Raw genomic sequence first — 115,343 nt, 5'->3', positions numbered from 1 at the left:
CGCAGCAGGCATGGGCCTGCGTTTGCTCCAGCCGGAAGACAGGCAGTCGCCCAAGTGCCTGCTCGAGTTCGACGGCATGTCGTTGCTGGAGCGCCACTTGCGCATGCTGGCCGCCGCCGGCATCACCGACGTCGTGTTGGCGCTCGGCTTCCATCACGAGCAAGTGAGCGAGGCCATCGAGCGGCTGAACTGGACGCCGCGTCCGCAGATCCGTCTCAATTCCGAGTTTCATCTGGGCAGCGTGCTGACGCTGCACACCGCCGCCGACGCCATGACAGCGGGGGGCGACGTACTCGTCATGGATGCCGACGTGCTCTACGACCAGCGTATCTTCAACGCCCTCGTCGCGGGCAAGACGGCAAACCGCCTGCTCATCGACCGCGACTTCGAGGTCGGCGACGAGCCGGTCAAGCTGTGCCTGCGCAACGGCGTGCCGGTCGAGTTGCGCAAGCAGGTCATGGTCGGCCTCGACTACGACACCGTCGGCGAATCGGTCGGCTTCTTCCGGTTCAACGAAGCGACGGCCACGCGCCTTGCGGAAATCACGCGCGATTACGTCGAATCGGGTCGCGCCAAGCTGCCGCACGAGGAAGCCGTGCGCGATTTGCTGCTCGAGCGCGGCGCGCAATTCGAAACGGCCGACGTCACGGGCTTCCCCTGGATCGAAATCGACTACCCTGAAGATGTGAAGCGCGCCGCCGACCAGGTGCTGCCACAACTCGAACCGCTCACGATGGTGTCCGAATGAACGCGCCCGACACATTCGCTCCTCCGCCGGTCGCGACCCGTGCGTCGCAACTGCGCGACATGCTGCGCAGCCCGCAGCTCGAATTCCTGATGGAAGCCCACAATGGCCTGTCCGCGCGCATCGTGCGCGAAGCCGGTTTCAAGGGCATCTGGGCGTCCGGACTCGCGATTTCGGCGCAGTTCGGCGTGCGCGACAACAACGAGGCGAGTTGGACGCAGGTGGTCGACAACCTCGAATTCATGGCCGACGCCAGCCAGTTGCCCATCCTGCTCGACGGCGACACCGGCTACGGCAACTTCAACAACATGCGCCGCCTCGTGCGCAAGCTCGAGCAACGCGGCGTGGCCGGCGTGTGCATCGAAGACAAGGTCTTTCCGAAGACCAACAGCTTCATCGGCGGCGAACGCCAGCCACTCGCCGATATCGACGAGTTCTGCGGCAAGATCAAGGCAGGCAAGGACTCTCAGGCCGACGACGACTTCTCCATCGTGGCGCGCGTCGAAGCGCTGATCGCCGGCTGGGGCATGGAAGAAGCTCTGCGCCGTGCCGAGGCCTATCGCCAGGCCGGCGCGGATGCCATCCTGATTCACAGCAAGCTGAGCCGTGCCGACGAGATCGTGCAGTTCGCGCGGGAGTGGGACCGCCGCTGCCCGCTGGTGATCGTGCCGACCAAGTACTACAGCACGCCGACCGACGTGTTCCGCGAAGCGGGCATCAGCGTCGCCATCTGGGCGAATCACCTGATTCGCTCGGCCACGTCGGCCATGCAGGCGGTGGCGGCCGAGATTCACCGCAGCGAGACGCTCGTCAACGTCGAAGACCGCATCGCGACCGTCGACGAGATCTTCCGCCTGCAGGACACCGCCGAATACAGCGAAGCCGAGGACCGCTACCTGTCGGCCGCGAACGCGCCGCGCTCGGCCATCGTGCTGGCCGCGAGCCGCGGCAAGAACCTCGAGAGCGTGACGACCGACCGCCCGAAGGTGATGCTTCCCGTGGCAGGCAAGCCGTTGCTGCGCTGGCTGGTCGACGGCTTCAAGAAGCAGAACGTGAACGACATCACCGTCGTGGGCGGCTATCGCGCCGACGCGATCGACACGGCGGGCATCACGCTCGCGATCAACGAGCGTCACGCCGAGACCGGCGAGCTTGCCTCGCTCGCGCGCGTGGCGAACGCGTTCGCGCACGACACGGTCGTCTCGTACGGCGACCTGCTGTTCCGCAGCTACATCGTGCGCGATCTGGTCGAGAGCGACGCCGACTTCACCGTGGCGGTCGACTCGACGGCAGCGACAACCGCGCATGCGGCCAACGCCAGCGTGCGCGACTTCGCCTATTGCTCCGCCGGCGACGATCGCGGCCTGTTCGGCCAGCGCGTACTGCTGGAGATGATCAGCGCCAACGCTGCGCACGCCGGGCGTGCGCCCAATGGCCGCTGGATCGGCTTGCTGGGGGTGCGAGGCGATGACGCCCGCGCGCGGTTGCTGCGCGTCTTCGCGGCCTTGCAGGCCCGCGCGGACTTCGACGGGCTCGGCATGCCCGACCTGATCAACGCCCTCGTCGCCGACGGCGCCAGGATCGAAGTGCAGTACGTGCACGGCCACTGGGCCGGGGTGAACGACATGGACGAATTCCGCCACGCGGCCGACTTCGCGCATGGCCAGACGCCGTTGGGCGGCACCGCGACGGAGACCCCGCATGATTGAGGCCGGACAGTTCGTCGAAGCCGCACGCCAGCACGGCTTCACGTGGTACACCGGTGTGCCGTGCTCGTTCCTCACGCCGTTCATCAACTATGTGCTGCAGGACCCGACGCTGCACTACCTGTCGGCCGTCAACGAAGGCGATGCGGTCGCCATCGCCGCCGGGGCAACGCTCGGTGAAGGCCATGGCGCTCGCGCGGTCACGATGATGCAGAACTCGGGCCTCGGCAACGCCGTGAGCCCGCTGACCTCGCTCACGTGGACCTTCCGTCTGCCGCAGTTGCTGATCGTGACGTGGCGCGGCCAGCCGGGCATTACCGATGAGCCGCAACACGCGCTCATGGGCCCGATCACGCCCGCGATGCTCGACCTGATGGAAGTCCCCTGGGAGTTGTTCCCGACCGAACCCGAGGCGATTGCACCGGCGCTGGCGCGTGCCGTTCGTCACATGGACGAGACCGGCCGCCCCTATGCGCTCGTGATGCAAAAGGGCAGCGTCGCTCCCTTCCCGCTGCAACCGGCCGAGCGCCCCGCGCGTCCGGCGCAACCCGCCCCGGTATCGCTCATGCGAGACGTCGCGCCGGCCGAATTGCCCACGCGTCGCGACGCCCTGGCGCGCATCATCGCCCAGACGCCGCTCGAAGGCACCGTCGTGCTCGCGTCGACCGGCTTTTGCGGACGCGAACTTTACGCGCTCGACGACCGCGCCAACCAGCTCTACATGGTCGGGTCGATGGGATGCGTGACGACATTGGCCCTGGGCCTCGCGTTGTCGCGCCCCGACCTGCGCGTGGTTGCGCTCGACGGCGACGGCGCCGCGCTGATGCGCATGGGCGCGTTCGCGACGTTGGGCGCTTACGGGCCGTCGAATCTCGTGCATCTGCTGCTCGACAACGCGTCGCACGACTCGACCGGCGCACAGGCTACGGTCTCGCCAACGGTCTCGTTCGCGGGCGTCGCAGCGGCCAGCGGTTACGCGCTCGCGCTCGAAGGCGACACGCTGGACGTCATCGAAGCCTTGTTCGACGCCCCCGCCGCCCGCCTGAACGACGGCCCGCGCTTCGCTTGTCTGAGCACGCGTCCGGGAACGCCTGACGGGCTGCCACGCCCGAAAGTCACGCCCGAAGCGGTCAAGTCGCGCTTGATGGACCACATTGCACAACGCGCGCAGGCTTCGGCCTGAGCGTCCCCCTTTCAAAAAACTGCCGAGGAACCTTCGCCATGCTGTTACTGAATCCGGGCCCCGTTACGCTGACCGAGCGTGTCCGCAAGAGCTTGCTGCAACCCGATCTGTGCCACCGCGAGCCCGAATTCTTCGACCTGCAGGACGAAGCGCGCGCGCGTCTGACCGCCGTGTATGGCCTCGATCCGGCCGTGTGGACGCCGGTGCTGATGACCGGCTCGGGCACCGCCGCCGTCGAGAGCATGACGGCAGGCCTTGTGCCGGAAGGCGGCCGCCTGCTGATCGTCGAGAACGGCGTGTACGGCGAGCGCATCTCTCAGATCGCGAAGCAATACCGCATCGATCACGACGTCATCCATTTCGAATGGATGCAAGCGCCCGACCTGGCACAGATCGTCGACAAGCTCGACACCGCGGGCGATCGTCCGTACACCCACGTGGCGATCATCCACCATGAGACGACGACGGGCCGCCTGAACGATCTGACCGGTCTCGCCGGTGCATGCCGTGAGCGCGGCATCGGCCTGCTGGTGGACGGCGTGAGCAGCTTTGCCGCCGAGGCCCTCGACTTCAACGATTCCGGTATCGTGGCCGTGGCCGCCACCGCGAACAAGTGCGTGCATGGCGTGCCGGGCGTGTCGTTCGTGATGGTGCGCAAGGACGCCCTCGCCAAGGCCGCGAGCCGCACGTATTACCTCGACATCGCGCGCCTGGCCAAGCTTCAGGCCGAGCGCAACACGCCGTTTACGCCGTCGGTGCATGCCTACTACGCGCTCGTGGAGGCGCTGCGCGAACTCGACGACGCCGGGGGGTGGCAAGCACGTCACGCCCATTACGGCGCGCTCGCCGAGCAGGTGCGCGCCGGTCTGGCCGCGCTGGGCATCGACAGCGCACTGCCGCCGGGCGAGTCGTCCGTGGTGCTGCGGGCCTACAAGCTGCCCGCCGGGGTCGACTATCCGCGTCTGCACGACTGGCTCAAGGCCGATGGCTTTGTGATCTACGCGGGCCAAGGCGGCCTGTCGAAGGAATTGTTCCGCATCTCGACGATGGGCAACCTCACGGCCGCCGACATCGACCGCCTGCTGGCGTCCTTCGCCCGGCTGGCGAAGTGAGCGCGGGAACGAACCTTTGACCATGACCGAATTGCTCGCCAGCGTCTCCTCCCCTGCCGACCTGCGTGCGCTCTCACGCGCCGACTTGCGCCGTGTGGCCGACGAATTGCGCGCCTGCGTGCTTGATAACGTCTCGCGCACCGGCGGCCACCTGTCGTCGAACCTGGGCACGGTCGAACTGACGATCGCGCTGCACTATGTCTTCGACACGCCCAACGACCGCATCGTGTGGGACGTGGGACACCAGACCTATCCGCACAAAATCCTCACCGGTCGCCGTGGGGCGATGCCAACGCTTCGGCAATGGCACGGACTGTCGGGCTTTCCGAAGCGCGACGAATCGCCTTACGACACGTTCGGCACGGCACATTCGAGCACGTCGATTTCGGCGGCACTCGGCATGGCGCTGGCCAGCCGCGTCAAGGGCGAGAAGCGTCACGCCATTGCCGTGATCGGCGACGGCGCGATGACGGCGGGCGAAGCGTTCGAGGCCCTGAACAATGCGGGCGTCCACGACGACCTGCCCTTCCTCGTCGTGCTCAACGACAACGACATGTCGATCTCGCCCCCGGTCGGCGCGCTCAATCAGTACCTCACGCGGCTGATGTCCGGGCAGTTCTACTCGGCGGGCAAGGAAAGCGTGCGGCAGTTGCTGCGCAACGCGCCCGCGCCGATGCGCGAGCTGGCCCACAAGCTCGAAGAGCACGCCAAGGCCCTCGTGTCCCCCACGGGCACGATGTTCGAGGAGTTCGGCTTCAATTACCTGGGCCCCATCGACGGCCACGATCTCGACGCGCTGATTCCCGCGCTCGAGAACATCAAGGCACTCAGGGGGCCGCAGTTCCTGCACGTCGTCACGCGCAAGGGACGCGGCTACAAGCTCGCCGAGGCCGATCCCGTTCTCTATCACGGCCCCGGCAAGTTCAATCCGAGCGAAGGCATTCGCCCGGCCGCACCGGGTGCCGCGTCGGCGAAGACCTATACGCAGGTCTTTGGCGAATGGCTGTGCGATGCGGCGGCCGCCGACCCGCGTGTCATCGGGATCACACCGGCCATGCGCGAAGGCTCCGGCCTCGTCGCGTTCGAGCAGCGCTTCCCCGAGCGCTACTACGACGTCGGCATCGCCGAGCAACATGCGGTGACCTTCGCCGGGGGATTGGCGACCGAAGGGCTCAAGCCCGTCGTGGCCATCTATTCGACGTTCCTGCAACGCGCCTACGACCAGTTGATCCACGATGTGGCCTTGCAGAACCTGCCGGTCGTCTTCGCGATCGATCGCGGCGGCCTGGTCGGCGCGGATGGCGCCACCCATGCGGGCGCCTACGACATCGCCTATCTGCGCTGCATCCCCAACATGGTGGTGATGGCCCCGGCGGACGAGAACGAATGCCGTCAGATGTTGCAGACGGCACTCGGGATCGACGGCCCCAGCGCCGTGCGTTATCCGCGTGGCACCGGTCCCGGCGTAACGATCGAATCGGGGTTGTCGACGCTGCCCGTGGGCCGGGCCCAGATACGGCGCCGAAGCGCCGCCCCGGCAGGCCGTCGCGTGGCAATGCTGGCGTTCGGCTCGATGGTCGCACCGGCGGAACAGGTGGCCATCGAGTTCGACGCGAGTGTCGTCAACATGCGCTTCGTCAAGCCGCTCGACGACGCGACGCTGCTCGACATGGCGCGCACGCACGACCTCGTCGTCACCCTCGAAGAGGGCGCGGTGATGGGCGGTGCGGGCACGGCCTGTGTCGAGGCGCTCAATGCCAATGGCGTGCAAGTCCCGCTGCTGCAACTGGGCTTGCCGGACACCTACATCGATCAGGGCACGCCCGCGCAACAACTCGCGTCGGTCGGGCTCGACGCCCCGGGCATCGCCGCATCGATTCGCCGGGCGCTGGCCGAGCGTCTCGGCGGCAAGGTTGAGGCGGTGCCCTCGACGACGTGAGTACGGCGGTTTATCCCGCTCGATTCAGCGCATCCAAAGCGACAAACGGCACCTTTCGGTGCCGTTTTGCCTTGCGTCGCTGCCGTCAGGTTGTTGGCGGCGGCGCCGGCTTCTTGCGCGGCTTGCCCATGAGCACCGGCTGGAAGAACACGGCGCCGATCAGCGTGCAGACGAGCGAGAGCGCCAGCAGCTTGCCCATGCTCGACGTGCCCGGGTGATGCGACAGCCACAGGCTGCCGAAGGCGATGCCCGTGGTCGCGGCCGACAGCACGATCGCCTGCGTCAGACCCGATGCGAGCAGCCGAGTCTGCCCGTGACGCCACGCGATCACGTAGTAGATCTTGAACGCCACGCCCACGCCCAGCAGCAATGGCAGCGCGATGATGTTCGCAAAGTTCAGCGGCAGGCCGATCAACACGCTGAGTTCGAGCGTGACGCCCGCCGAGACCAGCAGCGGCACCAGTGTGCGCAGCACGTCGCCAAAGTTGCGCAGCGCCAGCCATAGCAGCAAGGTGATCGAAAGCAACGCCAGCGCCCCCGCCTCGATGAACGCGCGAATGATCGTGTCGGCCGAGCGCAGGATCGAGATCGGTCCCCCTACGGCGTCCGGGGTGGTCGCCAGCACGGCGGCACTGAACTTGCGCAGCATGGCGTCGTCACTCGGATCCGCGCCCTTCTCCACGCGCGGCGAGATGTTCACGAGCGCGCGCCCATCGGCCGCCACCCATTGCGAGGCGATGTCCTCGGGCAGCGACTCGCGCGTCACGGCATGCGGCTGCAGGGCATCGCGCAACTGACCGAGCGCGAGCTTCAACGGCTCGGCGATCGCCCGCTCCGCGCGATCGCGTGTCGCGGCGTCGGCCGCGGCGAGCTTGCGCAACGCGGCGGCCAGACGCTGCGCCGGCTTTGCGCCGTCGCCCGGATGATCGAGCGCGGCGTCCTCCAACTGACCGGCGGCGGTCTTGAGCGCCGACACGCGCGCCGCATCGGCCACCGGTGCCAGCGGCGTTTGTGAAAGCACCGGCAGCAACGATTCGGCCGCCGTGCCGATCAACGCAAGCTTGGCGGGTTGCTCTGCCGGCAGGAACGTCGTGAGCGTGACCACGCGACCGACTTCCGGCACGGCGCGCAGCTTCGCGGCGTCGGCGTCGGCGGCGGCGAGCGTCGGGGCGAGCAATTGCACGTCGTTGACCCCGGCCTCCGGCGAATTGGCCAGATCCCTCAGCGTCGCCATCGACTCCGTGTTCGGATCCTTCAGATGCAACGGGTTGAAGTCGAAGTGCAAATGGGCGAGCAGCGGCAGGCCCGCGACCACGAGGGCGAGCGTGCCGTACAGCAACGGCTTGCGGTGCTTCTCGGTGAATTCGTCGACCGGACCGAGACTGCGAAAGCCCGGCGGACTCGGTTCGCCCTTCGGCTTGAACACACTGATGAGCGCCGGCAACAAGGTGATGGCCGACGGGAATGCCACACACAGGATGCCCACGCCGGCGATCAATCCGAGTTCGGACACGCCGCGATAATCGGTCGGCAGAAACGAGAAGAAACTCGCGGCCGTGGCGGCGGCGGCCAGCGACAGCGGCATCGCAATGGCCCGGCCCGCCCCCGTGAGCGCGCCGTGGAGCGCTTCGTCGCCCGACACTCCGGGCCGATGGTCCAGGCGATAGCGCTCCTCGCGATAGCGCACGCCGAACTGAATGCCGAAGTCCACCCCAATGCCGACGAACAGAACCGCGAACGCGACCGAAATCATGTTGAGCGCGCCGACCATCATCAGACCGAGCGCGAATGTGACCGCCAGCCCCGCGAGCAGCGTGATGAACACTGCGAGAATCATCTTGCCCGAGCGCACCGCCAGCCACAGCACGACCAGCACGGCGAGCAGCGTGACGACCGCGTTCGGACCGGCGTCCTGACGCACGGAGGCGAACTCCTCGTCGGACAGCGGGCGCGGGCCCGTCAAACGCACCGTCGCGCCATAGCGCTCACCCAGCTTCAGGTCGGCCACCGCCTCGCGAATGCGCGTCGCGGCATTCGCCCCGGCTTCGAGGGCGGCGTAGTCCACCTTCGGCTGCACCTGGACGTAGCTGCGGGCCACGGTGTCGGGCGCGACGAGCGCTCGCCACGACATGGCCGCCGGACGCCCGGCAAGCACCGCCTCGGTCGTCTCGGCCGCATCCCCGAGCAGGTTCGCCATCTCCGGCAGCTTGACTTGCCCGGTGAGAAGCGGCGTTTGCAGCGTCACCGACAGCAGGTTCGACAAACCGGTCAGGCTCGGGTCCTGCGCCAGACGGTTGAGCAGGGGCTTGGCGTCATCCAGCTTGCCCGTGAGCGACTTCACGTCGTCGAGCGGCGCGAAGAGCAGCGCGTTGTGCGCAAAGAACTCCCCCGAGCCGGGACGGCTCACCGCCCGGAACACGTCGGTCTCGGTCACCAGCTTCGCGGCCAGCTCGGCGGCGGCCCGGTCGGCGAACTCGGCGGCCGGGGCCTGCACTACGGCCAAGGTGAGGTCTGTCTTCTGCGGGAAAGCGCGATCGATGGCACGACCGCGCTCGGCGGCGGGCGTATTCAGATCGATCAGACCCGAGATATCCGTGTTGATCGCGAAGTGCTTGGCGACGTACACGCAACTCGCCATCACGAGCAGGAGCGAAGCGAAAATGACCAGGTACGCGTGCTTCGCCGAAAAACGGACGATGCGCACGACGAGCGACGTCAGCATGTAACGGTTCCGGAAGAGAGTAGAGGTCTCCCTGCCCCGGCCGCCGCTCTCTAAAAAGTCACGAAACGCGATGTATCAAGCGATACCGGGGAACCAATCGCGGACGAAGTCCGTCGATCAGCTCATGGAAGACAAGGAAACGGTGAATTTACGAAATCGCAGCAGTATACAAGGCCGCGTGAACTACACTACGGCCAACCCGATTGAAACCCACGAAGACGGTATGAATAAATTTCTGGTGACGGCGCTCTCGGCCGTCGCATTCAGCGGTATCGGCGTCGCTTCCGGCGCCTGGGCCCAGGCGAGCAGCAACAATCCGAACGACATTGTGAAGACGGCGGTCGAGACCGTCGTCAAGGCGGCCAAGGCCGACGCGGCGGCCCGCGACGGCGATGTCGCCGCCACCGCGCGTGTTGTGGCCCGCGACTTCCTGCCCTATACCGATTTCCATCGGACCACGCGTTACGCCGTCGGCTCGAAGGCGTTCGATGCGGCCACGCCGGCGCAGCAGCAGCAGGTCTTCGAGCAGTTCCAGCAGTTGCTCGTGAACACCTTCGCGCTGCAACTCTCGCAGGTGCGCGGCAGCCAGATCTCGTTCAAGTTCACGCCGGCCAAACTCACGGCGAACAGCAGCGACGTGGTGGTGGGCGCCTCGGTCAGCGGCAATGGCGACAATCTGTCGGTGGCCTATCGTCTGGCCAAGACGGACAAGGGGTGGAAGATCTACGACATCAACATGATGGGCGAGAACGTGGCCAACGCATGGCTCATCCAGTTGTATCAACCGCAATTCAAGGCGCGCATCGCCCAGGGCGGCATCGACGGCCTGATCACCTACTTGCGCGACAAGAACGCGCGTTTCGGCAAGTAAAATCAAAGGCTTGACTGCACCTGCCGCATCCCGTGCCGGCGGGCCCAGGGTGTCCGTGGCGACTTGGCGGCACCTTCGGCGCAAATCCGATCCAGATAAGCGCCGATTCGTCAACATTTACGAAATATGCACTGACGTCTCTCGACTCGGGAGTGGTCAGCAGCATTTGGCGGCGGCGGTTACAATCGTCGCTTGTCAAACGACCGGACGGCGGTCCCCCCAAGGGTGCGCGCGAATTGCCACTGGCACTGGTGCCGCGGGCGCCATGAGGCCATGGCGATCAGGACATGCAACCTCGATGGGAACCGTCATCCCGGCCGACCTGAGCCGGAGAGCTGAATGCAAGTCTTCCTTGCCCAACCCCGCGGTTTTTGTGCGGGTGTCATACGTGCCATCGAGATCGTGGAACGCGCCCTGGAAAAATACGGCGCCCCGGTCTACGTGCGCCATGAGATCGTCCACAACAAGCATGTGGTCGATTCGCTCAAGGCCAAGGGCGCGCGCTTCATCGACGAGCTGTCCGAAGCCCCCGCGGGTGCGGTCACTATTTTCAGTGCCCATGGCGTGGCGCGCGTCGTTGAACAGGAAGCACAGACGCGCGGCCTGCGAGTGCTCAATGCCACCTGCCCGCTCGTGACCAAGGTGCACCTGCAAGGCAAGAATTACGTGTCCGCCGGGCGTGACGTCATTCTGATCGGCCACGCCGGGCACCCGGAAGTCGAGGGCACGATGGGCCAGATCGACGGCCCCGTGCATCTCGTGCAGACCGAGCGCGATGTCGACGCGCTGCCGCTGGCCGTCGACACCCCGGTCTCGTATGTGACGCAGACCACGCTGTCGGTCGACGAGACTCGCGGTATCATTGCGGCGCTGCAAGGTCGCTTTACCGATATTGTCGGTCCGGACACCAAGGACATCTGTTACGCCACGCAAAACCGCCAGACGGCCGTGCGCGAGCTGTGCGAGCGTGTGGACGTGCTGCTCGTGGTGGGTGCGACGAACAGCTCGAACTCGAACCGCCTGCGCGAAATCGGCGCCGAAATGGGGCTGCCGAGCTATCTCGTGGCCGACGGCACCGAGGTCGATCCGGCATGGGTGCGCGGCCAGGCCCGCATCGGCATCACCGCTGGGGCGTCGGCGCCCGAACGCATGGTCGAAGACGTGATCGACGCGCTGCGTCGCATCGACACCGTCGAAGTGACTCTCATGGACGGCATCGAGGAAACCATCCAGTTTCGCCTGCCGTCGGAACTGACCAAAGACGAGCCGGTCGCCGCGCATCACGCGCTGGCCGGCTAACGCAATACGAACAGGAGCCGAACGTGGCCATCCCCTTCCTGCAACAGGCGTATGTTGGCGCCTATCTGATGAAACAACGCTTCAAGGGCAACAAGCGCTACCCGCTGGTGCTGATGCTCGAACCGTTGTTCCGCTGCAATCTCGCCTGCTCGGGCTGTGGCAAGATCGACTATCCGGACCCCATTCTGAACCAGCGCGTCTCGCTCAAGGATTCGCTCGATGCCGTGGATGAATGCGGCGCGCCGGTGGTCTCGATTGCCGGTGGCGAACCGCTGCTGCACAAGGAAATGCCGGAGATCGTCAAGGGCATCATCGCGCGCAAGAAGTTTGTCTATCTGTGCACGAACGCGCTGCTGCTCGAGAAGAAGATCGACGACTACCAGCCGAGCCCGTTCTTCGTTTGGTCGATTCACCTCGACGGCGACCGTGAAATGCACGACGCCGCCGTGTCGCAGGATGGCGTGTACGAACGCGCCGTGGCCGCCATCAAGCTGGCCAAGTCACGTGGCTTCCGCGTGAACATCAACTGCACGCTGTTCAACAACGCCGACCCGGAAAAGGTGGCCAAGTTCTTCGATTCCACGAAGGAAATGGGCCTCGACGGCATTACCGTGTCGCCGGGCTATGCCTACGAGCGCGCCCCGGACCAGCAGCACTTCCTGAACCGCTCGAAGACCAAGCAACTGTTCCGCGACATTCTCAAGCGCGGCAACGGCGGCAAGAACTGGACGTTCAGCCAGTCGAGCCTGTTCCTCGATTTCCTCGCTGGCAACCGTTCGTACCATTGCACGCCGTGGGGCAACCCGACGCGCACCGTGTTCGGCTGGCAGCGTCCGTGCTACCTGCTTGGCGAAGGCTATGCCAAGACGTACACGGAACTGATGGATACCACCGACTGGGACAAGTACGGCGTGGGCAACTACGAGAAGTGCGCCGACTGCATGGTGCACAGCGGTTTCGAAGCCACCGCCGTGAACGAGACGCTCTCGCACCCGTTGCGCGCGCTGGGCGTGGCGCTCAAGGGGGTACGCACGGACGGCGCGATGGCCGATGATGTTTCGTTCGCCAAGCAGCGTCCGGCCGAGTTCGTCTTCTCGAAGCACGTCGAGATCAAGCTCGACGAGTTGCGCCGGGTCAAGGCCTAAATGCCGTCGCGTGTCCTGGTCACCGGCGCCTCCGGGTTCGTCGGGTCTGCGGTAGCACGCGCGGCGCTGGCGCGCGGTCACGAGGTTCGCCTGCTGGTGCGCGGCACCAGTCCACGCGCGAACCTCGCCGATCTTCCTGTCGAGGTCGTGGAGGGCGATATGCGCGACGCGGCGTCGATGCAGCGCGCGCTTGCCGGCGTGGATGCCCTGCTCCACGTGGCCGCCGACTATCGTCTCTGGGCGAAAGACCCCAGCGACATCATGCGGGCCAATATCGACGGCACGCGCACGGTGATGGAAGCCGCGCTGCGCGCGGGCGTCGGGCGCGTGGTCTACACCAGCAGCGTTGCCACGCTGCGCGTGCACGACGCCGTCGGCCCCGTCGACGAAACCTCCCCGAACGACGAAGCCACGACCATCGGCGTATACAAGCGCAGCAAGGTCGCCGCCGAGCGTCTGGTCGAACGAATGATCGCCCACGACGGCCTGCCCGCCGTGATCGTCAATCCGTCTACGCCCATCGGACCACGCGATATCAAGCCCACGCCGACGGGACGCATCATCGTCGAGGCCGCGCAGGGCAAGATCCCCGCGTTCGTCGATACCGGGCTTAACCTCGTGCACGTCGACGACTGCGCCGAAGGCCATCTGCTCGCCCTGGAGCACGGCCGCATCGGTGAGCGCTACATTCTTGGCGGCGACGACGTGCCACTGCGCGAAATGCTCGCGGGCATCGCCGACATGGTGGGGCGCCGCGCTCCGAAGATCGCGCTGCCGCGCTGGCCGCTCTATCCGCTCGCGATGGCGGCGCAAGGCGTTGCGCGCTTTACCGGCAAGGAACCGTTCGTCACGGTCGATGGCTTGAAGATGTCGCGGTATCAGATGTATTTCTCGTCAGAGAAGGCGAAACGCGACCTCGGCTACAGCGCCCGTCCCTACGCCGCGGGCCTGCAGGACGCGCTCGCCTGGTTTGGCTCCGCCGGATATCTGACATGACCGTTCTGGCCTGGATCGCCGCGCTGTCGCTGGGCATCTGGATCTACCTGCTCAGCTCACAAGGCGGCTTCTGGCGTGCGCGCGAGCGCGACGATCTGGATGAAGACCGTCTGCCTGTGCCCGACGTCTGGCCTGCGGTGGCGGTGATCATTCCCGCGCGCAATGAGGCGGAATCGATCGGACAGGTCGTAGCATCGCTGTGCCGCCAGGACTATGCCGGGCGGCTGCGCATCGTGGTCGTCGACGACCAGAGCAGCGACGGCACAGCCGATCTCGCGCGCGAAGCCGCCGCGCGGGCAGCGGCGGACGGCTTCACGCGCCGCGTGGATGTGCTCAGCGGCCAGCCCCTGCCCGGCGGCTGGACCGGCAAGCTGTGGGCCGTGAGCCAAGGGGTCGCGTTCGCGAGCGATCCGGGCACGAACGGCGATGGCGTCGCCCCCGACTACCTCCTGCACACCGACGCCGACATTGCCCATCTCCCCGAGAACGTACGCCGTCTGGTCACGCGGGCGGTGAGCGATGACCGCGTGCTCGTCTCGCTGATGGCGAAGCTGCGCTGCACTGCCTGGTTCGAGCGCACACTGATTCCAGCGTTCGTACTGTTCTTCCAGATGCTTTACCCGTTCGCGTGGGTCAACGATCCGAAGAAACGCATGGCTGCGGCCGCGGGCGGATGCATGTTGATCCATCGCGCCTCGCTCGAAGCCGGTGGCGGCATCGAAGCCATTCGCGACGAGATCATCGACGACTGCGCGATGGGACGCCTGCTCAAGCGGCAAGGCGCGATCTGGCTGGGGTTGACCGAGCGCGCCCTGAGCGTCCGGCCGTACGACAACCTCGGCGAGATTCGCAAGATGGTGTCGCGCACGGCCTACGCGCAGTTGCAGTATTCGCCGGTGTTGCTTGCGGGCACCCTCGTCTCGCTGCTGCTTACGTTCATCGTGCCGCCGGTCATGACGATCTTTGCCACGGGCATCGCCCAATGGCTCGGCCTCTTTGCGTGGATAGCGATGACGCTGGCCTACGTGCCGATGTTGCGCTTCTACCGGCAGCCGTCGAGCTTCGGCCCGTTGCTGCCGCTCGTCGCTGCGCTCTATACCGTCTTCACGTTCGACTCGGCGCTACAGCACTGGCGCGGTCGCGGTGGCATGTGGAAGGGACGCGCTCAAGCACGCGGCCAGCAATCGTCGGACGCTTGAACCGGCACACGTAATGGCGTGTGCCAGAAGGCAAAAATGCCAGCCCGTCTGCAACGACGCGCTGGCATTTTTATTGATTGCCGTCTTGATGAGGCGCGCAAGAAACGACGCGGCGATCAGATCCCCGCGGCCACCGCGCCGAAGCCATCGCCCAGTGTGAGGGCGATGACCTCGCGTCCATGGCGCATGGCCTGTTTGGCACGGCTCGCGTCTTTCCCGACACTCAGCAGCGAGGGCAATTGAAGCGGATTGACGGCGAGCGAGCGCAGCACGCCGAGGATATCGGTGGAGCCGTCGCTGCGAAGTCCGGCGAGCGCCGCCGGGGGGAGCGAGCGCTCCGCCGGGTCGATCACCACGCGGGCGGCGACGAACGGTAGTCCGTGCGCCTGTGCCACGCGTGCGACGATGTGCGACTCCATGTCGGCCGCCGCCGCCCCGCTCTCGCGCCACACTGCGGCCTTGTCGTCGGCCCTGACGACGGGGGCCGTCACCCCGGCCAGATCGGCGTGCAAGGCGTCGGGCATCGCACGACGCAGCGCATCGGCCCAGCGCACGCACGACACATACGCGTGCGCCTGCTGCGGCATATCCAATACCCTATGCGCAATCACCCATCGACCGGGCGCCACGCCGGGCCTCAAACCGCCCGCCGTGCCGAAGCTCACCAGCCCGCGCGCGCCGTCGCGTGCCATTGCGGCCTGCAGGTCTGACGCGAGCGTATTGTTTTGCGCGCAGACCACGACCACTCCGTCGCCGCGCGCGATGCGCGCTTCGAAAGGCATGCCGGTCACCACGATGATGGGCGGGGTCATGGCGGGCGCGATCACATCCCGCACGGCACCGGGCAGTCGTTGCGCACCGTCAGGTTGCGGTATCGCGCGAGTGCCCACAGCGGGAAGAACTTGCGATAGCCGTGATAGCGTAGATAGAACACGCGCGGGAAGCCCGTCGCCGTGTACAGGGCTTCGTCCCACAGCCCTTCATCGTTCTGCGTACTCAGCAGATAATCGACACCGCGCTTGACCGCCGGGTCGTCGGCCTTGCCCGCCGCCATCAGGCCGAGCAGCGCCCACGCCGTTTGCGACGCCGTGCTCGGTGCCGCTTCGTAGCCTTGGTAGTCGAGCTTGTAGCTCTCGCCATCCTCGCCCCATCCGCCGTCGGCGTTCTGGATCGAGAGGAGCCACTGCGCCGCGCGCGCCATGGCCGGATGCGCCGGCGACACCCCCGCCGCCTGCAGGCCGCACATGGCCGACCACGTGCCGTACACGAAATTCATACCCCAGCGGCCGTACCAACTGCCATCGGCTTCCTGATCGTCGAGAATGTATTTCAACGCCAGATCGGCCGAGGCCTTGCGCTCCGGCGATGGCGGCAATTGCGCGAGCATCGACAGGCATCGCGCGGAGACGTCCACCGTCGGCGGATCGAGCAAGGCGCCATGGTCCGAGAACGGGATGCTGTTCAGATACAGATGCGTGTTCTCGGGCTCGAATGCGCCCCAGCCGCCGTTGCCGCTCTGCATGCCGATGACCCACTCCGTGCCGCGATCGATCGCGTGACGCATCGGCCGCGGGCTCGCGTCGACCGTGTCGTTCCCGAAGGCGCCCACGAGTTTCTCGTAGCGATCCATCGCCATGGCGACCACGGCGGTGTCGTCGACATCCGGGTAGTGCGGATTCGCGAACTGGAAGGCCCAACCGCCCGGACGCACGTTCGGGCGGCGCGAAATCCAGTCGCCGCGCACGTCCAGGATCTGCAGCGGAATGAGCCACTTGAGCCCCTTGCCCGCCTGCTCGATGGCGCGCTTGTCGCCAGTTTCGAGCAGCGCGTGCGCGGCCAGCGCGGTGTCCCACACCGGCGACAGGCACGGCTGCACATAAGTCTCGTGATCGGCGGGTGTCACGAGCTTCTCGACCGACCGGCGGGCCATTGCGCGGCTCGGATGCGCTTCGGGATAGCCAAGCGCGTCGTACATCATGACCGCGTTGGCCATGGCCGGATAAATCGCACCGAGGCCGTCTTCGCCGTTCAGGCGTTCCTCGACGAACGCGACGGCACGCTGGATCGACTTCTCTCGCAGTTTTTTCGGAAAGAACGGATCGAGGGCTCGCAGCACATGATCGACGCCCGAAAAGCACGTGAACCAGAAGCGGCTCTGGTGCGGTGCGCGCCTGGGCGGACCCACGTCTTTGGGACTGCCGATAAACAGTTCGTCGATACCGACACCCTTGGGATTACGGGCGCGCGGGCGCTTGGCTTGCAGCACAAGCAACGGCACGATCACCGTGCGCGCCCAGTACGACACCTTCGACAGATGGAAGGGGAACCACTGCGGCAACAGCATGATCTCGACGGGCATCATCGGCACGGCCTTCCACTCCAGCACACCGTACAACGCCAGCAAGATGCGCGTGAAGACGTTCGAGTTCTGCGCGCCGCCGCGCGAGAGGATGGCCTCGCGGGCACGCACCATGTGCGGGGCGTCAATGGGATCGCCGATCATCTTGAGCGCGAAATACGCCTTCACGCTCGCGCTCATGTCGAACTTGCCCTGGTGGAACAGCGGCCAGCCGCCGTGCTCGCCCTGGATGCGGCGCAAATAGGCGGCGATCTTCGCTTCGAGTTCGGCGTCGACCGGCTCGGCCAGATGGTGACGCAGCAGCACGTATTCCGCCGGAATCGTGGCGTCGGCTTCCAGTTCGAAGAGCCAATGACCGTCGTCTTGTTGCAGGTCGAGCAATGCTGCGATCGAGCGGTCGATACCCGTCTCGAGCGTCTGCGTTGCCATTGCCGTGCTCACCTTCTGGGCAAGCTCGGTATGCAGTTTGAGGTCCACGGCCGTGGCAGTGGCCGTGCGTCGCGCTTCCTTTTCGGAAGCATCGCGTATCGTGTCCATGGCATTCTTGCCTACTCAAAGGCGTGTGATCGGCGCGGCGTACGCGCCGGTTAAACAGTGTCATTGACGATAGGTGCCGGGTTCTGTCGCCCGGCTCATGCGCGAGACGGTTCGACAAGCCTCAGGCGGGGTGCAGCACGTCGGCCGCCCGGTTGCCGCTGCGCAGCGCGCCTTCGATGGTCGCGGGCAGGCCGGTGGCCGTCCAGTCTCCGGCGAGCGCGAGATTGCGCCAGCGCGTGCGCGCGCCGGGGCGACGCTTGTCCTGCGCCGGCGTTGCCGCAAACGTGGCGCGCTTCTCGCGCACCAATTGCCACACCGGCATCGGCGTGGCGGGTACCTGACAGGCGCGCGCGACCTCGTTCCAGATGCGCAGCGCGAGCGCTTCCCGCGATTCGTCGAGCAAATGATCCGCCCCGCTGATCGTCACCGACAACCGGCCGTCGAACGCGAAGATCCAGTCGCTCACGCCGTTCACCACGCCGATCATCGGCGGGCAGCCCGGCGGCGGCGGCACCTGGAAATGGGCGTTGACGATGGCCCGGTATTCGTCGGGCGTCGTCAGATCCGGCACCAGCCCAGCCGCCACGTTTGGCGGCACCGCCAGCACGACGGCATCGTCCGCCGCCAACGCCTGCGGTCCGTCGCCAAAATCGATCGATTCCACACGACTGTCATCCGGCGAAAATCCCAATGCCCGCACGCGATGCTGCATCATCACGCGTGCGCCGTGCGCTTCCAGGAATGCCAGCGCGGGCGTGACGAACGACACGTCCAGGCCCTCGCTCGCGATCAGCGGATGACAGGCCTTGCCGCCCGCCGCGAGCGTTTCGCGAATAACGGCGGCCGCCATCTGCGCAGAGCCTTCGGCCGGATCGGCGTTGAGCACGGCGAGAAACAACGGGTGAATCAGGCGCTGATAAAGCGCGGGCGGACAGCGCATCGCGTCGGTCATGGTCGCGTCGGGTCCGGCGCGCAGCAGCGGCGCGAGCGACAGGTAGTCCAACCACTTCGTGCCCGGCACGCGGGCGTTACTGTCGAATATCCACCATGGCAGGCGCCCTTCCGACAGACGCACCGTCCAGCGCTCGTCGCTCGTCAGATCGACGAACGCGAATTCCGCACGATCGGGGCCGGTCAATGTGTGTTCGGAGCCGATGGTGCGCGTAAATTCGCGCATCGTTGTATTGCCCGAGAGCACCAGGTGATTGCCGTTGTCGATCACCGCGTTCAACTGCCGGTCGAAGTAGGACCGGCAGCGTCCGCCCGCCTGCGGTGCCGCCTCATGCAGCACGACCGGCACGCCACGCTTCACGAGCCTTACCGCGGCGGCCAGGCCTGCCAGACCGGCACCGATAACGTGAGCCGTGCCCGACATCAGAACGCCATCTGCCGCAGCAGCATCAGCATGAGGCGCCAGCGCGGCACACGCACGCGCTCGCGAGGCACGGCGAAGCCGCGCGCAATGAGCTTGTCGAGGATCGCGCCGTAGGCTTTGGCCATCACAGCGGGCGCAATCACCACGCGGCGCGGGTAAGGCGCCATGATCGCGCGCGCCTTTGCATAATGTTCTCGGGCCTGCGCCACCAGGGGCGCACAGGCGCGGTCGAGCTGGGCGGCAACGACGTTCTGCGGCGTGGCGCCCACGATGCCGGCCTCGGCCAGCGTTTCGCGCGGCAGATAGACGCGGCCGATGCCGGCGTCTTCGTCGATGTCGCGCAGGATATTCGTCAATTGCAGGGCACGGCCGAGGTGATAGGACAGATCGATACCGTCCTGTTCGGGCATGCCGAACACCTTGACCGACAGACGACCGACGGCGCTCGCCACGCGATCGCAATACAGATCGAGCGTGGGCAGGTCGGGCGCGACGATGGGGCCGCAGGCATCCATTTCCATGCCGTCGATCACGGCGAGAAAGTCGTCGTGCTTCAGGCCGAACTGCTTGACCACGCGGGCAAGGTTCGCGAGCGACGGCGCCGGGCGTCCGTCGTACAGATCGGCCAGATCGCGTCGCCACGCGGCCAGACGCGCCATGCGGCTCGCCGACGTGTCATCGCCGTCGTCGGCAATGTCGTCTACGGCGCGGCAAAAGGCATAAATCTCGAACATGCCTTCGCGCTGCGCGGGCGGCAGAATGCGCATGGCAGCGTAAAAACTGCTGCCCGACGCCACGCGTGCACTGCTTGGCTCAGGCGACATTTCGATTGGTTCGGCGACGCTCACGAGGCTCCTCGTCGTGCAGGGGAACGGGGTGACACCACGGAAAAAACTCAGGGGATTCTTGCAAGGAGGGAAGTATACCGGGGATTGGCGCGACTTTCCCGCCAGGATTCGGAACGATAGCATAGAATCTCGGGGCCCTCAGCGCTGCCGCGTTGCCCCATTTGCCCACCCGCCTGATGACTTCCGACGCCAAGATCGAGCATTACGAGAACTTCCCGGTCGCCAGTATCCTGCTGCCGCGCGAGATGCGCGCGCCGGTCGGCGTGATCTACAACTTCGCGCGCACGGCCGACGACATTGCCGACGAGGGCGATGCGTCCGACGCCGAGCGTCACGCCGGCCTCGCGGCGTACCAGGCGGAACTCGACAAGATCGCCGCCGGACAGCCCACGTCGCCCGACAAGCCGCTCTTTGCGGCCCTCGCGCGTGTCATTGCCGAGCATCGGCTCCCGGTCCAGCCGTTCTCCGACCTGCTGAGCGCGTTCGATCAGGACATCGACGTCAAGCGATACGCGACATTCGCCGATCTGCGCGACTACACGCGCCGCTCGGCCGACCCGGTCGGGCGCATCATGCTCGCCCTTTTCAAGCTCGACACGCCCGAGAACATCGCCTGCTCGGACGACATCTGCTCGGCCCTGCAACTCATCAACTTCTGGCAGGACGTGGAAGTCGACTGGCGCAAGGCGCGCGTGTACCTGCCGCAGGACGACATGGCCCGGTTCGGGGTGACCGATGCCGACATCGGCGCGCAGGCGTTCGACGAGCGCTGGCGCGCGCTCATGCGCTACGAAGTCGACTTCGCCCGGCGGATGATGCTGCGCGGCGCGCCGCTCGCCAACCGTGTACCGGGCCGCTTCGGCCTGGAACTATGTTGCGTGGTGCATGGTGGATTGCGCATCCTCGACCGGATTGAAGCCGTCAACTACGACGTCTTCCGTCATCGTCCGCAACTGGGAAAGGCCGACGGGCTGCGCGTGTTCCTGCGTGGCCTCGGCATGAAACTGAGCGGCACGCCGCCCAAAGCCCGCGCGGACTAGCGTCTGCTCACAAGCGGCCACACGCGGGGCCAGCGGCTGCGACGTCATGCCGCAGGCTCCACACCGTCTGAGTGCGCCCGCGCTTGACCCATCGCAAGACCCGTTCGCGGGGCAGGTGCCAGACTGCCCTTTTCGCGTGGGCGCGCCGTCACACGGCGCCATCGCCCGCGCGAGCCCACCTCGATGGACGGAACTGACATGAACGAGCAATGGTTGACGCTGGCCGGCCGCCGGCTGGTGCCGGTAGTGCAAGGCGGCATGGGCATCGGCATCTCCGCGCACCGGCTCGCCGGCACGGTGGCACGGCACAACGGCATGGGGACGATCGCGAGTATCGATCTGCGCCACCATCATCCTGACCTGCTCGCCGAAGTCGACGGCCTTCACACCCCCGAGGGCAAGAAGGCGGCCATCGAGGCGGTCAACCTGATTGCACTGGACCGCGAGATCCACGCCGCCAAGGCGATTGCCGACGGTCACGGACTGGTGGCGGTCAACGTCATGAAGGCGGTGAGCGCACACGCATCGCTGGTACGACAGGCGTGCGAGAGCGGCGCCGATGCCATCGTCATGGGTGCCGGATTGCCGCTCGACCTGCCGGAACTCACGGCGTCTCATCCAGGCGTCGCGCTCATCCCGATTCTGTCGGACTCGCGCGGCGTCAGCCTCGTGTTGCGCAAGTGGATGAAGAAGGGCCGCCTGCCGGACGCCATCGTCATCGAGCATCCAGCACATGCGGGCGGGCATCTCGGGGCGTCACGCATCGAAGAGCTGGGCGACGCACGCTTCTCGTTCGATCGCGTGCTCGCGGAGTGCCGGGAAATCTATGCGACGCTCGGCATCGAATGGTCCCGTGTACCGCTGATCGTGGCCGGCGGGATCCACCGTCACGAGCAGGTTCGGCACTGGCTGGCGCAAGGCGCGGCGGGCGTGCAGTTGGGCACGGCGTTTGCCGTGACCGAGGAATCTGACGCGCATCCGGCGTTCAAGGCGGTGTTGGCGAGCGCGCGGCCGGAAGACCTTGCCGAGTTCACCAGCGTGGCCGGGCTGCCTGCGCGTGCAGTGCTGACACCGTGGCTGAAGAAGTACCTCTCGCGTGAGACCGCCCTGCAAGCGAAGGCAAAGGTGCGGCAGTGTCTGGAAGGATTCGATTGCCTGCAGGCCTGTGGGCTGCGCGATGGCGTGACGCGCATCGGGCAGTTCTGCATCGATCTGAAACTCGCCCAGGCGGTGCGTGGCGATGTGGCGCGCGGACTCTTCTTCCGTGGCCGCGACCCGTTGCCCTTCGGCGAGCGCATTCGCCCCGTGGCCGATCTCATGCGTTACCTGCTGACGGGCGAGCGGCCGGAGGACGGCGACACGGCTGCGGCCGCATAGCCGTGCTCACTTGGCCGGCGCCGCCGGTGCGGGCGGCGCGCTGGCTGCGGCATCCTCCCCCCCGCTCGGATGGCTGGCGCCCCCGGCATCGTCCGCACTGACGGGCGCGGCACGTGCCGCAATTCGCCGGTCGAAGAACGCGGCGAGCGCCGGGTCGTTCACCTTGAGATCGAACTGACGGTCATCCACCGCCGAGAAATAGCCATCGCACAGATCCGCTTTCGCGCTCTCGGTCGGCTGATCGTCGATGCTGCGGGAATAGACGACAAACTGGCGCTCGACAAGCATCGGCAATTGGTTGCGCAGCAAGTCGTCGAAGCGCGCGCGCGCTTCGGGATCGGTATAGGTGGATTGCAATTCGGCACGCACGCGCCGGCCCTCCGCGAGATAGTCGCGGTGCCGCGTCTGCCACGCGCGCAATGCCGCATTCCCGTGCGTTCGGGTGGCCGCGCCATAGAGCCCGCACTTCTGCACGAGCCGCGCGAGCACCTCGCCGACACCTTCGGGGGACGCGATCGCCGCCCCCATCAACTCGGCATCGTTCTTGTACTGCGGCGGCTGCGCCAGCGCCGCGGCCGCGCACACGCTTGCCGCACCCACGATCGCGCAGGCGACCAGGCGTCGCCCACCGTTACCAAATGGCTTCATTGCCGGATTGTCGGAATGGCGGGCTCGAACGGCCTCGCTCTCGGAGCTATCGCATCGGCCACGACGTCGATGCTGGCATCTTAGCCGAAGTGACGTCTGGAGGTGCGCGGCGGTAACGTCTTTCGCCGAACGCTGCACTCGACAGACCGCTGCGGGAGCAGCAATCCGTTGTGGCACATCATCACCATGGCACCGTACGACCGAGATAGTCGACGTAGTGCAGTCCGGCGCGCCCCTCGTGCGCCGTGATGGTGTCGATCAGGTGGGGGATGCTCTCGTCGATGCTCAGACGCGCGTCCGCCCCGCCCATGTCCGTGCGCACCCAGCCGGGGGCCGTCAGCAGCAACGTGCGCGTGTCGTCGCCATGCCGCGCCGCGAAGCTGCGCATCAACATGTTGAGCGCCGCCTTGCTGGCCCGGTAGACCTCGTAGTGGCCGTTCGTGTTGTTCGTGACGCTGCCCTGTCCCGAGGACATCACCCCCAGCGTGCCGCCGGGAGGCACAAGCGACTCGAACGTCTCGATCACCCGCATTGGGCTCAGCGCGTTCGTCACCATAACGCGCACGAACTCCTCGGTCGACACGTCGGCAATCGTCTCACGGTCGTCGTTCTTCACCCCGGCGTTCACGAAGAGCAAATCGACACGGCGCCCCGCCAATCGCTCGCGCAATGCGGTGACTTGCGCCGGTATCGCGATATCGACCGTTTCGACCTCCAGCGCACCGCCGACGGCTGCGCCCAAGCTATCAACCAACGCATCGAGCGCGCCAGACGACCCTTGCCGAGCCGTGGCGATGACATGCCAGCCGCGCCTGAGATACGCCTGCGCCATTGCGAAGCCCAGACCGCGCGATGCGCCGAACAGCAAGACAGTTTTTTGCGGGGAAACTTGGGAGATTGTTTCGTTCTGCATGCGTCGTTCCTCGTATCCAACGTCGCCCGCACGTCCGCGACGGAATGCCGGGAGGCGGTACGACGTGTGCTGTGAGGGACTATAGGTCGATGCAAGACATGGCGGAAGACGCAGCCGTTGCACTGATAACATGCGCGTAACGCCACATCTCGTTCCGTCGCCCCCATGACCGACCCCGATCTGAACCTGCTAATAGCGCTGGATGCCCTGCTCGCCGAAGTCAGCGTGGCAAGTGCCGCACGCCGGTTGGGGCTGAGCGCATCGGCGATGAGCCGTACGCTGAGCCGCTTGCGCGACACCACGGGCGATCCGCTGCTGGTTCGCGCCGGTCGCCGCATGGTGCTCACGCCGCACGCCGAGCAATTGCGCACGCGCAGCCGAGGCGCCGTCGACGAAGCACGCCTGCTGCTCGCGCCCGCCACATCATCGCCTGACTTCGCCACACTGCGCCGCACCTTTACGCTTCGCGCCAACGATGGCTTCGTCGACGCCTTCGGCGCGTCGTTGATTGCCGCGCTCACACAGGCGGCCCCGTTCGTGAGCCTGCGCTTTCTGTCCAAGGCGGAAAAGACCGCGATGCCGTTGCGAGGCGGGGAGGCCGATCTGGAAATCGGCGTGCTGGGGGACATCGGCGGGGCGAGCAACATGGGCCCGGAAATTCGCCTGCAGACGCTGTTCCGCGATCACTTCGTGGGCGTGGTGCGTTCGGGCCATCCGCTCGTCGCGCACGGCGCGCCGGACGCCGAGCGATACGTTGCGTTCGGGCATGTCGTGGCATCGCGGCACGGCGCCGGGCGGGGGCCTGTCGATGTCGCGCTTGACGCGCTGGGTCTGCACCGCGATATTGTCGCGGTGGTGCCAAGCTTTCCGGCGGCGTTGTCCGTAGCGCAGGCGTCCGACTTGATCGCGCTGGTGCCTGCGTCACTCATGAGGCAACGCGCCGCACAGCGGGTCGCAACCTCATCCGCGCCGGTCCACGTGTTCGACCTGCCGGTGACGACAGGACAGATTGCCGTGTCGTTGATGTGGCATCCCCGAATGGACGCGGACCCCGTTCATCGCTGGCTTCGACAACAGGTGCTGTCGGTGTGCCGCCCGGACGATGTCGCATCGCGATAATCGAAAGCGGTAAGACGGCGCTTATCGTGAGGTGGTCGCCCCACATTGCACCTGCCCCGACACCGGATCTCGCTTGCAAGCGGTGGGCCCCTGCTCGTTGAAGTAGACCGCACCCTGCGCGTTCGTCGACGCGCCCGGGAAACGACCTTGCGGCGCGCGTTGCGGATCCGTCAGTTGCCTCATCTGCATATCGTTTGTCGCGGACGACTCACGCTGGCGTTGTGCCTGCCGCTCACCCTCCGCCATGCCCTGCTTGAACCGTGCGCCAACGCCGCCTTCCCTGTCATGTGTCGACGCAGGCGGCGTAAGCCCCACGCCGGGCTGACCACCCGGCGCGGCCTGATTCGACTGGCGGATGCTGTTCAGATCGCCACTCTGCAAGTAGGACTGAGCGGCCGCGCCACCGGCCACCGATATTCCTGCGGTGGCCAGGCAGGCGATCAGCAAGGTTCTGGCTGACATGTTTCGAATTCCCCCGTGAAGTGCGACATGGATCACCTTTTTCGGGGCACAGTGTAGCGCCAATCGCAATCCGCTTCGACCTCCGAAGTTCGCGCGACAACCTACACCTCACGGCATGACCGGCGGGTGATACGTCAATGTCTGCGCGAGCAGCCACAGCATGACAATGACCACGGGGAAGTGCACCAACAACTGCGTGAACGTATATCCGACAATGTCGCGCGCGCGCAGACCTAGCACCCCCAGCAGCGGGAGCATCCAAAACGGATTGATCAGATTCGGCAGCGCTTCGGCTGCGTTGTACACGGTCACCGCCCACCCCAGGTGCACATGCAGGTCGTTGGCTGCCTGCATCACATACGGAGCCTCGATGATCCACTTGCCGCCGCCCGACGGCACGAAGAAGCCCAGTACCGCCGAATACACGCCCATCACGCCCGGGAAAGACGTCTGCGACGAGATCGCCACGAAGAAGCTCGACAGGTGGTGCGAAAGCGTCGCCCCGTCGATGCCCGGCGCTTTGGTCAGCAGATAGGCAATGCCGCCGTAGAGCGGGAACTGGATCAGCACGCCCGCCACGGACGGCACCGACTTCGCGATCGCATCGAGAAACCGGCGGGGACGCCAGTTCAGCAACATGCCCAACATCAGGAACACGAAGTTGTAAGTGTTCAGATTGGAGATCGCCAGCAGCGGATCCTTTGTCGTGAACTCATGTCCGATCCAGAGCACGCCCAGCGCCACGATCAGCACCGTGACTACCGGGCTGTATTCAAGCCAATCCCCTGGGCGTTGCGCACGCACGTAAGGCTTTGCCATATCGTCGAGCGACACACCGAGGTCGGCCGCGATGGTTGCGCGGTCGTCGCGCGGTGCCGAGTAGTAAGCCAGCGCCACCGACACCACCGTCAGCACGGCGGCAATCGCCATCGATTGCGGCAGGAAGATGGTGTCGGCGAACGGAATGACGCCGGTGATCTCGACCAGCGCCTTCGGCAAGCTTGCCGGGTTGGCCTGCAACTGCGCCGCCGACGAACTCAGGCCGAGCGCCCACGTCGCCCCCATGCCCAGATACGCCGCGGCGCCCCCCGCACGGTAGTCCATGCGAATGTCGTCGCGGCGCGCAATCGCGCGCACCAGCAGGCCGGCGAAGACCAGGCTGATGGCCCAGTTGAACAGCGAGAGCACGATACTCACAAATGCCACATACGCCACCGCGCTACGACCGCTGCGCGGCAGCGTGGCCATCTTGCGGATGAGCAACGCCGCGGGCGGCGAGACGGCCACCACATAGCCCGAGATCGCCACGATGGCCATCTGCATCGTGAACGGGATCAGGCTCCAGAAACCGTCGCCAAAGGCCACGCCCACTTTGACCGCCGGGACACCGATGGCGAGCGCGCCGCCCGCGCATACGATGACGGCAAGCGCCGCGAAAAGATAGGCGTCCGGAAACCAGCGCTCGGACCAACGCGTGACCGCCGCCGCCAGACGTTCCAGAAGTCCGCCGTCCTGCGGCGTCTCCGACATGCTCGAAAGTGAATTTCCCGGTTTCATTGCCTGTGTTCCCTTAGGTTTGTCATGATCGGCACCGCCGCACCTCGCGATGCGCGCCCCGTGCCCAGCCCTGCGGCAGCGACCTTTCATCGCCGCCGTCGTCCATCGCCCGCTGCCTGCGTCGCGTCAAGCGTGTTGAGTCGCCTGCCAGACGAGCGTGGCGGCCGCGAGATCTTCCAGCGCTGTCCCTACGGCCTTGAATACCGTGCGCTCACCCTCGCCGCTGCGACATCCGCGTCCTGCGCGACACAGGTCGGCCAGCGTGCCGCGCACGTCCGACGCGGTGAACACGCCTCGCGACATCGGTCCGAGCAACTCCCCCGATTTGGCCAGCGCTTCGTCGGTGTCGACGTACAACGAAGCGCCGGCAAAGCAGAGATCGTCGGCTTCGCGCATCTGCGGCGTAAAGCTGCCAATCAGATCCAGATGGACGCCCGGCGCCAACCAGTCGCCCTGCACGACGGGCTCGGTCGCCAGCGTTGCGCAGGTGACGATGTCCGCGCCCTCGACGGCCGACTTCGCGGTATGACACACGACCGCGTCGAGACCTTGTGCACGCAGGCGATCGACCAGACGCCCGGACGCCTGCGCATCGCGATCCCACACGCTCACACGTGTGATGGGGCGCACCGCACGATAGGCCAGCGGCACGAGCGCCCCCACGCGGCCCGCGCCGAGCAGCGCGAGATGCGACGCATCGTCTCGCGCCAGATACGAGGCAGCCAGCGCAGAGGCCGCCGCCGTGCGGCGCGACGTGATCTCGTTGCCGTCCATCTGCGCCAGCGGCACGCCCGTCGTGGCGTCATAGAGCAGATAGGTCGAATGCAGACCCGGCACGCCGCGCTGCGCATTGGCCGGTGCGATGTTGACGGTCTTGATGCCGAGATAACCGCCGGGCTGCCACGCGGGCATGATGAGCACGGTCATCGCATCGCGCGTACCCGATTCCGAGATGACGTGCGTGTGGCGCAGCGGCACGTCGCATCCGGTGACGAACAGGCTACGAAGCGCGTCGAGCAACGGGCCGAAAGCCAATGCCTCGCGAGTGGCGTCGGCGTCGATGAATTTCATGAGTACAGCTCCTCGTCGAGGTGGAAATGAGATGTCAGGCGTCGAGCACGATGGCTTCGCGCGGCACGGCCTGACAGGCCAGACACATGCCGGGCTCGTCGAGCGCCACGTCGCCCAGGTGCTCGACCTCGCCGGCCAGCACGCGCACCGCACAACTCTCGCATTGCCCGACACGGCAACCGCTTGGCAGTGCCAGCCCCAGCGACTCGGCAAACGACAACAGGCTGCCGTGCGACGGCATCCAGACAGCCTCGCGGCCCGAGCGAGCGAACGTAACGGGCCACGCGGCCCCGGCGTCCACACGCGGCGCGCTCGGCGAACGGAACGCCTCCTTGAACATGTCGAACGCGGGTACGCCACGCGCCGCCAACCCCGCCATCACGGCCGTCATCATGGGCGCCGGACCGCACACGTAGAAGCGTGCGCGTCGCTTGATCAGGTCGTCGGACACCACGGCCGCAGACAGCCGTTCTGCCGAGGCGTAGTCGCGACCGAGCACATCCGCCTCGCGCGGCGCGTCGTAGTAGTTAAAGACGCGCACGTTGGGCAGACGCTGCGCAAGCGCCGCCAGCCGATCCCGGAAGGCGTGCGTGGCGCCATTGCGGTTGGCGTAATGCAGCCAGACGTCGGGCAGCGGCAAGGGCGCGCGTTCGGCCTGCTCCGCCAGCGATTCCAGATAGCAGAGGAACGGCGTGATACCAATGCCGCCGGCGAAACACACCACCGGCTGGCGGCTGCGCAGCGGCATGACGAAGCGCCCGGACGGGGCGCCCAGTTCGATCACGTCGCCCACGCGAGCGCCGGTGTTCAGCCAACTCGAGACCAGGCCGTCAAACGGTGTGTCCTCGGACGTGCGCCCCTGCTGATGACGCACGGCAATGCGATAGCCGCGACGGTCGCGCTCGCTGGAGGGCCCGGTGAGCGAGTACGCACGTGTTACGGGCTGCCCTTGCCCGGGAATCGATACGCGCACGGTAACGTGCTGCCCCGGCAGATAGTCGGGTAGCCCCACGTCGTCGAGCGGATCGAGCGCGATGGCGCACACCCCCTCGGCCGCGGCATCGAGCGCGGCAATGCGAAAGCGCGCCATGCCGTCCCATGGGCGGCGGGCCGGATTGCTCGCCGGATCGCGCGCAACGTCGCATCGAAACGAGCGCAACGGCGATGCGCCGCTGATCGGATCGATGTCCTGCGTCGTCACCAGTGCGTTGAAGTTGCTCGACTGATCGCCCGCCATCGCGAAACCGTCACGTCCCACGCTGTCGCAAGCCTGCCACCAGCCGTATTCGGCAAGCAGCACGTCGAGGCCCAATCCGGCATCGAACGCCGCGCGAAAGCGCGCGACCCCGGCCGGCGTCGTCACGCGCACCCAATCGCCTTCGGCGATGTGCCTGCGCGCCGCCAGCGTCGGATGCAGATGCACCACGGGATCGGGGGCGCGCATGCGCAGGCTCGCGAGTCCGCGATGCTGACTGTGGCAGTAGTAGCCGTTCTTGGTCGAACCGAGCAGCAACGGGAAGCGCAGCGCCTCATCGTCGCTCACGGCACGGGGCGCCACGTGCGCCGGTACCGGCGGATATCCGTGACGCAGCAGATGCTCGGAATACAGCTCGACACGCCGCGTTTCGGTGGCGAAGCCGCGCACATCGCCGGCCTCGGTGCGCGCGTATTTGCGCTCATATTGCGGCTGCGGACGCGAAATGCCCTCGGGATGCGCGCGCAACGTCTGCACGTCGAGCCCGAGCGGGGCGAGTTGATGATTCCAGCCGGCATCGAGACTGCCGCCGAAGAAGGCGTCGCCCATGCCCAGGCGCACTGCGAGATCGAACACGATGTCGTTGTCGCTGCGCGACTCACCGCGCGGCGACACCATGCGCTGGCGAAGTTGGATCAGTGCGTCGGCGCGATCGTCGATCTCGAAGCCGGCGCGCAAGCCTTCGCGTTCCCATGGCGTGTTCACCGGTAGCACGATATCGGCGAAACGCGCCGACGGCGTTTCGAACAGATCGCAATGGACGTGAAACTCGAGCGCTTCGAGCGCCTCGCGCGCCATCGCATAATCCGCCTGCGACGCCAGCACGTTGGTACCGAAGCAGAACAGCGCGCGCACACGATAGGGCGTGCCATCGAGAATCGCGCGGTAGGTATCGCGCGCGGTCACCCAGCCGCGCGCAGGCGGTCCCAGCGGACGCGCGTCGAGGCCCAGCGCCCTGGCCTGCTGCTCGGGGCTCAAAAGATCGTGCTGACTGACGGCATTCAACGGTTGACGCGTCATCACGCGATTACCCCCGCGTCTGTCGAAGCTGCCGGTCAGTGCGTACAAGACCGCGATGGCGCGCTCGATTTGCGTCGCGTTCGCGTGCTGCGCGACACCCGACCATGCGTGATAAGCGACGCGCTGTGCCCCGGTGAAGAGGTCGGCGGCGGCGTCGAGCTGCGCAGGAGAAACGCCGCAGAGTGCGCTTACGGTCGCCGCGTCGTAAGCGGCCAGCCCCGCGCAGAGATGATCGAACGCCGGCCGGCAGGCAATGCGCGATCCGTCGCCGGACATCACCGCAAACTCGCCGCGCAGGGCGGCTTGGTTCGCCGCGTCGCGGCTCAGCGCATGGGTCGTCTCGTACGGCTGCGGTGCCGCCGCCGCTTCGTTCCAGATCACGAAGGCTTCCGGCGACACGCCGACGTGCGTCGCAGCCACATCGCGTACGCGCAGGAAGTGCCCGTTGTCGTTGCGCACGAGCAGCGGCGCATTGGTCCACCGGCGCACGAACATCTCGTCATAGCGCCCACTGTCGATCAGACGACGGGCGAGACCGAGCGCCAGCGCCGCATCGGTGCCGGGCCGCACGGGCAGCCAGGCATCGGCGTCGGCGGCAAGCGGTGTCTTGCGCGGGTCGACGACGAGCAACTTGGCGCCACGCGCCCGCCCTCGCCCGATCGCGTTCGCCTGGCTCAACCACGTACTCGTGGGGTTGTGGCCCCAGACCATGATGACGTCTGCCTGCGCGTAATCGGCGGTCGGCATGCCGCACCCGAACGTGAACGCGTGCGCGAAATCCTTGTGCCAGTTGCAGATTTCCGTCGCGTAGATCGTGTTCGGGCTACCGAACACCCGGATGAAGCGCTCGATCCAGTCGATGCTGTCTGATAGCGGCGTGCCGCTTGGGGTCGTCACGCCAAACGCGACGGCATGCGCACCGCTCTCGCGACGGATGTCGCCCAGTCGCGCAGCGATTTCGGTGAGCGCTTCGTCCCACGAGATGGGCGTCCAACCCGGGTCGTCCGCCCCCTTCGGCGTGGTGCGGCGCAGCGGTGTAGTCAACCGGTCGGGGTGATGCACCAGCTCCGGCGCCGCCTTGCCCTTGCGGCACATCGCGGCGCCATTCGGATGCGACGGATCGGGTTCGACCGCGATCAGCGCATCGTTTTCCACGCGAGCCAGCGTGCCGCAGCGGGAGCGGCACAACGTGCAGAACCCGGGCTTGACCTCCTGAACCATGTCTCATGCGTCTCTATAGGAATCGATGTTCCGATGCTATACAGCCGTCACTTTTATTACTAATATAAAAAATATAGTTTGCAATATTGATTTTTTAAATGAAACCAACCCTGCGTCAGATCGAGTATTTCGTGGCGGTGGCCGAGACAGGACAGGTGATGCGCGCAGCCGAGCGATGTAGCGCGTCGCAGTCGTCGCTGACGATTGCCTTGCAGAATCTGGAGGTGATCGTCGGCACACCGCTTTTCATACGACACGCGAAGGGGCTGCGGCCGACCGAGGCCGGCGAGCGATTTCTGCGTCACGCCTACCGTATCCTCAACGCCACCGACGACGCACTACAAGAGGCCCGCACGCTTCCAGACGATGCGGGTGGCCGTCTGCGACTGGCCGTCACCGAAACGATTTCGGCATATCTGCTGCCTTCGGTGGCCAGCACCTTGTCCAAGCGCTTCCCGAACGTCGAACTCACGTTGATCGAGGGCGACCGCCGCGAACTGGAAGCGGCTGTGCTGGCGGGCGAGGTCGACCTGGCGTTGCTGTTAGTGTCGAACGTCGTGGCTGACGGACTCGTCTCGCACACGTTGCTGCGCTCGACGCGCCGGCTGTGGACCAGCCCCGGACATCCGCTGCTAGACAAGCCAAGCGTCACGCTCGACGATGTGCGCGGACAGCGCTTCCTGTTGCTTGATATGGATGAACACGTGCAGACGGTCGAGCGCTACTGGCACGCCGCGCAGGTCGAACCGGTCGTGCACTTCCGGACTCGCTCGATCGAGGCAATTCGTAGCCTCGTGGCGCAGGGCTATGGGGTATCGATTCTCTCGGACCTCGTCTATCGCCCCTGGTCGATCGACGGTGGGCGAATCCTGCGACGGGATCTGAGCACGGGCGTGCCGTCGATGGATGTGGGACTCGTATGGGCGCAGCGGCGTCCGCCTGAGGGAATGACCGAGCGCATCGTCAGCGCGTTGCGCTCGCTGATCCGCGAAATCAACGATCGCGGACACATGGGGGTGGAATGATCCACTGACGACGACGCGCGAAGCGTCGGCGTCAGCGGCATTCATGCCCGACGCGTCGCCAGTTCGGCCCCTTGGCGCAGCGCTTCGAGCAGGCTGCGCTCGTCGGCAATGCCCTTGCCCGCGATGTCGAACGCCGTGCCGTGGTCGACCGACGTGCGCACCACCTGCAAGCCGACCGTCACGTTCACGCCTGCCTCCAGGCCCAGCACCTTGACCGGGCCATGCCCCTGATCGTGGTACATGGCGACCACGAGATCGAAATCGCCGCGCCCGGCGCGGAAGAACAACGTATCGGCAGGCAACGGACCTTCGATATCCCAGCCGCGCTCACGCAAGCGTTGCACAGCCGGCACGATCTTCTCTTCCTCTTCCCCGTAGCCGAACAAGCCGTTCTCGCCCGCGTGCGGGTTGATGCCGCACACGGCAATGCGGGGATTCGCGATGCCCGCCTTGACCAGCGTAGCGTGACCGCGCTCGATCGTACGCTGAACCAGGCCCGGCTCGATCTTGCGAATCGCATCGATGATGCCGATGTGGGTCGTGACGTGAATCACCCGCAGGTTCGGCGCGACAAGCATCATCGACACCTCTTCGATCCCCGTCAGGTGAGCGAGCATCTCGGTGTGTCCGGGGAACTTGTGCCCCCCCGCGTGCAGCGCTTCCTTGTTCAGCGGTGCCGTGCAGATCGCGTCGATTTCCCCGGCTTCGGCCAGCTTCGCCGCGTGCGCGATGTACCGGTACGCGGCATCGCCCGCGATCGCCGACAGTTGGCCAAACGGCAAGTCCTCGGGGATTAGGCCCAGGTCGATGCACTCGATCACGCCTGGCGTGAAGCGCGCTTGCGCGACCGTCTCGATACGACGCACGCTCAGCGGCATCTTGACGATGGCGATGGCCTGCTCGAGACGTCGCGCGTCGCCGATCACGACGGGGCGGCATTGCTGGTACACGCTGTCGTGCGCCAGGCTCTTCACGATAATTTCCGGGCCGACGCCAGCCGCGTCACCCATGGTGATGCCAATGACGGGGAGATATTGATTCATGGCGTTTGCGTTGATATCCATTTCGTTGGGAGGACGTCCGGAAAGTATTCCGGGATGATGTTCTGTTGTTGCGTTACCGGCTCGCGTTGCCTCAATGGCGCTCGCGCAGGTCGGGCGTCGTGCGCAAATATCGGTAGGCGCTATGCAGCGCCGCTTCGCCGCCGAAAGCGCCGGCCTTCGTCACGATGCGCATCGACGCCCCATTGGCCGGCCGCCCCACGGCGACGCCAGGCTCCACTTCAGCGAGCAGTTCGAGCGCGCCGATACCCACCGCGCTCAACATCGCGCGCGCCGTCTCGCCGCCGGTGACGACAAGGCCCGACAAGCGCGCGAAGTGCGGCGCGATCAACGCCGCCAGCGAGGCCGAAAGCTGCGCACCCTCTGCCGGATCGAAGGCATCGTCACGCCCGATTCGCACCAGCAGGTCGCTTCCCTGCCCAATGGCATCGCCAATTGCCGCACACCAGCGTGCGCTGTCGGGATGCGACGCGCCGGCGCGCAGGACCGCGGGCGGCACGATCCATTCGACCACCGCGTGCTCCGCGCATAGCCGCGCGCACTGCTGTTGCGACACGGCGGACAGGCTGCCCACCAGCGTCAGCAAGGGACCGGTCGTCCCGGCGTCGCTCGTCACGCGCGCATTGTCTCGCGCGTCGCCCATGCCGCCCTTACCGCTCGTATCGCCCGTCCCATCCGTCGGCGCGAACAATGCCGATTGTTCGGCCAGTGCGCGAGCGAGACCGCCCGAGCCGACCCAAAAGATGTCCGTCAGCCCGACGCTCGCGCGCGCCAGCATGACGAGATCGTCATCGGTCTGCGCATCGACGATCAACGCCGTCACGCCGTTGGCGCGCGCCTGCGCAACGACATCGGTCAACGCTGCACGCGCCGCCACAAAATCCTTGCGCAGCAAATCCGAGGACATGATCTGCGCCCTCACGCCCGCCGCCGCCAACATCGGCGCGAGTCGCGCCTCCTGAGCGTCATGCTCCAGTCGCCAGGTGTCGGTCTCGGCCAATGGCACACCGCGCACGAACACTTCTCCGTCTCGCACGACACGCCCCGTGGCAGGGAACGCCGGCGCCACAATGGCCAAGCCCGCGAGCGGCTGCAGCGCAGCGACTTCCGCAACCCAGTTGCCACGCAGTGTCGAGTCGATCTTCTTGTAGAGACGCCGTTCTGGCGCGGCAAGCCGCTGCCACGCCGCGACTGCGCGTGCGGCGGCCTCGTGCGCCGACAGACGGCGCGTGTCGATGTCGATCGCCACCACTTGCGCCGTCGCATTGAAGCCTTCGATTTCGAGCGACACGACGCTGCGACGACCGGCGTTGGTAAAGCCGATCGCGCAGTCGGCCGCGCCGGACAAGTCGTCGGCGACAATGAGCATGCTCACTGCACCGCTCCCTTGGCCGCAGCCCCCAGACCCCGGGCCGCCACACGCTTGGCAACCGCGGCCGTCAGGATCGGCGAGACGATGGCCGTCACCACCACGCAGGCGGCCACCAGCAGCGTTGCGCTCTTGGCGGCGGCCTCGTAGACCGGATTGGCGGCAGCGATCAGCGCCGGCACCGCGGCGGCATTGCCAGCCGTGTTCGCGGCGGCCGTACCCGCCACGCCCGTCCCGCCCGTCAGGCGGTCGACGATGTAAAGCGGAATACCTGTGACGACGACGACGGCAAAGCCGAGCAGGATGCCCAGCAGGCCCGCCTGCCAGACCTTGTGCAGATCAAGCCCCGCGCCGAGCGCCAGCGCGAAGAACGGAATCATCACCGGCACGGCACGGCCCAGAAAATCACGCATTTCACGATCGAGATTGCCCAGCAACATCCCCACGGCCAGCGGCAGGATGCTGCCCACCAGCGTCGGCCACGGGAACGCGGACAAGCCCGCGACACCCAGCGTGACCATCGTCAGGAACGGGCCCGATTCCAGCGACATGATCGTGTAGGCGCCCACGTCTTCCGAGCGACCGTACTGCCCCATCAGCGCCATGTACAGGCCACCATTGGTGTCGTTCATCGCCGCGACCACGGCCAGCGTGGAAATGCCGGCGAACATGCCCGACGCGACCGGTGCCTCACCCAGGAAATGCCCCAGCACGATACCGACCACAATCGCCGCGCCGATCTTGGCCGCGAACAACGCCCCGCCTTTCTTGATCAGGTACGGCGTTGCCTTGACATCGATGCTGGCGCCCATGCAGACATAGAACACCGCGAGGATCGGCAGCGCGCCCGTGAACAACGCGTTGGTAAACGAGCCGAAGAACGTCGGCATCCCCGGCATGAAGGTGGCAATCAACGAACCGATCAGCAAGGGAACGATCATCATCCCCCCCGGCACGCGCTCGATGGCGCGCTTGATACGAATTTGAGCCATGGTTGTCTCCCGACCAATGTGGATATAAACCAATCGATCATTATTTTGATCGATTTGATCAGACGGAAGTCTAATCGCTGCCAGAAAAATGTGCAAATATTGTGAATAATGCGTAATCGCCGAGTGAAATCCACTCCCCACGGGCTTTCATCACGTCGGATTTTTCAAAAAAATGATCGAATCAATCATTTCTCGGCACCCGTCGTGAGGGTATCGTGGTCGTTCGGGGCGGCGCGTTGGACGATGGCTGCACGCGGGGACGCTACACTATGCGCGCCGCGCGGCGAACCCGTCCTTCGCTCGCATTTCTCCCGTTTTGCTCAGCACCGATCCACTCATGAAAGTTGCGAACCGCCGTGAGGCGATTTTCAAAGCCGTCCTGTCAGGCATGACGGATGTCGCTGCCTTGTGCGCCCATTTCGGCATGTCGGAGGCAACGGTGCGCCGCGACCTGCGCGCTCTGGCCGACGAGCGTCGCGTCGTGCGCACCTACGGCGGCGCCGCGGCGCCGATACGCATGCACGAACCCGAGGAATCGTTGGAGCTGCGTCGTGAGAGCTTCCGCGAACAGAAAGATGTCATCGCACGCGCCGCCGTGGCACACGTCACCGACGGCGATACGATCTTTCTCGATGGGGGGACGACCACCGAAGCGATGGCGCGTTTTCTTGCCGGGCGTGAGGGGGTGCACGTCGTCACGAACAACTTGCTCGTCGTCGGTGCGCTGGCGGCCAACAAGGTGCCTGTGACGCTGATCGGCGGCGACGTGCGACCGTCGAGCATGAGCGTACTCGGGCCGTTGGCACAACTCGCACTCTCCCGCGTGTCGGTCGACAAGGCATTTCTGGGTGCCGACGGCGTCGTTGCCGGACGCGGCCTGTGCGAGGCCTCCGCCGAGCAGGCGTGGCTCAAGGAGTGCATCGTCCGCCAGTCGGCCGACGTGTATGTGCTGGTCACCGCCAATAAGCTCGATCGCGCGAGTCAGCAGCACTGGACGCCGCTGGAACGGCTCTGGACGCTCATCACCGAAGCGCGCGCCGACGATGACAGACTGGTGCAATTCCGCACGCATCCCGAGATCACGATCGAGTCCGCAGACTGACGCACGGCTGACTTGAGAGGCCGCCGAGCCGATTCACGCCCATGCCCGACGTGGTCAAACGCGACTGGGCTCACTTTCCAACGGCAAGTCGAGCCCGGCCGATTCACGCGGCTCATTGCGTGCGAGGCGCGGCGAAGGCGCCAAGTCGTCTTGTGTTGACGAGGCAAGCACCCCTTCCCATTTGGCCACGGCCGCCGACGCCACCGCGTTGCCTAGCACGTTGGTCGCCGTGCGCCCCATGTCGAGAAAGTGATCCACGCCCATCACCAGCAACAGTCCTGCCTCCGGGATATTGAACTGGCTCAACGTAGCAGCGATCACCACAAGCGAGGCGCGCGGCACCGCCGCCATGCCTTTGCTCGTCAACATCAAGATCGCCAGCATCGACAACTGCTGGGCAAACGACAGGTGTACGCCATAGGCCTGTGCGATAAACAGCGTCGCGAACGTGCAATACATCATCGTGCCATCGAGATTGAATGAATAGCCGATCGGCAGCACGAAGCTCGCGATCCGCGTCGGCACGCCAAACCGCTCCAGCTGTTCGAGCGTCTTTGGATAGGCGGATTCGCTGCTCGCGGTACTAAACCCCAATAGCATCGGTACGCGCATATAACGCACAAGCGAAAATACACGTCGACCGAACATGACACCGCCCGCCAGGACAATCAGCGTCCAAAGCAGTAGCAACCCGCCGTAAAACTCGCCCATGAAGCGACCGTACGTCGCGAGGACCGACAGCCCGCGCGTCGCAACCACATTCGCCAGCGCCCCAAAGACTGCGAGCGGCGCGGCGGCCATCACGTAGGACGTGACCCGCAGCATCACGTGCGAGGTCTGGTCGAGCAAGCGTACGATACTCTCCCCTTTGTCGCCCAACGCCAACAGGCCGGCACTGAAAAATGCGGCAAATACGACGATCTGCAGAATCTCGTTGCTCGACATGGCCGCAACGATGCTGCTTGGCACGAGATGCACGACGAATTGATTGAGCGACAATCCGCCGGCATTCAAGCCGGTTGTCACATCAGCGGGCGGCAGCGGCAGATCCAGCGCGGCGCCCGGCTTCAGCCAGTTCGCCAGACCGGCACCCAGTGCCAGCGACAGAAAGCCCGCCGCGAGAAACCACGCCAAGGTGCGCAGGCCAATACGCCCGGCGGCGCGTACATCCCCGATTTTCGTCACGCCGATCACCAGCGTACAAAAAACCAGCGGCGCGATGATCATCTTGATGAGTCGAAGGAAAAGCTCGGCCAGCAGGGAGAAATAACCACCGGCACGCGCGGCTTCATCTGCCGGCAGCCACGTGTGACAGGCATAGCCAACGGCGATGCCAAGCAGCATCCCGATCAGTATGCGAAAGGTGAGGGGAAACTTCATGATGGATTCCTTGACTTCAGCCGGCATTGCCGGCGAATGGTGCGTTACGCGATGAGGCGCAAGTAGGCAAGATAGGCGACGGCGGCATCCTGCAAGGCGATGCCGACGGCTTTATAGATCACGATGTCCGTAGCGCCGGCATTACGGTGCTCGTCTGCGGAAATCACCGTTGAGAGATCAATGAGCGCCGACGATGCCAGCCATGTTTGCGTCGGCATACATAGGTCGCCGGTTTCGTGCGGCGTTTGCCCGGTCCAGTCGACGACGATGCGTGACGCACGTCGCAACGATGCATCGTCCATTTCGCGTTGATCCGGGCGCGTCGCACCGATGCTCGCCACGAAAGCTCCCTCGCTCAGCCACGCCCCTCGGATAACCGGCATCGACGCACGCGTCGCAAGCACGACGAGGTCGGACGAGGCGGCCGACCTGGCGTCGGTGACCTCCGCAGCCAGGCCGTGGTCACGCTCGATGTCGGAGGCGAGCGCCTGAGCGCCGGAGGCGTCGTGACTATGGATTCGGACCTTGCGCAGGTTAGGACGGCTCGCAAACGCCAAGGCATGCGCCCTCGCCTGAATGCCACTACCGAAAAGCCCCAGCGTGAGACTGTCGGGACGTGCCAGATGGGCAGCCGCGAGCAGCGTCGTCGCGGATGTGCGGAACCCCGTGATCGCGTCGCCTTCCAGTAGAGCGATCAACTCGCCATCGTCGAGCGAGAGCAGCGCGACGTAGAATCGAAAACGACCGTCAATCGTCGTATAGAGTTTGCTCGCCGCGATGCGCTGCGAGCCGAGCATCGCGCTCATCGCACTGAATTTGACGTCATCAAGACCCATTCGCGCGCGCGGTTGCACCGCTGCAGCACCACTCGCCATATCGCGATAGGCCGCGCGAATGGCTTCGACCACCGACGGCACGTCGAGAACACTGGCCACTTGTGCATTGCTGAAGGTCTTCATGTCGTCGGCTCCAGCATGGCAAACTCCACCGCGCCACTGATCCAGCAGCCCGCCTCGATATGATCGGCATCACGTAATGCCACGCGGATACACGACGGACGCCCCATCGCGAAGCCCTGATAGACCCGCATCGACGATTCGCCTTCGCTCAGCAAACCATAGTGAATCGCGCCGTACAGCGTCGCCGCGGCAGCAATGCCGGTGGCCGCGTCTTCCGGATAACCCGACAACCGTGGAAACTGGCGCGCATGCAGCGTCAGTGGCCGCGCTCGTTCGAGCGCGAACGGATACAGCCCCGTCGAGTCCAGTGCGTCGCACAACGTGCGCACGTCGTCCAGGGCAGGCGACAACGCATTGAGCACCTGCACAGACCGGACCGGGATCAGCGTTTTCGTGCGACTCGTTCGAGCATTGACGATGCCCAGGGACGCAAGATCGTCCGCGTCGATTCTGAGCACCCGACATACGGCGTCCACGAGTGCCCGATCGCCAATGGGCTCGACAATGCCACGCGGCTGGCCGACATCGATACGCCGCGACGTCTCGTCGTAACGTACGTCAACGAGGCCGCTTAGCGTCTCGACGGTAGCATGGGGTGTCGTCCACCGACCGGCTTGGCGCAACAACCACATCGCGCCGAGCGTCGCATGACCGCACATCTCCATTTCGTGCGCCGGCACAAAAAAGCGGAGCCGAACGGTGTGGCGCGGGTCGCGGCTTTGGCAGACGAAGGCGCTTTCGTGACCATAGCGCGATGCGATGGCCATCATCTCATCGGATGACAAGTCGTCCGCATCGAACACGACAGGCGCAGGATTACCGCCGCCCGCACCTGCGGAAAACACGCTGACGAAACGCAAATCCGGCGCATCGTGGCGGCGCACGGGCAAATCGGTTGGGGGGTAAGTGTCTTCCAAGTTCATCGGGGCGTTCCGGGAGTCAAGTAGCGCAAGCATGCCGAAGCCTTGAAAAACCGTCGCGCCCGATCGGGCCAGTCGGCACGCCCTATCCGGCCAAAGGCGGGCGGCGCCCCGTATTTTCGCCCCCCAGGATTCGACGGTCGCCCTGCAGGGATCCGGCAGCCGTTGCCGTTTTCCGTCACCCGGCAGCCTGATGCCGCCGCGCCTCTCCCGCGCCTCTCATCGCTCTTCGCCAAGCGTTATACTGAGCCTCGACTGCCAACACGCCATCCACCGCGTTGCGTTCACGGCCGTCTGCGCGGGCTGCAAGTGTCCCGTCACGCAAAGGAAGCGCCTGGTGAAACCCTATCCGACTGCCCCTCGTCATCTCGATGGCGACCGCGTCGCCGATGTCCGGCATGTCTCGGTCGGTGAATACCGCACGCGGCCGCATCGACACGACGATGAATTCATGTTCCTGCTCCCCAGGACAGGACAACTCGTACTCAACGTCGAATCGAATGTCGCGCCGGTACGCGTTGCGCCGAAATCGTTCGTCGTCGTGCCGCCTCAACGCCTGCACGACACGCGAGGCTACCGCTCCGATCAGGCGCATGTGGCGGTGTACGTCGCGAGCGATTTCGTGGTCTTTTGCGAACGCAAGGCGCGACGCAAGCTATCGTGCGCGCGCATCTCGATATGGTCGGCGCCATTGCTGTTGCTCGACGCAGCACGCGTTGCCACGGGAACGGTGCGCTCAAGTGAGGGCCCGACGAGCGAGCTTGCGGAATTTCGCGCGGAGCTTGCCGCCCGCACCTTGGCCGCAAGCTGTGTGCAAGCCGGCTTGATGGCCGCCGCGTTGCCATCAAATCGCGCCGATGCGCGTGCCGAAATCGTGCGCGACATCTGCGCATTTCTCGATGAAACGCTCGATCAGCCGATCTCGCTGGAACGTATCGCCTACGAATTCGGGCTATCGCAGCGTTCTCTGACGCGAGTCTTTCGCGAGGGCACCGGCGAGTCCGTCGTCGACTATCAATCCCGGCGACGCGTCGAAATCGCGGCCACGCTTCTGAACTCGCCCGGTATGACGGTGCTCGCGGCCGCGGCGGCCGTCGGCCTGGAGTCGCCGTCGTATCTCGCGCGGCTATTCAGAAAGTATGGTTATGGGCCGCCGAACGGTTATAAGGGCGACGCCACGCCGATCGGGTCTGCCGCCTCCCTTGCGGCGATCACGCGCGGCGTGCCGACGTCGTAGCGACACCGTCGGCGGGAGGCGTCAGGTGGGGCGGTAGATCGCGTACACCTTTGCCACGTTGCCCCGACTTTCCCAGCTGCACTGCGCGCGCTGTTCGACGAGAAAGATGTCGCCGCGCGAGAACGTGCCGCTGCGTCCGGTGTCGTCCACGAAGGTCACGCTGCCTTCGAGCAGATGCATGAGTTCGTAGTGGGCGTAACGCATCGCGATGCGATGATAGGGCGTCGAATCCCACGTGCCGCACGTGAATGTCGCATCCGATGAACGAAAGTCAGTGAAATTGCGGCACACGGGCGCCGGCGTGAGGAGCAGTTCAGCGGCAGGCGCCCCCGAGGGCGCCAACGACGGGCTCGGATCGATCGGCACGAGACTGCGATCGGTAACATTCCCGCCCTCGCAGCGCATGAAGACGATCGATGTGGAACCCTGCGTCGACCACATGAATGCCGAGCCCCGAGGGAGCACCGCGCTGCCCCCCGGCCCGAGCGTGAATGCGCGCTCCCCCTGCTGGAACATGATCGCGCCTTCGGAGACGATGACGAATTCGTCCGCTGGGTGAGACGACACCGCGCCGTTCGCCGCGTCGAGGGCAATGACGCCGACCGTCACAGGGCCCGGCAGCAGATCCGCCAGACGGCGGCTTGCCAGAAAGCGGTCGTCGCTTGCCGACGTCGCCGGGGCAGTGCCTTGGCGCGCATCCGACGCAAAGGCCTTGAGGTCCAAAAACGATCGGGGGCGATCACACGGCGCCATGGCGCGTTGCAGTTCGGGCATTTTGTCTTCCAGCGAGGTTCATTGGGTGAGCGCGGTTGCCGCCCGGGACTCGGGGACGGCACCGAAAGTCATCGTGCAGGCAAATCCCGTCAGCCCAGATTGCCCTGACAGAGATACTTGATGGCGAGATAGTCGTCCAACCCGTACTTCGATCCTTCCCGACCGTATCCCGATTCCTTGATACCGCCGAATGGCGCCGCCTCGCTCGCGAGCGCGCCCTCGTTGATACCGACAATACCGGCTTCGAGCGCGCTCGCCACCCGCTCGATGCGCCGCAGATTCTCGCTGTAAAAGTAAGCCGCGAGGCCGAAAGGCGTATCGTTGGCGCGCGCAATGCCCTCGCCTTCCGTCTCGAACCGGAACAGCGCCGCCACCGGCCCGAAGGTTTCCTCGCATGACAGCGCCATGGCTTCATGGGCGTCGCACAACACGGTGGGTGCATAGTAGTTCGGCCCCAGGGCCGCAAGACGTTGCCCGCCGGTCATCACGCGCGCCCCCTGAGCGAGCGCGTCGTCCACGTGACGCGCAATCTTCTCGACCGCTCGCGCATTGATCATCGGGCCGATCTGCGCGAGGGCATCCGTCGCGGGTGCCACCCTGAGCGAGGCCACGGCCTCGGTCAGCAACCCGGCAAAGCGGTCGTAAACGCCCGCCTGGACATAGATCCGATTCGGGCTCACACACGTCTGACCGCCATTGCGGAACTTGGCCGCCATCAGCCCGGCGACGGCCGCCGGCAGATCCGCATCGTCGAAAACAATGAACGGCGCATTGCCTCCCAGCTCCAGCGACAGCTTCTTGAGCGTGGCCGCCGACTCACGCGCCAAATGCTTTCCGACAGGTGTCGATCCCGTGAACGTCACCTTGCGCACACGCGGATCGGCGAGCCACTGCGCCACGGCATCGACCCCCTGCTCTCGCGACGCGACAATCATATTGAGTACGCCGGCCGGCAGACCCGCCTCGTGCGCGAGATAGGCCAGTGCCAGCGCAGTGAGCGGTGTGTCCTCGGCGGGTTTGGCAACCACGGTGCAACCGACGGCGAGCGCCGGGGCGATCTTTCTCGCAATCATCGCGAGCGGAAAATTCCACGGCGTGACGGCCGCGACGATCCCGATCGGTTCTTTCACGGCGCTCATGCGCTTGCCACGCGTCTGAGTCGGGAGTAGATCGCCATACACGCGCGTCGCTTCGTCGGCAAACCACGCGACATACGACGCGCCGTAGTTGACCTCCCCAAGTGCCTCGGCCAGCGGCTTGCCCTGTTCCCGCGAAATGAGGCGAGCAAGATCGTCGCGATGCGCCACCATCGCCGCATGCCAGCGCCGCAGGAATGCCGCGCGCTCGGCGGGTAACGTCGCTCGCCACGCCGGCAGCGCACGTTCGGCGGCGTCTACCGCCTCTCGCGCATCGGCCGGTTGCGCGTCGGATACCATCGCAACGGTATCGCCCGTTGCCGGGTCGACGACCGTGAAGCGCTGCGCGGTGGCAGCGCCCCGCCATTGTCCAGCGATCCATTGTTGCGTGCGCAGCAAATCGCCACGCGTGAGGTCAAGCGTCATGATGGGTTTCTCCGACTTGCGGGATAGGGTCGCACGTCAGCCGCCCCGCCATCGGGGGGCAGACGATTGCGCAAGCCGACGACGATGTCAGCCTTGCGGCGGGAATAGGGTTTCGAGCGGGTAGTGCGTCTTGACGAAGGGTGACTTGATGATCACGAAGCTGAAATACTTCTCGATGCCGATATCGCGTTCGAGCAGCCCCTCGATGATGCTTTGATAGTGACTCACGCTGCGTGTGACGAACTTGAGCAGGTAGTCGTAGCCACCACTGGCGAGATGGCATTCGACGATCTCGTCGACGTCTCGGATGGCATCGACAAAGCGGATGAAATCCTCCCGTCGATGGTCGGCGAGCGTGACCTCGGTAAACACGATCTGAATGTCGCCGAGCTTTTCGAGTTGAATCCGTGCGCCGTAGCCGACGATATAACCCGCCTTCTCCAGGCGCTTGACGCGAATCAGGCAGGGGCTGGGCGACAAGCCCACGGCGTCGGCGAGTTCCACGTTCGTGATACGCCCGCGCTTTTGCAGTTGGCAAAGAATGCGCAGATCGATGCGGTCGAGTTTGCTGTCCGTGCCCATCGTAATTTCGAAGCGCCAACAAGGGCGCGGTCAATCGTGAATCGTGAACGATCTTAACACAGCGGATTGGCCGCACAGGCGGGATCCTCACCGTACCGGCTATCACGTCAACCTCCTGTTTACGCGGCTTTCCGGGCACCTGACGCGGCGCGTCGAGCAGCGCTGACCGCATCGTCCGCCAGCACTTCGTCGAGCGTCGCTCTCACACGCTCGACCATGAGGGCCACGTCGTGCTCGGTGAAACACAGCGCCGGCGCAAATCCCAGAATGTTGTCGGCGAACGCTCGGAAGATCACGCCGTTCCGATACGCCGCGGCCGATATCTTGTCGGCCAGTCGCAGCGACGGATCGAAACGCGCCTTGCTTGTCTTGTCCGCAACGAGTTCCAGGGCACCCAGCAATCCGCGATGCCGCGAGTCGCCGACCAGCGGATGATCGAGCAGCGAATCCAGACCGGCCCCAAACGCGTGGGCCACGGCCTGGCCGTTGGCAATCAGACCGTCTTCGTACAGACGAATCACCTCGAGCGCCACGGCGGCACTCACGGGATGCGCAGAATAGGTCTGGCCGTGCCCCACCACCTGCCCCTGCTCGCCGTCGGCGATCGCCTGATAGATGGCGTCGCTCATGAGGACTGCGCCCATCGGCGCGTAGCCCGCGGTCAACCCCTTCGCGATCGTCATCATGTCGGGCTCGACGTTCTCTGCCTCGCACGCGAACATCGGCCCGGTACGACCGAAGCCGGTGATGACTTCGTCGGCGACGAACAGGATATCCAGGCGGCGGCAGGCATCGCGCATCGCCTTGAGCCAGCCCACGGGGGGCACGATCACACCACCGGAACCCTGTATCGGCTCACAGAAGAATGCGGCAACGTGATCGCTGCCGCCCAGTTCGGCAACCTTCGCTTCGAGCGCGGCCACACTTGCCGCGATGAGCGCCTGCCCGTCGCGCCCGAGCGGGTCGCGATACGCATAGGGCGACGGAAGGTAGTGTTGCGTCGGCAACGGCACGTCGAAGCCGCGATGAAACGACGCGATCGCCGTCAGACCCGCGCCGATCGACGACGAACCGTGGTAGCCGCGTTCAAGCGAGATGAAATGCTTCTTCTGTGGGCGGCCCGTCACATTGCAATAGTGCGTGATGAAGCGCAGCGCTGCGTCGACGGCATCTGAACCACCGAGCGAAAAATACACGTGCTGCAGCGAGCGCGGCGCGATCGACACCAGCTTCTCGGCGAGTTGCGCGGCCGGTGCACTGCCGAAGTGAAAGTAGCCCGTGGCATACGCCAGTTTCGCCATCTGGGCCGAGGCAGCGTCGACCACACTCTGCTGTCCATACCCCACATTGACGCACCACAACCCGGCAAAGGCATCGAGCAACTCGTTGCCATCGATGTCGCGCAGATAAACACCGTGCCCGGATTCGAGCAACGTGGCCCCTTGCTGCTCGTGGGCGCGAAAGCTGACGACGGGATGGATGAGATGCCGGCGGTCGGCATCGAGGAGTGATTGCTTGGACATGGGATCTCTCGGCGTGTCGGATGGGACGGGGGATGAACCTGTGTCCATACTAAAGAGCCGGCAGCGCAGATGCGTCGCCAAATTAAGCCGTAAAAAAAACGCGCGCCGCGAAATTGCGGCGCGCGCAGCATTTTGTGCTGCCGGTGTGGGCACCCCGGCGCGCTCAGTACCCCTGTGTGCGATCGATCTGCCCGACCATCGGTACGCCGGCGCGATGCCTGCGCAGGTTTTCCAATACCACTTCCACCGCAGTCTCCGGTCGCGTGGCGCTGGCGATATGCGGGGTGATGCGCACCTTCGGATGCGCCCACAGCGGATGCGACGGCGGCAGCGGTTCGGGGTCGGTGACATCGAGAATCGCGCCCGACAGATGCCCGCTGTCAAGCAACGCCATGAGCGCGTATTGATTGAGATGAGGGCCACGTCCGACATTGATCAGCCAGGCGCCGCGCGGCAATCCGCTCAGCAAGCGCTTGTCGAGAATGCCACGGGTCGCCGACGTCAGCGGCAACAGGCAGACAAGTATGTCGGTGCGGGCAAGGAAGGCGCCGAGCGACTCGTATCCCGCGTAGCAATCGACCCCATCCACCTGCCGCGGCGTTCGGCTCCACCCTGCGCAGTCGAACCCGAAAGCATGCAGGCGCGACAGCACTGCCTGCCCGAGCATGCCGAGTCCCAACACCCCCACACGGCGCTCGCTTGCCGGCTCCACGCTCAGTTCCGTCCACTCACGCATGGCTTGCTGCCGTGCGTAGGTAAAGATGTCGCGGTGAATCGAAAGGACCGCCTGCGTCACATACTCGACCATGCCTTCGACGATGCCGGGCTCGACCATGCGAACGACCGGAATATGATCCGGCACCCGCGACAGGTCGAACTGGTCGATGCCCGCGCCCGTCGAGAATACGACTTCCACGTTCGGCAGCAGCGTGACGAGATCTTCCGGCGGCTTCCAGGCAGCGAGGTAACGCACCTCGCGCGCGTCGCCAACATCGGGCCACAGTCGGAACGCCGTCTCCGGCGCCCGCTGGGCGAACAACCGCGCCCACACCGCACCGCGTGCCGGATCGGCCTTGTAAAGAAACGACATCTGCGCTCCCGCGTCAGCCGATGGCTTGATTGATGATGGCGAATTGCCGAACCTCGTCGTCGACGACCGGCGTGCCGTTACGGGCCATCTTCACGACCGTGTCGACGCGTTCGAGCCCAAGCACCTCGAGCCACTCGGTCAGTCCGCTGTCGGAGGGCGTGTCGATGCGCACAAAACGGCCTTCATGCAACGTCAGCCAGTGGGCAATCATGGCCTCGGCACGCTGACGGGTGAGTGACTCGGCGTCCGCGCCGCTGACAACGACCACCGGGCCGATCACAAAACCGCGGCCAAAGCGCCTGAACAACGCGAAGCCGAGCAGCTCGCCGTCGCGCTCGATGGCAATGCCGTCGGCGATATCGAGAAGCGCGGGCAGAATGCGCCCCCTGTCGAATCCGCTCGCGCGGCTGGCGAGGGTGACCAGCCGCTCGGGATCGTTGGTACTCAACGGCCGCAAACGTTCGCCAGGCGGCAGCTCCATGAGCGGCGGGCGACGAGCCGTTCCCTGGTGCTGGTCGATGCTGCCCACCGCATTGAACCCGAGCTTTTCATATAGCGGCTGTCCGGCCGGGGTGGCATGCAACAGCGTCAGGCGGGTTCCGAGTTGATCGAGCATGCGCTCCATCAACGCGCGCCCGATGCCGCGCCCTTGCTGCTCCGGCGAGACGATCACCATACCGAGCGAGCCGCCGGCCTCACCGTGCTGCCAATACAGTGCGGTACCCACGACATCGTCGCCATCCAGGGCGACGAAGCCTTGTCCCTGGCGCGCCAGAAATCGCCAGTCATCGGGTTTGTGCGGCCAGCGCACGGCGCTGGATAGACGATAGCCAGCCGCCACATCTGTGGCGGTAAATGGCCGGTAGACGAGTTGGGAAGATGCATGGAATTCGGACACGCCGAGCCTCCTTGGGGCATTGCCGGATGCGAAACAGTGGGCCACGCCCACCACGACTGCACTATGGCGACCTGAGCAGACGCTGCATAGGACGATTCTGTTGTTCGCCCGCACGATCGAAGGCCGCAGGACAAACGGCGCATTCATGCCGCCATCGCCCGCAAAAACCCATGCCGCGTGCGGTCCACGTCATTGTTTCGATGCAATCTGCCAGCCCGCTGCCCCTACCATGAAGCGCGTCGCCATGCTCAGGCGGCCACGATTACCCGTGTCCTTCCCCTTTGTCGATTGCCCGCCCCGGCGCGTGCGCCGTAGCGGCTCCGGAGAATCATCATGGACAGTTTCGATCCCGCGCAGGTGGATATTCCCACCGGTCATTTCATCGACGGAAAGTTAGTGGAAGCCGGTGGCACCCCACTGGACGTCATCTGCCCGTCGAGCGGTCGCCCCTACGCCGACCTCTCGCTCGCCTCACCCGACACGGTAGCCCGCGCGGCAGACGGCGCGTGGCACGCCTTTCGCCACAGCGGTTGGGCCACCTGCGCACCGCGCGAGCGCGCGCGCGTGCTGCGTCGCCTCGCCGATCTCGTCGAGTCCGACGTGCGCACACTCGCGCCGCTGGAGGCCATCGGCTCTACGCGCCCGGTCCGCGAAACGGCGGCCTGGGACGTGCCCTACACCGCCGAGTGCCTACGCTTTTACGCGGAGCACGCCGACAAACATGGGGGCGAGCTGGCGGCCACCGACCCGTCGCACCTCGGCATGACGATCACCGAGCCGATCGGCGTCGTGGCGGCCATTGCACCGTGGAACTTCCCGCTTGTCATGGCCGCCTGGAAGATCGCCCCAGCGCTGGCGGCGGGCAACGCGGTCGTGCTCAAGCCGTCGGAGATGACACCGTTCTCGGTACTGCGTCTTGCCGAACTGGCCATACAGGCGGGCGTCCCGGCCAATATCTTCAACGTCGTGCAGGGAGACGGCAGGACGACCGGCGACGCACTCGTACGCCACCCACGCGTCGGAAAAGTCACCTTTACCGGATCCACGCGGACCGGGGCCGCCATCATGGCGGCCTGTGCCCAATCGGGGACCAAGCCCGTGACGCTCGAACTGGGCGGCAAGAGTCCACAAGTGGTCTTTGCCGATGTGCCCGATCTCGACGCAGTCGCACGACGCGTTGCCATGGGCATCACCGGCAATGCGGGCCAAGTGTGCAACGCAGGCTCCAGGCTTGTGGTCGAAGCGGGCATCGCCGACGCACTGCTCGAAAAGCTGCGCGCCATCTTCGCGTCACTGCATCCGGGCGCCACGTGGTCGGCGGGCACAACGCTATCGCCCATCATCAGCGAAGCCCAGGTGCAGCGCATCGACGCGCTTGTCGTGCGGGCACGCGACGCGGGCGCCAGCGTGTACTGCGGCGCCGAGCGCGCGACCGCTTATCAGGATGGCGCTTGGTATACCCCCACCGTCTTGACCGGCGTTACGCCGCACGCTGAGATCGTGCGCGAGGAGGTGTTCGGCCCGGTGCTCACGGTGCAGACGTTCACTTCAGAAGAAGAAGCATTGCAACTGGCGCAGCACGACGACTACGGACTGGCGGCGGGCGTTCACACGGCCAACCTGGGGTGCGCCTTGCGCATGGTGCGCGGCATCGACGCGGGCAACATCTGGGTCAACCGTTACGGCCGGTCGTCGGACTTCGTGCTCCCCACGGGCGGCTTCAAGCGCTCCGGCCTGGGCAAGGATCTTGGCCGTCAGGCGTTCGAAGCCAATCTGCGAAGCAAAGCCGTCCTCATCGACTTGAACGGATGAGCGTCTGGTGTTCGCGTTTGCCGCAGCGCCTTGTCGCCCAGCGTTGATGCGGGTTAACACGGCATCGGAAAAGCACAAAGCATTTCGTGCTGTTCATGCCCCCCAAAACGCATCGAATTCTATTTTTGCCTCGGATATTTCAACGCCAAGCCGAGATTTTGACCTGATTTAATTTTTCACAGGGACGTCGCGGATCGCGCATCAGGCCGCAAGCCCGTTTCGCCATTCTCGACCCACGCCGGACCGCTTTAACGCAATCCCTTTTGCCCAAGAATCCCCCGGGATTCGCCCTACACAGAGGATAAAGATCATGATCGACTTCGAGCCGAAATTCATTACCTTCGATTGCTACGGCACGCTGGTCAAGTTCCGCATGGCCGACATGGCCCGCGAGATTTACGGCGACCGTCTGCAGGGCGAGGCGCTCGAAAATTTTGTCAAGCTGTTCGCCGCGTATCGTCGCGATGAAGTCCTCGGCGCATGGAAGCCGTATCGCGACGTCGTCGTCGATTCGGTGCGCCGCACCTGCGAACGCACCGGCGTGATGTTCAACGTCGACGAGGCCGAACAATTCTATCTGGCCGTGCCGACCTGGGGTCCGCACCCTGATGTGCCGGAAGGCCTCTCGCGCCTGGCCAAGAAGTACAAGCTGGTGGGCCTGACGAACGCCGCGAACGAACAGATCATGAGCAATATCGAGAAGCTGGGGGCCCCCTTCCACGCCGTGATCACCGCCGAAGAGGTCGGCGCTTACAAGCCTCGCATGCAGGGCTTCGAGTACATGTTCAAGAAGCTCGGCGTGCAACCGTACGAAATTCTGCACGTCTCGTCGAGCCCGCGCTACGACCTGATGACGGCCCACGACCTCGGCATCAAGCACAAGGCCATGGTGCTGCGCGGCCACGAACCCGAAGCGCCGTTCTACGAATACACGCCGGTCAAGGACATCATCGATCTTGCCGTGCAGCTCGGGTTGTAATCGACGCTTGCGTTGCCCTTCCCTGTGGCCTTGGACCCTCGCCCCGACATGAAACTCGAATCGTACTGGCTCGACACCGTTGCACGCTTTACCGGTACCCAGGAGGGCCCGGTGGAGGGTCGCGCCGACGTGGTGGTGATCGGCGCGGGCTTCACGGGACTGTCCGCTGCGCTGGCGCTGAGCCAGCGCGGTGCAACGGTCACCGTGCTCGATGCGGGCGCTGTCGGCGCGGGGGCATCGGGTCGCAACGGCGGCCACTGCAACACCGGCGTGGCGCAGGACTACGTCGCGCTCACGGCGCAACTCGGTGCCGAGCGTGCGCGGGCCTGCTATCGCGCCTATGCGGCGGCCGTCGACACCGTGGAACGTGTGATCCGGGAGGAAGGCATCGACTGCGACTACAGCCGTCGCGGCAAACTGAAGCTGGCCGCCAAGCCTCACCATATGGCGCATCTGGCGGCGACCGCCGAGTTGATCGCGCGCGATGTCGATCCCGACGTTCAACTGATCGACCGCGCCGGCATCGGCGCCGAAATCGCCTCGGACGCCTTCCACGGCGGCCTGCTGCAACGCCATGGCGGACAGATGCATATGGGCAAGTTTGCGGCAGGTCTGGCGTCGGCAGCCGTCCGTCACGGCGCTCGCCTCTACGAACATGCGCCGGTGACACAGATTGCGCGTCAGGGCGACGGGACGTATCGGGTCAAATCGGATCGCGGCGAGGTGGTCGCCACGCAAGTCCTCGTCGCCACCGGCCCGTCCCGTCATGGCCCATTCGGGTGGTATCGCCGGCGCATGGCACCGGTCGGTTCGTTCATCATCGTGACCGAGCCGCTGGGCGCCGCAACGCTCGACCAGCTCCTGCCGAACCGCCGCGCCTACGTCACCAGCCGCCTGATGCATAACTACTTCCGCACCACCCCGGATCACCGGCTCGTACTCGGCGGGCGAGCCCGCTTCACCGCGTCGGAGCAACCTTCGGACGAGCGCAGCGGACGCATATTGCGCGCCAACCTCGCCACGCTGTTCCCGTCGCTCGCGCAGGCACGCATCGACTATTGCTGGGGTGGACTGGTCGACATTACCGCCGACAGGCTGCCGCGCGCCGGGCAGCACGACGGCATCTATTACTCCATGGGTTACAGCGGTCATGGCACGCAGATGGCCACGCACATGGGGCAAATCATGGCCGATGTGATGAACGGCCGCGTCGAGGCCAATCCCTGGCGCGATTTCGACTGGCCCGCGATCCCGGGACACACCGGCAAACCGTGGTTCCTGCCGCTTGTCGGCGCGTATTTCCGCATCAAAGATATTTTCTATTGATTGACCCGGCGCGCAATCGCCGATGAAGGCTGGCAGTCCTGATCCCTCGGCAACCCCACAAGTGGAGATGTGCAATGAATTCAGATAAAACGGTCAACGGTGTCGACCTGAGCGCAGCACCGGACGAGAACCTGAGTCAGCGCGGCGCGCAGCGCCGGGATCTGCTGCGCGCGATGGCCGCCAGCGGGCTGCTGACCCTGACCGGCACGGGCCTGCTGAGTGTGAGCGGTCAGGCCTTTGCCCAGACGCCGAAGCGCGGCGGCAAGATTCGCGTCGCCACGCAATCGGCGTCGGCCGCCGATACGCTCGATCCGGCCAAGGGCGCACTCGCTACCGACTACGTCCGTGCCAACATGATCTACAACGGGTTGACCGAACTGGATTCGAAGCTTGGCGCCCAGCTTGCGCTCGCTCAGTCGATCGATACGAAGGACGCCAAGGTCTGGGTGATCAAACTGCGCAGCGGCGTGCAATTCCACGACGGCAAGCCCCTGACGCCGGCCGACGTCACGTATTCGATCCTGCGACACAAGGACCCCGCGACCGCGTCCAAGGCGAAAACGCTGGCCGACCAAATCAAGGAAGCGAAGGCGACCGGGCCCAACGAGGTGACCATCACGCTCGAAGGCCCGAACGCCGACCTGCCGGTGATTCTCGCCACCTCGCACTTCCTCATCATCAAGGACGGCACCAAGGACTTCACGACGGCCGTGGGTACGGGACCGTTCAAGGTGAAAGAGTTCTCGCCAGGGGTACGCACCGTCGGGGTGCGCAACGAGAAGTATTGGAAGTCCGGACAGCCTTATCTCGACGAGATCGAGCTGATCGGCATCGGCGACGAATCGGCCCGCGTGAACGCCCTGCTCTCCGGCGACGTCCAGTTGATCAACGCCGTGAGTGCGCGCTCGACCGAGCGTATCAAGACCACACCGGGATACACGGTGCTCGAAACCAAGACGGGGCAATACACCGACCTGATCATGCGTGACGAGGGCGGCATCACCGGCAACATGGATTTCCGCCGGGGCATGATGCATCTGTTCGACCGCGAGCAGATCCGGAAGACCGTATTCCGCGGCTTTGGTGCGATCGGCAACGACCAGCCCATCGACCCGAGCAACAAGTACTACATGGCCGGACTGCCGCAACGGACCTACGACCCCGAGAAGGCGGCCTGGTACTTCAAAAAGGCCAACCTGCCCACGGCGCCGCTTCAGGTCTACGCCACGCCCGCCGCCGAAGGGTCGGTCGAAATGGCGATGATGCTTCAGCAAATCGGCCCGAAGGCCGGCCTGAATCTGCAGATCACCCGCGTACCGGCCGACGGCTATTGGTCGAACCACTGGATGAAGCACCCGCTCACTTTCGGTTCGGTGAATGCTCGCCCGAGCGCCGACGTACTGCTCACACAGTTCTTCCGCTCGGATGCCCCGTGGAACGAAGCGAACTGGAAGAACCCCAAGTTCGATCAGTTGCTCCTTGCCGCGCGTGGCGAACCCGACGATGCGAAACGCAAGGCGCTCTATGGCGACATTCAGACGCTGATTCACCAGGACGGCGGCATCGGCATCCCCATGTTCCTCTCGTCACTCGACGCCCACACCACCAAGCTCAAGGGATTGGGGTCGATCCCGCTGGCTGGTCTCATGGGCTTCGCCTTCGCGGAACATGTCTGGCTCGACGCCTGAGATTGACCGAGCGCTGCAGCAGTAAGCGGGCGATGCGCGCCGCCAGGCACGGCGCGCATCGGTCTGACACCGTCGTTTCCCCACGAACGGCGTCGTATAACGGGAGAGGTTTCCGATGAAATCCCAGGTGCAACGACTTATCGCGGCGCGCTTCGGCCTGGCCTTGCTGACACTGGTGCTGGTGTCCGCAATCGTATTCACGATCACGGCCCTGCTGCCGGGCGATGCCGCCCAGATGGCGCTCGGTCAGGCCGCGACCCCCGAAGCCGTCACCGCGCTGCGCCACCAGCTCGGCCTGGACCAGCCAGCGGTGACCCGCTACTTCCAGTGGCTCGTTCACATGAGCGCGGGCAACTTCGGCGAATCGATGTCGAACAATCTGCCGGTCGCGCAACTCATCGCCAGCCGTCTGCCCAACTCGCTCGTTCTCGCTGCCCTGACCACGCTCGTCTCGGTGCCGCTGGCGCTGGCCATCGGCATCGCCGCCGCCATGTGGCGCGGCTCGCTGCTCGATCGGGTCCTCAATATCCTGACGCTCTCGGCGGTGGCCGTGCCGGAATTTCTGGTCGCCACCATCGCCGTGCTGATCTTCGCCGTCAAGCTGCGCTGGCTGCCGGCACTGTCGTATTTGTCGTCCGTCAATTCGTTCGACGATCTGGTCCGGATCTACGCCATGCCGGTCATGACCCTGTGCTGCGTGATCGTGGCCCAGATGGCGCGAATGACACGCGCCGCGGTGATCGATCAGTTGAGTTCGTCATACGTGGAGATGGCCATCCTCAAGGGGGCGTCGCCCATGCGCGTCGTCTGGCGACACGTGCTTCCGAACGCCATCGGCCCAATCGCCAACGTGGTCGCCCTGAGCCTGTCGTATCTGTTCGGCGGCGTGGTGATCGTCGAGACGATCTTCAATTACCCGGGCCTCGCCAGTTTGCTGGTCGACGCCGTCACCAACCGCGATCTGCCGCTCGTTCAAGGCTGCGTCATGGTCTTCTGCGCGGCCTATCTCTTGCTCGTGTTGATCGCCGATCTGTGTGCGGTCGTCTCCAATCCGAGGCTGCGTCAACGATGAATCCGATTTCTCGCCCACCTGTCAGCCCCGCGGAAGCCCTGCCGCCCGCCCTGCCCGCCCCTGCGGCGCCCGACGCCGTCACCTCGCCTGCGGCCCCGCGGTCAAGCCGCTTCGCCGGTCTGCGCGAACGGGTCTCCTGGCTCGGCATGATCGGTGCAGTACTGGTGTTGTTCTGGCTGGTGATCGCCTGCATCGGCCCGCTGATCGCGCCGCATCCGGGCGGCGCCTTCACGTCGGCCGATGTCTTCGCGAGCTACAGCGCAGCGTATCCGCTCGGCACCGACTACCTCGGGCGCGACATCCTCAGCCGAATTCTTATCGGCACGCGCTTTACCGTCGGCATCGCCCTGGCGGCCGCCGTGCTCGCCAGCACGGCCGGCACCTGCTTCGGCCTGTGTGCGGCGGTCGCGCCGCGCTGGGTGGACGAGGTGCTCTCGCGCGTGTTCGATGCGCTGGTGTCCATCCCGAGCAAAGTGCTGGCGCTCGTCGTCATCGCGGCGTTCGGCTCCGGCAACACGCTCCTGATTCTGGTCACCGCGTTTGCCTATATTCCGGGCGCATTTCGCATCTCGCGTTCGCTGGCGGTAAATCTCATGACGCTCGAATACGTGCAGGTCGCCCGCGCTCGCGGTGAAAAGCTGCTCTACATCGCCCGTGTGGAAGTACTGCCGAACATGATTCATCCGATGCTGGCCGACTTCGGGCTGCGCTTCGTGTTTATCGTGCTGCTGCTCTCCGGCCTGTCGTTTCTCGGCCTCGGCGTGCAACCGCCAAACGCCGATTGGGGCTCGCTGGTCCGCGAAAACATCGGCGGCCTGGCCGAAGGTTCTCCCGCCGTGCTCATGCCGGCCCTGGCGATCGCCTCGCTGACCATCGGGGTGAACCTGCTGATCGACAATCTTCGCCGGCGCGGTGCGTTCGGCACCGGAGCACCGAAATGACGATGCAGCCCCCAGCAGGCACCTCGTGCCCACCCGTGATGATCGACGTTCGCGGTCTGCGCGTCGTGGCCCGCAGCCGAGGGGTCACATCGGAGATCGTGCACGGCGTCGATTTTTCGGTGCGGCGAGGCGAAGTCCTCGCGCTCATCGGTGAATCCGGTTCCGGCAAAACGACCATCGCGCTGTCCTTGTTGGGGTATGCCCGCAACGGCTGCGACATCGCGGGGGGGCAGATCCGGATCGGCGACGTCGACGTGCTTTCGCTCGACGACCGGGGTCGGCGTGCGCTTCGCGCTCGCACGGTCGCCTACGTGGCGCAAAGCGCCTCGGCGGGCTTCAATCCTGCCCGCACGATCATGGACCAGGTAATCGAACCCGCCCTGCTTCATAAAACCGCCACGGCGGCGCAAGCGCGCATGAAGGCCGTCGAGTTGTTCAGAGCGCTGGCGTTGCCGTCACCGCAGACCATTGGCGAGCGGTATCCGCACCAGGTCTCGGGTGGGCAGTTGCAACGATTGATGGCCGCCATGGCGCTGATCACCGATCCGGCCGTGGTGGTGTTCGATGAGCCGACCACCGCGCTCGACGTCACGACCCAGATCGAGGTCCTCGCCGCGTTCAAGAAGGTGATTCGCGAGTTGGGCACCACGGCGGTGTATGTCTCGCACGATCTCGCCGTCGTGGCGCAGATGGCCGATCAGATCGTCGTGCTCAATGGCGGCACGGTCCGCGAGATCGGTGCGACCGCGAAAATACTGCGCAGCCCCGACGATGCCTACACCCGCGAGTTGCTCGCCGCACGCCGCCACGACGATCTGTCGGTCGCAAGCGCGGCACGCAGCGACACGCCCGCCCCGCCGCTGCTCGAAATTCGCGGGCTGCACGCGGGATACGGCAGTCGCGACCGGCATGGCCTGCCGGCGACGCGCGTGCTCGACGATGTCAGTCTTCGCATCGCCAAAGGCAGCGCGCTGGGCGTGATCGGCGAATCGGGTTCCGGAAAAACGACGTTGGCCCGCGTGGTCGCGGGCCTGGTACCCCGCGCGCGCGGCGAAGTGTGGTTCGACGGCCAGCCGCTGCCCGATTCGTTGAGCGAGCGCAACGCCGAGCACTATCGTCGCATCCAGATCGTCTTCCAGAACGCCGACACTGCGCTGAATCCGAGTCACACCATCGCCGACATTCTGGCGCGTCCGCTCAAGCTGTACCACGGCCTGCGCGGCAACGCCGCGAAGCAGCGAACGTTGGCGTTGCTCGACCGGGTCCGGCTGCCGGCCGCGCTGCTCGATCGCACACCGGGCGGCTTGTCCGGCGGGCAGAAGCAGCGCGTGAATCTGGCGCGCGCGCTGGCGGCCGAGCCGTCGCTGATCCTTTGCGACGAAGTCACCTCGGCGCTCGATACAGTCGTGGGCGCCGCGATCATCGATCTGCTTGCGGAACTTCGCCGGGAACTGGGGCTGTCGTATCTCTTCATCAGCCACGATATTTCGACGGTGCGGGCGATCTGCGACGAAGTGATGGTGTTGTATGCGGGCCAGCGAGTGGAATCGGGGGCGCGCGAAGTCCTGAGCTCGCCTCCCTGGCATCCGTATACCCGGATGCTCGTCGAGTCGGTACCGGACTTGCGTCAGGGCTGGCTCGACGAGCGTCGCGCGTGCGTCACGAAGCCCCTCCCGCCCTTGGCAGCCAGCGCCGACGTGGCGGAATTGTGCGCGTTTCGCGATCGCTGCCCGGTGCGTATCGACGGCAAGTGCAACGTAACGCCCCCGTCGCTCAAATGGCTCGATAACGGTGCCGCCATTCTTTGCCACCATGCGAGCGGCGACCTCGATGCGCTGCAGGTTGCGCATCGCATGCCACGCGAACCGGAGCTGAGCGCATGAGCCCCTCGCGAGATCCCTCGCAAGCACGCTTCGTGCGCGTTGCCGAAACCGGGCGCGCGACGGTGTCCTTGCGCGTCGATGCCCGTCCCGTGCAAGCCTACGAAGGCGATACCGTCATGGTCGCCATTCTGACGACGCAGGGCGGCCTTCGGGATGCCGAATTCGGCCCCGAGCGCCGCGCCGGCTTCTGCGTCATGGGCGCGTGCCAGGACTGCTGGGTCTGGACCCGTACCGGGCAGCGGCTACGCGCCTGCACGACGCCCGTGAGGGCCGGCATGGACATCGTCACACGGCTCGTTCGCGGGGACGACGACACCGCTCCCATGCGCGCGACGACCGGCGGCGAGGAGGCACTATGGCCGCTCGCGTGATCGTCATCGGCGCCGGCCCGGCCGGGGTCCGCGCGGCCGAAGCGCTGGTCGAGGCGGGTGTGCGGCCGCTCGTGATCGACGAAGGACGCCGCGACGGCGGCCAGATCTATCGCCGTCAGCCGGAGGGCTTTCGCCGCACCTACGCTGCCCTTTACGGTACTGAAGCCGCACGCGCCCAGCGCCTGCACCATCGCTTCGACGCGCTGCGTCCCCACATCGACTATCGGCCGGAAACGCTGGTATGGAATATCCGAGAAGGCGTCGTCCATCTGGCCAATGCGCAAGGCGCGAGCCATGCCCCCTTCGACGCGCTGATCGTATGCACCGGCGCCACCGACCGGCTCATGCCGGTTCCGGGTTGGCAGTATGCCGGCACCTACAGTCTCGGCGGTGCCCAGGTCGCCCTCAAGTCGCAGGGTTGCGCCGTCGGCGAGCGAACGGTCATGCTTGGCACCGGACCGCTGCTGTATCTGCTCGCCGCCCAGTACGTAAAGGCCGGCGTGACGCCCGCCGCCGTGCTGGATACCTCTCCCACGCGTGCGCGCCTGCGCGCATTGCCGCAATTGCTGGTCAAACCGGCCGTTCTGCTCAAGGGCGCGGCCCTGCTGCGCACGCTGCGCGCGGCCGGCGTACCGATACATCGTGGCGTCACGCCGGTACGCATCGACGGCGATGAGGAGCTGGGCGTGCGCGGCGTACACGTGCGATTGGCCGACGGCACGGCGCTCGACGTGCCGGCCAACGCCGTCGCGATGGGCTTTCACCTGCGCCCCGAAACGCAGATCGCCGATCTCGCCGGTTGCGCATTTGCCTTCGACGACGCAGCAGGACAGTGGCTTCCCGAGATCGACGAAGACGGTCGCAGCAGTGTCCCGGGCGTCTACCTTGCGGGGGATGGCGCCCGCGTACGCGGCGCCGACGCCGCCGAGTGCGCAGGGCGGCTTGCCGCGCTGGCCGCGTTGCGCGACGCAGGCGTCGAACCGAAACACGACGACGCCGCGCGACTGCGTGCCGAACTGGCTCGCTTCTCTCGCTTTGCGGCCGGGCTGCGTGCGGCATTTCCCTGGCCGGCCCACCATGCGCGGCAATTGCCCGACACGACGGTGGTCTGCCGCTGCGAGGGCATCACGGCCGGAGAATTGCGCCGCGTTTGCACGCAGGACGGCGCCGTGGAGGCCAATCGGGCGAAGGCGTTCTCGCGTGTGGGCATGGGGCGATGCCAGGGCCGTTTTTGCGCGCACGCGGGGGCAGAGGTGATGGCCGCCGCGCTGGCAGTGCCATTGGCCGACGTCGGCCGGCTGCGCGGTCAGGCACCGGTCAAGCCGCTCGCGGTCGCGCTCGACCCCGCGCCGTACGCAGACGTCACCGTCGCAACACAAGACAACGCGGCGAGCGCAACGCCCCGCAGCATGGAGCTTTCATGAGCACGCATGCTTCGCACACGGCACATGCCGACGTCATCGTAATCGGTGGCGGCATCATGGGCTGCAGTACCGCCTACTTCCTGCGCCGGCACGGGTTATCCGTGGTGCTTCTTGAGCGCAACTTGACCGGGCAGCAGGCCAGCGGCACCAACTTCGGCGGCGTACGCAGGCAAGGCCGGGCGCTGCCGCAGTTGGCCATGTCCAATCGCGCGTTGCGGATATGGCGAGCTTCCCGCGAACTGCTCGGCAGCGACGTCGAGTTTCTGCCCTCTGGGCACACGCGCGTGGCCTATCACGCGCACGATGCCGAGTATTTCGACGACTATGCCCGGCAGGCGCGCGACTACGGGCTCGACCTCGAGGTGCTGCACGGTGCAGCGATGCGCCGCCGCTTTCCGTTTCTCGGACCGGACGTGCTCGCCGCCTCGATCTCGCCGCTCGACGGGCACGCCAACCCACGCCTGGCCGCGCCCGCTTTCGCGCGCGCGGCGCGCGCACTAGGGGCCGACATTCGGGAAAATGCGTCCGTACGCCGGGTCGAGCGAACCGCGACGGGGTTTCGCGTCGAGACCGTCGCCGGCGAGTCCTTGGTGGCCGAACGCCTCGCCATTTGCGCAGGCGCATGGACGAATGCGTTGGCATCGCAGTTCGGCGAATCCGCGCCGCTGACGGTGCGCGGTCCGCAAATGGCCGTCACCGAACCGGTGCCCTACGTGTTTCGCTCGTCGATGGGCGTCTACACATCGATCAAGGAAGAGAGCATCTATTTCCGGCAGATCCCCCGCGGCAATCTCATTCTGGGCGGGGGCCCGCCGGGTCCGGCCGACGCGGCAACGTCGCGTGCTGCCGTATTGCCCGAGAACACGCTCGGTCAGTTGCGGCAGTTCAGACGGCTGGTGCCGGGCGTTGCGCCGCTGCACATCATTCGCGTCTGGAGCGGCGTCGAAAGCTATCTGCCCGACGGCGAGCCCGTCATCGGCAAAAGCGGCACGACCGACGGACTCTATTACGCGTTTGGGTTCAGCGGCTCCGGCTTTCAGATCGGCCCAGGCGTGGGCGAGACGTTGGCGGAACTGATTGCCACCGGCCGCTCGGAGATTGATCTGCAACCGTTCCGGATCCAGCGCTTCGACGCTCCCGGGCCAAGTACGCCGGCATCGGCGCCGATCATGGCGCAAGGCGATCCGCTCTCCCCAACGGTAACCTCGTCATGAACGCGAACTCACCTTCGTGCTCGTCGGCCTCAAGGGCTGTGGCGTATCGCAAACCCGCGCCGACCGGCACGCTCGACGACGCACGCGCGTTCATGGAATCTCATTTCAACGAAGCGCTCTCCGTACCGCAGTTGGCCGAGATGTGTGCGCTGTCGGTGTCGCGTTTCGCCACGGCGTTTCGACAGCGATTCGGCGAGGCCCCCCATCGTTATCTATGCAGCGTGCGCGTTGCCGCTGCGCAGCGACTCCTGCTCGCGGGGGTGCCGGGCTCGCACGTGGCCACCGATGTCGGGTTCTTCGACCAGAGTCATCTGGCACGCCACTTCAAGCGCCTGTGCGGCGAGACCCCGAGTGAGTTCGTTCAGCGGCATCGAACTCACGAACGGCACCGCCCACGCTTGAGGTGGGCGGACACGTCCCTGCCTTTAGGGTGAAGCCGGCGGCGGCGCCGCCGCCCCCGTTACCGGCGCCACCGCAACGGCCGGCGCAGCGGATGTCGCTGCGGTCCGACCCCGACCCAGGCCGGCGCGGCGTCGGCCGCGCCAGCGCTCGCTTCGCGCTCCGCCGCTTCCTCATCCTTCTCGACGGTCTTGCTCGTGTCGATGAACAGTGCAGCAATCACGCCCACCCCGAGCAACGCGGCCGAGATCGCGAACGGCACGTTGTAGCTGCCGGTCGTCTCGATGAGATACCCGAACGCCACCGGCGAAATCATGCCGGCTAGGCCGAAGCCGGTGTTCATCATTCCGCCCGCCGTGCCCGCATATTTGCCCGCAATGTCGAGCGGCAGCGTCCAGAGCACCGGGTTGGTGATTTCGAGGAAGAAGAACGATGCCGAGAGCAGCAGCACCGCCACCATCGGATCGGACACCCTCGTCATCGGCAACAGGAACGCCAGCGAACCGCCCATGCCGACCACCATCACCGATACCCGCGCGAGGCGCAGCCGGCCGGTCATCTTGTACAGCTTGTCCGAGACCACGCCACCGAGCGTGTCGCCAATGACCCCGGCGAGCAACGGCAGCGACGTGAACAACGCGAGTTGCTTGAGATCGAAGCCCTGCGATTCACGCAGATAGGAAGGCATCCACGTGAGGTACACCCACAGCAGCCAGCCATAGCAGAAGTCCACGAACGTCACCAGCCACATGCGACGCACGAGCTTGCGCCACGGCGTCGACGCACGTTTCGCCCGTTCGCAATCGCCCGCGCGGTAGCCGATCTCGGCCGTCTCCTCGGGCGTGATGCGACGATGTTGCTCCGGCGTGTTGGTAAACACCTTCATGTAGAGCATCGTCCAGGCGAGGCTCACCACCCCGAGCACGATGAACGCCTCGCGCCAGCCGAACGCCACGACGATCGCCAGCACCACGGGCGGCGTGATGGCGCCCCCCAGGCGTGCGAAGCTGTGCGTGATGCCCTGCGCGAAACCGCGTTCGCTGACCGGCATCCAGTACGTGAAGGCGCGCGTGGCCGTCGGAAACGCGCCGCCCTCGCCCACGCCCAGCACGAAGCGCAACGCCACCAGCGTCGCGATGCTGCCGGCAAACCCGGTGGCCAGCGTTGCCGCGCCCCAGATCAGCGAAAGCACCGTGAGCACCAGCTTCGGCCCGAAACGGTCAGCGAGCCACCCGCCAAAGATCTGCATCGCGGCATACGGATAGGCGAACGCGGAAAACACGAGTCCGAGTTGCACCGTCGTCAGCCCCATCTCCTGTCGGATGAATGGGCCGGCGACGGCGATGTTGACACGATCGATGTACGAGATGAAATACATCAGGCACATGACCGCCAGGATGATGTGGCGCGTCTTCACGCGACCGGTGCGCTTGTCCATGTTGTCTCCTATGTATTTACGTCACACGCGTCTTGCGCATGCGATCGTGTCCTGCACAGTGAAGCGGGGTGCCCTCGCCGGCTTTGGGCCCGGGGGCCTTGAGCTTTCTGCCTTGCGCTGTCGGGCGTTAGCTTTTCAGCAGCTTGAGGCGTTGCACCTTGCCCGACGGGCCACGGGGCAAATCCGTCACGAAACGAAATTCCTTTGGCGTCTTGTAGCGCCCCAGCGTTTGCAGGCAGTGTTCGCGAAGCACCCCCGCATCGGGTGGCGCGCAGTCGTTGCCGTTGTTGTCACTGCATCGCTCGCGGACCACGACGAACGCCACGATGTCTTGTCCATACGCGGGATCCGGCACCCCCACCGCAGCCGCCTCCAGCACCCCCGGATGGCGCATGAGGGCTTCGTCGATCTCGCGCGGTGCAATGTTTTCGCCGCCCTTGATGATCAATTCCTTGGCACGTCCGGTGATATAGAAATACCCGTCGCTGTCGCAGTAGCCAAGGTCGCCGGTACGCAGCCAACCATCAGCCGTGAAGGTGGCCGATGTCTCGTCCGGGCGCTTGTAGTAACCGCACATGACCTGTGCGCCGCGCAACACCAGTTCGCCGGTCTCGCCGCGGGCCGTCTGTGCGCCGTCGCGCCGGATCACCTTCGCCTCGCCGCCCGACGGCAAGCCGATGCTGCCCACCCGTCGCCGGGTCGCATCGAGCGGATTGCTGAACACTGGGGCCGCCGTCTCGGTCATGCCCATCGTCTCGATGATGCCGATACCGAAGCGCGCCTCGAAGGCTCGATGGTGATCCGCCGGTAGCGCCGCCGAGGCGCTTCGGCAAAATCGCAGCGCCGCCAGCGCGGTACGTTCCGGCACCTCGCCTTCGAGCAGATAGGCCACGATGGTCGGCACCACGTTGATCCACGAACATTGCACGGCCGTCACGTCGCGCCAGAACGTGCGCGCCGAAAAGCGCGGCGCCATCGCGACCGAGCCGCCGTGAAACAGCGGCGCGAGCAGCGTGACCACGAGTCCGTTGATGTGATAGAGCGGCAGCGACGCGAGCACACGGTCGTCCGGCGTCAGACAATGCTCCGCGCTGATGAACCCCGCGTTGGCCAGCAGGTTCCCGTGCGTGAGCATCACCCCTTTCGGCACGCCTGTCGTGCCCGACGTGTACATGAGCAACGCGACGCCATGCATCTCCGCCGGTACTGGTGCGGCAAGTTGCGTCAGCGGGGCAATCTCGGGCAACGTTGTCGCCTCGGGCGAAGTGCAGACAAGCGCCACCGGTCGCGTCATGCCTTGCGCGCGCAACGCGTCCACCGCTTGCGCGATGGCGGGCAGCATCGCCTCGGACACGAAGATCAGCCGTGTGTCCGAGTGCTCTACGATGTACTCCATCTGCGCAGGCTGGCACAGCAGGTTGATGGGGTTGACGATCAGGCCGCTGTACATCGCCGCGAGAATCAAACGCGCTGTCTGCAGGCCGTTGCCCATGCAGACGGACACGATGTCCCCCTGGCGCAGTCCTGCGTCGGCAAATCGCCGGGCGAGTTCGCGGCAATCGTCGCGCAAGCCGCTAAAGGTGAGCGTGGCCGCGTCGTCGCCCGTCTCGGGGGTCGTCAGCAGGTAGGTCTTTGGGCCGAACGCGTCCGCTTGGGTGTCGATGAGCTCGCGCAGCGTGCGCGGCGTCATCTGGGTTTCGTGGGCCGTGACGTCGGCGACCGACGCCGGATTCATGGGCGCGTTCATCGTCCGACGCTCCCGAAATAGTCGCCCAGCAGATCGTCGACGTCGGGCACGGCCGCCGCGATGGGGAACGCCACGCGTGTCACGTTCAGGTACTGACGAAAGCCGAGGTTGTCGGTGAAATTGTTCTTCCCCCAGGTGCCGCAGCCCATCGACAACGAGAACGGCAGGCCGTTGTCGAAATTGCCACCCGTGGCGAAGCAATGCGCCTGGTTGACGATCACGCGTGCGACGGGCAACGTCTCGGCCAACGTCACCGCCTGCGCCGGGTCCGCCCCATGCAGTCCGACGGAATGGCCCGCGCCCATGTAGGCGTAGATCCGCTCGACGAGCGATGCCGCCTCGGCGAAGTTCCCGGCACGATAGACCGTGAGTACCGGCGAGAGTTTTTCGCCCGAGAACGGATGATCGGCGCCCACGCCCGACTCCTCGACCATCAGGAACGCCGGTTGCTGTGCCGCCACGTCGTCGAGCCCGGCCAACTGCGCGATCGTTTGCGCCGCTTTCGCCGTGCAGCCGCCCGCTAGTTTGCCCTCCACCCACATGACGTCCTGAAGTGCGCGCTTCTGGCTGGCGGTCAGCAGCACACCGCCGGCGGCACGCAGCGCGTCGATCATGGCGTCGTAGACCGGGCTTTCGATCACCACACTGTTCTCCGACGAACAGCTCGTCGCGTTATCGAAGGTCTTGGAGCGCGCAATCTTGCCCGCCGCATCGCTCAAATCGGCGCTGGTCGTCACGATCGATGCCACGTTGCCCGCGCCGACGCCGAACGCCGGCGTGCCGCTCGTATAGGCCATGCGCACGTTCGCCTGCGATCCGGTGGCGACGATCAGGTCCGCCTGACGCATCAGCGCCGCCGTGGCGGCCTTCGTAATCGGCGCAGGCAGCATCTGCACGAGGTCCGGCGACAGTCCGGCCTTGGCGAGTTCCGCGTGAATGAATTCGAGCAATAACGCGCACGCCGAATGTCCCTTGGGCGACGGCGCGACGATCACCGCATTGCCACACTTGAGCGCGTTGACAATCTTGTTCGCGGGGGTGGCCGCGGGATTGGTGGATGGCGTGATGGCCGCGACGACGCCCACCGGACGCGCAATCTCCACGATGCCTTTCTCCGTGTCCCGCGCGATGACGCCATGCGTCTTGCGCCCGTGTAGATCGCGCAGCAAGCCGAGTGTCTTGCGGAAGTTCTTCTGGAACTTGTCGTCGACGTTGCCGAGTCCGGTGTCGCGCACCGCGAGTTCGGCCAGTTGGCGGTTGCGCGACGGCTCCATGATCGCCCACGCCGCCGCACTGGCTGCCATGTCGAGCGTTTGTTGCCCCGCGCTCGCGAAGTCGCGCTGCGCCGCGTGCGCGCGGGCGACGAGTGCCGCGACCTGAGCGTCGACGTCCTGCTGCGCAGGCGCGTCGGCGCGGGTGCCGGTGGGAGGAACGATGGCTCCGAAGGCCCGTGAATTCATGTGATGTCTCCTGATGCGCAAGGCGCCGGTTGTCGCTTGGTTTCGCGACTCCAATCTAGCCAACCGGGTTGCGTCGCAGGTCTCAAATTCCCGGACAAACCGGACACATTGGACAGGTGTATCGGTCGTCTCGATATTCGGGACCGAAGCGGTCCGCAAAAGTGATGAAAACGATGCAAAATCACGTTAAACAGCGCAGCCGGAATGAAGGCGTCGCAGGTGCGGCGAGTCGGAACCTGTCGCATCGGCAGACCAGGACTGCGCAAGGCATGGCATCAGGAGACAACATGACGGCATCGAATCAATCGAACGCAGCCGCGGTGCGGGCGTTCCGCGTGCTCGAGACACTGGCGACGGCGGGCGGGCCGCTCTCGATGATGGATCTCGTCAACGCGCTGGATTTGCCGAAGCAGACGGTGCATCGCATCCTCACCCAGCTCAAGGACGCCTGGCTCATCACGCGCAGCGCCAACGACCGCCGCTACGAATGCTCGCCGCGCGTTCGTGCGCTGGCGATCAACGTGCTGATGCAGACCGGCGCCGCCGCCGCGCGGCATGGCTTGCTCGAGCAACTGGTCACGCGGATCGGCGAGACGTGCAACCTCACGATGCTCTCGGGCAACGACGTGATTTATGTGGATCGTGTGGAGACGGAATGGCCGCTGCGCATGCACCTGCAGCCGGGTTCGCACGTGCCGATGCACTGCTCGGCCAGCGGCAAGCTGTTACTGAGTTTTCTGCCGAAGGAACGGCGCGAACGGCTGATCGAAACCCTGCCGCTGCGCAAATTCTCGGAGCAGACGTTGACCGACCGCGGTGAATTTCGCACTGAACTCGAGCGCACGCGCCGGCGCAAGATGGGCATCAACAATCAGGAACACTTGCAGGGCTTGATTGCGATTGCGGTGCCGGTCATGCTCAACCGCAATCGCGCCTGCGCGGCCATCGCGGTACAGGCGCCCATCGGGCGGCTGACGCTCGACGATCTCCTCGCCTTCGAGCCGGAGCTGAGATTCGCCGCCGAGGAGACGGCGAAAACCTTCAAGAACTGAGTGACGCGGTGCGTGACGATGTGCCATGCACCAGACGTTCGAACAGGTCGACGCCGCCCATCTGCCCGCCTTTGAGCAATATCTCCATGCCGTCGAGCGCTGGCGCATCGCTGCGAAGCCGGCACAGGGGCGCCCCCGGCGACACCATGCCCGCGTAAGCCAGCCCCCAGGCATCGAGCGCGCGCGCACCGTGACTCGACGTGTCGCCGCCGGCAATCGCCATGCGGGAGATGGGCACCTCGTCCAACACCTGCCTGAGCAGGCGCCCGCCCGCTTGCGCCAATGCCAGCGCAGGGACCGCCCGATCCTGCGTCGACGGGTGGGGCGATGATTCAGTCGACGCGTCGGTGAACGGCACGGTGCAGGCGAGCGTGTGGCGTCCGGCGCGAAGGTGCGTGGCCAGTTGCGCGGCGGCCTCGCGGCAGTAGCGTCCATCCGGCTCGATCAGTCGTGCGGCGTCGAGGCGCACGACCTCGAACGACACAGCGGCCGTCACCTGGGCCGCCGTCACCGGCGACAGGCTTCCCGCCAGCACCAGCACTGGACCCTTCGCCGCCGGGACATCGTCATCCACCGCCTCGCCGCTTCGCGACATCGCGCTCGCCAGCGCCTGCGTCACGCTGCTCGGCCCTACGGCCAGCAGCGGTGAGCGCCGCGCCGCGCCCCAGAGCTGCGCGCCGATCTGCGGCAAGTCGCCCTGCCGGGCCACGTCCCAGAGCACGTTGACCACCCCCTCGGCCCGCAACGCGTCGACACGCGCCGACACCGCATTCGTCGAAGCGGTCGCCCCAACGTCGTCCCCCGGCGGAGTGTCGTAGCATGTCCAAGGCACGAGGCCGATATCGCTCAGGCCCTGCTGCGCCAGATGACGCCGCAGATCGGCTTCATGCATCGGCGTCACCGGATGACGGCTCATCGTCGGATGCCGGTCGATGCGCATGACCTCACCGCCCGCGCCAGCCGCAGCGAAGAGATTGCCGAAGAGGCAATAGCGGCCAAGATTGGGCTGTCCCCCGACGATCGCGACCCATGGGCTCGGCATCGACGACGACAACGCACTCACGGCCTCGCCAATGCTTCCGACCTCCGGCGCGCTATCGAACGTCGAGCAGGTCTTGTAATGCAGCACCGTGGGTTGCAAGTGCCGCGCCAGCGCCGCAATCGGCGCCAGCTCTTCACGCATGCGGGCTGGCGCGAGCGAGCGTGACACGCCGGCGATTCCCAGGCAATCGAGTGGCCCGAGCGTTGCGAGACGCGCCGCGTCCGGGGGCGCGAACAGCAGAATGCTGCGCAAGCCCGCGCGTGCCGCGCTCGCCAGGGTATCCGTCGCACCGGTGAAGTCATCGCCGTAATAAAGCAGTTGGGGGCGATGCGTCATATCCGCCGGAGATTCGATAGGCATGGCAGCACCGGTCAATGGCCGAAAAATCGCAACGCGGCCGCCAGCGCGGGCGCATCGCGAGACGCCGCTTCAAGCGACTGGCCGGCACGCACCGCCGCCCATGCGTCCCGTAGACTCTGCACCCCCGCCGCCGGGCCATCGGGATGCGCCAGAATCCCGCCACCCGCCATGAAGAGCAGATCGTCGCGGCCGACGGCGCGCCAGGTCGCCGGCACCGTGCCGGCCCATTGCCCCGACGAGAACGCCGGCATCACCTGGTCCCGCGCGATGTCCTGCTCGGCAGCATCGACGGCCAGCGGCGCATAGCAGTCGTGCGCCGACTCGATCACCTCCTCGTCGCCCTGCGCGAACTTGCCTTGCAGGCCATGCACATGCATGTGATCGACACCGGCCAATCGCCAGAGCGTTTGATAGGCCTGAAAGCCCATCCCCAGCATCGGATCGCGCGACATCGCACCGTAGCCGTTTCGATGCGCGTGGATTGCCAGATCGGTGTGACGGCGCAGCGTCTGCACGGCAGAGAATCCGCACCAGTTCAGGCTCACCATGACGCAATTGCCGCCTTCGCGCGTCACGAGATCGGCATGGCGTCGCATTGCATCCGTTTCGTCGGTGATGTTGAAAGCCACCATCACCTGCTTGCCGGTGCGCGCCCGATGCTCGCGCACGGCGGCCATCACCGCGGGCACACGCTGGGCGAGCGGCGCGTGCACGGGGTTGGCACACACTTCGTCATCCTTGATGAAGTCGACGCCCGCCGCGCACAGCCGCGCGACCAGCGCCGCCGTTTCCGCGGCGCTCATGCCGACGTTCGGCTTGAGGATCGTGCCGACCAGCGCGCCTTCGCGCACGCCCGTCGCCTCGCGCGTACCTGCGATGCCATAGCGCGGAAAGTCGAACTGCTGTCGGTAGCTCGCCGGCAACGCAATGCGCTCCAGCCGCATGCCCGTCACTTCGCCAAGGTCATACAGATTGCCCGCAAGCGTGGCCGCGAGCGTTGGCAGATTGACGCCGACGTTGTCATACGGAAACGCTATCCGAACACGGGCCCGATGCCACGGGCCACGGATGCCCTTGCGCTCGAGAAAGGCATTCGGCAACGACGGGTGCGCCACGTCGCCTGCGAGGTCGACCGCTTCGACCACGGCACGCGCGCGCTCACGCAGTGCATCGGTCTCGCCGACCACGCGGGTAAATGTGCCGCAGGACTGCTCGCCGGCCATGACTTCGGCGACCTTGCGCGGATCGAGCGGCGTCTCGATCAGATAGGTGGCAGACAGGGTCGCGCTCATAGCGTCGTGAGGTCCGGAAAGGCGCGCACGGGATCGGTGCCGTCCCAGGCGGCCGCAGCCTCGCGAATCATCGTGAAGAGCTTGCCCTTCGGGCCGGCGACTTCGGACAACTCGATGGTCGTCCCGGGATGACAGCCGGGGTCGGCACTGCGATCCTCGAAATAAACGAAGCGGCCGTTCTCGCCCACCTCGCCGCTCATGCAGACTTCGAACCCCGCGTCACGCGCGCGCGCCAGATCGGCGTCGAAGTCCTCGGTCCAGTACGCCACGTGCTGCGCGCCGCTGCGCCCGGCGTTGAGGAAGTCGCGGTACATCGACGGCACGTCGTTGCGGATCTGCAGCAATTCGATCTGCAACCCGCCCGCGTTCGCCAGCGCCACGGCGTTGTGCGGTTCGAAGCGCTCGCCGCGGTAGGTGTAGTTGCGGATCGGCACCTTGGGGTTGTAGTACCACGGCCCGACACCGAGCACGTTCGACCAATAGGTCATTGCCGCCTCGATGTCCGGCACAAGGTATGCCACCTGGCGTATCTCGCCGAAGAATCTGCTCATGGTCTTCTCTGTAATCGTCTGTTGCGTAAGGTACGGATGGGCGGCGCCACGCGAGGCGAATCGATCGCGCCCGCCGCCATCCTTGAATGTGGCGATGCATACCACCGCATGGGGCACTTGCCGCGCCGTGGTGTCGTCGGTGTCGCCGGTGTCGGCGGCTTCGTCAATGAAGGAAGCCGATCGAGATCCAGGGAATCGCAGCCACGCAGATCAAACCGACGATGAGCGCCGCGAGATAGCCCCAGATCGCCCGCATGCCCTTCGCGGGATCGACCTTGCCGATGGCACAGGCGGCGTAGTACCCCACGCCGAAGGGCGGTGCGAACAGGCCCAGGCCCATCGAGAGCACCACGATCATCGCGTAATGCACCTCGTGCACGCCCACCGCGCGGGCGATTGGGAACATCAGCGGCCCGAACAGCACGATGGCCGGAATGCCCTCGAGCACGCTGCCCAGCACGATGAACGCGACGATGGACACCACGATGAAACCCGCACTTCCACCGGGCACGCGTTCCATCGCGGCCGCGAAGTCCTGCGCGAAGCCCGATTGCGTGAGTCCCCACGCCATGCCGGTCGCCGCACCAATGATGAAGATGATCGCGCCCGACAAGGCGGCCGTCTCGATCAGCATAGGCAGCAGCCGCCGCGTGTCGAACCTGCGATAGAGCAGCAAGCCCGCCACGACCGAATAAGCGATGCCGATGGTCGACACCTCGGTGGCCGTCGCAATGCCCTCGACGACCGCCGCACGAATCACGAACGGCAGCGCCACCGCCGGCAACGCGTACACGAAGGCGCGCCACACGTCGCCCTTCCTGGCCTTCTCCACCCCGGACAGATCCTCATGGCGATAACGCCACCACACCACGCTGCACAGCGCAATGCCGAGCACCACGCCCGGCAGCAAGCCCCCGGTGAACAGCGCCGAAATCGACACCCCGGTCACCGACCCGATGGTGATCAGCACGATCGAGGGCGGAATGGTCTCGGTCTGTGCGCCCGTCGTCGAGAGCAACGCCACGAGATCCCCGGGATCCGCCCCACGCTTCTTCATCTCGGGCAACAGCACGGGCGCGATGGCCGCCATATCGGCCGCCTTGGAGCCGGAGATGCCCGACACCAGGTACATCCCGCCGATGAGCACATAGCTCAGGCCGCCACGCACATGACCGAGCAGGCTTGCGAGAAACTGCACCATCGCCCGCGCCATGCCCGTCATCTCGATCAGCAACCCGAGGAAGACGAACAGCGGCACCGCCAGCAGGATCAGGTGCGACATGCCTTCGTCCATCCGGCCCACGAGCACGACCATCGGCGTGTGCGTCGTCAGCGCGAGAAAGCCGAAGGTCGCCAGGGCGAACGAGAACGCGATCGGCACGCCCGCGAACACGCACGCCCCGACGACACCCGCGAAGAAGATGACCAGATTCCAGCGCCCGAGCGGCGCCAGCACCGGTCCGAGCAGCCAGAAGCCGACGCACACCACGCCCACCAGCGCTACGGCCTGGATCACCCGCGCGGCGGGCGCGGTGCGCAGCAGTCGCAATACGCTCACCACGAGCATCAAGGCCACGCCGACCGGCAACGCCGCCGCGCGCCAGACGTTGCTGATCTCCATCGCGGGCGTGATCACGAACGCCTCTTCCGACGCGTACTCGTACGCCGGATGCACAATGAGCAGCAGGAACGCGAGCGCGGCGGCGATCGCCAGCACGTCGAGGAATGCCCGCGTCGACGGCGATGCCTTGCCGACGAACGCTGTCATGCGCATATGCTCGCCGCGCCGCAACGCGACCACGGCGCCAAGCATCGACATCCAGAGAAACAGGATACCGGCGAGCTCGTCGCCCCAGACCAGCGGGGCATGGAACACATAGCGGGCGACGACCCCAGCGAGCATCACGAGGATGTCCGCGAGCACGAGCAGTGCTGCGGGAATCTCCGTGAGCCAACCGATGGCGCGATCGAGGCTGCCGACGAACGCCCGCCAGCCATGCAACGGCAGGTCGGCGGCACCGCTCGCCGGCAGCGAGTCCCCGGCGGGTGCGCCGTGCGGGGAATGCGCAGGACGGGGGGTCATCTCAGGCCACCTTGCCGGCCGTCGCTTCGAGAAGCGCCCAGGCTTCCGGGCCGAATTTCTTCTTCCACTCGGCGTAGTAGCCCGACTTCTGCAACTGGGCGCGGAACGTCTCCGGCGCGGCGGCATTGAACGCGAGTCCCTTGCTCGAGAGCGCGTTCTGCAGGCCCGTGTTGAGCTTGTAGACGTCTTCGCGCTGCTGGATCGCCGCCTCGTTGAAGGCCCGCGCGGCGATGACCTTGAGGTCGTCCGGCAGCGCGCGCCACGAACGGCCATTCACGACGAGGTGATAGCCGTCCCAGCTATGGTTCGTGACCGAGCAGAACTTCTGCACTTCGTAGAGCTTCGCCGTCTCCACAATGGCGAGCGGGTTCTCCTGCGCGTCGACAACATGCGTCTGCAGTGCTGAGTAGACCTCGCTGAACTGAAGGCTCGTCGGCGACGCCTGCAGCGACTTGAACAGCGAAATGCCCATCGGGCTCACCGGCACACGAATCTTCATGCCGGCAAGATCGGTCGCCTTCGTGATGGGCTTGTTGCCGCTCGTGATCTGACGGAAGCCGTTGTCCCACATCTTCTCAAAGGTGTAGAGCCCCGTCTTCGCGAAGGTCTCGCGAATGCTGTTGCCGAGCTTGCCGTCGACCGCGTGCCACACCTGATCGTAGTTGGAGAACGCAAAGCCGACCGCCGTAATGGCACTGATCGGCGCGAGCGTCGCAATCACCATCGTGCCGGCGTTGAAAATGTCAATACCGCCGTTGCGCACTTGCGCGAGCATGTCGGTGTCGCCACCGAGCTGATTGTTCGGGAAGATGCGCAGTTCCATGCGCCCCTTGCTCTCCGAAGCGATGCGCGCCGCGACCTCCTGCGCCCGCACGTTCAGCGGATGGCTGACCGGCAGATTGTTGCCGTACTTGAACACGTATGCCGGCGCCGCGGCACGCGCCATGCGCGGCAGCGCGCCCGTCACACCGGCAACGCCCGCGACACCCAGTGCGGGCAAGGCGGAAAGCGCACGCAAAATGTTGCGTCGGCCCTGAGAAGTTGAATCGGTCATCCGCATGTCTCCTGATTTATGGTTTTTACACAAGCGTCGGCGCGGCGGTCAGCGCGACGGCGCGAAATCCCGACACCCCGCTCGCCGATTGATCCGCCCGGCGGCGTGGCGTCAGTTGCAGCGAACGTGCATGCCGCCGTCGACGAGCAATTCCACGCCGTTGATGTAGCGCGCCTCGTCCGACGCCAGAAATACGGCCGCATTCGCCACATCCCAACCATCCCCCATGCGACCGGTCGGGGACAGACGGTTGCGCGCCTCCACCATCGCCTGCGCGCTCGGGTAAAAGCCGGAAATTTGTTGATAGATGTGCGGCGTGTCCATCACGCCCGGCAGAATGCAGTTCGCCCGGATGCCCTTGGCCGCGTACTGCAACGCCACGCTCTGCGTGAGCGAATTCACCGCGCCCTTCGATGCGGCGTAGGCGCAATACGCATAGCCGGTCCAGCGCACGCCGCCGAGCGCGCCGATGTTCACGATCGCGCCGCTGCCCTGGGCTTCCATGAGCGGCAGCACGGCCTTGCACGTGAGGAACATGCTCTTGACGTTGACCGTCATCACGCGATCCCAGACGTCCTCGGTGGTTTCCACGGGCCCGCCCTGGGAGGTAATGCCAACGTTGTTGTGCAGGATGTCGACGCGGCCGTAGGTCTCGATGGCGGCCGCCACGGCACGCTGCACGTCGTCCCAGCGGGTCACGTCGGCGGCCAGCGCAACGGCGTCGTTGCCTTCGTCGGCGATGACACGGCATGTGACGTCGGCCGCGCCCTGCGCGCGGTCCACGGCCACCACCTTGGCGCCGCTGCGAGCATAGGCCACGGCGGCCGCCTTGCCATTGCCCCACCCGTCGCCGACCGATCCCGCGCCGAACACCAACGCCACGCGTCCCGCCAACCGACGCGGCGCCGACTCACCGACTGCTGCCATCACAATGTCTCCTGTGCATTCGCGTACCGGCCTGGCGGTACGTTCGTGGATGTCTTGAAGACGTACGATAGGTCGCAACGCCATAATCGACCAACTCGGAATCGTGATGCGATTTGATGTGTTTTGATGAAGTATGCTGTGATCGTCGACGCGACGGCACGTGAAGCGAGGCCGCCGCCGCACATCACATTGAGGGGGGAAGCGAATGAGACGAAACATGCCAAATCTGGCCGACATCGCACGTCTGGCGGGCGTTTCCACGGCAACGGTCGATCGCGTGCTGCATCGCCGCGAGGGCGTGCGGCAGACGACCGTGCAGCGTGTGCTGCATGCGGCCGGTGAACTGCAATACCTGCCCGAGCCGGCACTGGAAGCCGTTCGGGCGGTACCTCCCACGCAGGTGCTGTTCGTTCTGCCCGGTCGCAGCAGCAAGTTCCTTCGCATGCTGGGCGAATGGGTGCAGTGCTCGCAAAACCAATGGGCGCCGTATCACGTGAACTGTCGCGTCCAGTTCATCCAGGGGTTCGATCCGGACGCCCTGTCAGCCGCATTGCTGAGGCGCGGACGCGGGTGCAACGGGGTGGCGTTCATGCCGCTGGAGCATCCCAAGGTGCGCGAGGCAGTGGACACGCTGGCCGACGAGGGCGTGGCGGCCGTGACGTTGGTGTCCGACCTGTCGCACTCGCGGCGCATCGCCTACGTGGGGTTGGACAATGGCTCGGCCGGGCGAACGGCGGCGTATCTGATCGCGCGCTTCGTCGGCGCGAAGCGGCACGCGAAGGTGGCGCTCATCGCGGGCTCGCTCAGCTACAAGGCGCACGTTGAACGCGAGGCGGGGTTTCTGCAGCTCTTCTCAGAGCAATACCCGCAGATGCAGGTCGTCGGGCTTCGCGAAGGCTACGACGACGAAGCGGTCAACTACCGGCAGACGCGGGCGCTGCTCGAACAGCATCCGGATCTCGCGGCAATCTACAACATCGGCGGCGGTTCGGAAGGCGTTGGGCAGGCGCTAAAGGAAGCGGGAATGCAACACAAGGTGGTCTTCATCGGGCACGGTCTGACGCCGGATACCCGCGCACTGCTGATCGACGGATCGATGGATGCCGTCATCACGCAAAGCCCGCAAAGCGCCATCATGAACTGCGTGCGCATCTTCGCGAATCTGCGCGAGAAACGCGATCTGTCCGCCGGCATCGAGGCGAATCGCAGCCAGGTGATCTTTCGCGAGAATCTGCCGTAGGCCATCGCGCGGCGGCAAGGCGTTGCTCGCCGTGCCCGCAGCGTTGCGTGAAGCGTACCGGCGCATCGAACCCGCGAATCCGTCCCCGTGCTCGACACGCCGACCGACCAAAACAAAACACCAGGCTCAACGGTAGCCGTTCGGGTTCTGCATCTGCCAGCGCCAGTGATCGGCGCACATACGATCGATACCGTATTCGGCTTCCCAGCCGATGAGATCGCGCGCCATGGCGGTCGCCGCATAGCAGCTACCGATGTCCCCGGCGCGCCGCTCGACGATCTCGTACGGCACCGGCCGGCCGCTCGCGGCTTCGAACGCCCTCACAACCTGCAGCACGGTGTAACCGTGTCCGGTGCCCAGGTTGACCGTGAAGCCGCCATCGCGTTGCTTGAGCGCATCGAGTGCGGCCAGGTGCCCGCGCGCGAGATCGACCACGTGAATGTAGTCGCGCATGCCCGTGCCGTCCGGCGTCGGCCAGTCGCCGCCGAACACCCGCAGGCGCTGGAGCTTGCCGACCGCCACTTGCGCCACGAACGGCATCAGGTTGTTCGGCACACCTGAGGGATCCTCGCCGATGCGCCCGCTCTCGTGTGCGCCCACCGGATTGAAGTAACGCAACAGCGCGATACGCCAGCTCGGGTCCGCCTTGGCCACGTCGTTCAGGATCGTCTCGGCCATGAGCTTGGTCTGACCGTAGGGATTCGTCGCCGACAGCGGGAACGATTCGTCGATGGGTACCGTGGCCGGATTGCCGTACACGGTCGCCGACGAGCTGAACACGAGATCCTTGACGCCATGCGACTGCATGGTCTCGACCAGCGTGAGCAGGCTGTCGATGTTGTTGCGATAGTAGGCGAGCGGCATTTCGACCGACTCCCCCACCGCCTTGAGCGCGGCGAAGTGAATGGCGCCGGTAATGCCAAAGCGCGTGAACAGGTCGTCGAGCACGGGCTTCGAGCACGCGTCGCCCTCGATAAAGACCGGGGCGCGCCCGGCAATTTCACCGATGCGCCGCACCGCCTCTCGATGGCTGTTGACCAGATTGTCGAGAATGACCACGTCATAGCCGTGCGCGAGCAGCTCGACACAGGTATGCGAGCCGATGTAACCGGCACCGCCGGTCACGAGAATGGTTCCGAGTGTATTCATGCTTTGCCCTTGAGGCATCTCATCCGTTGGCTATTCGACGGTCACCGATTTCGCCAGATTGCGGGGCTTGTCGACGTCGGCGCCCCGGGCACACGCCGTATGATAAGCCAGCAATTGCAGAGGCACCACGTGGAGCACCGGCGACAGCTCACCGTAATGCTCGGGCATGCGGATGACACGAATACCCTCGGCGCTGGCAATGCGCATATCGCCGTCGGCCAGCACGTAGAGTTCGCCGCCACGCGCGCGCACTTCCTGCATGTTCGACTTGAGCTTCTCCACCAGCACGTCGTTCGGGGCGACGGTCACCACCGGCATCTGCTCGCTGACCAGCGCGAGCGGGCCGTGCTTGAGTTCCCCAGCAGGATACGCCTCGGCGTGGATGTACGAAATCTCCTTGAGCTTGAGCGCCCCTTCGAGGGCGATCGGATAGTGCAGCCCTCGCCCGAGGAACAGCGCGCTCGGCACGTCGGCAAATTGTGCCGCCCAGGCGATGAGCTGCGGCTCGAGCGCGAGCACACTCGTGAGTGCCGCCGGCAAATGACGTAACTGCGCGAGGTGGCGCGCCGCCTCGGTCGCATCGATGCGCTTGCGCTCGACACCGAGCGTGACGGCCAGCATGAACAGCGACACGAGTTGCGTGGTGAACGCCTTGGTGGACGCCACGCCGATTTCCGTGCCCGCGCGCGTGATGAACGACATCGCCGTCTGCCGCACGAGCGCGCTGGTCGCCACGTTGCAGATCGCCAGCGTGCGCTCATGTCCCAGGCCCTGGGCGTGCTTGAGCGCGGCAAGCGTGTCGGCGGTCTCTCCCGACTGCGAGATGGTCACGACGAGCGCTTGCGGATTCGGCACCGACTCGCGATAGCGGTACTCGCTCGCGATCTCGACCTGCGTGGGAATGCCGGCGAGCGCTTCAAGCCAGTATTTGGCGGTGAGCCCCGCGTAGTAGCTGGTGCCGCAAGCGAGAATCAGCACACCGTTCACCTGCGGCAAGACGTCGGCGGCGCCTTCGCCGAACAAGGCCGGAGAAAATTCGGTGATATCGGCAATCGTGTCCGCAATCGCCCGCGGCTGCTCGAAGATCTCCTTCTGCATGTAATGCTGATACGGCCCCAGTGAGACTTCGGACTGGTACGCCGCCATCGCGCGTACCGAACGCTCGACCTCTACGCCCTGCGCGTCTAGCACCGACACGCGCGCTGGTGAGAGCAACGCCACGTCGCCTTCCTCGAGATACATGAACCGGTCGCAGTGACCGGCGAGCGCCATGGCGTCGGAAGCGAGGAAATGCCCATCCGCCGCAAAGCCGATCACGAGCGGCGAACCTTGACGCGCGCACACCATGCACTCCGGTTCGTCCTTGCTGATGACGGCGATGGCATATGCGCCCCGCAATTGCGCAATGGCCGAGCGCACGGCATGCACGAGCGTGCCGCCGTCGTTCGCCGCGAAATGCGCATCGACCAGGTGGGCGATGACTTCGGTGTCGGTCTGGCTCGTGAACTCGTAGCCCTTGGCCCGCAGCGCGTCGCGCAGCGCCTCATGGTTCTCGATGATGCCGTTGTGCACCAGCCCGATCCGTTCGCGCGAGAAGATCGGATGCGCGTTCTCGGTCGCCGGCGCGCCGTGCGTCGCCCACCGCGTGTGCGCGATGCCCAGTCCCGCGCCCATGGCCGCGTCGGCCAGTTGCGCCTGGAGTTGCGCCACGCGCGACACGCTGCGCACGCGTGTGAGCTGATGTGCTGCGTCGAGTACGGCCACGCCGCACGAATCATAGCCACGATATTCGAGACGGCGCAGTCCTTCGACCAGCACCGGTACCACGTCACGGCGTGCCACGCCGCCCACGATTCCACACATGACTTCCCCTCAACAATCAATTGGATGAGCGCAGCACGCCGCCGCCGCCCGAATGGCCGGTTGCGTTCGTCTGCGTGTTGAACTGTCTGATGTCCGGCGTTGTGATGACGGCTCGCCGGGATTGTCTTCCGCCTTCTTCGTTGTCTCGCCAGGTGCGCTGCGTCAGTCCTGCGCCGCGGCGGGATTGACTTGCATGAGGTGACCGTCGCCCACGTAAGGAATGAGGCCCTGCGCACGAATCTGCGCGACGGCTTGCCTGGCGCACTCGGTATCCGCGGGGGCGCAGTAATCGATCGAGATCACCGGCAGGTCGTAGCGCTCGCGCACTTCGCGCGCCCGCGCAAGCAGCCACGCGCGATCGTCTTCCGGCACCGCCACGTAGCGCTGATTCCCCTCGTCCCAACCGCGATAGAGCGATTCGAACGCCACGGCCGCCACGTCGCCGTGTACTTCGGGCATCAGCACGAAACCGCGATTCAGAATCAGTTCGGCGCGCGGGAAACGGCGCCGAATTCGCTTGATGACCGCGACCAGCCCGGCTTGCTGACGCGCACGCTCGGCATCGGTCTTGGCGACCAGTTCATATGAATCGAGCGTGTCGAGGAAAAAGCCACGATAGCCCTTGGCCCATAACGGCGCGATGACCTTCTCCACGAAAAACTGCGGCCAGCCCGGGGCGGCCTGATCAATCACTTCCGATTTCCAGTCGCCATTGCGGCCAATTCGCCAGGCTTTCGGGATCGCGGCGTAGTAGTCGCGCGTGGACAAGACTTCGCCCACGCTGACGTAAGCGATCCAGCGCCGGCCCTTCGGCTCGGTGGCCGGGTCGACGGCCTTCGGCACGAAGCCGTTGTCGGGCTCGATCACCACCTGATCGTAGCCGGCGAGCGCCTTCGGGTCGAGCGTCGCGCCATAGAAAAACGCAATGCGCCCGAAGACAGGCGGCTGCGCCGATGCGGTGTTGAGGAAGAAGCCGGCAAAGACCCCCACCACCCCGCCCATGAATCGAGCCAGTGGGCGGCGCCACCAAGTGGCGTGCGGTTGCGTCGTGTTGTCGGACATGGCGATCGGCAGCGGCAGTATCAGTGTCAGCGCTGCTGTTGCAGCATGTAGGTTTCATATTCGAGCGCGTCGAGCCGGCGATCGAGCAACTGCATCGCCACCATCACGACGACCAGCAGCGCCAGCGCGAAACCGTAGCCGTACGCATTCGGTCCGAGCATCAGCGTGACCCACGTAAACAGGCCGTTGGCGACGACCATCGCGGCGGTGAGCGCCAGCACCGTGCCACGCCGGTCCAGATAAAAGAAGATGTTCAGAATCCCGAGGAAAAGCACTTGCAGGCTCGCGGAAATGACGTCGATGTGCAGCAGCGGCAGGTACAGCACCGAAATGCCGATCAGCCGCAACAGCTTGTCGCCGAACGCGAAGATCAGCAGCGTAACGACCGCCTGGATCTTCAGGATTTCGTACAGACCGGTGCGGACCGAGCGCACCATCATGTCGCGCGATTCCTCGATGTACTTGAGCGTTCCGCCGGTACGCACCGCGTTGAAGAACTGATCGTAGTACTCGACGAAATCCGTCTCGATACGCAGCAGAAACACCGCCATACCCGGAATCACGCACAGGTACGAGAGAAACACCGGCAGATCGTAGATCACCGACGCGCGCAGCGGGCCGATCACGTCCTGCCCGGTTACCGGATAGAACCAGAACATCAGCTTGTCGAGCCAGATGCCCAGATTGAACAGCAAACCCACGAACATCAACGACGGATACGAGAAGCGACGCGCAAAGACCTGCCAAAGCAGATATTCGTCCGTGCGGTAATTGCGGTGAATCAGGCAGACCATGCCGAGCAGCAGGATCAGGTGACCGATGACGAAACCGCCGAGCAGCCCTTCGAGCCCGTATCGGTTGAGCAGCACCGCACTCACCACCGTCACGGTGTAGCCGACGAAGAAGATCGCCAGCACGGCACGGTATTGCTTCACGCTCGTGAGAAACAACACGCCGATCCAGATATTGCTCACGATCACGAAGCCCGTGAGCATCAACAACCGATAGCCCGTGGACTGACCGCGGAACACGGTCAGCGCGAGGATGAGGCCGATGATGCCCGTGCCAACCGTCGTTACCAATGCGACCGCGTTGTAGTTCGGCAGCACCAGATCGGGACGCCGCTCGAACAGCCGGTCGCTCAGAAAGCGTGTGAACGAGAGTTGAAGTATGCCCGTGACGATGAGGCTGAACGCGATCAGATACGTCACCGACACCTGGAACTGCACGATGAGGCCCGGCGGTTGCACGACGGCGAGGCTCATCAGGCCGATGAGCAGAATACCGAGAATCGAGAGAATCAGCGGGCCCGCGCTGATGACCCCGGCGTAGCCATAGGCCGCCAGCGTGCTGGTCAGCGTGTCGCGCCGGAGAATCTTGCGAAGTTCAAAGCCAATACCGGCCATCAGTGGTCTCCCGCAACCACCCCGGCGGCGGGACGCGCCAGCAGTGTCTCGTACAAACTGCGATAGGCGTCCTGCATCTGGGTGATCGTGTAATAGCGTTCGACGCGCGCGATCGCCGCGCGCTGGGCCGCATGCCAGGTGGTGGGCTCGAGCACGTCGAGCAGCGCCTGGGCGAATTGCTCCGGGTTGGCGATCTGCACGACCTTGCCGGCAGGTCCGAGGGCGCGATCCTCATCGCCCAGGCCTTCGACCAGTTGGCGGCACGAACCGACGTCGGTCGTCACCACGGGCACGCCGGCCGCGTAGGCCTCCAGCACCACCAGCGGCAACGCTTCGGAAATCGACGACAGCGCCATGACGCCGACCTGCGGCAGGATGTCGGATACCTTCTGAAAGCCCATGAACCGAAGGCTGTCTTCCAACCCCAGGCTCGCCGCAATGTCACGACACTCCTGCGCGTAGGCCGGATCTTCTTCCTCGGGGCCGACCACCCACCCCTGCAGTCCCGGCATGTGGCGACTGGCGATGAAGATCGCCCGAATGAACGTCTTGATGTCCTTGATGGGCACCACCCGGCCGATCAGCGCCACCACCGGCGGGATGTCGGCCGGACGCTGCTCGCGCAACGGCGCGAACTGCGCCACCGAGATGCCATTGGGCGTGTTGCGGGTCTTGTACTCGGGCGCGCCGTCGGCGATCTGGCGCAGACGATTGCCCTCGAAGAGCGCGGTGATCTCGTCGGCCGCCTCGTAGCACACGCGTCCCATCGCTTCGAAGAAGCGCACCCACAGGTTCTGGAAATAACCGACCTGCGAGATGTCGCGCTCGAACAGCCCCCGGTTGTCGCGAATCCACTGGCTCTGCAGCAGATCGATCTTGCGCTCCTTGGTGTAAATGCCATGCTCCGAGACCAGCAGCGGACGCTGGTGCTTGAAGCGCAGCAACGCGCCCAGGAAGCCCGCGTACCCCGTGGAAACGGTGTGGTACACCTTGGCCGGGATCAACTGGTCGCAAATGCGCGCGAGTTGCCACAGCGGCTTGTGCATGATCCGGATCGTCCAGAAATAGTCCGTGAACGACGGATCCAGGCAGTACTTCTTGTAGCGATCGGTGATCATGTCCCACGAGCGCCGGCTGTGCAGAAAATTGGCCTCGCTGATCTCGCCGTCTTCGGCGAGCATCGGAATCACGTCGTGAATCAGCTTGCCGATGCCTTGCAGGTCGTCGCGCCGGCGCAGCATGTCATGCATCTTCTCCATCTTCTCGAACGCCTGCGCGTCGCCTTCGGCGGCACGCATCGGCGCGGGCGCCTCGAATTCGTACAGATAATGCGCCTCGAAATGCACGATGTTGTCGTACAGCGGATAGACCATGTCGCCGTAGTCTTCGCGACGGCTGCCGATGAACACGACGGCAAACGTCAGATCCGGGAATGCGCGGATCATTTGATCCACCCACGACGACACGCCGCCCCGCACATACGGGAAGGTGCCTTCGAGCAGCAAAGCGATATCGGCCGAGTCAGCGCGACGTTCGTTGGTACGCATTAGCGGGTCCAGAAACGCATGACGGGCTGCAGCATCGGGGTGGCCGTGCCATTCCCGAGGCCGGCGAGCATCTGCCCGACCCGTGCGTATTGATGTTTGAGGAACGCGACTTCGGCAAGCCAGGGCACGAGTCGGTCCGCCGGAAATTGATGGTACTCGGCACGCAGCAGACACTGTTCCGCTTGCTCCGGATCGTGACGCATCAGCGCGCAACGGCCCAGCAGGTACCACATGACCGCATCGCTCTCGCGATGGGCGAGCGCCTCGCGGGCAAATCGCTCCACGCGCTCCATCGTGAATCGGTACACCTCGCCGCGCACGAGGTTCTGATAAATCAGCTCCCAGTACAACTCGGCGAGCCGATGGCTCGCGTCGGCACGATCATCATCATTCTCTGCACGATCGCGCTGAGTGCGCGCGTCGAAAATACGCTGCATGATCTGCTTTTCCACGCCGTCGATAATCCCGTAGGCGAGCAACCGGATCTCTTCCACCGGATCGGCCAGCAGGTCCCGCATGATCTCGCCGGTGGCCCGCGACGGCAGCGCCTGCACCGACACCAGTGCGGCCACGCGGTCTTCGCTGGTGCCTTGCGTGTTGCGCAAACGCGCACGCAGGCGCGCACCGGCGCCGTGCGTGACGCGCGAGACCAGATACGTCACGAACTCGGGGCGATCAACCGCCCCGGAGCGGGCGAGCTCTTTCGGCGCGGGGAACAACACGCTGATCGCCATCACGCCGAGGAACAGCAGCAAACCGCCCACCGGCATGAACAAGCTGATCGCCAGGCTGTGCCAGAACGCCCCGGTACGCCCGTGGTAATGCTCCGGCAGTACCGAACGAACGAAGGTCGCGGTGAGCACTGCCGTGAGCAGTTGCCATCCAAAGAAGACCACGAGCGGGTCGATCCGCCAGGCCGGTTCGAAAAGCGTGTGCACCGCCTGGGCCTGCGCGAGCAGGGCCAGGATACCGAGCGCGATCGCCAGCAGTTTTTTAAGCATGATCGCGGCAGCGCTCCAGCAATTTGCTCAGCCCCTCGCCCGGGGCGCGCTCGTCCACGCTCGCCGAGTGCACTGCCACGTGACCGGTCTGGAAATCCAGCCCGTATTGCTGACGCAGCGCGCTCTCAATGCGGATGAGGTACCCGTCGATGCCATTTTCATCGGTAATCGGCATCAGGGCGATGGCGATTTGCTGACGAGGGCCTGATTGAATCCACAAGGCGTCGAGTGCCCGGCGCGAACGCACGGTCTGCTCGAACAGCGAATCGCCGCTCGCGCCCCGCGGGAATACGAGCGCCACGAGCGAGGACTGGATGCCGCTCTGGCGCTTCATGCGAGCAAGGCGACCCAACTCCAGCGCGAAGTCGTAGGGCACGCTTGGCACCTCGTCGCGCACGCTGGCCACCACGCCCTGCTGTGCCACGCCGTCGGCGTAATAGGCCAGCAGCACCAGCAGCAATTGCAGGTTGTCGTGATTGAGCGCGAGGAACGACATGCGGCGCACGATCAGCATGCCGTTGATGTTGCCGTCCGTGTCGGTGAGCGGTGCGCACACAATATACGCACTGCCCTCGCCGACCGTCACGTCGTCGCGCACATGCGAGAGCGTGCCTTCGCGCAGGCAAGTCTGCACGAGCGGATCGCTCTCGACCGGCGTGAACGCCTCGCCCACGCACGCCACCGCCGTGGGCACCAGCCGCCCGAGGTGCACCGGGAAGACCGACGCCACTTCGATCTGGCACGTCAGCGCGGCAAACTCGAGCATCGGCTGTGCGTTGGGCAACGTTTGCGCCGCGGCGCCCGCCTCGTTGGACGTCGTCAGTTCCCGCAATCGCATGATGGCGTCGCGCAGGGTGCTCGGCTTGGTGAGCAAATCGCGCTCGAGCCGTTCGTGCGAGACACGCAGCAGGTAGTGATTGTTCGTAATGGCGACGAGGCGATCGTTCAGATACGTGTTGATGCCTCGAGCCCGCGTCGCGCGGTTGCCCCAGATGTCGCAGAAGTGCCCGCCGACGACGATCATCGTGAAGCCGCCGACGAAGAACATCGCCGGGAACGGCTCGCCATGCAAGCCATACAAGCCGTACCAGACGGCGGCAAGCACGAGCCCCGCCACCACGCCGAGCAGCGCGCCGTAGCGCAGCGCCATGACCAGGGCGACGAGCCACATCCATGGAAAGCCCAGCCCGATGAGCAGCGGATCGCCGGGTCGCAGCAGCCAGGCAATCGCCACGGCGAGCGCCATGCCGGTGACCACCTCGAAGACCGCTACCGGTCGCGCCACGGCCGGCGCGATCAGTCGGCCATAGGTGCTCACGTTGCCGAACGGCTCCGAGCGTCGCACCTGTTCCGGGCCGACGGGCTTCGCGTCGATGGCAGCGTCCTGTTGAGTCGCGGTTTTCACGATGCGGCCCGTTACCGTTGCGCCAGCGGTGCCAGCAGATTGCGAATCAACGTCTGACCGACGCCGGCCAGGCTCGAACGGCTCCAACCGCTGCGGCTGCCGGTCGCGCTCCATACGACGCTGCCGTTCGAGACATCGATGACATCGAACGTCACGCCGGCCACCGGTTCACCATCGACACCGACCTTGTAGCGCCATTCGGTCACAGCCCCCGAGAGCGCGTACTTCGCCCCGGTCTTGCGCGCCCATTCCAGGGCACGCATGCGCGCCTGTGCGTTGTTGCCGCCGACGAGCGAATCGCCGCCATCCGGATCGCCGACATAGCGATGCAGATCGGTAAAGCCGTTCTGGACCAGAATGCTTTGGGCAATGCTCTCGGCGCGCTGGCCGGCATCCGGCGTTTCCGTCGTATTGGCGATCGGCAGAATCGCCCAGGCGGCCGTCTTGGGCAGATTCGGCGCGTCGCCGACATTCATCGTCGAACAGCCCGCCACCAGCGCGGTCAGGACGGCAGCGCCGGCCAGGCGGCGCCACAGCTTACTCACGATTGTCTTCATGGTCTTGCTCTCCCTTGCGGATGCGAAATTTCAGTAGAACAGCCGGTACGCGATGCCGACCTGCGTCGTGGCAACACCGGTGCCGTTGGTGATGTCGTGCGAGTAATACACGCGAGCGTGATCGTTGCCGAGCACCGACCCCGCCATGCCCAGGTTGACCTGCGGCCCCCAGCCTTGCTGACTGTCATGAATGTAGCCCACGTCGAGATACGGCCGCCAGGCACGCCGGTAAGCGTTCTGATAGTCCTGTCCGAAGCCGGCCATGACACCGTACTGGGTCGTCGTGATCGGCATGAACTCCGAGGCCACCGGCGCGGTGCCGGTCGGCAGCAGCACGGCGAGCGACGGGATGGTGGCCGTGCCCGGCGTATAAATGCCGCGCTCGGCCACGAGCCTGACGTTCAGGTCCGGGTAGTCGATGCGCAGCTTGTACCCCAATTCGCCGCCGAAGCGCCAGCCACGTCCGAGGTACGTGCGGTCCTGCGCATGAAAACGGTCGTACTCGGCGTTCGCCTGACCGTACCAGCGACCATCGCCGGCCCACAGCATCTGCACACTGCCGAAGTCGCGCGTTCCGGCGACCTGCGTGTTCGGCGCAATATCGGTGAACTGGTTATAGCCAGCCTGGAACGTCGTGGTCAGTGGCGTATTGCGGTTGAATGCGGCCGACGCAAGTCCGGTGAAGAAGCTGTTCAACTCGCTGCGATGCCCGACCGTCAGCGCCAGATCCCGCGCCACGGTGCGATCGCGTACGGTGAAGTTGAAGATCCGGTCATGCGCCGGCACCCAGGCAAGCTGCGACGTGTCGATGGTTCGCTGATTGCGCTGGATCGCCTCGACCGTCACACCGATGCGGCTGGTGAGGTTGAGACTGCCGATCAGCGAACTCTCCAGATAGCTCAGCGGCGCCTGGCGCGAATAAAAGAGATCGAAGCCCGCATTCGATCGATCACGCAGGATCGTGTCCGTGAATGTCGTGTGCACGGCGTCGTTGTTCGGTGCGCCGTCGGCCGCACGCCATGCGAGCGTCTCGGCCTGGGTCGAGCGTCCGAGCCGTTCGTTCGCATCGACCTCGCTTTCGATCGGCATGCGACCTTGCCGGCGGTCGAGCAGTTGCGCCATCTTGTCGCGGTCGTTGTTCTCGAGCGCGAGGGCAATCTCCGCATCGGCGGGGCGCAGCAGACGATTCGCGTATTCGCGCGCCAGCCAGGCACGGGCCAGATCGAAGTGTTCGCCCGACAGCGCCCACGCCAGTCCGACGTCGCGCGTGGTCGCGCTGATCACTGCCTGTCGCGAGAGCAACGCGGGGTCGCGCGTCGCCGGCGAGTCGGTCGCGTCGCCGGCGGGTTTGAGCGGCGCCAGCTCGGCCGATTCGCCCAGCAGCGAGTCGCCGACCTTGGCGCTGTCCGCCGAACGACGGTCATCGCGCAGCAGATTTGCCAACAACTGGCGCGACGTGTCGCCATTCGAGAACACTTGCGCGAGCGTGACACGCGCGGCTTGCGCTTCGAGCACGCCGTCGTTATCCGAGGTCTGCGCCGCAAGGCGTTGCACCACCGCGCCCGGCCGCCGGCGCGGGGCGATGCGCAGTTGTCCGGTCTGGGCACGCGTTTGCAGATCGCGCCAGGCGCCGCGACGAATGCGCCACGCGGTATGGGCATCGCCGGCCGCCTCTTCTGCGTCGGCGAGCGAGAGCATCCACAGCGGGTCGTCGTCCGAGAGCGACGCCTGTTGGCGCAAGTACGTCAACGCCTCACGCGCATTGCCCAGGCGTAGCAGACCGGCCCCGTACGCCCCCCAGTATTCGGCGTTTCCGGCCACGAGCGGACGATAGGCATGCAGCGCCATGCCGAGCGCGTCGTCGCTGCCATAGTCGACCAGCGCCCACAGGTAGGCAACCCGCACTTCGTCACCCGCATTGTCCAGGCGGGATGCCGCGCGCAGATCGGCCAGCGCCGCGTCCCAACGCTGAATCTGCTGATAATAGGTCGCGCGGGTGGAGAGCAGTTCGCTCGACTTGGCGAAGCGATCGCGCTGCTCGGCGTCGAGACCGTCGAGCAGGGCCTGCACCCGATCATAGGCGCGGGCCGTCGTGTAGAAGTAGATGGCCGACTGGAGCGCAAGATCCGAATCGTTCTGCCGGAATTCCGCTTCGGCCGTACGGCCGGCATCGAGCGGATACCCCTGATAGAAGTAGGTCATCGCATTGAGGTCGAGCGCCTCGGCCTTGCCCGTGCGCAACAGGCGCGGATACGCGTAGTTGGCGTCTTCGTCGCTTTGCGCCAGGCGCGCCACTTCGGCGTACGTGCGCCAGTAGCGCGCGTCGTCCGGCAGCGTTCCGGCGATGTCGCGCACCTTGCGCAGCTCGGCCAGCGCCGGCTTCACCTGGCCCTTTTGATACATCAGGCTGGCAATGCGCAGCGCATAGTTCGGCGACGGACCGAATTCCTTTTGCAGCGTCTCGAACGTCGCCAGCGCCTCGGCGTCCTGCCCAACGCGCTGGGCAACGTCGCCCTCGCGCTCCAGCAGCGCGCGGCGCTGATTGCCCACCGCATGACGCTTGAGATACGTCAGCGCCTCGTCGGGGCGGCCGAGACGTTCGTAGGTATTGACGATATCGTCCTTGAGCTTGAGATCGCTCGGCTGGCGCTCGGCCTCGAAGATCTGTGCCGCGAGATAGGCCTGATCGTCATTGAGCTGCGGCGCAAGCTGATAGACGTTCTGCCACGCTTCGGCGTTGCCCGTGGCGTCGGCGTACTTGCGCCAGTAAGTGAGCGCGACCGAGGGATGCCCGTTCCATTGCGCGACCTGCGCGAGACGGCGCGTCCAGACGAGTGGATCGAGCTTGCGTTGCAGCGCCTGCTGCGCGAGCCTCTCGGCGTCGTCGAGCTGACGCGCTTCGACAAACGCCTTGAAGGCCACGTCGTAATCGTTCGCCGTCACGCTGTTGGCATTGGCACCGCCCGCAGCCGACGTCGCGGCTGCCGTACCGGCTTGCCAATCGAATTTCCCAGGGGCGTCCGGCCTGGACGTCTTGTCCGCGTTCGCCGCCTTCGTCGCTTTGGTGGATGCGTCCGATGCGGCATCCGCCGCACTCGCGCCACGGGCCAAGCCCACATCGGCGACACGAACGATGCGATACGCGTCCATGCGCTCGCGTGCGCGCACGCCTTCCGGGCCATCGAGATAGCGCAGATGCGCACGACCGGCGCCGTCGAGCCCGCGGCCATCGGCGGTCACCCCCGGCAACCAGCCGGCGAGCTGCACATGCGCCCCGCGCGACGGCGGCACCAGGCTCGACAGTTGCGTGAGTGCCCGCGCGTATTTCGTCATCAGGTCCGGGCGGCCCGCCTGACGAGCGACATCGAGCAGATATCGCAGGGTTACCGGATCGTTGGCCAGTTCACCCACGCGTTTCTCGCCTTCCGCACATGCGCGCGAAATCTGGTTCGCCGACACGAGCACGCGGATGCCCGCGAGGAACAGGCGACGGCGATCGTCGCGCGTGGTTGCCGCGTCTTGCGCGGCGAAATAGGCATTGGCGGCATCGTCATACGCGGCGTGAGCGAAGGCGGCGTCCGCCAGCTTCTCCTGCCATTGCGCGGCGTTCTTGGCATCGGCGGCCGCCAGCAGGCGGTAGTCGCGCAGCATCAAATTCTGGGCACCTGCCAGCCGGGCCTTTTCCGCCAGCATGCGCAGCGTCGGCACGTCCCACTGGTACTGCGACGTTGCGTCGAGCAGTTCCACGTATCGCGCCATGCGCTCGGCGCGACGCGGATCGTCGGCGGGCACTTCGTACGCCCGCTGCTCCGTGGCCGCCAGCGCGAGCAGAATGCCGCGACGGCGGTCTGGCTCGTCGGACATGCCGCGCAGCGTCTTCGCGACACCCATCGCGTCGTCCCAACGGCCCAGCCCCAGATATTGTTGGCCGAGCAGATCGAGATAACGGGGCGCGCCGGGTTCAATGCGCAGCCACGCTTCGAGATAGGCCACCGACAGTTCGCTCGGCGGTTGCGCGGCGAGCGCGCGCGTCTGGTCGTCGTCGCTCGGGTGAGCCGCGGCAAGCGCGAGCACGATGCCTGCGCCGATCGCGACCGTCAGCCACGGCGCGCTCAGCCGTTCGCGCCTGTCGAACGGTTTTCCAGTCACTGAGTCGGCAATCCTGTCGGGATCGGGGCGAGCGGCGTCAGTCACAGTCGACCCCCACGGTATGCATGACGACCGGCTTCTCGGCAACGCCGGAGACCTCGGCGCGAAGGCGACCCGCGCCATCGGCACGCCCCTTGGCCACACCGTCGACGCTGATGCGACAACCGGCGGCATTGGCCACGCTCACGAACGGCTTGTAGTAGCCGCCAAAGCGGAACGACAGGTTGCGCCCGGTGCGCTGGAAGTCGCGGATGAACCCGGCGGCTTCGTCGATGTGCGGTGTGCGCTCAGCGCCCTTCGGGGCGATCGAGAACTCAGCGGTGTCGCCCCCCATGTGGATGTACAGCCCGCCCGGCCCCGGCAGATAGCCCGCGACGTCATCGGACGTCCCCATGACCGGCACACCCGCGCCCGGCCAGCGCATTTCGCGCAAATCGGCACCGCTGCGCACGCGCCAGCGCGTGGTGCCGTCGGCGGCCACCTCGCGCGCCACGGTCACGCGACGCCAGTCCAGCACGCGGCGGATGTATTCCGTGGTGAAGATCGGGAACACGGGCTGCTTGAGCACCGCGTTATAGACCTCCTTGAGCGCATTGAGCGATGCGACCTTCGTGCCCGAGTACATGTGGTAGTAAAGGTTCACTGCCTTGAAGCGAATCGGCTTGTCGGTCATGGCGAACGTTTCAAGCACGCGCGTGTAGCCGTAGTAGGGCCCGAGCCAGTCGTTCGTGTAGACGTTTTCGTCCATCACGGCGGCATACACCTGGAACTCGGTCGGCAGGCTGCCCTTTTCTACGCCGTACGGTGCGATGTTGGTCCAGCTGTTGTTCGTCTTCGTGATGATCGTGTCGCCGCCGTTGATCGACAGCACGCCCGCGGCCCATGCCTTGCGAATCGCAATCGCGGGGGCCTGCGCATCGCCCGGCCATTGCAGCACCACGACCTTCTTGCCCGGGGGCGCAAGACGCCCGTTGATATAGTCGATCGACCCCTGGATCTCGCGATCGAGGTTGAACTTGTAGTTGGGGATGTCGAGCGAGAAGGCATCGTCTCCGCCCCACTCCTTGTTCGCCTTGCCAGTGATACGCTCGCCGGTGGTCTGGTTGATCTGCTCAAGATTAAACGGGTGCGAGAAGGTGTGCGTGCCGATCTCGACGTTCGGCAGTGCGAACATCTTGCGAGCAATCTCTTCTAGACGCGGCGAAATCTTCGGATACAGCCCCTTCGCGCCGACCTCGCCCTCGATCACCGACAGCGTCGTGGGCACAGGATACTTCGTATAGATCTGTTCATACAGCGCCATCGAACCGTAGTCGACCCCCGGGAATTCCGCGCGCGAGGCGAAGCCGTCGCCGTCGACGTGCACGAACATCAGTCGGCGGCCGTTCTCGGTGGTCACGTCGGGCACCGGCATCTGCGGCAGCGCCAACGCCTGGCGCAGGAAATCGATCGGCTGAATCGCCCAGCGCTCCTGCCCGATGCCGGCCAGCGACGTCACCCCATAGGGGTTCAGCGTATAGCCGCCCCACGGCAACATGCCGGCCATGTCGTAAGTGTAGGTGCCCGCTTGCAGGCGCAGCAGCGGCTGGCCAGTCGGTCCCACGCGCACGCCGAGGGCGTCGCGCACGTCGGGCGTCGGCATGATCTCGAAGCCCATCATCGGCGCCTTGCTCACCACGCTCGGCACCACCGAGCCGGGCACGGTGCCCGCCACGCGCTCGAGGCCCAACACCTGAGCCGTCTGCTGATCGATCGGGAAACCGAACTGTCCGATCACCGCCACGCGCATGCCGTCATGAATTCGGGCCAGCAGCCAGCGTCGCCACGCGCCGGCATTGTTCACATTGCGATCGATGGATACGACGATGCCCGCATAGCGGTCGGTACGTACATTGGCCGGCATCGGGCCCTTGTTCACGTCGACATACTGCACGTCGTAACCGAGGTAGTTCAGCGGCATCGAAATATCGCGCGCGCCGGTCGTCAGGTCGATGGGTTCGCCGTCGCCCGGCGCCTGCACCATCAGCACTTTGCGCGGCATCACTTCGATGCGGCCGACACCGACCGTCTCAACGTCCGGATCGGTGACGAACGCACGCACGCCTGTCTGATTGAGCGTGCGCGCCGTATCGCGACGGCAGGCCACATCCGCGCTCGCGCAGTAGTCCATCGCAAACGTCGGCAGATGAGATTGCTCGCGCAACGCTTTGAGCTGGTCGAGCGCGGACTGTCGCGCGTCGGCCGGTGTGTCGACGAAAATCATCGCCCGAGCGTCGTATCGATGCAACAACCCGTCGGCCAGCACACCGGCAAGCGCGGGGGCCAGCGACGACGCCAGGCTCAAGTGGTTTCGCAGTACGAGACGCGCATCGGCATAACGGGCGCGCACGGCTTTCACGCGCGCGGCGATGCGCGCGTCGCTATCGGCATCAGCCACGAGCGGCGCGCCGTCGTCGATCAGGAAATTACGATAGCCTTTCGCCCAGAGCGGCGCGACGCGCGCGTCGACGAACGCCTCTGGCGTTTGCACGGTGTCGCGAGCGTCCAGGCGGGCGAACCAAGTGGTATGCGGGGTGAGCGATGCGTCGGGCGCCGAAGTTTGTGTCGGGTCGATGACGACCCAATCGAAGGACTGCAGCGCGTCGACCGGCAGGTCGCGACCGTAGTAAAGCGCGATGTCGGGCACGGCGGACGACAACGGCGCCATGGCCGCCGGGGCGGGCATTGTCGGCGTTACCGATGGCGCTGCGGCCAGGGCCATGCCGGCCGGGATCACCGTCGTGAGCATGACGAACGACCGCAGCGAACCGGTGACCATGCCGCGCGTACGGCGCAACCAACGGCCGAACACATTACGACTTCCCCGATTCCCCAAAACGCCGCGGAAATTCCGTGCCTCCGCCGCGAATGCTTGTCCCTTCGATGCCATTAGCGTGTGTGCAATCAATGATTTGCGTTCGACCGTATCACGCGTCGCACGCACTGATCAATCTTCGGAGTCTCCCCGCCGGACGGCGAAACCGTCAAACGGGAAAGTTCGTGGTGGTACGTTGGCCGCAGTTCCCCCCCCGGGGCGGTGACCGATGTCGCACGTACGCGTCAATAGCGCAATCTACGACGGGATGATGTCTGATACCTGCGCTCAAGCACGATGCCTGGGATTCGAGCCTGGACGATCGCGCGGCTTGAATTGAGCGACGGATTTCCAGATGACCCGATTCGTCCTTCCCGCGAAGGACTGTGCGCATGCCGATTGTGGCATTTGGGCTGCCCAGCGCCGCAAAATTCGATGTCATCTCACCGTAGCTACGGACTTTAAAGGGCAACCGTCCCATCAGCGTCCCCCAGACAGTTATGGGAGGGTTGACGAAATTGAACGCATGGGCATCGCGTTCGTCCGCAACCGCTGCCATCGTCGATCAGCCGTATTGGGTAAGGGTTTGCCGTGCGCTCACATGGGAGCCGGCACCGCGCCCGGCCTCACCCGCCGCGTCCACCATGCTGAAGATCCGGCGGGTCGGACCGTCGGACGAGGCGGCCAACTCCCGCGCCACGCGCCAGAACGTCTCCAGAAACGCCAGCGCCGCGCCTTGCAGCGGTTCATAACGACGGGTGACGAGACAAGTTGCACTTTCGTCGGTAATGGCTTCGAAATCAAGTATGACGAAACGGTCGCGCATGTCCGGCGACATAGTTCAGGAGCCGGTAGGACGGGCTTGCCCGAAGCCGGGAGCCGCCGATGACGACGGTTTTGCATCATCGGCTGGCCTAGCATGGGTGTCAACCGGAGGTTGACGCGGAAATTTGGCGTTACCGCCCGGGCCGCCATCGATGTGGCTGACGGCGGTGCCTGACACTGTGCGACTTCTCGTCGTGGCGGCGGTGCCGACGATGCCGGCGGTGTTCAGAATGCCCGGTGGACGCCTCTCCGCGCACAACCATCGTCACACATCAGTGATGACCCGCCGCACGGTCCACGCAGCCGAGGACGAACAACGCGCCCGTGAATCCCAGCGCGACGACGCACACGCCCCGCCACCCGTCCCACGCCCACGCGGCCCCCGAGAGCACCGCGCCAAACGCGCCGCCGACGAAGAAGATCCCGACGAAGAGTGCGTTCAACCGGCCGCGCGCCGACGGATTGATAAGGTTGATGGCGCGCCGTCCGAGCGTCTGGTCCGTGATGACGCCGGCGTCGAGCGTTGCGGCGCCGGCAACCAGGAGCGCAAGCGCCAGGCCCGGGTGCATCGCTGGCGAGAACCCGCCCCATCCGGCGCCCGCAACGCCAAGCATCAGCACGGCGACAATCATCGCGAGATGGGCGACGACCTGCGTCGTGCGACCCTGCCCCCGATCACCCAGATATCCGGCGAGCGGTGTCACGATGGCGCCCGTGGCGCCAGCCAGTGCGAAGACCGCTATGCCCTGCATTCCAAGCGAAAATGGCGGTTGCGCGAGCAGGAGTGCGATGGCCGTCCAGAACGCGCTGAATGCGCCGAGCGCGAGCGCCGCCTGCATGGCGCGCCGTTGCAGCACCGGCTCTGTGCGCAAAAGCGTCCAGAGCGAGCGAAGCAATGCCGGATACCGTGCCCCGGCCTGTGGTTTGCGATTCGGTAACCGGGCGTACAGCAAGATCGCAAGCAACGCGTTGGCCAACGCCGCAACGCCGTAAAACGTGCGCCAGCCCCACGCGCCGGCGATCAGACTGGCGAGCGGACGCGACAGCAGGATGCCCAGCATCAAGCCGCTCATCACGTTTCCGATGGCCCGCCCTCGACGGCTCTCAGGGGCCATCGACGCAGCCATCGGCACGAGCATCTGGATCACGCTGGACGTCGCGCCCGCCAGGAACACCGACACGAGGAACACGCCCCTCGAATGCGCGAACGAGGCGAGCGCAAGAAACACGGCGCAGCAGGCGAGCGTCCGAAAGATGAGCCTGCGATTTTCGACCAGATCGCACAGCGGCACGAGCAGTAGCAAACCCGCCGCGTAGCCGAGCTGCGGCAGCATTGCGATCAGACCGGCAAGCTCCGTGGGCAGCTTCAGCGCGCGACCGACAGGCCCCGTCAGCGGTTGCGCTGCCGACAGATTCACGATGACGATGCCGACCGCGGCGGCGAAAAATACTGTCAACGGCGTGGTCAACGTCGCAGGCGTCTCTGGCGATGGTGGCATGGGCGCGACGACGGCATCGCGCGAACAGGGGGTAGCCGGCTGAGTCATGTTTCGATTCCGATGAATGACTGAAGGTCACAGGGCGTGACGGTTCGGCAGATTGTAGGAACAGGTTCGTTATGCCACAATTGAATTATGTTTATATTAATTATGCGAGTTTGTTTTGAACACACATGACTTGCAGGCTTTCGTCGCCGTGGTTGAAAGCGAATCGATGGCACGGGCGTCGGAGAAGCTCTTCCTCACGCAACCCGGTCTCACACGGCGCGTCCAGAATCTGGAGAAGACGCTGGGCATCGAGTTGCTTGACCGGCAAAGCAAGCCGCTAAAACCGACGCCTGCCGGACGCGAGGTGTACGGATTGGCCCGCACGGTGTTACGCGCGGTAGACGACTTGAAAGCCGTTGCCTCGCCCGATACGGAGCCGTCGGGCGAATTCCGCATCGGCGTGCCGCCATTTCTCTCCGAGCTTGCGCTGGAACAACCCATCGACTTTCTGCGCAACACCTTCCCGAAGCTGACGCTTCGCGTAACGGCGGCATGGTCGCCGGGACTGTTGCAAAGTCTCGAGCAGGCAAAGGTGGATGCCGCCGTCGTGCTACTGCCGGAGAGCGTGGCGTTGCCCGAAGGTGTGACGTCGACGCTTCTCTCGCGCAAGTCCATGGTGGTCGTCGCGCCCAGCGCCTTCGGGCTGGCCGACAAGCCGGCGACGCTCGCTGATCTTGCGAATCATCCGTGGGTACTGAATCAGGATGGCTGCGGCATGCGCTCGGAACTTGGCAGGGCGATGGCGATGGCCGGATTGCCGTTCAACGTCGCGGTGGAAGCGTTCGGCTCGGAGTTGCAGTTGTCGCTGGTCGCGCGAGGCCTCGGCGTAGGACTGGCCCCCCCCGAAGTGATTGCACGCAGCGTGCATGCCAAGGCGCTGCAAGTCCTCGACGTGCCTGAGTTCCGAAGCGGGCTCAACGTCTGGCTCGTGCACGGCGCGTTGCCGAGCCGACTTGCTCGCCCAGTCGCGTTGATGCGCGACGCGTTGGCGGAGAGACTGGCAGAGGATGAAGTCCGGCTGGCGCCCGCCACGCCCACACGCAAGCGACGCAAGACATCATGAAATTCGTCGTCGCCACTTTCGGTGTCGATGGCGGACAAGTGGCGAAGCGGCGTTCGATATATCGGAAGCCCACCTTTTAGCGAATGCGACGCATTCGTGATACGATCCGGGCAAATTCCAGATTCGGCCATCCCGGCGGACCGAAAATCGGCCTTTCACAACGATGCTCACTCGCTCACGCAAACGTTTCAGCGCATGGCTTGGCTTGACTGCCATGTGCCTGGCGCTTTGCGTGCCGATCGTGAGCCAATGGCTGGCCGCGCACCGCGCGAGCGTTTCGCAGATCGATGCGGCCTTTTGTACCGCAGACGGATTGACGCAGTCGGTCGTGCCACCCATCGCGCACGACGATTCGCACGCGGACACGCATCACGCACCAGCCGCCGATCATGGCGGGCACGGTGACGCCTGCGGCTATTGCTCGTTGCTCGCGAACCACCCGCCGCTGGTCATGCCGCCGCACGCCAGTGCGGTGTCGTTTGTCTGGATCGCCCGGGCCGGTCCGGCGTCGACCGTCGCGCCGCAACCCCGTCCGCTCGCCTACATTCCGCCCGCCCGGGCCCCGCCGCACCGTTCCTGATTGACGCCTTTTCTTGCCCGGCAAGCCATTGCAATGCATTGGCCTGCCGGTCGTCATTCGCTCATCGCAGTCAGGAAAATCCATGCTCTCTCCCTTTGCGCCCAAGACGCCGCTGGCGCTCGCGCTGGCCGCCGTGTTGCCGGTCATCGCCCACGCCGCCGATAACAACGATCAAACCCCGACCGCTTCTGCGGTCGAACTCGCACCGACGTCCGTGACGGCGTCCTCAGAGCGCTTGCCCAAGCGCGTACTCGATCCCAATCTGCCGTCGTCAAGTGCGACGGTAACCGCAGACCAACTGCAATATCAGAATGTCGAGACGACCGAAGATGCATTGCGTTACGTCCCCGGTATGGCCGTGCGCCGCCGCTTCATCGGCGATCTGAATTCGACGATCGCCGTGCGTGGCACGAGCAATTCGCAGACCGCGCGGGGTCTCGTCTATGCCGACGGTTTGCTGCTCAGCAACTTCCTGGGCAATACATGGACGTTCGCGCCGCGCTGGTCGATGGTGTTCTCCGAGGAAATCGATCAGGTCGATGTGATCTACGGCCCGTTTTCGGCGTTGTATCCCGGCAACTCGATCGGCGCGACCGTTCTCGTCAGCACCCGCATGCCCGACAAATTCGTCACGGACGCGAAGATCCAAGGGTTCACGCAGCACTTCAATCTGTTCGGTGTGAATCGAAGCTTCAACGGCAGCAACGTGAGTGCGAGCGTTGGCGACAAGTTCGGCAACCTGTCGCTGCTGGTGGGCGTCGACCACATGGAGAACACGGGACAACCGCTCCAGTTCTACACGGCGACGCAATCGACCACGCCTGCCACGGCAAGCGCCAAGGTCGTGAGCGGCGCGTATTCCTATCGCGACCAGAACGGCGTGCCGGGTGTGGTGATGGGCGTGAACGGAGAAGGCATCGAGCGTGTGACGCAAGACCAGCTCAAGCTCAAGGCCACCTACGATTTCACCCCGACGCTGCAAGGCGGTTTTAGCTTCGGTTACTGGCACCAGAACTACAACAGCCAGACAAGCACGTTCCTGCGCGATGCGAACGGCAATCCGGTGTATTCAGGGACGGTCAACATCAATGGCTACCAATATGTCATTCCGGCATCGGCTTTTGCGCCGAGTCAGGGCGTGAGCGAGAACCTGCTTTACGGCCTGTCGCTCAAAACACGCCACAAATCCGGCTGGAATTGGGAAGCCATCGCGTCGTACTTCGATATTTCGCAAAGCGAGGCCCGCACGGCCAGCACCGGAGCGCCCGGCAACGGACCGGGGACGGTCACGTATGGCGACGGTACCGGCTGGAAGTCGATTGACCTGCGCAGCACCTATACGCCCGCCCAGGTCGGGGCGGGCGCACATTGGCTGGCGTTCGGTTATCACTTCGACACGTATTTCCTCGATAACCGCACGTTCAACACGTCGGCATGGGTCAACGGAAACGATACGTCGCTCGCCAATGCGTTCGGCGGCAATACGCTCACGCAGGCACTGTATGCCCAGGACACATGGCAGTTCCTGCCGCGCTGGAAACTGACCACAGGTCTGCGTTACGAAGATTGGCGCGCCTATTCTGGGGCACGCACGCTCGGCCGCCTGACGGTGCCGTATGCGGGATCGTCCGACAGCCACTTTTCGCCGAAGCTGTCGCTAGCGTTCGCGGCGACGCAAGACCTGACGCTGCGCGCATCCATCGCACGCGCCTACCGGTTCCCGACCGTCTCCGAGCTCTTCCAGGGCTCGATCACCGGCACGAACATCGTCAACAACAACCCGGGACTGCGCCCAGAAGACGATCTCGCGAAGGAGTTGAGCGCCGAGTGGCAACTGGAGGTCGGCAAGGTGCGCGTTTCGCTGTTCCAGGACGACGTGAAAAACACGATCTTCAGTCAGACAAATACGACCGTGTTCCCCAACGTCACGAACTTCCAGAACATCGACAAGGTTCGCTCGCGCGGTATCGATACGGCTTTCGACGGTCAGGACGTCCTCTTTCAAGGCCTCGACATCGCCGCCGGCCTGACGTACACGCAGTCGAAGATCATGGCGAATACGAATAATCCAGCGTCAGTTGGCAAGTACTTCTATCGGATTCCGCTGTGGCGCGCGAATCTGGTGGCGACCTACCGCTTCAATGCGAAGACGGCAGTGACCGGCGCGATTCGTTACTCGGGCCGTCAGTACAACACGCTGACCAATAGCGACAACAATCCGAACACGTTTGGCGGCACGAGCACCTATACCGTCGTCGATGCGAAGTTCACCTACAAACCGACTGCACGCACGCAGATCGGCATCGGCGTGGACAACCTGTTCGACACGCGCTACTTCGTTTATCACCCTTACGCTGGCCGCACCTTCTTCATCGAAGGCAAGTTCGCCATCTGAATCGCAGGCCAAGGAGATCACGAATCATGGGGAAATCTTTCACGCCGATGCGCGACGTGCCGCCCAATCAGGCCGCCAGGCGCTATCGCACGCTGTGGCGCTGGCACTTCTATGCCGGGCTGTTCGTCATGCCCTGGCTCATGGTGTTGGCCGTCACGGGAACGATCTACGTCTTTCAACCACAGATTGAACCGTGGCTGTATCACGACCGTATGGTCGTTGCCGCGTCGCAGGCACCTCGCCTGACTGAGCAAACGCTCATGAAACGTGCTGCGGCATCGCTGCCGCGAGGCGCCACGATCAGTTCGGTCGAGGTGAATCGCGACCCGGCGCGAAGCGCGGAATTCATTTTCCGCCTACCCGGCGGCGAGCGCGAGAGTGTGTACGTCAACCCGTATTCGGGCGAGGTGCTAGGCACGCTCAGTGTCGAGCATCGGCTGATGAAGCAAGTGCGCCAGTTGCATCGCGCGATGATGCTCGGCAAACCGGGGGAGTTGCTCATGGAGCTGGCCGGTTGCTGGACACTGGTCATGCTGGCGACTGGCGTGGCGCTGTGGTGGCCGCGCGGCAGCGCGACATGGGCGGGTGCGCTTAAACCGCGACTTCAGTTGCGTGGCCGGCCTCTGCTGCGCAATCTGCATGGCGTCGCGGGCCTTTGGCTCGCGGCGGGCGGACTGGCGTTTGTGCTCACCGGGTTGCCTTGGTCGGGCTCGTGGGGCAAGCAGTTCAAGGCCATCGCGACGCAAGCGGGCATGGGCTATCCTGCCGGCGCGTGGGGCGAAGCACCGGTACGCTCGCGCATGCCGACAAAGATGGATGATCTACCGATCGCTCAAATGCCGTGGGCCGTGGGCGACACGACGGTGCCCAATTCGAAGGTGCCAGCGCTCGAGATGGTCGCCATGCACGGCGATCACGGCGATCCGGAGATGATCGGAATGCAAGGCATGGGCGCCTCGTCTCAAGCCGGCGGCGCAAGCGCCGCCGACGAACATGCCGCCCACGGTGGCGGTGGCGCCAAGAACGGGCTGACGATCGCTCAACTTGACGCTCAGGGTGCGCTGCCCATCGATCGTGTGATGGAAATCGCGGCGAGCAAGGGCGTGAGCACCGGATACAGCCTGGTCGTTCCGTCGCGCGCCGATGGCGTCTACACCGTTTCTTACTTCCCGCCTGATCCGCGCGACGAACGCACCCTGCACATCGACCAGTACAGCGGCACGGTGCTGCGCGACATCGATTACGACGCCTATGGCGGCGTCGCGCAGGCGATCTCATATGGCACGTCGCTGCACATGGGCCGATACTTCGGCGCCGCAAATCAATGGCTATGCGCGCTGATCTCGATGGGGCTCTTCGCCATGGCAGCCACAGGCGCCGCGATGTGGTGGATACGCCGCCCGTCTCGCTCGCTGGGCGCACCCACGCGAATGCCGATGCGCGTTCCCATGCGTGGCTGGATCGTGTCCCTGGTCGTGCTGGGCGTCGTGTTTCCGCTGATGGGCGCGACGATGCTCGCGGTCTGGGCGCTTGACCGGATGTGGGTCAGGCAAGCAACGAAGTCGCTGCGGCAGACGGCACAATGAATGTCGTTGATGGGCCCCCGCTGGGCAGGGGGCCATCCCGCGCGTATGCGTCTGCATCAGTGCATTGGGTACCCACAATCCAGCGGAGAACGACGATTGAGGCCATTACGCAACACGCATGAATATGTCAAAACTATTTGAATAATGTCAAAGTCCCTCGCCAAAGCCATGGTTATGCTCGACCAAGAGTCGGATTCGACATGCGCATGCTGGATAGCGCACATGACCATAACATGGGTTCAGAGAGGCGAACATGCAATTTGGGCGAGCAAGAACGAGGGCTGGCAAGCCATTAAGGCACGACGGTGTCATGCGGCGAGCCGAGGCGCCGGCGCGGCTACGCTTGCGGCACAGCAATCTGCTGTCCCTGATTGCCACGGCTCTGGTGTGGTCATCCCCGGTGCTTGCCCAGGACAAAGTGGCGCAATCGCCCACCGGCGAACCGCCATCGCCCGCGGCTCAGGTGCCCAGCCTGCCACCGCAAGCACCCAGCGATAACGCTGTTCCGGGCAAGGCCCCGGATCGCATCCCCACACCGGCCAGCCCGGCGAGCGCCACTGGCGCACCGTTCTCGCTCGGATCGTTCCTGATCTATCCAGAGCTCGCCACCTCGTGGATGTATGACAGTAATGTCTACTTTTCGCCGAACGACACTCGCCTGAGCGACCGGGCCTGGATCTTCTCTCCGGCGATCCGGGCCGAATCGAACTGGGCCAAGCATGAATTGGATTTTCACGCGTCTTTGGACAGTACACGCTACTCGACCTACACGTCGGAGAATTCGAACGATTTCCATTTAAGCACTGAAGGCCGCTACGACTTCAGCGCGAATACCAACGTCTACGGTGGCGTGCATTTCTCGCAAGAGCACGAAGACCGCGAGTCGCCCTCGGCGCGGAACGGTTTGACACCCACCCAATACCATCAATTGCGCCTGTATGGCGGTGTGTTTCATCAGTTCGGTCGGGTCTCGGTGCGCGTGGCGGGTACGGCACAGCAGCTCACTTATAACAACGTCAACTTCCTCACCAGCAGCGGCGCCGTCAACATCATCAACAATAGCGACCGCGACCGCTGGCAGTACACCGGCGGCGTGCGCGTCGGATACGAGGTCACGCCACGCATCGAGCCCTACGTTCAGATCGCCTTCGACAACCGGTACTACAACAGCTCGGTCGACGATCTCGGCTATGAGCGCGACTCGACCGGGATGCGCTATCTGGCCGGCGTCCGATGGAACATTCCTCGCGTATTGAAACTCGATGCATTCGCCGGGTGGCTGCGACAGGATTATCGAGATCCGCGATTCGTCGACGTCACCGCGCCCGTGGTAGGCGCCGCGCTGCAATGGGTACCGACCGATCGCACCACTGTGTCGGCCTATCTCGACCGAACGGTCGAGGAAACCACCGTCACGTCAACACCGTCGCCCAGCGTGTTGCTGGTGTCGTCGAGCTACTTGAACACTTACGCATCGCTCGGCGTCGAGCAACGCTTGACGGAAAAACTGACCGTCAGGGGCACCGGCTCGCTGTCCCACGTCGCTTATAAAGGCATTCCCCGCAGCGACGACTACTACGGCGCCACATTGGGGATGAGCTACCGCTTTCATCGGAATCTATTGCTCGACCTGAGCGTGACCGCACGACGACTCAATTCAAGCGTCCCGACCGAGAATTTCAATCAGTACACGGTGATGGCCCGCGTGGTCATCCCCTTTTCGCACTGATCCACCCCTGCGAATTATGCGTCGCCGGCACCGAATCCGCCGGCACGCTGCCGCATAAATGCGACGCTGCGCATCGGACTTCGGGTTGCCTCAGACAAACGCCATCCGCGCCGCTCGGCTGCATGCAATGCCCTTGATGCGCATCAATATCCGCAGCGTGCAAGCTGCAAAAATGTAGTCGAGCAATACAGGTCGACACGAGTGCATTCGGCCCTGATCACGTTAATCGGCGCACTTCCATATCCATGCAACGAGAGGAAATTCATGTCCACCAAACCCCTATCCATGACCAGAATCGCCATTGCCACCGCAGCGTCGCTCGGCATGGTCATGAGTGTCAGCAGCACCGCCCCGAATTGGCTGGCGTCACTGGCGCCAATCTCATCCGCGCATGCTCAGAGCGGCACACCGAAGGGCGCGGGCGGGCCAAGCGCCGAGCGCGGCAACAAGGGCAAGCGCGGCTCATCAACTGATGCGGGTTCAAGCGGTTCCGGCCAAGGCGGCCCGAGCGCCGACAGCGATGCGAAAGGGCCGAAGTACGGCGGCGGAGGCTCCAAGCCAGCCCCGGGCACTCAAGGAGGCAAACCGGCTTGGGCGCAGGAAGGCATTCCTTCGGATCTTGAACTGGGTCGCCTGAACGTAGCCCGCGCGCCGTCTCATGTGCTTGACCGCTCGCTGGCCGATGCGCTCTCCAGCATGCAACCGGCGTTCTATAACCAGGTTCTGGCGATCGCAGACAACGCCGCGCTCACCATGGATCAGAAAGTCGCGGCGCTGCAAACGTTAGTCAAGCAGACGTTCACCGATACGTCGGTTGTCATGGTCGACTCGCCACTACAAAACCTGGCGCTCTATAAAAATCTGCTGACCACCGGTCAGATCGTCAGCAGTTCGGGAACTTACGACGCAAGCACGTCGGCGACCCGTGCGCTCCTTCTTGCTGCGGTGTTCATTGGCACGGCTTCCGACAAGACATTGCCGGTCAGTACCGCAACTGTCGACGCCATCAACAAGATCATGACGCTGACGCTACCCACTGGTGTATCGGATGCCGAACTGGGTGCCATTGCAGAAGCAGTGCGCGCAGCGATTGCGGAAGCGCATGGCTGATCGCCGCCGCGCGCAGTTGGTCGCGTCATTCGCCATTGAACGTTCGAGCCACGAGATATGGGCGCCATCATGAAACATAAGGTCCGGGTCGCCATGCTTGCCATGGCGTCAATCGGCACATCTCTGCTCGCGCCGGAGCGCATTGGCACGCCAATCGTCTCTGTTGTGATCGGGCTCGCCAACGCGCAAGACGCCGGCGGAGGTGGCGGCCACGACAGTGGCGGCAGCAGCGGAGGGCATGACAGCGGCGGCGGTGCCAGTGGCCATAACGGCGGCGGCAGTGGGCGTGGCGGTGGCGGACATGATGCAGGCGGGGAAACCGGGGGGACCGTGGAAAAAGGCCATGGCACGCGCTACGGACACGAGGGTCACGAAAGCGGCCAACACCAGGGCGCCACATCTCATCCCTCGCCAGGTGCTGAGCGCTTCGGCGGCGGCAGCGGCATACGTGGCAATGGGCAGGTGCCCGAGGGGGTCGGCCGCTACGGCAGTGGAGCGGCCCGCCTGGAGGACGTGGGCCGCACGCGCCTGCGTTACTGGGGCGGGTGGTCCAACCCGGATGATCCATTGACGCCGCCCGACCCGGGAACCGAGACAACCACCCCGACGACCGGTGACACGTCCGACTTCATACCGGGCCCGGGGGGTGGTCCGGCGGTCAACGTGCGCAATTCGCTCGACAGTTCGCCGCGCTGCCAAGGCGTATCGCTGGGTATGACAGCCGCGCAGCAATTCAGTGGCAGCAATCTGTTGCGCTTGAACACGGCGCGCGGCGAGGTCGATCCGGCGCTGGCCGCCAGCGGCAAGATCGCCGCGCCATATTTGATGGGCAACCTGCAAAGCGAACTGATCAAGCCCGCACCGAATCCGGAACTGGCCGGCACGTTGCTGGGCCTGGTGGCCAAGGCACCGGTCACCGCCGGAGCCGTCATGAAAATCGGATTCCTTCTGTGCGCCAGGATGAACGACACACAGGCGGACCAGATTGCCCAGATTGCAGAGCAACAACGAATGGCGCTCGCCGCGACGTCCGCGCCGAGGAAGTAAGCATGCCACGTCTGGCCGACGAAATAATGGCCGTCGTATCGATATGCGCGCATGCCATTGCGGCCGTCGCGCAAGCGCAGAGGGGTGAGCGGCTATCACGTTCAGGAGCATCAGACGTGGTTGGAAAGCCGTCGCTCGTCGCAATCGCATTGGTAGTTTCGTAACCCGGCAGGAATTGCCCTGCATACAACGATTGGAGAACACCATGAAATCGCGCAAATTGATTGCCTCGTTGGCCTTGTCCTCAACCCTCGCCTTGCTACTGGGCGGAACCGTGGGAGTCGCCGTAGCTCAGGACCAGACAAAAGACCAGTTGCGGGACAAGGATCAGCTTCAGGACAGAGACCGTCTGAAAGACAAAGACCTGCTTCAAGACAGAACCCGAGACCGGACACAAACGCAGTCGCGAGACACCATCTACGGCAGCCAGTTGATGACGCCGAGCGAGCGTAACGAGTATCGCGCCAAGATGCGTGCCGCCAAGACGGTGCGCGAGCGTGAGGCCCTGAGACTGGAACATCACCGCCAGATGCAGGAGCGCGCGCGCGAGCGCGGCGTGACGCTGCCGGATATGCCTCCGGCGCGCGGCAGCGGTACCGGCGGCCGAGGTGGCATGGGCGGTGGCATGGGCGGCGGCATGGGCGGCGGCATGGGCGGCGGCATGGGCGGCGGCATGGGCGGCGGGGTTGGCGGTGGGGTGGGTGGCGGTGCCGGTGGTGCGGGCGGTGGTGGCCGATAAGCTGGCGCGCCTGCGCTCATAGGACACATCTCGTCGGGGCGGCGACCTCGTAACGACCGCATGAACGGCATCAGGATACGGCGTTCGCCTTGCTCGGGCACCGGGATCACCTTACCCGCTCCCCCGACGAGACGCCTCACGTCAAATGAGACGAGCGAAAGCGTGTCATCACGATCCTCGGCAAACGTTTGCGCTCAGGTCATACCAAGCGACGGCGACGAATCCGCCCACCAGTCCGAGATGCTCGAAAAAGCCGTTGGCAAGCATCAGCCGCGCCTCGGGAGGCGCGGCCCAGAACCGGTTGGCGAGACACGACGCTGCCAGCGTAAATCCGGCCAACGCCAACGCCCCCAACCACCGCCACCGGCCCGTCAGGATCAACAGTGACGCGCCGATTTCAAGCACGATAACGGCCAGTGCCATCGGCGCGGCCGGCGACAAACCGAAGTGCCGCATCTCGGCGATGGCGCCCGGGAAATCCATCGCCTTGTCGATGCCGCCTTGCAGGTAAGCGCTGCACAATAGCAACAGCGCGAGCCAGTAGATCCAACTCGGTAGCGAACACGTCTTGCGAGCAACGGCAGATGAAATATCCGGCGACGGCGGGAGGGGAGCCATAGAGCACCTCGGTTAACACACGCTGATCAGAACGCCCAGCAAGCTCACGGGTTGATGAAGGCCAGCAGGTCGGCGTTGACCTGATCGGCGTTGATCACGCACATGCCGTGGGAAGCCCCCTTGTACACCTTGAGCTTGGCGTTGGGGGCGATCTTGACCGACAGCTCGGCGGCATGGCCGATCGGGACGATCTGGTCGTCGTCGCCGTGCAGGATCAGCGTCGGGATCGTCATTTTCTTCAGATCTTCCGTGTAGTCGACTTCCGAGAATTCCTTGACGCACAGATACTGGCCCAGAATGCTGCCGGTCATGCCCTGCGCCCAGAACGCGTCGACGGTGCCTTGCGACACCTTGGCATCCGGACGGTTGAAACCAAAGAACGGCACCGCAAGGTCCTTGTAGAACTGCGAGCGATTGTCTGCCACGCTCTTGCGGATGTTGTCGAACACCTCAAGCGGCAAGCCGTTCGGATAGGCGGCCGACTTGGCCATGATCGGCGGCACCGCGCCGATCAGTACCGCGCGTGCGACGCGCTGGGTGCCGTGCCGGCCGATGTAGTGCGCGACTTCGCCACCACCGGTCGAGTGACCCACCAGCGTAGCGCCCTGAATGTCGAGCGAGTCCAGCAGCGACGCCAAGTCGTCTGCGTAGGTATCCATATCGTTGCCATGCGCCGACTGGCTGGAACGCCCATGCCCCCGACGGTCGTGCGCGATGACACGACAACCGTGCTGCACCAGGAAAAGCATCTGCGCGTCCCAGGCGTCGGCATTGAGCGGCCAGCCGTGCGAGAAGACCACGGGTTTGCCGCTCCCCCAGTCTTTATAGAAAATTTGCGTGCCGTCTTGGGTGGTGATCGTATTCATCGTCTGCGCTCCGAGGAAGGAATGGCGGAATAGCGAGGGCAACTTCGGGTTGAAACCGGCGTGGGCTGCATTTGCACCGCGGGCCGCCACCGTGGCGGCCGCACCAAGTGTGTCGGCACCGCTCGCCGGCCATCTGCGACGCGAGGTGCCGACGGTGCTGGAGGGCGTCGGGTGTTGTGCTACAACGCCTGACGGCCGATCACAAGAAAGACTAATGGCTCTGTGCCGGCGCCGCCATCGTCACTTGGTATTAACCGCCCGGGCTGCCCGCCTCGGACGATTCGCTAGAATGCGCTTCCCCCCGATTGGGCGTCAATCAGCCGTTCACGGCTCGCGATGTGCACGTCTATCTCACGCGCGTCGGGCGCGGCACACCTTTGTGCTATTGGTGAGCCCGCTGGACTGTGATTTGATGATGGCGTTCTCCCCATCACGCCCTGCGCGTTACCTATCATGACCCGCGAGCCCAGCGACATCGTCACGAGCATCATTACCCACGAGATCATTCCCGAAGCGACGCATCGCTACGAGCAATGGCTCGCCGACATCCGAAAGACTTGCGAGCGCTTCGAGGGCTATCTTTCCACCGATGTGATCCGGCCCCTCGGTCAGCAGCACACCTATGTGGTGATCATTCGTTTTGACGGCTTTGAAAACCTCACGCGCTGGATGGAGTCTGCCGAACGCCGCGAATTCCTGAAGCGTATGCAGCCTTTTTTGCCGAAGGGGGATCGCTACCAGATCCGCACGGGACTGGAATTCTGGTTCGAGCCTCCTGCGCACAAGCCCGCCACGCCATGGAAGCAGTGGTTGGTGACGTGGTCTGCAATCTTTCCCTTGTCGGTCCTGGTGCCTTGGCTGCTCGGGCCGGTATTCGCCTTGTGGCCCTTCCCCGGCGAGTCGATCGTCGCCCGGATGGCCGGTTCCGCGGTGATCGTGTTGCTGATGGTCTACGTGGTGATGCCGCGCTACACGAAGGCGGTCGCCGGCTGGCTGTTCCGCTGAGGTGCAATGACCCAGCGGAGCCAGCACGGGTCAAGCGGCTAACGCGAACGCCTCAGCCGGCGTTTTCATCTTCAGCGCCTGGCGTGCCCGACGAGAAGGGCCGTCGTCCGGGCTGGCGTGAATTGATCGACGTCCAGGCCCAAGCCACGGCGAGCGGTGGCGCTTAATCGTCAGCGGACGCCGCATGCACCGGGGCGGCCGGCGCCACGGCTTCCGCCATCTCCGCCGCCGCCTCCTGCAGCGGCGGCACGAACCGCCGCACGGCCTCGGCCGGGCTCACAGCCTGATCGAGATAGATCACGTTAAGACTCGCCAGCACACGTCCCTCCGACACAATGGCGACCGCTACCGCGCCGATCTTGCGCTGGTCGAGCCAGTCGCCATGATTCGAGCCGAAGCCGTTCTCGCGCGTCTGTCGCACGAGATTGCGGATGAACGCGTCGTCGCCGGCAAACCGCTGCTGCAACTCCCCGCCCGCGCCCGTTCGCAGCAAATCGAGAATGTCCTCGCGCTCCGCCTCCGGGCACATGCCGAAGTATGCCCGCCCGGCAGCTGTGAACAGCATCGGCAGGCGCCGCCCGACCATGGCGCGGTGAAACGACAACGGGCTGAAACGATGTGTCGTCTCGCGGATGATCATGGCGTCGCCGTCGGGAGTGGTCAGATCGGAGGGCCACACCACACGCTGCATCAACTTCCCCATGATCGGCGGTGCGACGGTCGCGATGCGTTCGTCGTCCGTGAAGCCCTCGCTGAGCGAGCGCACCGCGAGCGCCAGTCGGAAGGTATCGTCGGAGGTGCTGCGTCGCACGAATCCGTCTTCCAGCAATGTCTCCAGCAGTCTTCGCACGGTGGTGCGGTGAAGTCCCGTCGCTTCGCTCAACTGCTGCGGCGTCGCGCGTCCCCGCGCCATCGCGTTGAGCGCCCGCAGTACCAGCAGGCCGCGCGATAGCCCGCGCACGTTCGGATATTTGCTCATGAAATCGTGTTTAAAATCAATGATGTGCATTCTATGCACATTTCGACGAAATTGTTGAGCGCTTTTCGCGACCTGCCTAGACTCATCGAAAAATCAGAGCGCTAGCGGAGACACCTTCTTTTCGGTGTGAGCGAGTGTCGTCGAAGACGCCTCGCTCGACGACCGACCCCGGCCCAACGATTAGCGGACGACACGAGCCGCGACGGAATCAACGAACGCAGCACGCCATTCGAACGCGCCAGACCGGCGTGCGGGGCGCGCTCGCGCTCAAAAAAGGAGCGAGACACATGAGTACATTCGACAAAGCCGCCAGTGCCGTGGCTGACACCAGTGCCGACATCACGACGGACGTGGCCATCGTCGGAGCCGGCCCGGTTGGGCTGATGATCGCGAATATTCTCGGCTTGCAAGGCGTGCGCGTCACGATCCTGGAAAAGCTGGATCAACTCATCGATTACCCGCGCGCCATCGGTCTGGACGACGAGGCCTTGCGTGTATTCCAGGCCGTCGGCCTTGCCGACGCTCTGCTTCCGCATACGACCCCCGATCACTGGATGCGGTTTGTCACGAGCGATGGTCACTGCTTCGCGTCGATCGAGCCGCGTACCGACGAATTCGGCTGGTCGCGCCGCAACGCGTTCATTCAACCGCTCGCCGATCGGGTGCTGTTCGAGGGGCTCGAGCGCTTCGCGCATGTGGACGTGCGTTTCGGGCACGGCGTCGAGGCGCTCGCGCAGGACGCTCGGGGGGTGACGCTGAGCACGCGAACGAGCGATGGCGAAGTCCGTACGATTCGCGCACGTTACGTTGTCGGCGCCGACGGCGGCAACAGCATGATTCGTCGCCTGCTTCAGGTGCCGTTCGAAGGACGCACGAAGCCCAACCAGTGGATCGTGGTCGACGTGCGTAACGACCCGGTAGGCTCGCCTCACGTTTATCTGCACTGCGATCACGAGCGCCCATACGTTACCGCCGCCCTGCCCCACGGCATTCGCCGCTTCGAATTCATGGTCATGCCGGGCGAGACGGAAGAAGAACTCTCCAGGCCCGAGAACATGGCGGCGCTGATTCGCAAGGTGGTCGCGCATCCGGACCGGGTCGATTACATCCGCAAGCGGGTCTACACGCACAACGCGCGACTTGCGGAAACGTTCCGCGTGGATCGCGTGCTGCTGGCGGGCGACGCGGCGCACATCATGCCCGTATGGCAGGGGCAGGGCTACAACAGCGGCATTCGCGACGCCAACAACCTGGGCTGGAAGCTTGCGATGGTGATCAAGGGGCAGAGTCTCCCGAGCCTGCTCGACACGTACACCGCCGAGCGTCGGCCACATGCGCGCTCGATGATCCACCTCTCCGAAGTCGCGGGCGACATCTTTGCACCGACCACGCGCTTCGGCGTGCGCTTCCGTGACGCCTTCGTGCGCAGCTTCAACCTGTTTCCGTCGGTCAGGCGCTACTTCGTGGAAATGCGTTTCAAGCCGATGCCGCGCTACGAAGCGGGAGTGGTGTTGCTTCCCCCCTCGACATCCACCGGCGGCTGGCTGGCGCGCCTGTTGAAGCGCTCGGGCAATTCGGCGCCGGGCCGCCTGCTGGGCCTGATGAGCGAGAAGCGCGATTCGTGGCTCGGCCGCCGGGTGTATGGCCGTGACCCGTTTGCCAGCTCGCCGGTCGGGCGTCTGTTCATTCAGCCGAGTGTCCGCACCGGGACCGGCGAGCTTCAACGTCTCGACGACGTCATCGGCAATCACTTTGCCGTGCTCGGATGGGGGGCCGACCCGACGTTCGGCCTGACAGCGCGTGCGCGCGCCGTTGCCGAGACACTGGGCGTGCGCTTCGTGCTGGCCAAGCCCGACGTGCAAATGGCGCACACCGACGACGTGCCGGAGAGCGTGATCGCGATCGGCGATCCACTCAATCGACTGAAGGACTGGTTCGGTGCGCGTTCGCAATCCGTGGTCCTGTTGCGCCCCGATCGATTCGTCGCGGGTGTCTGCGCCCCGCAGGAAGTGTCGGACGCGCTGATCGCGCTAGCCGGCAAGGTAGCGCTCTCCGATGATCCGGTGCGGCAGGCAACGCCGTTGCACGCGCCAAAGCATCACGCCCCTGCCGTCGTCATGCAGCAAGTTGCCGGAGCCTAAGTGATGCCGATTCATCTCGAATGCATTTCGCACACACCGTTGCACGGCTATTTCGATCCGCCCGACGACATCGTGTCCGAAGTGAAGCGGGTGCAGGCGCAGGCACGCGAGCGCGTGCGCGCGTTCGATCCCGAACTGATTGTCGTATTCGCGCCGGATCACTTCAACGGCTTCTTCTATGACGTCATGCCGCCGTTCTGCATCGGCGCGGCGGCCACGGCGATCGGCGACTTCAACAGTCTGGCCGGCAAGCTGCCGGTCCCGTCAGATATCGCGCATGCGCTCGCCGAGCACGTGCTGGCGTCGGAGGTTGACGTCGCGCTGTCGTACCGCATGCAGGTCGATCACGGCTGCGCCTATGCGTTGGAAGTACTTACAGGCGGGCTCGATGCCCACCCGGTCGTGCCGGTGTTCATCAACTCGGTCGCGCCGCCGATGGCGACGCTGCGCCGGTCTCGCCTGCTGGGAGATGCCATCGGCCGGCACCTGGCGCGCACGGACAAGCGCGTGCTGGTGGTGGGATCGGGCGGCATCTCGCACGAGCCGCCCGTGCCCGAGTTGATTGGTGCGACCGAGGAGGTCGCCGAGCGTCTGATCGCCGGCCGTAACCCGTCCGCAGAGTCGCGCGCGGCGCGTCAGGCACGCACGGTGGCCGCCGCCGAAGCGTTCACGGCGGGAACGAGTCATCTGCATCCGCTCAATCCGCAGTGGGATCACGCGTTTCTCTCGTTGCTCTGCGACGGGCATCTGAGCGCCGTCGATGACATCAGCAACGACGCGATCACGCGCGACGGCGGCAAATCGGCCCACGAAATCCGTACGTGGGTCGCAGCGTTCGCGGCGCTCGCCGCTTATGGCGAGTACAGCGCGTCCCTCGATTACTACCGTGCGATTCCCGAATGGATCGCCGGCTTTGCCGCGATGCACGCCACGCCGCAAACGGCGCTGGCCGCGGCCGCCTGATAGAAGGAGTCCCCAATGTCGAATTCCCCGTTGATTCAGACCTTCGCCGAGCGTCTTCGCCGGGCCGAGGCCACGCGCCAGCCCATTGCACCGATTCGCGGCGAGATCGCACCCGACGACATGGCGAGCGCCTATGCCGTGCAGCAGTGCAACGTCGCCGCGCGCGCCGCCACGGGCGAGCGCATCGTCGGCCGGAAGATCGGCCTGACATCGCTCGCGGTACAGCGGCAACTCGGTGTGGATCAGCCCGACTTCGGCGCGCTGTTTGCCGGCATGGCTTACGGCGACGCGCAGCCGATGCCGCTTGCGAGCCTCATCCAGCCCAAGGTTGAAGCCGAGATCGCGCTTGTGATCGAGCGTGACCTCACGTGCGAGAAACACACGTTCGCCGACATTCTGCGCGCCACCGCCTATGCGGTCGCGGCCGTGGAAGTCGTCGACAGCCGCATCGAGCAGTGGAATATCCGCTTCGTCGACACCGTGGCCGACAACGCGTCGAGCGCGCTGTTCGTGCTGGGCAGCCGACCGGTCGCGCTCGCCGACATTGACCTGACAGCCTGCGCAATGACGCTTTCGCACAACGGCGAAGTGCGCTCGCGCGGCAACGGCGCGGCCTGTCTGGGCAACCCGCTGAATGCCGCAGTCTGGCTCGCCGACCGCATGGCGCAACTCGGCACGCCGCTGCGCGCTGGGGATGTGGTGCTCACCGGCGCGCTCGGCCCGATGGTCCCCGTTACCGAGGCAGGCACGTTCGTCACGGAAATCGAAGGTCTGGGCAGCGTACGCGCGACGTTTGCGTAAGGCAGCCCACGCACGCGCCATCGCACGCAAGGACACGCGGACGCATCGGGACGCATCGGGCAGCAGCGCAAGACGACTGGTGGCGGTGCTATGCGAGTCAAGACGATGCAATGCGGCAACGCCATGGGGTGAACCGATGCGACGAACTAATGCGACTTAGGTCGCTTGTGAACCAGACTTTTCGCCGTCGAGCATCGAGAGGTAAAGCGCGCAACTCCCAAGACTCAACACGACCGCCAAGAAGAGCGGATTTTCCTGGAACTGGAGACAAAGCAATGCAAGCATCATCACCGCAAGGCGCGGCGCCCGCAAAGGGTAGCCTCGCAACGATCGCACTGTGTTTGGCCATCGCCCTGCTCGAAGGGCTCGATCTGCAGTCGGCCGGCGTGGCGGCCCCACGCATCGCAAAGGAGTTCGCGCTTTCCGTGGCGCAGATGGGATGGGCGTTCAGCGCCGGTGCCATCGGCTTGTTGCCGGGCGCGGCACTTGGCGGGCGTTTGGCCGACCGTTGGGGGCGCAAACGGGTGCTGATGTTGTCCGTCGCGCTGTTCGGCATTTTCTCGCTCGCCACGGCACACACCTGGAATTTCGAATCGCTGCTGACGGCGCGCTTTCTGACCGGTCTCGGTCTCGGTGCCGCCATGCCAAATCTGATCGCGCTGTGCGCCGAAGCTGCACCGGAAGGCCAGCGCAACACGGCTGTTGGCGCCATGTATTGCGGCATGCCGTTCGGCGCAGCATTCGCTGCCGTGATCGGCATCATGAGTCCTGGCGACGAGGGCTGGCGACACGTGTTTTACGTCGGCGGCTTCGGTCCGATGTTGATGGTGCCACTGCTGGGGCTTTATCTGCGTGAGTCGGCACAGTTTGTCGCCACGCGTGTGACGCGTGACTCCGGCGTCGGCGGCACCACGGCGCAGCACGACGCGCCCGGCGCGACACCGAGCATCACGCACGCGCTGTGGAAGGAGGGCCGCACGCGCACGACGATCGCACTGTGGACGAGCTACCTCGGCACGCTCATCGTCCTGTACTTCCTGATGAACTGGCTGCCGTCGATGGTCGTGGCCAACGGGCTGTCGCGCGCGCAGGCAGGCATGGCCATCATGATGTTCAACATCGGTGGCGGCATCGGGGCGATCGGCATTGCGAACGTGATGGATCGTTACTCGCCGCGCCTGACCGTGATCGGCATGTACCTCGGCATTGCGTTGTCACTGGCCGGGTTGTCGGGGGCCAACGGTGCGGTGACGATGGCCTGCGGCGCCTTCTTCTGCGGGCTGTTCCTGGTCGGGGGGCAGTCGGTGCTGTATTCGATGGCCGGGCAGGCGTATGCCACAGAAGTGCGGGGCACGGGCGTGGGGGCGGCGGTGGCCGTCGGGCGTCTCGGTTCGATCCTGGGGCCGCTGATCGCCGGTCAGTTGTTCGCGCTGGGGCAGAGTGCGTCGATGCTGGTGTCCTCGAGCATTCCGTTGATCGTGATTGCAGCCGTTGCCGCGCTGAGCGTGGTGAGCACGTTCGCACCGCGCATGGTCGCCAGCGTCACTCAGCCGGGGCGATGACCGGCCGGCGCCGAGCGTCGTCGAGTGCTTGAGAAAGTCTTTGGGAGGGTGGCGTGTTTCATGACGAGGCGCGCCGTCCTCAACGATTCACTATTCGTAGAGGGAGTCATTATGACGACAACGCAATCGGCCGACATGGCGCTCACGGAAGCGTCCACGAGCCGTTTCGTGACGATCCGCGACGCGGACACAGAATATCGCATTCACTACAACGATACCGGCAGTGGCGCCGAAACGGTGGTGATGCTGCATGGGTCCGGACCGGGCGCGACCGGCTGGGCCAATTTCAACCGCAACGTCGAGCCGATGGTCGACGCCGGCTACCGCGTGCTGCTGGTCGATTGCCCCGGCTGGGGAAAAAGCGATCCGGTCGTCAACACCGGGTCGCGTTCCGAATTGAACGCCCGCGTGCTCAAGGCCGTGCTCGATGCGCTCGACATCAAGCGCGTGCACATCATCGGCAATTCGATGGGGGGACACAGTACCGTGGCGTTCGCCCTGTCGAATCCCGCGCGCGTCGGCAAGCTGATCCTGATGGGTGGCGGCACCGGCGGGCCGAGCCAATTCGTGGCCATGCCGACGGAAGGCATCAAACTGCTCAATGGTCTGTACAGGGATCCGACCATCGAGAACCTGAAGCGCATGATGAACGTGTTCGTCTTCGACGCGAGTTCGATCACCGAGGATCTGATGCAGGCCCGGCTCGACAACATGCTCGCGAATCGCGACCACCTCGACAATTTCGTGAAGAGTCTTGCTGCGAATCCGAAACAGTTCACGGACTATGGCGCACGATTGGGCGAGGTCGCGGCGCCGACGCTGATCGTCTGGGGGCGAGACGATCGGTTCGTACCAATGGACGTCGGCCTGCGACTGCTGGCTGGCTTGCCGAATGCGCAATTGCACGTGTTCAACCGCTGCGGACACTGGGTGCAGTGGGAGCACGCGGACGCATTCAATCGCATGGTCATCGACTTTCTGGCGCACTAGAAGAAAAGCCCGCGCCAGCTTCCCTGTCATAGGGTCATCGCATGACAGGGAAGCTTCGCGGATCGGTGAGCCTCGGTCTTTCGCGTCGTGCTTGCTTGGCTGGGATGCCGAGGTCAGCGTATCCGAGCGCCGGCAGGTCGAACGCCGACTTCAAGCTAGGTGACCGTATCGTCGGCACGGCACCTTCTCACGGCCAAGCATCTGCTTGGCGAACGCATCCGAATGATTTGATGGCGCCGTTCGCAGCGCTGCCGCT

General features: G+C 65.1%; 90 protein-coding genes (1 of these 90 running past the window's edge). 43 read left to right on the top strand and 47 right to left on the bottom strand.

From position 1 onward, the window contains the following. The 5 genes in view from BGP02_RS00450 to dxs are tightly spaced (at most 38 nt apart) and all read left to right on the top strand, a layout consistent with a single transcriptional unit that may run on beyond the window. Positions 1 to 748: the 3' portion of a phosphocholine cytidylyltransferase family protein gene (locus tag BGP02_RS00450; protein ID WP_130025329.1), read on the top strand. It extends 17 nt beyond the left edge of the window; 748 of the gene's 765 nt are visible here — the last part of the coding sequence; its start codon lies off the left edge, out of view; it ends in the stop codon at positions 746 to 748. Next, entirely contained in the window at positions 745 to 2,454 is a 1,710-nt protein-coding gene (gene aepX / locus BGP02_RS00445) for a phosphoenolpyruvate mutase (protein ID WP_286797155.1), read from the top strand. Before BGP02_RS00450 ends, aepX begins: the two co-directional genes overlap by 4 nt. Then, positions 2,447 to 3,634: a phosphonopyruvate decarboxylase gene (gene aepY / locus BGP02_RS00440; RefSeq protein WP_261938914.1), complete on the top strand. Its 1,188-nt coding sequence runs from the start codon at positions 2,447 to 2,449 to the stop codon at positions 3,632 to 3,634. Before aepX ends, aepY begins: the two co-directional genes overlap by 8 nt. Before the next feature lie 38 nt (positions 3,635 to 3,672). Beyond that, positions 3,673 to 4,746, top strand: a complete 1,074-nt coding sequence (locus tag BGP02_RS00435) for a 2-aminoethylphosphonate aminotransferase (RefSeq protein WP_268567503.1) — start codon at positions 3,673 to 3,675, stop codon at positions 4,744 to 4,746. A gap of 22 nt (positions 4,747 to 4,768) precedes the next feature. Further along, entirely contained in the window at positions 4,769 to 6,685 is a 1,917-nt protein-coding gene (dxs, locus tag BGP02_RS00430) for a 1-deoxy-D-xylulose-5-phosphate synthase (RefSeq protein ID WP_286797150.1), read from the top strand. A gap of 85 nt (positions 6,686 to 6,770) precedes the next feature. On the opposite strand, the gene hpnN is transcribed toward dxs, so the two are convergent. After that, complete coding sequence (gene hpnN, locus BGP02_RS00425) at positions 6,771 to 9,407, bottom strand: hopanoid transporter HpnN (RefSeq protein ID WP_286797148.1); 2,637 nt, start codon at positions 9,405 to 9,407, stop codon at positions 6,771 to 6,773. Between the two features lie 223 nt (positions 9,408 to 9,630). On the opposite strand from hpnN, the gene BGP02_RS00420 reads away from it, so the two are divergent. The 5 genes from BGP02_RS00420 to BGP02_RS00400 all read left to right on the top strand — a co-directional run bounded on the left by BGP02_RS00420 (position 9,631) and on the right by BGP02_RS00400 (position 14,917). Next, a complete protein-coding gene (locus tag BGP02_RS00420) occupies positions 9,631 to 10,278 on the top strand; it encodes an MlaC/ttg2D family ABC transporter substrate-binding protein (protein WP_286797145.1) in 648 nt (215 codons plus the stop codon). 339 nt (positions 10,279 to 10,617) lie between these two features. After that, positions 10,618 to 11,577 carry a 4-hydroxy-3-methylbut-2-enyl diphosphate reductase gene (ispH, locus tag BGP02_RS00415; RefSeq protein ID WP_017235476.1) on the top strand — a complete coding sequence of 320 codons (960 nt, stop codon included), beginning with the start codon at positions 10,618 to 10,620 and terminating at the stop codon, positions 11,575 to 11,577. Positions 11,578 to 11,600: 23 nt separating this feature from the next. Beyond that, on the top strand, positions 11,601 to 12,722 hold the full coding sequence (gene hpnH / locus BGP02_RS00410) for an adenosyl-hopene transferase HpnH (protein WP_261938918.1): 1,122 nt from the start codon (positions 11,601 to 11,603) through the stop codon (positions 12,720 to 12,722). Then, a complete protein-coding gene (hpnA, locus tag BGP02_RS00405; protein WP_286797141.1) occupies positions 12,723 to 13,718 on the top strand; it encodes a hopanoid-associated sugar epimerase in 996 nt (331 codons plus the stop codon). It abuts the gene before it with no gap. Continuing rightward, entirely contained in the window at positions 13,715 to 14,917 is a 1,203-nt protein-coding gene (locus BGP02_RS00400) for a glycosyltransferase (protein WP_261938920.1), read from the top strand. Before hpnA ends, BGP02_RS00400 begins: the two co-directional genes overlap by 4 nt. Before the next feature lie 116 nt (positions 14,918 to 15,033). On the opposite strand, the gene BGP02_RS00395 is transcribed toward BGP02_RS00400, so the two are convergent. From BGP02_RS00395 to hpnD, 4 genes are all read right to left on the bottom strand, one after another. Further along, positions 15,034 to 15,729 carry a phosphorylase gene (locus BGP02_RS00395; protein ID WP_286797138.1) on the bottom strand — a complete coding sequence of 232 codons (696 nt, stop codon included), beginning with the start codon at positions 15,727 to 15,729 and terminating at the stop codon, positions 15,034 to 15,036. Between the two features lie 11 nt (positions 15,730 to 15,740). After that, complete coding sequence (gene shc, locus BGP02_RS00390; RefSeq protein ID WP_261939900.1) at positions 15,741 to 17,705, bottom strand: squalene--hopene cyclase; 1,965 nt, start codon at positions 17,703 to 17,705, stop codon at positions 15,741 to 15,743. Positions 17,706 to 17,934: 229 nt separating this feature from the next. Further along, positions 17,935 to 19,188 carry a hydroxysqualene dehydroxylase HpnE gene (gene hpnE / locus BGP02_RS00385; protein WP_261938922.1) on the bottom strand — a complete coding sequence of 418 codons (1,254 nt, stop codon included), beginning with the start codon at positions 19,186 to 19,188 and terminating at the stop codon, positions 17,935 to 17,937. Next, positions 19,188 to 20,036, bottom strand: coding sequence for a presqualene diphosphate synthase HpnD (hpnD, locus tag BGP02_RS00380; protein WP_017235469.1), 849 nt, complete (start codon positions 20,034 to 20,036; stop codon positions 19,188 to 19,190). The genes hpnE and hpnD overlap by 1 nt, the downstream gene beginning before the upstream one ends. A gap of 176 nt (positions 20,037 to 20,212) precedes the next feature. On the opposite strand from hpnD, the gene hpnC reads away from it, so the two are divergent. Beyond that, positions 20,213 to 21,076 (top strand): squalene synthase HpnC, encoded by an 864-nt coding sequence (gene hpnC / locus BGP02_RS00375; protein WP_286797134.1) that lies wholly within the window; start codon positions 20,213 to 20,215, stop codon positions 21,074 to 21,076. A gap of 198 nt (positions 21,077 to 21,274) precedes the next feature. Continuing rightward, complete coding sequence (locus tag BGP02_RS00370; RefSeq protein ID WP_286797132.1) at positions 21,275 to 22,453, top strand: NAD(P)H-dependent flavin oxidoreductase; 1,179 nt, start codon at positions 21,275 to 21,277, stop codon at positions 22,451 to 22,453. A 6-nt stretch (positions 22,454 to 22,459) separates the two neighbouring features. Here the strand turns inward: BGP02_RS00370 and BGP02_RS00365 are convergent, their stop codons facing one another. Both BGP02_RS00365 and BGP02_RS00360 read right to left on the bottom strand, forming a co-directional pair. Continuing rightward, positions 22,460 to 23,101 (bottom strand): hypothetical protein, encoded by a 642-nt coding sequence (locus BGP02_RS00365; RefSeq protein WP_261938925.1) that lies wholly within the window; start codon positions 23,099 to 23,101, stop codon positions 22,460 to 22,462. A gap of 181 nt (positions 23,102 to 23,282) precedes the next feature. After that, on the bottom strand, positions 23,283 to 24,014 hold the full coding sequence (locus BGP02_RS00360) for an SDR family NAD(P)-dependent oxidoreductase (RefSeq protein WP_261938926.1): 732 nt from the start codon (positions 24,012 to 24,014) through the stop codon (positions 23,283 to 23,285). 165 nt (positions 24,015 to 24,179) lie between these two features. Between BGP02_RS00360 and BGP02_RS00355 the strand changes: the two genes are divergently transcribed. Then, positions 24,180 to 25,133, top strand: a complete 954-nt coding sequence (locus BGP02_RS00355; RefSeq protein ID WP_261938927.1) for a LysR family transcriptional regulator — start codon at positions 24,180 to 24,182, stop codon at positions 25,131 to 25,133. Positions 25,134 to 25,154: 21 nt separating this feature from the next. On the opposite strand, the gene BGP02_RS00350 is transcribed toward BGP02_RS00355, so the two are convergent. The 4 genes from BGP02_RS00350 to BGP02_RS00335 all read right to left on the bottom strand — a co-directional run bounded on the left by BGP02_RS00350 (position 25,155) and on the right by BGP02_RS00335 (position 31,719). Next, a complete protein-coding gene (locus tag BGP02_RS00350) occupies positions 25,155 to 25,595 on the bottom strand; it encodes a hypothetical protein (protein WP_261938928.1) in 441 nt (146 codons plus the stop codon). Between the two features lie 108 nt (positions 25,596 to 25,703). Continuing rightward, complete coding sequence (locus BGP02_RS00345) at positions 25,704 to 27,152, bottom strand: short-chain fatty acid transporter (protein WP_261938929.1); 1,449 nt, start codon at positions 27,150 to 27,152, stop codon at positions 25,704 to 25,706. 126 nt (positions 27,153 to 27,278) lie between these two features. Beyond that, positions 27,279 to 28,223: a bifunctional Delta(1)-pyrroline-2-carboxylate/Delta(1)-piperideine-2-carboxylate reductase gene (lhpI, locus tag BGP02_RS00340; protein ID WP_268567492.1), complete on the bottom strand. Its 945-nt coding sequence runs from the start codon at positions 28,221 to 28,223 to the stop codon at positions 27,279 to 27,281. Positions 28,224 to 28,257: 34 nt separating this feature from the next. Beyond that, positions 28,258 to 31,719, bottom strand: coding sequence for a molybdopterin-dependent oxidoreductase (locus BGP02_RS00335; protein WP_286797127.1), 3,462 nt, complete (start codon positions 31,717 to 31,719; stop codon positions 28,258 to 28,260). A 98-nt stretch (positions 31,720 to 31,817) separates the two neighbouring features. Between BGP02_RS00335 and BGP02_RS00330 the strand changes: the two genes are divergently transcribed. Further along, positions 31,818 to 32,744, top strand: coding sequence for a LysR family transcriptional regulator (locus tag BGP02_RS00330; protein WP_261938932.1), 927 nt, complete (start codon positions 31,818 to 31,820; stop codon positions 32,742 to 32,744). A gap of 41 nt (positions 32,745 to 32,785) precedes the next feature. Here BGP02_RS00330 and pdxA read toward each other — a convergent pair whose 3' ends face one another. The 3 genes from pdxA to BGP02_RS00315 all read right to left on the bottom strand — a co-directional run bounded on the left by pdxA (position 32,786) and on the right by BGP02_RS00315 (position 36,166). Beyond that, the gene (gene pdxA / locus BGP02_RS00325; protein WP_150563788.1) at positions 32,786 to 33,787 is read right to left on the bottom strand and encodes a 4-hydroxythreonine-4-phosphate dehydrogenase PdxA; all 1,002 of its coding nucleotides are present in this window, start codon (positions 33,785 to 33,787) and stop codon (positions 32,786 to 32,788) included. A gap of 91 nt (positions 33,788 to 33,878) precedes the next feature. Continuing rightward, positions 33,879 to 35,180: a four-carbon acid sugar kinase family protein gene (locus BGP02_RS00320; protein ID WP_286797116.1), complete on the bottom strand. Its 1,302-nt coding sequence runs from the start codon at positions 35,178 to 35,180 to the stop codon at positions 33,879 to 33,881. Then, entirely contained in the window at positions 35,177 to 36,166 is a 990-nt protein-coding gene (locus BGP02_RS00315) for a 2-keto-3-deoxygluconate permease (protein WP_150551945.1), read from the bottom strand. Before BGP02_RS00315 ends, BGP02_RS00320 begins: the two co-directional genes overlap by 4 nt. A gap of 337 nt (positions 36,167 to 36,503) precedes the next feature. Between BGP02_RS00315 and BGP02_RS00310 the strand changes: the two genes are divergently transcribed. Beyond that, positions 36,504 to 37,268 (top strand): DeoR/GlpR family DNA-binding transcription regulator, encoded by a 765-nt coding sequence (locus BGP02_RS00310; RefSeq protein ID WP_261938934.1) that lies wholly within the window; start codon positions 36,504 to 36,506, stop codon positions 37,266 to 37,268. Positions 37,269 to 37,322: 54 nt separating this feature from the next. On the opposite strand, the gene BGP02_RS00305 is transcribed toward BGP02_RS00310, so the two are convergent. The 3 genes from BGP02_RS00305 to BGP02_RS00295 are packed head-to-tail and all read right to left on the bottom strand — an operon-like array spanning position 37,323 to position 40,530. Next, positions 37,323 to 38,648, bottom strand: a complete 1,326-nt coding sequence (locus tag BGP02_RS00305) for a dicarboxylate/amino acid:cation symporter (protein WP_261938935.1) — start codon at positions 38,646 to 38,648, stop codon at positions 37,323 to 37,325. Positions 38,649 to 38,692: 44 nt separating this feature from the next. Continuing rightward, positions 38,693 to 39,607: an ornithine cyclodeaminase family protein gene (locus tag BGP02_RS00300; RefSeq protein WP_286797113.1), complete on the bottom strand. Its 915-nt coding sequence runs from the start codon at positions 39,605 to 39,607 to the stop codon at positions 38,693 to 38,695. Beyond that, positions 39,604 to 40,530: a PhzF family phenazine biosynthesis protein gene (locus BGP02_RS00295; RefSeq protein WP_261938937.1), complete on the bottom strand. Its 927-nt coding sequence runs from the start codon at positions 40,528 to 40,530 to the stop codon at positions 39,604 to 39,606. The genes BGP02_RS00300 and BGP02_RS00295 overlap by 4 nt, the downstream gene beginning before the upstream one ends. Before the next feature lie 334 nt (positions 40,531 to 40,864). Between BGP02_RS00295 and BGP02_RS00290 the strand changes: the two genes are divergently transcribed. Further along, entirely contained in the window at positions 40,865 to 41,764 is a 900-nt protein-coding gene (locus BGP02_RS00290) for an AraC family transcriptional regulator (protein WP_286797112.1), read from the top strand. A gap of 21 nt (positions 41,765 to 41,785) precedes the next feature. Here the strand turns inward: BGP02_RS00290 and BGP02_RS00285 are convergent, their stop codons facing one another. The 6 genes from BGP02_RS00285 to BGP02_RS00260 all read right to left on the bottom strand — a co-directional run bounded on the left by BGP02_RS00285 (position 41,786) and on the right by BGP02_RS00260 (position 48,193). Then, positions 41,786 to 42,538 carry a cupin domain-containing protein gene (locus BGP02_RS00285; protein ID WP_286797110.1) on the bottom strand — a complete coding sequence of 251 codons (753 nt, stop codon included), beginning with the start codon at positions 42,536 to 42,538 and terminating at the stop codon, positions 41,786 to 41,788. Between the two features lie 89 nt (positions 42,539 to 42,627). Further along, complete coding sequence (locus tag BGP02_RS00280) at positions 42,628 to 44,100, bottom strand: NAD-dependent succinate-semialdehyde dehydrogenase (RefSeq protein ID WP_261938940.1); 1,473 nt, start codon at positions 44,098 to 44,100, stop codon at positions 42,628 to 42,630. Positions 44,101 to 44,187: 87 nt separating this feature from the next. Continuing rightward, the gene (locus BGP02_RS00275; protein ID WP_130025303.1) at positions 44,188 to 44,682 is read right to left on the bottom strand and encodes an Lrp/AsnC family transcriptional regulator; all 495 of its coding nucleotides are present in this window, start codon (positions 44,680 to 44,682) and stop codon (positions 44,188 to 44,190) included. Positions 44,683 to 44,801: 119 nt separating this feature from the next. Next, complete coding sequence (locus tag BGP02_RS00270; protein ID WP_150563795.1) at positions 44,802 to 46,205, bottom strand: aminotransferase class III-fold pyridoxal phosphate-dependent enzyme; 1,404 nt, start codon at positions 46,203 to 46,205, stop codon at positions 44,802 to 44,804. Positions 46,206 to 46,368: 163 nt separating this feature from the next. Further along, on the bottom strand, positions 46,369 to 47,295 hold the full coding sequence (locus BGP02_RS00265) for a 2-hydroxyacid dehydrogenase (protein WP_261938942.1): 927 nt from the start codon (positions 47,293 to 47,295) through the stop codon (positions 46,369 to 46,371). Between the two features lie 13 nt (positions 47,296 to 47,308). Beyond that, positions 47,309 to 48,193: a GNAT family N-acetyltransferase gene (locus BGP02_RS00260; protein WP_286797103.1), complete on the bottom strand. Its 885-nt coding sequence runs from the start codon at positions 48,191 to 48,193 to the stop codon at positions 47,309 to 47,311. A 333-nt stretch (positions 48,194 to 48,526) separates the two neighbouring features. Here BGP02_RS00260 and BGP02_RS00255 point away from each other — a divergent pair, with 333 nt between their 5' ends. From BGP02_RS00255 to BGP02_RS00205, 11 genes are all read left to right on the top strand, one after another. Further along, complete coding sequence (locus BGP02_RS00255) at positions 48,527 to 50,005, top strand: aldehyde dehydrogenase family protein (protein ID WP_286797101.1); 1,479 nt, start codon at positions 48,527 to 48,529, stop codon at positions 50,003 to 50,005. Between the two features lie 310 nt (positions 50,006 to 50,315). Then, positions 50,316 to 50,984, top strand: a complete 669-nt coding sequence (locus tag BGP02_RS00250) for a haloacid dehalogenase type II (RefSeq protein ID WP_286797099.1) — start codon at positions 50,316 to 50,318, stop codon at positions 50,982 to 50,984. A 48-nt stretch (positions 50,985 to 51,032) separates the two neighbouring features. Continuing rightward, positions 51,033 to 52,310 (top strand): NAD(P)/FAD-dependent oxidoreductase, encoded by a 1,278-nt coding sequence (locus BGP02_RS00245; protein ID WP_268567483.1) that lies wholly within the window; start codon positions 51,033 to 51,035, stop codon positions 52,308 to 52,310. Between the two features lie 74 nt (positions 52,311 to 52,384). Continuing rightward, positions 52,385 to 53,998 (top strand): ABC transporter substrate-binding protein, encoded by a 1,614-nt coding sequence (locus tag BGP02_RS00240; RefSeq protein WP_261938946.1) that lies wholly within the window; start codon positions 52,385 to 52,387, stop codon positions 53,996 to 53,998. Positions 53,999 to 54,113: 115 nt separating this feature from the next. After that, the gene (locus tag BGP02_RS00235; RefSeq protein WP_150563802.1) at positions 54,114 to 55,070 is read left to right on the top strand and encodes an ABC transporter permease; all 957 of its coding nucleotides are present in this window, start codon (positions 54,114 to 54,116) and stop codon (positions 55,068 to 55,070) included. Further along, positions 55,067 to 56,011: an ABC transporter permease gene (locus tag BGP02_RS00230; protein ID WP_410007553.1), complete on the top strand. Its 945-nt coding sequence runs from the start codon at positions 55,067 to 55,069 to the stop codon at positions 56,009 to 56,011. Before BGP02_RS00235 ends, BGP02_RS00230 begins: the two co-directional genes overlap by 4 nt. Continuing rightward, positions 56,008 to 57,894 carry an ABC transporter ATP-binding protein gene (locus tag BGP02_RS00225; protein ID WP_286797093.1) on the top strand — a complete coding sequence of 629 codons (1,887 nt, stop codon included), beginning with the start codon at positions 56,008 to 56,010 and terminating at the stop codon, positions 57,892 to 57,894. The genes BGP02_RS00230 and BGP02_RS00225 overlap by 4 nt, the downstream gene beginning before the upstream one ends. Further along, positions 57,891 to 58,265, top strand: coding sequence for a (2Fe-2S)-binding protein (locus BGP02_RS00220; RefSeq protein WP_261938948.1), 375 nt, complete (start codon positions 57,891 to 57,893; stop codon positions 58,263 to 58,265). Before BGP02_RS00225 ends, BGP02_RS00220 begins: the two co-directional genes overlap by 4 nt. After that, positions 58,250 to 59,689 (top strand): FAD/NAD(P)-dependent oxidoreductase, encoded by a 1,440-nt coding sequence (locus BGP02_RS00215; protein WP_286797090.1) that lies wholly within the window; start codon positions 58,250 to 58,252, stop codon positions 59,687 to 59,689. Before BGP02_RS00220 ends, BGP02_RS00215 begins: the two co-directional genes overlap by 16 nt. After that, complete coding sequence (locus BGP02_RS00210; protein ID WP_286797089.1) at positions 59,686 to 60,903, top strand: NAD(P)/FAD-dependent oxidoreductase; 1,218 nt, start codon at positions 59,686 to 59,688, stop codon at positions 60,901 to 60,903. The genes BGP02_RS00215 and BGP02_RS00210 overlap by 4 nt, the downstream gene beginning before the upstream one ends. A 92-nt stretch (positions 60,904 to 60,995) precedes the next feature. Next, positions 60,996 to 61,337 carry a helix-turn-helix domain-containing protein gene (locus BGP02_RS00205; protein WP_268567858.1) on the top strand — a complete coding sequence of 114 codons (342 nt, stop codon included), beginning with the start codon at positions 60,996 to 60,998 and terminating at the stop codon, positions 61,335 to 61,337. A 26-nt stretch (positions 61,338 to 61,363) separates the two neighbouring features. On the opposite strand, the gene BGP02_RS00200 is transcribed toward BGP02_RS00205, so the two are convergent. The 3 genes from BGP02_RS00200 to sauS form a co-directional block, all read right to left on the bottom strand. Next, complete coding sequence (locus BGP02_RS00200) at positions 61,364 to 62,740, bottom strand: MFS transporter (protein WP_150563808.1); 1,377 nt, start codon at positions 62,738 to 62,740, stop codon at positions 61,364 to 61,366. 127 nt (positions 62,741 to 62,867) lie between these two features. After that, positions 62,868 to 64,475, bottom strand: a complete 1,608-nt coding sequence (locus tag BGP02_RS00195) for an AMP-binding protein (RefSeq protein WP_502688457.1) — start codon at positions 64,473 to 64,475, stop codon at positions 62,868 to 62,870. Between the two features lie 8 nt (positions 64,476 to 64,483). Continuing rightward, entirely contained in the window at positions 64,484 to 65,947 is a 1,464-nt protein-coding gene (gene sauS / locus BGP02_RS00190; protein ID WP_286797087.1) for an acylating sulfoacetaldehyde dehydrogenase, read from the bottom strand. A 287-nt stretch (positions 65,948 to 66,234) separates the two neighbouring features. Between sauS and BGP02_RS00185 the strand changes: the two genes are divergently transcribed. Continuing rightward, on the top strand, positions 66,235 to 66,999 hold the full coding sequence (locus BGP02_RS00185; protein WP_017235448.1) for an IclR family transcriptional regulator: 765 nt from the start codon (positions 66,235 to 66,237) through the stop codon (positions 66,997 to 66,999). Here the strand turns inward: BGP02_RS00185 and BGP02_RS00180 are convergent. The 6 genes from BGP02_RS00180 to BGP02_RS00155 all read right to left on the bottom strand — a co-directional run bounded on the left by BGP02_RS00180 (position 66,989) and on the right by BGP02_RS00155 (position 74,308). Beyond that, positions 66,989 to 68,377 carry a four-carbon acid sugar kinase family protein gene (locus BGP02_RS00180; protein ID WP_286797082.1) on the bottom strand — a complete coding sequence of 463 codons (1,389 nt, stop codon included), beginning with the start codon at positions 68,375 to 68,377 and terminating at the stop codon, positions 66,989 to 66,991. The genes BGP02_RS00185 and BGP02_RS00180 overlap by 11 nt on opposite strands. 35 nt (positions 68,378 to 68,412) lie before the next feature. After that, entirely contained in the window at positions 68,413 to 69,693 is a 1,281-nt protein-coding gene (locus BGP02_RS00175) for a ribulose-bisphosphate carboxylase large subunit family protein (RefSeq protein ID WP_286797079.1), read from the bottom strand. Beyond that, complete coding sequence (locus BGP02_RS00170; RefSeq protein WP_026132269.1) at positions 69,690 to 70,244, bottom strand: VOC family protein; 555 nt, start codon at positions 70,242 to 70,244, stop codon at positions 69,690 to 69,692. Before BGP02_RS00170 ends, BGP02_RS00175 begins: the two co-directional genes overlap by 4 nt. Before the next feature lie 163 nt (positions 70,245 to 70,407). Beyond that, the gene (locus BGP02_RS00165) at positions 70,408 to 72,327 is read right to left on the bottom strand and encodes a TRAP transporter large permease (protein WP_286797076.1); all 1,920 of its coding nucleotides are present in this window, start codon (positions 72,325 to 72,327) and stop codon (positions 70,408 to 70,410) included. A gap of 1 nt (position 72,328) precedes the next feature. After that, positions 72,329 to 73,381, bottom strand: coding sequence for a TRAP transporter substrate-binding protein (locus tag BGP02_RS00160; protein WP_017235443.1), 1,053 nt, complete (start codon positions 73,379 to 73,381; stop codon positions 72,329 to 72,331). A gap of 111 nt (positions 73,382 to 73,492) precedes the next feature. Then, positions 73,493 to 74,308, bottom strand: coding sequence for an SDR family NAD(P)-dependent oxidoreductase (locus tag BGP02_RS00155; RefSeq protein WP_261938955.1), 816 nt, complete (start codon positions 74,306 to 74,308; stop codon positions 73,493 to 73,495). Positions 74,309 to 74,525: 217 nt separating this feature from the next. Between BGP02_RS00155 and BGP02_RS00150 the strand changes: the two genes are divergently transcribed. Next, the gene (locus tag BGP02_RS00150; RefSeq protein WP_017235441.1) at positions 74,526 to 75,548 is read left to right on the top strand and encodes a LacI family DNA-binding transcriptional regulator; all 1,023 of its coding nucleotides are present in this window, start codon (positions 74,526 to 74,528) and stop codon (positions 75,546 to 75,548) included. Positions 75,549 to 75,674: 126 nt separating this feature from the next. Here BGP02_RS00150 and galE read toward each other — a convergent pair whose 3' ends face one another. The 12 genes from galE to BGP02_RS00090 form a co-directional block, all read right to left on the bottom strand. Beyond that, a complete protein-coding gene (gene galE, locus BGP02_RS00145) occupies positions 75,675 to 76,697 on the bottom strand; it encodes a UDP-glucose 4-epimerase GalE (RefSeq protein ID WP_286797072.1) in 1,023 nt (340 codons plus the stop codon). A gap of 30 nt (positions 76,698 to 76,727) precedes the next feature. Beyond that, a complete protein-coding gene (gene glmS / locus BGP02_RS00140; RefSeq protein ID WP_286797071.1) occupies positions 76,728 to 78,560 on the bottom strand; it encodes a glutamine--fructose-6-phosphate transaminase (isomerizing) in 1,833 nt (610 codons plus the stop codon). Positions 78,561 to 78,722: 162 nt separating this feature from the next. Beyond that, entirely contained in the window at positions 78,723 to 79,622 is a 900-nt protein-coding gene (locus BGP02_RS00135; protein ID WP_261938958.1) for an endo alpha-1,4 polygalactosaminidase, read from the bottom strand. Between the two features lie 26 nt (positions 79,623 to 79,648). Then, a complete protein-coding gene (pelG, locus tag BGP02_RS00130) occupies positions 79,649 to 81,028 on the bottom strand; it encodes an exopolysaccharide Pel transporter PelG (protein ID WP_150563815.1) in 1,380 nt (459 codons plus the stop codon). Next, positions 81,028 to 82,575 carry a GT4 family glycosyltransferase PelF gene (pelF, locus tag BGP02_RS00125; protein WP_150563816.1) on the bottom strand — a complete coding sequence of 516 codons (1,548 nt, stop codon included), beginning with the start codon at positions 82,573 to 82,575 and terminating at the stop codon, positions 81,028 to 81,030. Before pelF ends, pelG begins: the two co-directional genes overlap by 1 nt. Further along, on the bottom strand, positions 82,575 to 83,576 hold the full coding sequence (locus BGP02_RS00120) for a hypothetical protein (protein ID WP_150563817.1): 1,002 nt from the start codon (positions 83,574 to 83,576) through the stop codon (positions 82,575 to 82,577). The genes pelF and BGP02_RS00120 overlap by 1 nt, the downstream gene beginning before the upstream one ends. Further along, positions 83,569 to 84,981, bottom strand: coding sequence for a PelD GGDEF domain-containing protein (locus tag BGP02_RS00115; protein WP_150563818.1), 1,413 nt, complete (start codon positions 84,979 to 84,981; stop codon positions 83,569 to 83,571). The genes BGP02_RS00120 and BGP02_RS00115 overlap by 8 nt, the downstream gene beginning before the upstream one ends. Before the next feature lie 11 nt (positions 84,982 to 84,992). After that, positions 84,993 to 85,538: a penicillin-binding protein activator LpoB gene (locus tag BGP02_RS00110; protein WP_268567470.1), complete on the bottom strand. Its 546-nt coding sequence runs from the start codon at positions 85,536 to 85,538 to the stop codon at positions 84,993 to 84,995. A 30-nt stretch (positions 85,539 to 85,568) separates the two neighbouring features. Further along, on the bottom strand, positions 85,569 to 89,687 hold the full coding sequence (locus BGP02_RS00105) for a tetratricopeptide repeat protein (RefSeq protein WP_286797064.1): 4,119 nt from the start codon (positions 89,685 to 89,687) through the stop codon (positions 85,569 to 85,571). A gap of 37 nt (positions 89,688 to 89,724) precedes the next feature. Continuing rightward, complete coding sequence (locus BGP02_RS00100) at positions 89,725 to 92,538, bottom strand: bifunctional glycoside hydrolase/polysaccharide deacetylase family protein (RefSeq protein WP_286797062.1); 2,814 nt, start codon at positions 92,536 to 92,538, stop codon at positions 89,725 to 89,727. A gap of 568 nt (positions 92,539 to 93,106) precedes the next feature. After that, positions 93,107 to 93,379, bottom strand: coding sequence for a hypothetical protein (locus BGP02_RS00095; protein ID WP_261938963.1), 273 nt, complete (start codon positions 93,377 to 93,379; stop codon positions 93,107 to 93,109). Between the two features lie 259 nt (positions 93,380 to 93,638). After that, complete coding sequence (locus BGP02_RS00090; RefSeq protein WP_502688455.1) at positions 93,639 to 94,913, bottom strand: MFS transporter; 1,275 nt, start codon at positions 94,911 to 94,913, stop codon at positions 93,639 to 93,641. 115 nt (positions 94,914 to 95,028) lie between these two features. On the opposite strand from BGP02_RS00090, the gene BGP02_RS00085 reads away from it, so the two are divergent. From BGP02_RS00085 to BGP02_RS00050, 8 genes are all read left to right on the top strand, one after another. Continuing rightward, a complete protein-coding gene (locus BGP02_RS00085; RefSeq protein ID WP_286797060.1) occupies positions 95,029 to 95,976 on the top strand; it encodes a LysR family transcriptional regulator in 948 nt (315 codons plus the stop codon). A 163-nt stretch (positions 95,977 to 96,139) separates the two neighbouring features. Then, complete coding sequence (locus BGP02_RS00080) at positions 96,140 to 96,556, top strand: DUF2946 domain-containing protein (protein WP_286797058.1); 417 nt, start codon at positions 96,140 to 96,142, stop codon at positions 96,554 to 96,556. Between the two features lie 82 nt (positions 96,557 to 96,638). Beyond that, positions 96,639 to 98,951 (top strand): TonB-dependent receptor, encoded by a 2,313-nt coding sequence (locus BGP02_RS00075; protein ID WP_286797056.1) that lies wholly within the window; start codon positions 96,639 to 96,641, stop codon positions 98,949 to 98,951. A gap of 26 nt (positions 98,952 to 98,977) precedes the next feature. Continuing rightward, on the top strand, positions 98,978 to 100,537 hold the full coding sequence (locus BGP02_RS00070) for a PepSY-associated TM helix domain-containing protein (protein WP_286797054.1): 1,560 nt from the start codon (positions 98,978 to 98,980) through the stop codon (positions 100,535 to 100,537). 310 nt (positions 100,538 to 100,847) lie between these two features. Beyond that, positions 100,848 to 102,266: an outer membrane beta-barrel protein gene (locus tag BGP02_RS00065; protein WP_174975298.1), complete on the top strand. Its 1,419-nt coding sequence runs from the start codon at positions 100,848 to 100,850 to the stop codon at positions 102,264 to 102,266. A 264-nt stretch (positions 102,267 to 102,530) separates the two neighbouring features. Further along, the gene (locus BGP02_RS00060) at positions 102,531 to 103,376 is read left to right on the top strand and encodes a hypothetical protein (RefSeq protein ID WP_150564349.1); all 846 of its coding nucleotides are present in this window, start codon (positions 102,531 to 102,533) and stop codon (positions 103,374 to 103,376) included. Between the two features lie 57 nt (positions 103,377 to 103,433). Then, a complete protein-coding gene (locus BGP02_RS00055) occupies positions 103,434 to 104,423 on the top strand; it encodes a hypothetical protein (protein ID WP_286797048.1) in 990 nt (329 codons plus the stop codon). Between the two features lie 205 nt (positions 104,424 to 104,628). Next, entirely contained in the window at positions 104,629 to 105,162 is a 534-nt protein-coding gene (locus BGP02_RS00050) for a hypothetical protein (RefSeq protein WP_286797046.1), read from the top strand. Between the two features lie 168 nt (positions 105,163 to 105,330). On the opposite strand, the gene BGP02_RS00045 is transcribed toward BGP02_RS00050, so the two are convergent. Continuing rightward, entirely contained in the window at positions 105,331 to 105,780 is a 450-nt protein-coding gene (locus BGP02_RS00045) for a DoxX family protein (protein ID WP_286797044.1), read from the bottom strand. A gap of 44 nt (positions 105,781 to 105,824) precedes the next feature. Beyond that, entirely contained in the window at positions 105,825 to 106,646 is an 822-nt protein-coding gene (locus tag BGP02_RS00040; RefSeq protein ID WP_261938973.1) for an alpha/beta fold hydrolase, read from the bottom strand. Between the two features lie 453 nt (positions 106,647 to 107,099). Between BGP02_RS00040 and BGP02_RS00035 the strand changes: the two genes are divergently transcribed. Beyond that, complete coding sequence (locus BGP02_RS00035; RefSeq protein ID WP_261938974.1) at positions 107,100 to 107,651, top strand: antibiotic biosynthesis monooxygenase; 552 nt, start codon at positions 107,100 to 107,102, stop codon at positions 107,649 to 107,651. Between the two features lie 163 nt (positions 107,652 to 107,814). On the opposite strand, the gene BGP02_RS00030 is transcribed toward BGP02_RS00035, so the two are convergent. Then, the gene (locus tag BGP02_RS00030; protein WP_286797043.1) at positions 107,815 to 108,630 is read right to left on the bottom strand and encodes a DNA-binding transcriptional regulator; all 816 of its coding nucleotides are present in this window, start codon (positions 108,628 to 108,630) and stop codon (positions 107,815 to 107,817) included. A gap of 287 nt (positions 108,631 to 108,917) precedes the next feature. Between BGP02_RS00030 and BGP02_RS00025 the strand changes: the two genes are divergently transcribed. The 5 genes from BGP02_RS00025 to BGP02_RS00005 all read left to right on the top strand — a co-directional run bounded on the left by BGP02_RS00025 (position 108,918) and on the right by BGP02_RS00005 (position 115,087). Further along, a complete protein-coding gene (locus BGP02_RS00025; RefSeq protein WP_286797041.1) occupies positions 108,918 to 110,771 on the top strand; it encodes a bifunctional 3-(3-hydroxy-phenyl)propionate/3-hydroxycinnamic acid hydroxylase in 1,854 nt (617 codons plus the stop codon). A gap of 3 nt (positions 110,772 to 110,774) precedes the next feature. Next, positions 110,775 to 111,734 (top strand): 3-carboxyethylcatechol 2,3-dioxygenase, encoded by a 960-nt coding sequence (locus BGP02_RS00020; RefSeq protein WP_286797039.1) that lies wholly within the window; start codon positions 110,775 to 110,777, stop codon positions 111,732 to 111,734. Between the two features lie 15 nt (positions 111,735 to 111,749). Then, on the top strand, positions 111,750 to 112,535 hold the full coding sequence (gene mhpD / locus BGP02_RS00015; protein WP_286797037.1) for a 2-keto-4-pentenoate hydratase: 786 nt from the start codon (positions 111,750 to 111,752) through the stop codon (positions 112,533 to 112,535). Between the two features lie 275 nt (positions 112,536 to 112,810). After that, entirely contained in the window at positions 112,811 to 114,097 is a 1,287-nt protein-coding gene (gene mhpT, locus BGP02_RS00010; protein ID WP_286797035.1) for a 3-(3-hydroxy-phenyl)propionate transporter MhpT, read from the top strand. A gap of 111 nt (positions 114,098 to 114,208) precedes the next feature. Continuing rightward, positions 114,209 to 115,087, top strand: a complete 879-nt coding sequence (locus tag BGP02_RS00005) for an alpha/beta fold hydrolase (protein WP_286797033.1) — start codon at positions 114,209 to 114,211, stop codon at positions 115,085 to 115,087. Positions 115,088 to 115,343 lie beyond the last annotated feature (256 nt).

This window comes from Pandoraea sp. 64-18 (assembly GCF_001899225.1).
Taxonomy (GTDB): domain Bacteria; phylum Pseudomonadota; class Gammaproteobacteria; order Burkholderiales; family Burkholderiaceae; genus Pandoraea; species Pandoraea cepalis.
The sequence above is the reverse complement of the archived record's forward strand: the minus strand, read 5'-3'. Positions and strand labels throughout refer to the sequence as shown.

Coding starts and splice junctions, on each gene's coding strand:
- BGP02_RS00035 (WP_261938974.1), top strand. CDS start 107,100: ATGACCCGCGAGCCCAGCGACATCGTCACGAGCATCATTACCCACGAG.
- galE (WP_286797072.1), bottom strand. CDS start 76,697: ATGAATACACTCGGAACCATTCTCGTGACCGGCGGTGCCGGTTACATC.
- BGP02_RS00330 (WP_261938932.1), top strand. CDS start 31,818: ATGAAACCAACCCTGCGTCAGATCGAGTATTTCGTGGCGGTGGCCGAG.
- BGP02_RS00235 (WP_150563802.1), top strand. CDS start 54,114: ATGAAATCCCAGGTGCAACGACTTATCGCGGCGCGCTTCGGCCTGGCC.
- BGP02_RS00165 (WP_286797076.1), bottom strand. CDS start 72,327: ATGACCCCCCGTCCTGCGCATTCCCCGCACGGCGCACCCGCCGGGGAC.
- BGP02_RS00245 (WP_268567483.1), top strand. CDS start 51,033: ATGAAACTCGAATCGTACTGGCTCGACACCGTTGCACGCTTTACCGGT.
- BGP02_RS00310 (WP_261938934.1), top strand. CDS start 36,504: ATGAAAGTTGCGAACCGCCGTGAGGCGATTTTCAAAGCCGTCCTGTCA.
- BGP02_RS00095 (WP_261938963.1), bottom strand. CDS start 93,379: ATGTCGCCGGACATGCGCGACCGTTTCGTCATACTTGATTTCGAAGCC.
- BGP02_RS00220 (WP_261938948.1), top strand. CDS start 57,891: ATGAGCCCCTCGCGAGATCCCTCGCAAGCACGCTTCGTGCGCGTTGCC.
- BGP02_RS00195 (WP_502688457.1), bottom strand. CDS start 64,475: ATGAATCCGGCGTCGGTCGCCGACGTCACGGCCCACGAAACCCAGATG.
- mhpT (WP_286797035.1), top strand. CDS start 112,811: ATGCAAGCATCATCACCGCAAGGCGCGGCGCCCGCAAAGGGTAGCCTC.
- BGP02_RS00065 (WP_174975298.1), top strand. CDS start 100,848: ATGCGGCGAGCCGAGGCGCCGGCGCGGCTACGCTTGCGGCACAGCAAT.
- BGP02_RS00175 (WP_286797079.1), bottom strand. CDS start 69,693: ATGAGCGCGACCCTGTCTGCCACCTATCTGATCGAGACGCCGCTCGAT.
- BGP02_RS00355 (WP_261938927.1), top strand. CDS start 24,180: ATGACCGACCCCGATCTGAACCTGCTAATAGCGCTGGATGCCCTGCTC.
- BGP02_RS00315 (WP_150551945.1), bottom strand. CDS start 36,166: ATGGCTCAAATTCGTATCAAGCGCGCCATCGAGCGCGTGCCGGGGGGG.
- BGP02_RS00205 (WP_268567858.1), top strand. CDS start 60,996: ATGGAATCTCATTTCAACGAAGCGCTCTCCGTACCGCAGTTGGCCGAG.
- aepX (WP_286797155.1), top strand. CDS start 745: ATGAACGCGCCCGACACATTCGCTCCTCCGCCGGTCGCGACCCGTGCG.
- BGP02_RS00155 (WP_261938955.1), bottom strand. CDS start 74,308: ATGGCAGCAGTCGGTGAGTCGGCGCCGCGTCGGTTGGCGGGACGCGTG.
- BGP02_RS00090 (WP_502688455.1), bottom strand. CDS start 94,913: ATGACTCAGCCGGCTACCCCCTGTTCGCGCGATGCCGTCGTCGCGCCC.
- BGP02_RS00055 (WP_286797048.1), top strand. CDS start 103,434: ATGGGCGCCATCATGAAACATAAGGTCCGGGTCGCCATGCTTGCCATG.
- BGP02_RS00365 (WP_261938925.1), bottom strand. CDS start 23,101: ATGAAGCCATTTGGTAACGGTGGGCGACGCCTGGTCGCCTGCGCGATC.
- dxs (WP_286797150.1), top strand. CDS start 4,769: ATGACCGAATTGCTCGCCAGCGTCTCCTCCCCTGCCGACCTGCGTGCG.
- pelF (WP_150563816.1), bottom strand. CDS start 82,575: ATGCGTACCAACGAACGTCGCGCTGACTCGGCCGATATCGCTTTGCTG.
- BGP02_RS00215 (WP_286797090.1), top strand. CDS start 58,250: ATGGCCGCTCGCGTGATCGTCATCGGCGCCGGCCCGGCCGGGGTCCGC.
- BGP02_RS00335 (WP_286797127.1), bottom strand. CDS start 31,719: ATGGTTCAGGAGGTCAAGCCCGGGTTCTGCACGTTGTGCCGCTCCCGC.
- BGP02_RS00305 (WP_261938935.1), bottom strand. CDS start 38,648: ATGAAGTTTCCCCTCACCTTTCGCATACTGATCGGGATGCTGCTTGGC.
- BGP02_RS00045 (WP_286797044.1), bottom strand. CDS start 105,780: ATGGCTCCCCTCCCGCCGTCGCCGGATATTTCATCTGCCGTTGCTCGC.
- BGP02_RS00040 (WP_261938973.1), bottom strand. CDS start 106,646: ATGAATACGATCACCACCCAAGACGGCACGCAAATTTTCTATAAAGAC.
- BGP02_RS00060 (WP_150564349.1), top strand. CDS start 102,531: ATGTCCACCAAACCCCTATCCATGACCAGAATCGCCATTGCCACCGCA.
- pelG (WP_150563815.1), bottom strand. CDS start 81,028: ATGGCCGGTATTGGCTTTGAACTTCGCAAGATTCTCCGGCGCGACACG.
- BGP02_RS00150 (WP_017235441.1), top strand. CDS start 74,526: ATGCCAAATCTGGCCGACATCGCACGTCTGGCGGGCGTTTCCACGGCA.
- BGP02_RS00110 (WP_268567470.1), bottom strand. CDS start 85,538: ATGAAGACAATCGTGAGTAAGCTGTGGCGCCGCCTGGCCGGCGCTGCC.
- BGP02_RS00250 (WP_286797099.1), top strand. CDS start 50,316: ATGATCGACTTCGAGCCGAAATTCATTACCTTCGATTGCTACGGCACG.
- ispH (WP_017235476.1), top strand. CDS start 10,618: ATGCAAGTCTTCCTTGCCCAACCCCGCGGTTTTTGTGCGGGTGTCATA.
- BGP02_RS00295 (WP_261938937.1), bottom strand. CDS start 40,530: ATGAACTTGGAAGACACTTACCCCCCAACCGATTTGCCCGTGCGCCGC.
- hpnA (WP_286797141.1), top strand. CDS start 12,723: ATGCCGTCGCGTGTCCTGGTCACCGGCGCCTCCGGGTTCGTCGGGTCT.
- BGP02_RS00265 (WP_261938942.1), bottom strand. CDS start 47,295: ATGTCGTTTCTTTACAAGGCCGATCCGGCACGCGGTGCGGTGTGGGCG.
- glmS (WP_286797071.1), bottom strand. CDS start 78,560: ATGTGTGGAATCGTGGGCGGCGTGGCACGCCGTGACGTGGTACCGGTG.
- lhpI (WP_268567492.1), bottom strand. CDS start 28,223: ATGAAATTCATCGACGCCGACGCCACTCGCGAGGCATTGGCTTTCGGC.
- BGP02_RS00420 (WP_286797145.1), top strand. CDS start 9,631: ATGAATAAATTTCTGGTGACGGCGCTCTCGGCCGTCGCATTCAGCGGT.
- BGP02_RS00435 (WP_268567503.1), top strand. CDS start 3,673: ATGCTGTTACTGAATCCGGGCCCCGTTACGCTGACCGAGCGTGTCCGC.
- BGP02_RS00225 (WP_286797093.1), top strand. CDS start 56,008: ATGACGATGCAGCCCCCAGCAGGCACCTCGTGCCCACCCGTGATGATC.
- BGP02_RS00255 (WP_286797101.1), top strand. CDS start 48,527: ATGGACAGTTTCGATCCCGCGCAGGTGGATATTCCCACCGGTCATTTC.
- BGP02_RS00270 (WP_150563795.1), bottom strand. CDS start 46,205: ATGTCCAAGCAATCACTCCTCGATGCCGACCGCCGGCATCTCATCCAT.
- BGP02_RS00360 (WP_261938926.1), bottom strand. CDS start 24,014: ATGCAGAACGAAACAATCTCCCAAGTTTCCCCGCAAAAAACTGTCTTG.
- hpnC (WP_286797134.1), top strand. CDS start 20,213: ATGACTTCCGACGCCAAGATCGAGCATTACGAGAACTTCCCGGTCGCC.
- BGP02_RS00200 (WP_150563808.1), bottom strand. CDS start 62,740: ATGGACAAGCGCACCGGTCGCGTGAAGACGCGCCACATCATCCTGGCG.
- pdxA (WP_150563788.1), bottom strand. CDS start 33,787: ATGAATCAATATCTCCCCGTCATTGGCATCACCATGGGTGACGCGGCT.
- BGP02_RS00180 (WP_286797082.1), bottom strand. CDS start 68,377: ATGACGCATCGCCCCCAACTGCTTTATTACGGCGATGACTTCACCGGT.
- BGP02_RS00240 (WP_261938946.1), top strand. CDS start 52,385: ATGAATTCAGATAAAACGGTCAACGGTGTCGACCTGAGCGCAGCACCG.
- BGP02_RS00020 (WP_286797039.1), top strand. CDS start 110,775: ATGCCGATTCATCTCGAATGCATTTCGCACACACCGTTGCACGGCTAT.
- shc (WP_261939900.1), bottom strand. CDS start 17,705: ATGGCAACGCAGACGCTCGAGACGGGTATCGACCGCTCGATCGCAGCA.
- BGP02_RS00280 (WP_261938940.1), bottom strand. CDS start 44,100: ATGACGCTTGACCTCACGCGTGGCGATTTGCTGCGCACGCAACAATGG.
- BGP02_RS00185 (WP_017235448.1), top strand. CDS start 66,235: ATGACGGCATCGAATCAATCGAACGCAGCCGCGGTGCGGGCGTTCCGC.
- BGP02_RS00350 (WP_261938928.1), bottom strand. CDS start 25,595: ATGTCAGCCAGAACCTTGCTGATCGCCTGCCTGGCCACCGCAGGAATA.
- BGP02_RS00210 (WP_286797089.1), top strand. CDS start 59,686: ATGAGCACGCATGCTTCGCACACGGCACATGCCGACGTCATCGTAATC.
- BGP02_RS00005 (WP_286797033.1), top strand. CDS start 114,209: ATGACGACAACGCAATCGGCCGACATGGCGCTCACGGAAGCGTCCACG.
- BGP02_RS00345 (WP_261938929.1), bottom strand. CDS start 27,152: ATGAAACCGGGAAATTCACTTTCGAGCATGTCGGAGACGCCGCAGGAC.
- BGP02_RS00075 (WP_286797056.1), top strand. CDS start 96,639: ATGCTCTCTCCCTTTGCGCCCAAGACGCCGCTGGCGCTCGCGCTGGCC.
- mhpD (WP_286797037.1), top strand. CDS start 111,750: ATGTCGAATTCCCCGTTGATTCAGACCTTCGCCGAGCGTCTTCGCCGG.
- BGP02_RS00080 (WP_286797058.1), top strand. CDS start 96,140: ATGCTCACTCGCTCACGCAAACGTTTCAGCGCATGGCTTGGCTTGACT.
- BGP02_RS00160 (WP_017235443.1), bottom strand. CDS start 73,381: ATGACCGATTCAACTTCTCAGGGCCGACGCAACATTTTGCGTGCGCTT.
- BGP02_RS00370 (WP_286797132.1), top strand. CDS start 21,275: ATGAACGAGCAATGGTTGACGCTGGCCGGCCGCCGGCTGGTGCCGGTA.
- sauS (WP_286797087.1), bottom strand. CDS start 65,947: ATGAATTCACGGGCCTTCGGAGCCATCGTTCCTCCCACCGGCACCCGC.
- BGP02_RS00120 (WP_150563817.1), bottom strand. CDS start 83,576: ATGCTTAAAAAACTGCTGGCGATCGCGCTCGGTATCCTGGCCCTGCTC.
- BGP02_RS00135 (WP_261938958.1), bottom strand. CDS start 79,622: ATGTCCGACAACACGACGCAACCGCACGCCACTTGGTGGCGCCGCCCA.
- BGP02_RS00275 (WP_130025303.1), bottom strand. CDS start 44,682: ATGGGCACGGACAGCAAACTCGACCGCATCGATCTGCGCATTCTTTGC.
- BGP02_RS00230 (WP_410007553.1), top strand. CDS start 55,067: ATGAATCCGATTTCTCGCCCACCTGTCAGCCCCGCGGAAGCCCTGCCG.
- hpnN (WP_286797148.1), bottom strand. CDS start 9,407: ATGCTGACGTCGCTCGTCGTGCGCATCGTCCGTTTTTCGGCGAAGCAC.
- BGP02_RS00170 (WP_026132269.1), bottom strand. CDS start 70,244: ATGAGCAGATTCTTCGGCGAGATACGCCAGGTGGCATACCTTGTGCCG.
- BGP02_RS00400 (WP_261938920.1), top strand. CDS start 13,715: ATGACCGTTCTGGCCTGGATCGCCGCGCTGTCGCTGGGCATCTGGATC.
- BGP02_RS00030 (WP_286797043.1), bottom strand. CDS start 108,630: ATGAGCAAATATCCGAACGTGCGCGGGCTATCGCGCGGCCTGCTGGTA.
- BGP02_RS00050 (WP_286797046.1), top strand. CDS start 104,629: ATGAAATCGCGCAAATTGATTGCCTCGTTGGCCTTGTCCTCAACCCTC.
- BGP02_RS00300 (WP_286797113.1), bottom strand. CDS start 39,607: ATGAAGACCTTCAGCAATGCACAAGTGGCCAGTGTTCTCGACGTGCCG.
- hpnE (WP_261938922.1), bottom strand. CDS start 19,188: ATGTCGGGCACGGCTCACGTTATCGGTGCCGGTCTGGCAGGCCTGGCC.
- aepY (WP_261938914.1), top strand. CDS start 2,447: ATGATTGAGGCCGGACAGTTCGTCGAAGCCGCACGCCAGCACGGCTTC.
- BGP02_RS00395 (WP_286797138.1), bottom strand. CDS start 15,729: ATGACCCCGCCCATCATCGTGGTGACCGGCATGCCTTTCGAAGCGCGC.
- BGP02_RS00285 (WP_286797110.1), bottom strand. CDS start 42,538: ATGCCCGAACTGCAACGCGCCATGGCGCCGTGTGATCGCCCCCGATCG.
- BGP02_RS00070 (WP_286797054.1), top strand. CDS start 98,978: ATGGGGAAATCTTTCACGCCGATGCGCGACGTGCCGCCCAATCAGGCC.
- BGP02_RS00025 (WP_286797041.1), top strand. CDS start 108,918: ATGAGTACATTCGACAAAGCCGCCAGTGCCGTGGCTGACACCAGTGCC.